The organism is Variovorax paradoxus, assembly GCF_029919115.1.
Lineage (GTDB): Bacteria > Pseudomonadota > Gammaproteobacteria > Burkholderiales > Burkholderiaceae_C > Variovorax > Variovorax paradoxus_O.
The window spans coordinates 1,283,248-1,390,980 of sequence record NZ_CP123990.1 but is presented as its reverse complement, the minus strand read 5'-3'; the positions used below and the strand labels follow the sequence as shown (position 1 = coordinate 1,390,980).

Genomic DNA, 107,733 nt, shown 5'->3' with positions numbered 1-107,733 from the left:
CGGGGTGGAAGGCCAGGTGCGGCACGCGGTGCGCGGCGTCGGCCGTGTGCAGGCGCGTGATATCGACCAGGTCGGCAATCACCGCGCTGGCGGTCGGCTCGCTGCCCGCGCCCTTGCCGTAGTAAAGCGTGGTGCCGACGGCGTCGCCATGCACCACCACGGCGTTCATCGCGCCCTCCACGTTCGCAAGCAGCCGCTTCGACGGCACCAGCGAGGGATGCACGCGCAGTTCGACGCCCTGCGCCGTGCGCTTGGTGATGCCGAGTAGCTTGATGCGATAGCCGAGCTGCTCGGCGTACTTGATGTCCTGCGCGGCCAGCTTGGTGATGCCTTCGATGTGGGCCTTGTCGAACTGCACCGGAATGCCGAACGCGATAGCGCTCATCAGCGTGACCTTGTGGCCAGCGTCGAGGCCTTCGATGTCGAAAGTAGGGTCGGCTTCGGCATAGCCCAGGCGCTGCGCCTCCTTGAGCACGGTGCCGAAATCCAGCCCCTTGTCGCGCATTTCCGAAAGGATGAAGTTGGTGGTGCCGTTGATGATGCCGGCCAGCCATTGGATGCTGTTGGCCGTGAGGCCTTCGCGCAGCGCCTTGATGATCGGAATGCCGCCGGCCACCGCAGCCTCGAAGGCCACCATCACGCCCTTGGCATGCGCGGCCGCGAAGATCTCGGTGCCATGCACGGCAAGCAGCGCCTTGTTGGCCGTGACCACGTGCTTGCCGGCCGCAATGGCTTCGAGCACCAGCTGCTTAGCAATGCCATAGCCGCCGATGAGCTCGATGACGATGTCGATGTCGGGGTTGGCGATGACCTCACGCGCGTCGGCGACGACACGCACGCCCTCGCCCGCCACTTCGCGCGCACGCACCTGGTCGAGGTCGGCCACCATCGTGATCTCGATGCCCCGGCCCGCACGTCGCTTGATTTCTTCCTGATTGCGCAGCAGCACCTTGAAGGTGCCGCTGCCGACCGTGCCTGCACCGAGCAGGCCTACTTGAATGGGTTTCATTGGGGATTCGCGTTGAGGATTCGTGTCAGTCGGTCTTGCTGCGCAGGCGGTACAGCTCCAGGAACTTGGCAATGCGGTGGATCGCTTCGCGCAGGTCGTCCTCGTGAGGCAGGAACACGATGCGGAAGTGGTCCGGCGTGGCCCAGTTGAAGCCCGTGCCCTGCACCAGCATGACCTTGGTTTCTCTCAGCAGTTCAAGAAAGAACTGCCGGTCGTCTTCGATGGGATAGACCTTCGGATCGAGCTTGGGAAACATGTAGAGCGCAGCGCTGGGCTTGACGCAGCTCACGCCCGGAATGGCCGTGATCAGCTCGTAGGCCAAGTCGCGCTGGCGCCGCAGCCGGCCACCGTCGCCCACCAGGTCATTGATGCTCTGGTAACCGCCAAGGGCCGTCTGGATGGCCCATTGGCCGGGCACGTTGGCGCAAAGGCGCATGTTCGAGAGCATGTTGAGGCCCTCGATGTAGTCTTGCGCGCGCTTCTTGTCGCCCGAAACCACGAGCCAGCCCGCGCGATAGCCGCAGGAGCGATAGCTCTTGGAAAGCGAATTGAAGGTGAGCGTAAGCACGTCGGTCGAAAGGCTCGCGATGGCGGTGTGCTTGACGTCGTCGTACAGCACCTTGTCGTAGACCTCGTCCGCGAAGATCACGAGGTCGTGTTCGCGCGCAATGGCCACGATGCTCTTGAGCAATTCGTCCGAATAGAGCGCGCCCGTGGGATTGTTGGGGTTGATGACCACGATGCCCTTGGTGCGGGGCGTGATCTTGGCGCGGATGTCATCGAGGTTGGGCATCCAGCCGTTGGCCTCGTCGCACAGGTAATGCACCGGCGTGCCGCCCGAAAGGCTCGATGCGGCCGTCCACAGGGGATAGTCGGGCGCCGGCAGCAGCATTTCGTCGCCGTCGTTCAGCAGCGCGTTGGTGGCCATGGCGATCAGCTCGCTGGCGCCGTTGCCCAGGTAGATGTCGTCGAGCGTGACGCCGGCGACGCCCTGCTTCTGCGTTTCGTGCATCACGGCCTTGCGGGCCGCGAAGATGCCCTTGCTGTCCGAATAGCCCGCCGAGGCCGGCAGGTTGCGGATCATGTCCTGCTGCACTTCCTCGGGCGCATCGAAACCGAACACGGCCAGGTTGCCGATGTTGAGCTTGATGATTTTCTGGCCCTCTTCCTCCATCTGCTTCGCGGCGTCCATGATGGGGCCGCGGATGTCGTAGAGCACATTGGCCAGCTTGGCCGATTTCTTGAACTGCTTCAAAGGGCCCTCCCGGGCGCGGGTTACTCGATGTCGAAAGGCCCTTGGAGGCCTCGTGTCACTGGGGAAAACCTATAATTTGACCACAGTTCCCAGTGCCCCGATGAAGCTCCAGCCCGACAAATCCGACGCCCAGTCCCTTACCGCTCACGGCCCCGGGTGGGTTGCGATCAACAACGAGAAGGTCGAGGGCAGCGTGGTGGTCGGCTCCCGGGGCGAGCGCTTCGAATGGAATTGCACCCGCTTCGACCAGCTCGGACCTGAGCATTTCGCCCAGCTGGCCTCGCTTGGCGCGGAATTGATCATTTTTGGAAGCGGATCGCGCATTCGTTTTCCGCAAGCCGCCTGGCTGCAGCCGCTCATGGCAAAGCGCACCGGCGTGGAGACCATGGACACGCCCGCCGCCTGCCGCACCTACAACATCCTGGCCGGCGAAGGCCGCCATGTGATTGCCGCCCTGCTGGTCGAACCGCCCCAGGATGGCTGAGGGGGAGGTTTTCGGGGTAAAATACCGGGTTGCGAACAGGCCAGCTGCCCTCAGTTAGCAACGACCAATCCTCCATTCATCGAGTCTGCCCTGAAGAGCTCGATTCAATGGAAACCAACGGAGAAAACAAGTTTCATGGCGATCGTTGTCAACAAACCCATTCCTGAATTCGACGCCAACGCCACGGGCGGCTTGAAAGTCTCGAATACCTCGCACCTCGGCCACGTGCTGGTCATGTATTTTTACCCGAAAGATAACACTCCGGGTTGCACGACCGAAGCGATGCAGTTCCGCGACCGCTACAAGGACTTCGAAAAAGCCGGCGCCACCGTGTTCGGCGTGTCCCGCGACAACATGAAGTCGCACGACGAGTTCAAGGCCAAGCTCGAACTCCCGTTCGAACTCATCGCCGACACTGAAGAAAAAATGTGCCACATGTTCGGCGTGGTCAAGAACAAGATCATGTACGGCAAGAAGGTCAAGGGCATCGAGCGCAGCACCTTCCTCATCGGCGCCGACGGCATTCTGAAGGCCGAATGGCGCGGCCTCAAGGTCCCCGGCCATGTCGACGACGTGCTCAAAGCCGTCAAGGCGCTCAAGAAGGCTGCCTGACAGTTACAAGAAGCGCCTTCTGTGCGCTTTTGCATCGCTTCGTGGGGAATGCCCAACGAACGGTGCAAACAGCACGAGACGCGTCACGGCCGGTGTGCATAATGGCCTCATGCCGTTGAGCTCCACGACCGCATCCCCCGAACAAAGCCGCCTTGGTCTACAGGCGGCTTTTTCGTTTTCTGGTTTCCAACTCCTGCGAGCGACCTGACACATGCCACTGCCTCCCGCCCCCACGAAACGCGCCGCATTGCTCTCGCCGGATGCGCACGATGCACCCGCCCGCTCCTCGCACAAGGGATCGCGCCGCTCGGGCGAATCGCGCGCCGACTCGGCCTCGACGAGCGGCTCCCAGCCCTTGGAATTGTTCGACCGCAACGCCGCCGAAGCGGTAGGCGGCAGCGCGGATGCAGCCCCTGCGACGCGTGGCCGGTCGAAACCTGCCTCGTCCCGCAACCAGGAGCGCAACCAGGAGCGCAGCCAAGACCGAAATCGGGAGCAGCGGCCGGCTGCCCGCAGCGAGCCCGAAGCACCGCCGGCGGCCTACGTGCCGGCGCCGGCGCAAGTTGCAGTGCCGCAAACCCCGGCCCGCACCAAGCGCGCCAAGTCCAACGGCCCGGCCAAGCTGTTCGTGCTCGATACGAACGTGCTTCTGCACGACCCGATGTGCCTGTTCCGCTTCGAGGAACATGACATCTTCCTGCCGATGATCGTGCTGGAGGAACTCGACGGCCACAAGAAGGGTACGACCGAAGTGGCCCGCAACGGCCGCCAGACCAGCCGCACGCTTGACGCCCTGGCGGCAGCGCAGGACGCCGACATTGCCAAGGGCCTGAAACTCGACACCACGGGCCACCGCGAGGCCGGCGGCAAGCTGTTCTTCCAGACCGCGCCGCTCGACTATTCGCTGCCGGTCAGCCTGCCCCAGGGCAAGGCGGACAACCAGATCCTCGGCGTGGTCCAGGCCCTGCGGGACCAATACGCCAAGGACCAGCCCGGCCGCCCCAAGCAAGAGGTGGTGCTGGTGTCCAAGGACATCAACATGCGCGTCAAGGCGCGCGCCCTCGGCCTGGCTGCCGACGATTACCAAAACGACAAGACGCTGGAAGACGGCGACCTGCTCTACGCGGGCTCGCTCGCGCTGCCGGCCGACTTCTGGACGCGCCAAAGCAAGACGGTCGAAAGCTGGCAAAGCGGCAGCAGCACCTTCTATCGCATCAGCGGGCCGCTGGTGCCCAACCTGTACATCAACCAGTTCGTGTATTTCGAGGCGCCGGGCGAGCCGAGCATGTATGCGCGCGTCACCGAAATCCGCGACAAGACCGCGGTGTTCAAGACCCTGAAGGACTACAGCTCGGGCAAGAACGCCGTGTGGGGCGTGAACACGCGAAACCGCGAGCAGAACTTCGCGATGAACCTGCTGATGGACCCCGAGGTCGACTTCGTCACGCTCACCGGCACCGCAGGTACCGGCAAGACGCTGATGGCGCTGGCTTCGGGCCTGACGCAGGTGCTCGACGACCGCCGCTACACCGAGATCATCATGACCCGCGCCACGGTGAGCGTGGGCGAGGACATCGGCTTCCTGCCCGGCACCGAGGAAGAAAAAATGGGCCCGTGGATGGGCGCGCTCGACGACAACCTCGAGTTCCTGGCCAAGGGCGACGGCGGCGGCGCCGGCGAATGGGGCCGCGCGGCCACCAACGAGCTGATCCGCAGCCGCATCAAGGTCAAGAGCATGAATTTCATGCGCGGCCGCACCTTCCTCAACAAGTACGTGATCATCGACGAAGCGCAGAACCTGACGCCCAAGCAGATGAAGACGCTGATCACGCGGGCCGGCCCGGGCACCAAGATCATCTGCATGGGCAACCTCGCACAGATCGACACGCCGTACCTGACGGAAGGCTCCTCGGGCCTGACCTTTGCGGTCGACAAGTTCAAGGGCTGGCCGCACGGCGGCCATATCACGCTCGCGCGCGGCGAACGCTCGCGGCTTGCCGACTTCGCGAGCGACGTGCTCTAAGCGGCTTCCTCGCGACCGACACCGCTCAAGGCCCGCGCATGCTCCGAAGAGCATCGCGGGCTTTTTTTCGGCTGTGGTGACAGGCTCCTGACACGACGTTGTCAGGAGCCGGTCCGCACCATCGGGGCTCCTTCAACGCACAAACGAAAGAGAGCACTTCATGCAAAACGCCATCAGCTGGTTCGAGATTCCGGTCGCCGACATCGACCGCGCCCAAGCCTTCTACGAAACCGTTCTTGGCCGCCAGCTTCGCCGCCAGGATTTCGGCGGTGAAACACTGGCCGTTTTTCCCTACGACGATCCGGCCACGGGTGGCGCCCTGCAGGCCGGAGCCAACGCCAGCGCGCATGCGGGCAGCGGTATCCGCATCTATCTCGATTGCATGCCCAGCATCGATGCCGTGCTTGCCCGCATCGAGGCGGCAGGCGGCCGGATCGTGGCGCCCAAGTCGGCATTGCCCGAGGGCATGGGTTTCATTGCCCATATGCGCGACACCGAGGGCAACGAAGTCGGTCTTCACGCGCTTGCCTGAGCCATGGCACAACGCAACTGGATCGCGGTCGCAAGCGCAGAACATGCGCGGCGCGGGCGCGACCACAAGCCGCTCGGCTTCATGCAGGTCGGCCACGGCAAGCTGGGCCCGCTCAAGCGGGTTTCTGCGGGCGACCGTGTGGCCTACTATTCGCCGGCCACGGTGTTCGGGGGCACGGACAAGCTGCAGAGCTTCGTGTCGGTCGGCATCGTGCTGCCGGGCGAGCCATACGAGTTCGACATGGGCAATGGCTTTGTTCCCTGGCGCCGCGACGTGGCCTTTCAGGCGACGCAGGAAGCGCCCATTGCGCCGCTGATCGAACGCCTCGCCTTTATCGAGAACCCGAAACTGTGGGGCTACAAGTTTCGCTTCGGCATGTTCGACGTGTCCGATGCCGACATGGCACTGATCGCCGAAGCGATGAAGGCCGAACTGAAAGCGCTCGCACTCTGAGCACATCCGCCTCGACACCACTTATCCAGGAGAATAAATAGATGGAACCCGTCCGCCAGCACCATGGCGCTTTCCAGGTTGCAGGGCTTACGGCCCGCACCACCAACCGCGAAGAAAACGACTCCGCCACGGCAAGAATCGGCGCATTATGGAATCGCTTCTTCACGGAAGAAACGTACCGCTCCACTCCGCACCGGACAGAAGACGCCCGCATCTTCGGCGTCTACTCCGGATACGAATCCGACGCGAACGGCGCGTTTGATCTGACAGTGGGCGTGGCCGTGTCGGGCGGGAAGGAAGCTGTCGGCATCGAACCGGGCGACTACCTCGTCTTTACGGCCCAAGGCGAAATGCCGCACATGGTGATCGATACCTGGCAACGCATCTGGCAGTATTTCGAGGCAAACCCGACAATCACGCGCCGCTACCGCAGCGATTTCGAAGCCTACGACGGGCCCGACAAAGTGGCGATCCATATTGGAGTTGCATGAACACCAGTAACAGGCGGCGCGACAGGCTCGCCAGCTACCCTCATCTGCCGAGTCCGGCTCGCACACCCTGATGCGCCGCGCCGATCGCCTGTTCCAGCTGGTACAGATCATTCGCGGCCGCCGGCTCACCACGGCGGCCTTCCTGGCCCAGCGCCTGGAAGTATCGGAGCGCACGGTGTACCGCGACGTGGCCGATCTCCAGCACCAGGGCGTGCCGATCGAGGGCGAAGCCGGCGTGGGCTACAGGCTGGGTGCGGGCTTCGAACTGCCGCCACTGATGTTCACCCAGGATGAGGCCTCCGCGCTCGTGGCCGCTGCGCGGCTCGCGCAGAGCTGGGTCGATCCGGCGCTGGCACGCAACATTGAAACAGGGCTGGGCAAGATTCTTTCAGTGCTGCCGGCAGCAGCAAGAGTCTCGGCAGAGGCTCTTGCGCTCTACGCCCCCGCCCTGGGCCTGGACGACACGATTCGAGCGAGGCTGCAGATCCTGCGCGAGGCCGTGGAAGCGCACCAGAAGCTGCGCCTCAGCTATCGCGATGTATCGGGAGATGCGAGCGAGCGCACGGTGCGGCCGCTCGGTTGCTTTTATTGGGGCAAGGTCTGGACGCTTTCGACCTGGTGCGAACTGCGCAGCGACTTTCGAGGTTTTCGCCTCGACCGCATGGATGCGGTCGACGTGCTGCCGGAGCGCTTTCGAGATGAAGCGGGCAAGACCCTGGCGGACATGATGCGCCAGCTGAAGGCGCGGGCTGCGGCTGAATGCAAAGCTGCAGAAACAGCAGCGGCCACAGTAAGTCCGCAGCGTCAGTAGTCGTCGCTGCTGCCGTAGCTGGCCAGGTTCTCGAACTTGGTGAGCGGCTTCAGGAAAGCCAGCTTGACGGTGCCTGTGGGTCCGTTCCGGTGCTTGCTGATGATCACCTCGGCCACCCCCGGCTCCTTGCTGTTCTTGTCGTAGTAGTCGTCGCGGTAGATGAACATGATGATGTCCGCATCCTGCTCGATGGCGCCGGATTCGCGCAAGTCGCTCATCATGGGGCGCTTGTCGGTACGGCTTTCAACGCCTCGGCTCAGCTGCGACAGCGCGATCACCGGGCACTTGAGTTCCTTGGCGAGCATCTTCAAGCCGCGGGAGATTTCGCCCACCGCGGTCGCGCGGTTCTCGTCGCCGCTCATGCTGGTCGACATGAGCTGCAGGTAGTCGACCACGATCAGGCCGAGCCGCCCGTACTGCCGCGCGAGCCGGCGTGCATTGGCCCGCAGCTCACTGGTAGAGAGGCCCGGCGTTTCGTCGATGTGCAGCGACACGTTGCGCAGCTTCTCGATGGCCTCGGTCAGGCGTGGCCACTCTTCGTCGCTGAGCTTGCCGGTGCGCAGGTGCCCCTGGTCGATGCGCCCGATCGACCCGACGATACGCACCGCCAGCTGCGAGGCACCCATTTCCATCGAGAAGACCGCCACCGGCAGCCCTTCGTTCAGGGCCACGTGCTCGGCGATGTTGATGGCCAGCGAGGTCTTGCCCATGGAGGGACGCGCGGCCAGCACGATCATGTCGCCCGGCTGCAGGCCCGAGGTCATCTTGTCGAACTCGTAGAAGCCCGTGCGCACGCCCGTGATGTCGTTCGGGTTCTCGGCCATCTCGGTCACGCGGTCGAGCAGTTCGACCACCAGGGCGTCCATGCTCTGGAAGCCCTGCTTCATCCGCGTGCCTTCTTCGCCGATGTTGAAGATCTTCTGCTCGGCCTCGTCCAGGATCTTGTCGACCGACTTGCCCTGCGTGTTGAAGGCGTTGGTCGCGATCTCGTCGCTGGCGGATACCAGCTTTCGCAAGATGGACCGCTCGCGCACGATCTCGGCGTAGCGGCGAATGTTGCTCGCGCTTGGCACGTATTGCGCGAGCGAGTTCAGGTAGACCAGTCCGCCAATTTCCTCGGCCTTGCCCAGGCCCTGCAGCTGCTCGTAAACGGTAATGACGTCGGCCGGCTTGCTGGCGTTGATCAGCCCGCCGATGGCCGCGTAGATCAGCTTGTGTTCGTGGCGGTAGAAGTCGCCGTCCACCAACAGGTCGCCCATGCGGTCCCATGCGCCGTTGTCGAGCAGCAGGCCGCCGAGCACGCTCGACTCGGCCTCGATCGAGTGAGGCGGAATGCGGAGTTTGGCGACTTGGCGATCGGCCGACGGGTCATTGTCGGCATAGGAGAAAACGGCGGACATGGACTTCCCTTGCAACCCTGCATGCTAAGCCGCGCACGGCGTTGCGCGTGTGGACAAGGTTGTGAATAAACGGTGATCTTCCGGTGCAACGGAGTGGAAAACTCAGAGGCACAAAAAACAAAAGCCGCCCGGAGGCGGCTTTTGCGGCAGCGCACAAGGCGCCGCAATGACGATCAGGCGGTTTCGCCGTAGACCGTCACGGTGATGTCGACCACCACGTCGGTGTGCAGCGCAACGCTCACGGTGCTGTCGCCGACGACCTTGATCGGGCCGTTGGGCAGGCGCACTTGCGACTTGGCAACCTTGTAGCCTTGCTTGCCGAGCTCTTCGGCGATGTCGCCGTTGGTGACCGAGCCGAACAGACGGCCGTCAACACCAGCCTTTTGGGTCAGCTTGATGGTCGTGCCGCCGAGCTTCTCGCCCTGGGCTTGCGATTCGGCCAGCTTGGCGGCCGCAGCCTTTTCCAGTTCGGCGCGCTTGGCTTCGAATTCGGCCTTGTTGGCAGCGGTGGCACGGCGTGCGCGGCCCGACGGAATCAGGAAGTTGCGTGCGTAGCCGTCCTTGACCTTGACGATATCGCCCAGGCCACCGACGTTGACAACCTTGTCCAGAAGAATGATTTGCATGGTGCTTGCTCCTTAGACGCGGTGCTGGTCGCTGTACGGCACCATCGCGAGGAAGCGTGCACGCTTGATCGCGGTGTTGAGCTGACGCTGGTAGATCGCGCGCGTGCCGGTCAGGCGTGCGGGAATGATCTTGCCGTTTTCGCTGATGAAGTCACGCAGCGTGTCGATGTCCTTGTAGTCGATTTCTTCGACGCCAGCGACGGTGAAGCGGCAGAAGCGCTTGCGCTTGAACAGCAGCGACTGGGTGTTGCGCTTCGGGCGCTTGTCTTTGTTGAATTTCTTGAACGTGGCCATTGAGGGACCTCTTGTCGAAAATTAATTTTGCTGAAAATCCTGAATGTGCAGGACCGGATGTTTGCCGTTGCCCGGTGTCGCGAGAAATCCCTGAAAACACCAGAGACTCCCCATCGACTGCGTTGCGAGCCGTTCGGCGATGGCGCCGAAGGCAACGGCCTTGAGGGCCGTTTTCACCTGCCTGGCTTTTCCTGCCTCCTGAAGCGTCGATTCGTGTTCGAGCTTCAGGTCGATGGCGGGAAGGCCGGCGGGCGTGTATCGCAAGGTTCCGAGTTCGGCAACGGAGGCTGTCAGCAGGAGCTGATTGACCCCGGTTGCCGCAGCAGCGGCAGCGGTCACGCCGCTATCAGCTGTTGTTGGCGGCGTACTCGGCCTGCTGGGCCTTGCGGGCTTCTTCGCGCTCGACCGTCTTCATCATCGACGAAGGACCGGTTTCGGCCTTCTTCTTCTGGACGGTGAGGTGGCGCAGCACGGCGTCGTTGAACTTGAACGCGTGTTCCAGTTCGCCCATCACGGCTTGTTCGGCTTCAATGTTGACGCACAGGTAGTGCGCCTTGTTGAGCTTGTTGATCTGGTAGGCCAGCTGACGGCGGCCCCAGTCTTCAACGCGGTGGACTTTGCCGCCGCCGGCCGTGATCAGGCCCTTGTAGCGCTCCAGCATGGCCGGAACTTGTTCGCTCTGATCCGGGTGGATCAGCAAAATGATTTCGTAGTGACGCATGGCACTCCTTGTGGATTCTTCCGTAGAAGAGGAAAAGCCACCTGCAGCGTCGGGCGCAGTGTGGCAAGGCAAAGCCGGCTATTGTAGCACTATAGGCGCGGCGTTGGTCCAGGCTCAGTCGTTCAGGGCCTTGTCGAGGGCCGCAGCTTTCTCGGCGCCCACCGCGGCGCGTATCTTGGGCGCCAGCGCCACCAGGTCTTCATAGCTGGTGGTGCCTTCGACCTGCAGGTTGAGCCGGAAGCCCATCAGCCCGAGGGCTCCGGTCAGCTGGGTGGCGATGGGATAGGCGTCCTTGTAGCGCTGCTGCCTGCTGCGGCCCGCAGCGGGCGCGGCCGCGGGCGCGGGTTCGGCCGGCTTCAGCTTTGCTGACTCGGGTGGCCTGCTTCCGCCGGAAGGCTGCGGCGCGGCGGTTGCCGCCGTCTTGCTTGCGGTGGCGGGTTCGGGTGCCTTGGGCGACGCAGCCGCTTTGCTTCCCGCCGCTGGCTGGAGCAGCCCCAGGTCGACCATCTGGTCGATCTCTTCGCGTGCAATGCCGTTTCCCGCAGCCAGCACCTCATCGACCGAGCGCTTGCCGTCGAACAGGATGAACGCCGTGCGCTGGCGCGGCGAAAGCGGCACCGAACGGTCCTTGAACACCTGCTGTCCGGCTTCTGTCTTGACAAGAATCATGATGTTTCTTCCGCGATGTACCGCCGGTTTGCGCGACTGGCAATTTCGCCATGCGCAACCCGCAAGCGACTGGCGCCCTTGTGAGCGTCACAAGTCTGGCATAAAGAACACATTTTGATTCATTTGTGCCCTGCGGAAGCGGGAATTTCCCCAATGGGGATTCCCACGACCGCCTTACCGGGCGGTTACAACCGCCCTTTTTTCGTCAGCGCTTGGCGAGCTGCTGCCAGGTGTCGATGACGCTGTCGGGGTTCAGGGAAATCGATTCGATGCCCTCTTCCGCCAGCCAAAGCGCGAAATCCGGATGGTCGCTGGGGCCTTGGCCGCAGATACCCACGTACTTGCCTTCGGCCTTGCAGGCCTTGATGACCCGGCTCAGCAGCGCCTTGACGGCCAGGTCGCGCTCGTCGAAGTCGGCGGCCAGCAGTTCGAGGCCCGAATCGCGGTCCAGGCCGAGCGTGAGCTGGGTCAGGTCGTTCGAGCCGATCGAGAAGCCGTCGAAGAACTTCAGGAACTCCTCGGGCAGAACGGCGTTGCTCGGCACCTCGCACATCATGATCAGCTTGAGCTCGTTCTCGCCGCGCTTCAGGCCGTGCTCGCCAAGCAGCGTGGTCACGCGCTCGGCCTGGCCCAGGGTGCGCACGAAGGGAACCATGATCTGCACGTTGACGAGGCCCATGTCGTTGCGAACGCGCTTGAGCGCCTCGCATTCCATGGCAAAGGCTTCGCCGAAGTCCTTGCTCAGGTAGCGGGCGGCACCGCGGAAGCCGAGCATCGGGTTTTCTTCTTCGGGCTCGTAGCGGCTGCCGCCGATCAGCTTGCGGTACTCGTTCGACTTGAAGTCCGACAGGCGCACGATGACCTGCTTGGGCCAGAAGGCCGCGGCAATGGTCGCAATGCCTTCCGCCACCTTGTCGACGTAGAACGCGCGCGGCGAGGCATGGCCGCGGGCCACCGACTCGACAGCCTTCTTCAGGTCGTTGTCGACGTTCGGATAGTCGAGGATGGCCTTCGGGTGCACCCCGATGTTGTTGTTGATGATGAACTCGAGCCGCGCCAGGCCCACGCCGTGGTTCGGCAGCTGTGCGAAGTCGAAAGCCAGCTGCGGGTTGCCGACGTTCATCATGAGCTTGATGTCGATCTCGGGCATCACGCCGCGCTGCACTTCTGTCACTTCGGTTTCGAGCAGGCCGTCGTAGATGAAGCCGGTGTCGCCCTCGGCGCAGCTCACCGTCACCAGCGTGCCCTCCTTCAACAGGTCGGTGGCGTCGCCGCAGCCCACCACGGCCGGAATGCCGAGTTCGCGCGCAATGATGGCTGCGTGGCAGGTGCGCCCGCCGCGGTTGGTGACGATCGCGGCGGCGCGCTTCATCACCGGCTCCCAGTTGGGGTCGGTCATGTCGGTGACAAGCACGTCGCCGGCCTGCACCTTGTCCATCTCGCTGATGTTGTGCACGAGCCGCACGGGGCCGGTGCCGATCTTCTGGCCGATGGCGCGGCCTTCGGCCAGGACTGCGCCCTTGCCCAGCAGTTTGTAGCGCTGCTCGGCCTTGCCCTGCTGCTGGCTCTTCACGGTTTCGGGCCTCGCCTGCAGGATGTAGAGCTGGCCGTCGGTGCCGTCCTTGCCCCACTCGATGTCCATCGGGCGGCCGTAGTGTTCCTCGATGACCAGCGCGTATTTGGCGAGCTGCTCCACGTCGGCATCGCTCAGCGAATAGCGGTTGCGCTGCTCGGCCTTCACGTCGGTGGTCTTCACCAGCTTGCCGGTCGCCTTTTTCTCTTCGGGCGTCGCAAACTCCATCTGGATCAGCTTGGAGCCGAGATTGCGGCGGATGACAGCCTTCTTGCCGGCGCGCAGCGTCGGCTTGTGCACATAGAACTCGTCGGGGTTCACGGCGCCCTGCACCACCGTTTCGCCCAGGCCGTAGCTCGAGGTGATGAACACCACGTCTTCGAAGCCCGATTCGGTGTCGATGGTGAACATCACGCCGGCGGCGCCCAGGTCGGAACGGACCATGCGCTGCACACCGGCCGAGAGCGCGACCACGTCGTGCGCAAAGCCCTTGTGAACGCGATAGCTGATCGCGCGGTCGTTGTAGAGAGAGGCGAACACCTCCTTCATCTTGTGCAGCACGTCGTCGATCCCGACCACGTTGAGGAAGGTCTCCTGCTGGCCGGCGAAGGAAGCGTCCGGCAGGTCTTCGGCAGTAGCGGAGGAACGAACCGCAAATGACGCGGCCGGGTTGCCCGCGCTCAGTTTCGCAAAGGCGTCGGCAATGGCTTTCTGCAGATCGGCCGGGAAAGGCTGGGCCTCGACCATGGCGCGGATCTCGGCACCCGCCACGGCGAGCGCCCGCACGTCGTCGGTGTCCAGGGCTGCAAGGCGCTTGCTGATCTTGTCGGCCAGTCCGTCATGGGCCAGGAACTGGCGGAACGCGTGGGCCGTGGTCGCGAAACCCGTGGGCACCCGCACACCCTGCGGCAGCTGCGAGATCATTTCGCCGAGGCTGGCGTTCTTGCCGCCGACCGACTCGACGTCGGTCATCCTCAGGTTTTCAAACGGTACGACCAAGGCGGTCGCGTCGAAAAGTGCAGACATGGGAAAGCTCCAGAAGTTGAAACCGGTGCTGCATGCAGGCGGCGCGGCACGATCGTTGTCGTTGCTTTGGGTGCTGGCGCGGCGTGCATGGAAAGAATTGGGGCAAGGGAAAGCGGATTCCCGATAATGGCCCGGATTGTAGGCGTGGCGAGATTGCACGCGCCGCAGGACAAGGCCGCGAGAGCTACACCATGCATACACGCACTGTTTTCTTCATTTCAGACGGCACCGGCATTACCGCCGAAACTTTCGGTAACGCCGTGCTCGCTCAGTTCGAGATGAAGCCACGCCATGTCCGGCTGCCGTTTACCGACACGGTCGACAAGGCGCACCAGGCGGTGCGCCAGATCAACCACACGGCCGAACTGGAGGGCGTGCGCCCCATCGTCTTCACCACCCTGGCCAACATGGAAGTGCTGGAGGTGATCGAGACCGGCTGCAAGGGCATGCTGCTCGACATGTTCGGCACCTTTGTGCGCCCGCTCGAAATTGAGCTGGCGGTGAAGTCGAACCACCGCATCGGCCGTTTCAGCGACGTGAGCAAGAGCAAGGAATACGACGCCCGCATCGCGGCCATCGACTTCAGCCTGGCGCACGACGACGGCCAGAGCAACCGCGACCTGGAAGGCGCGGACGTGATCCTGGTGGGCGTGAGCCGCAGCGGCAAGACGCCGACCTCTCTTTATCTGGCGATGCAGCACGGCCTGAAGGCGGCCAACTACCCGTTGATTCCGGAGGATTTCGAGCGCCGCCAGCTGCCGCCGGCCTTGATGCCGCATCGCAAGAAGATCTTCGGGCTGACCATCCAACCCGAGCGGCTGAGCCAGATCCGCAACGAGCGCCGGCCGGATTCGCGTTACGCCAGCCTCGAGAACTGCCGCAACGAGGTGAGCGAGGCCGAAGCCATGATGCGCCGCGCCGGCATCAGGTGGCTCTCGACCACGACCAAGTCGATCGAGGAAATTGCCACCACCATCCTGCAGGAACTGAAGCCTGAACGGCTGACGTACTGAGGCGGCCGTCAAACCGGCCGCCTCGGCTGGGTCTTTACGCCGCGGCCTGCTCCACGGGGGCCGAGGTCCGGATCAGGTGATCGAAAGCACCCAGCGCGGCCTTGGCGCCGTCGCCGGCCGCGATGATGATCTGCTTGAACGGCACAGTCGTCACGTCGCCTGCCGCGAACACGCCCGGCACCGATGTCTGCCCCCTGGCGTCGACCACGATCTCGCCGTGCTTCGTCAGTTCGACCACGCCCTTGAGCCAATCGGTGTTGGGCACCAGGCCGATCTGGATGAACACGCCTTCGAGCTCGACCTTCTTCAGCTCGCCCGTCGCACGGTCTTTGTAGACCAGGCCGTTGACCTTCTGGTCGCCAGTGATCTCGGTGGTCTGCGCGTTGGTGAACACGTCGACATTCTTCAGGCTCTTGAGCTTGCGCTGCAGCACGGCGTCGGCACGCAGCGCGGTATCGAACTCGATCAGCGTGACGTGGCCCACGATGCCGGCCAGGTCGATGGCCGCTTCGACGCCCGAGTTGCCGCCGCCGATGACCGCGACGCGCTTGCCCTTGAACAGCGGGCCGTCGCAGTGCGGGCAGTAAGCCACGCCCTTGTTCTTGAACTCATGCTCGCCGGGCACGTTGATGTTGCGCCAGCGCGCACCGGTCGAAATGATGATCGACTTGCTCTTGAGCGACGCGCCGCTCTCGAGCTGCACCTCGATGAGGTCCTTGCCCGGAACCAGCGCCTTGGCGCGTTGCAGGTTCATGATGTCGACGTCATAGTCGCGCACGTGCTCTTCGAGCGCATGTGCGAACTTCGGTCCTTCGGTTTCCTTGACGGAAATGAAGTTCTCGATGCCGAGCGTGTCGAGCACCTGGCCGCCGAAGCGCTCCGACGCCACGCCGGTGCGGATGCCCTTGCGCGCCGCATAAACGGCCGCCGCGGCGCCGGCCGGGCCGCCGCCGACGATCAGCACGTCGAACGGGTCCTTGGCGGCGATCTTCTTCGCCTCGCGCTCGACGCCGCTGGTGTCGATCTTGGCGAGAATCTCTTCCAGGCTCATGCGGCCTTGGCCGAATTCGGTGCCGTTCAGGAACACGGTGGGCACGGCCATCACCTGGCGTTCCTTGACCTCATCCTGGAAGGTGCCGCCCTCGATCATCGTGGTGCGGATGCGCGGGTTCTGGATGGCCATCAGGTTCAGCGCCTGCACCACGTCAGGGCAGTTATGGCAGGTGAGCGAGACATAGATCTCGAACTCGAAGTCCCCGTCGAGCGCGCGAATCTGCTCGAGCACGGCTTCTTCGACCTTCGGGGGATAGCCGCCGATCTGCAGCAGCGCAAGGATCAGCGACGTGAATTCATGGCCCATCGGCAGGCCGGCAAAACGCGGGCCGTGGTTCTCGCTCGGGCGGTTGACCGAGAAAGAAGGCTTGCGATGGTTGTCGTCGCGGCTTTCGGTCAGCTTGACCAGCGGCGAGGCTTCCGCAACGTCTTTCAGCAGCGACAGCATTTCGCCCGAGGCCTTGCTGTCGTCGAGCGAGGCGACGATCTCGATCGGCTGCGTGGCGCGCTCGAGGTAACTCTTCAATTGGGCTTTGGTGCTGGCGTCAAGCATGAAGGACTCTCTTTCGATAACTTAAAACTATCAACTTGGGGCAAAAAAGCCCGGGGCCTCGTGAGCGCCCGGGCTTTCGCGCGGGACGCTTAGATCTTGCCGACGAGGTCGAACGACGGAGCGATGGTCTTGTCGCCTTCATTCCACTTGGCCGGGCAGACTTCGTTCGGGTGAGCGGCGGTGTAGACCGCTGCCTTCAGCTTGCGCAGCGTTTCCTTCACGTCACGGGCGATTTCGTTGGAGTGCACTTCGGCGGTCTTGATGATGCCTTCGGGGTTGATCACGAAGGTGCCGCGCAGCGCCAGGCCTTCTTCGGGGATGTGCACGCCGAAAGCGTTGGTCAGCGTGTGGGTGGGGTCGCCCACCAGCGGGAACTTGGCCTTGCCCACGGCCGGCGAGGTGTCGTGCCAGACCTTGTGCGAGAAGTGCGTGTCGGTCGTCACGATGTAGACCTCGGCACCCAGCTTCTGGAACTCGGGATAGTTGTCGGCCGCGTCTTCGACTTCGGTCGGGCAGTTGAAGGTGAAGGCCGCCGGCATGAAGATCAGCACGGACCATTTGCCCTTGAGCGTCTCGTCGGACACATCGATGAACTTGCCGTTGAGGTAGGCCTGGGTCTTGAAGGGTTGGACTTGAGTGTTGATCAGGGACATGTTGATTCCTTGGATGCTGCGGGTGGACAAAAATAACTGCGAGCCATGAGTATAACTACCAAATTGCACTTGTTCATAGTAATGAACTATCAATTGCATCGGTGAGGCCTATGAAAACCAAAGGCGCGGCGGTCCTCGCACCCTGCTCGAATACGAACGTGTATCACCATCAAACGCATGCAGACCAGTGCAGCATGGGATTGCTTGCAAGAGCTCGCTCGCCCCTCTCACAATCCCTACTTTCAGAACAAGGAAAACAATCATGAAGGGCGACCCCAAGGTCATCGAACATCTGCAGGCGCAGCTCAAGAACGAGCTCACCGCAATCAACCAGTATTTCCTGCACTACCGCATGCTCAAGCATTGGGGTCTGGACAAGCTGGCCAAGAAGGAATACGAGGAATCCATCGGCGAGATGAAGCACGCCGACAAGCTGATGGACCGCATCTTCATGCTGGACGGCCTGCCCAATCTGCAAGACCTGGGCAAGCTGAACATCGGTGAAGACGTGCCCGAATTGCTCGGCTGCGACCTGGGCGCCGAGACCGGCGCGCAAGCCACCATCAAGGACGGTATCGCGTACTGCGAAACCGTTCGTGACTACGTTTCACGCGACCTTCTGCAAGAGATTCTCGACGACACGGAAGAGCACATCGACTTCCTCGAAACCCAGATCGACCTGATCGACAAGGTCGGGCTGCAGAACTACCTGCAGTCGCAGATGGGCGAGATCGGCTGAGTTCGAAAGGGGCCGCCCGGCCCTTTTCGGCGAGTCGGCGCTGCCGTCAGGCAACGTCGCCCGGCTCTTCGGGGCGTTTGCGCCCGCTGAGCATGGCGCCGACCAGGTTTTCACGGTGCCGCCAGCTCGTGAAAGCCACCCCGGCCAGATGCAGGGCGATCAACGCCACCAGTGTCCAGGCCAACGTGCGGTGAAGCCATTCCACCCACGCCAATCCCCAGAACATATCGAGCGTATACATCCAGCCCGTGACGCCGACAGCCGTTACCGTGGCAAGCAGGGCAACGACCATCCAGCCGCCAAGAGGGTTGTGGCCCAGGTAGCGCTTCTCGCGCCGTGCGAGCACGTCGGCCGCATAGCGCAGCACCTGCGAGGACGGCCGCACAAACTGCTTGAACTTGGCATAGCGCCCGCCCAGCCACCCGCCGATGCAGCGGCCGGCAATCAAGGCCAGCGCGGCGTAGCCCGCCAGTTCGTGCTGCCGCAGCAGCCCTTCTCCACTGAACCACGCCACGGCAATGGCCATGACCAGTGCCCAATGCGTTGCGCGCAGCCAGAACGCCCAGACTTGCGCAGGCGGACGCGCTGGAACCGCACGCATCCCGCGCATCTTCAGGATGGCTGCTTCACCTGTCCGACCTTCTCGAAGGTCTTGGGATCGAAGAATGCTTCAGTGCGCTGGCCCTTTTCGTCGAAGCCGTAGACCTCGTAGCAGCCGTTGAAGTTCTTGATCTGGCGGACCTTCCAGCCTTCGCCGGTCAGCTTGCGTTGCAGTTCCATCTGCGGGCGCATTTCTTCCTTGGGCACCGCAGCGCATTTGACAGCGTCGTGGTCGACGAACTGAGCGGATGCGGACGCTGACCAGAGAATTGCAGCTGCAGTGGCCGCGGCAAAAAGAAGTGACTTGTTCATGATGAATCTCCTGGCATTGCAGGCACCACGCAGCGGCTCAGACGTCGAGCCACATGCGCAGCAGGTTGTGGTACGTGCTTGTGAGACCGATCACGCCGGAATCCGTCTCACCGTATTGGCTGCGAAGATGGCGCAGATGGTTGTCCATGTCGAACAGCAGGCGGCGCTGCTCGTCGCTGCGCACCATGCTCTGGATCCAGAAATAGCTGGCGGTGCGAAAGCCCCGCGTCACCGGCAACACGCGGTGAACGCTGGTGCCCGGGTAGAGCACCATGTCTCCGGCGGGCAGCTTGACCCGCTGCACGCCGAAGGTGTCTTCGATCACGAGTTCGCCGCCGTCGTATTCATCGGGTTCGGCCAGGAACACGGTGCACGAGATATCCGTACGCACCCGCCCCGAACCGTCGCGCAGAAAGCGAACCGCACTGTCCACGTGATTGCCAAAGCTGTTGGACGCACCGCCGTAGCGGTTGAACAGCGGCGGCGAGATCTGCTTCGGCAGCGCAGCCGAGAAGAAAACCTGGTGCCGCTCCAGGCCGCGCAGCAGCAGTTGCTGAACGGCGCGGGTCTCTTCGCAGTCCTCCCGCAGCTGCTCATTGTTCTTCGCCTTGGCGGACTGCTCGCCCGCGGTCAGGCGGCCGTCCTCCCAGGGAGCCTGGCCCAGAATTTCCCTGGCCTGACGAACCTCGTCGGGCGAGAGCACTTCGCGAATGTGCAAGAGCATATGGAAGGAAGAACGGCTTTGGCTATTCTAGAAACTCGGCAGGCCCTAGAACCGCGCTCCGACCGTCACGAGCACTGTGCGCTTCGCACCGGCAATGGCAAAGCCCGGATAGAGCTGATCGCCATAGAGCTTGTTCGTCACGTTGTTGATGTTGAGCTGCGCGTACAGATCGGGCGTGAACTTGTACTCGAGCATCATGTCGCCCACGACATAGCCGGGGGTGCTGTTGGCCAGGCTGGCGGCGCCGCTGGCGCCTTGCAGAGGACGGTTCTCGGACGCGCCGCGCACGCCGCCCGCAATGCGGAACTTGGGCGTGGCCTGGTAGCTGACCCACGCGGCTCCGCTGTGCTTGGGCGTCAGGCCCACGCGTGAACCGACCGTTCCCGGAGTGGCAGTGCTGCCGACCTTGTCGATGGTGGCAGTCGGGATGTACGAGTACGAGAAATACACCTCCCATTGCGACGTGAGGCGGCCCACCACGTCGAGTTCAAGGCCCTGGGAGTGGCGCTTGCCCGACAGCAGATAGGAGCTCCCTGCAAAGTCCGAGTCAGTGGTGCGTTCGTTGGTCTTTTCCGTGCGGAAGATGGCAGCGCGCGTCGAGAGCTTGCCATCGAGCCAGTCGAGCTTGGCGCCCAGTTCGATGTTGCGGCTCTTCTCCGGCGGGGTGCCCGCGGTCTGGGGCGACACATACTGATAAGTGTCGGCCGACGAGTTGAACGAGGTGCTGTACGACAGGTGATACGACTGCGTGGTCGAGGGCTGGTACAGAACGCCGGCGCGGTAGCTCCAGGCACCTTGGGACAGATGAGTGCTGGTGACTGTCGGCAGCGGGCTACCGGCGGAATAGCGTTCACGAGGATCGCTGCAGTTCGCCGTTTGCGTATAGCCGCGGGGGGCCGGAGTCGGTCTCACGCAGGCAGGGTTCGAATAGTTGTACTGGTCGAAATCGCCGCTCAAGCGGTCGTAGCGCAGGCCCCCGAGAACCTTCCAGTCCGGCGCCACCTGAACCAGGTCCTGCAGATAGACGCCAATCGACTTCGCGGAATAGGCGCTCGAATCGCGGTACACCGGCTCCACGAAAGTGCCGCTCAGGCCGGCGCCGTCGTTGGGCGTGCCGACGAAGGTGTTCGCTCGCGAGCCCAGCGCACGTCCGCGGAAGCTGTTGTTGAAGAAGGCGTCGTTCTGGTAGCGGTTCGCTTCTTCCTTCGAGGCGTCGACACCGGCCAGCAGCTGGTGCTTCATGCCTCCCCAGTTCAGCTCCTTGCTGTAGTCGCTCTGCAGGTAAGTACCCTTGTACTCGTCCTTGCGCGGCGTGAGGCCGCTGCGCGTGAGCAGCGTGTATTCGCTGAAATTGGCCAGCGTGGTGGGCGCACCCAACGTGGTGCTGGCGCCTGCGGCGGTCGACCATTGGTTGCGGTCGAAGGTGCCCGAACGTACCTGCGTGCGCAGTTCGCCGCCGTCGTCGAAGCGGTGCAGCCATGAGGCCGCTCCGTAAGTGGCCTTGCCAAGGACCTTGTCGGCAACGGTGCCATAAAAGCTGCCCGGCTTCACCGGTGCAAGCGTTCCCAGGCTGCCGATGGTTGGTACACCGGCCACGTTGTAGCCGGTAATGCCCTGCCGGCCCGTGGCCACCCAGCGAACCGCCGACAACGGAACGTTGTCCACGTTCAAGTGGAAAAGCCCCACCGTGAACTCGTTGGCCGTGCCCACGCCCCAGCTGTACGAAGGCGCAATGCCGTACTTGTCGATCTTGGCGCCGCCGTTGTCGGCCTTGTTCCACATTGCGTTGATCCGCAAGGCAGAGGTTTCGCCGGTGCGCACGTTGAAATCGGCCGTCGTGCGGTAGTAGCCGCGCGTGCCGGCGGTGGCTTCCACATCGGTCTGGTCCGCGAGCAAGGGCTTCTTGGAGACCTGGTTGATCACGCCGCCCGTGGAGCCGCGTCCGAAGATCATCGACGCGGAACCTCGCAGCACCTCGATGCGCTCGAGATTGAAGGTGTCGCGGTCGTATTGCGAAGGGTCGCGCATGCCGTCGATCAGCAGGTCGCCCACCGTCGCCACCGGAAAACCCCGCAGCCGGATGTCCTGGTCTGTCCCGTTCTCCGTCGCCGCGAAGGTAATGCCGGCCGAGTAGTGCAAGGCGTCCCTGAGGGTGTCGAGCTTGACGTCGTCGATCAGCTTCTCGGTGATGACGTTGATCGACTGCGGAATGTCGCGAATCTCTTGCGTTCCCTTGCCGATGTTGGTTTTCTTGGTCTGGACCTGGTCCTTGCCCTGCGTCTCGGCCTGCTCGGTCACCGTGATGGTGCCAAGCGTTCCGCCCTGCACCGTTGCCGGCGGCGTTTGCGCCCAGCTGCTGACCGAAGCAGCCAGCATCAAGGCTCCGAAAGGAAGCAGTGCCGCTTCTCGCGGCACGCCGCCTGTCGCGGCGCCCGCCGCAATGACTGAAGAAGACACGGAGCGCGACATGCGAGCGCGCTGACGGGCGACATTGGCCAAGATAACCTCCAGAAAGCCAGGAAACGGCTAGTTTTGAATGGCTGGCTGGGTCCGACGACGTGCAGTCGAAGGGATTGGCTTGCCGAAATTTTGGCTGGAGTGTAGTTCGAACGTAGTCTTAATCATTCGCACTTAGATTTCGCTGTTGCTAAAATGCGACTTCCTCCCAGAAGACTACGAAAGGCCTCTCGCGGTGATAGTTATTGAAAATGCGAGAGATTCGTATTTATAATCAGCCGAACCAAACCAGCCAGCCAACTGCTGCCTTCACCGCCATGATCGTTTGCGTCTGCCGCCGAGTCTCCGACCGTGAAATCGCACGTCACGTGCGGGCGGGCATGACTTTCGACGAAGTCCAGTTCGAACTTGGCGTGGCCACCCAATGCGGCCAGTGTGAAGGCTGTGCGCGCGATATCGTTGCGCAGTGCAGTGCCTCGCATCCGGTAGCCGCGTTGAACCGCGAATCGGGAACGAGTGCGATCCAGCTTGCCACCTCCATTTCGGAAAGCAAGGCATGGAACTCTTCTCGGCACTCGGCGGCAGCCTGATTCTTGTCGCAGGCTCGGTCTGGTGGATCTTTCGTAAGTAAACAGTACAGTAGTCGTAGCGGTTTTGCTGCAATCGGGGCACGCTCACGCGTGTCCGCATTCGAATTGGTTGATCGTGTCTGACCGCTTTGCTCCCCCCCCCTCCGTTCTGGGCCTTTCGCGCAATGCACTCATTGCCGGAGGCGTGATCCTGTTTCACGCAGCAGCGCTGTGGGCGCTCCAAAGCGGCCTGTTGCGCCGCGCTGCAGAGGTGGTGATTCCCGTCGAAATATTGAGCCAGTTCGTCGAACCGCCCAAGCCCGCTCCGCCGCCACCTCCCCCTCCGCCGCCTCCGCAGCGCAAGCCCGAAGCGGTCAAGCCGCCCCCCAGGCCGGTGGCAATACGCGAACCCAAGCCGACCCCCGCCCCCAGTGCCCCCGTGGGCGTGACCGAGCCGCCTCCTCCCGCGCCTCCGGTCGAGGCGCCGGCACCGCCTGCGCCTCCCGCTCCGCCGCCCGCGCCCCCTGCCCCACCGGCCCCGCGGATGATCGAGATCTCCGAGGGCCAGACCCGCTACGTCAGAGAGCCCAAGCTGGTATTTCCCAGCATGAGCAAGCGCCTCGGCGAGTCGGGAACCACCGTCGTCTCGATCTACTTCGACAGCGAAGGCTTCGCCAAGCGGGTCGAACTCTACAAGTCCAGCGGATTCGAACGCCTGGACGAGGCGGCGTTGAGTGCCGCCCGAACGGCCCAGGTCACGCCCTTCAGGCAAACAGGTGGGAACGCACAGACGACCTACCTGCTGCGGGCGCCCTTCTCATTCAAATTGAACTAATTTTTCTCTGGAGCAACTTCGTATGGATTCCCAATTCGGCTTGATGAACGTCTGGAACCAGGGCGATTTCGTCACCAAGGCCGTCGCGGTGCTGTTGATCGGCATGTCGCTCGCGTCGTGGATCGTGATCATCATCAAGGCCCTCGACGTCATCAAATACAAGCGCCTCGCCAAGCACTCGCAGGACTTCTGGCACAGCGAAGACTTCGCCACCGCCCTGAACAAGCTCGGCAAGGACGACAGCAACCCGTTTCGCGCACTCGCGCTTGAAGGCCGCGAGGCGGCTGCGCACCACCGCAACACCAAGGCCCATCTGCACGACGCGCTCGATGTGAGCGACTGGATCACGCGCGCGCTGCGCAACGGGATCGACGCTTTCACGGCACGCCTGCAAACCGGCCTCGCCATTCTTGCTTCCGTCGGTTCGACAGCCCCGTTCATCGGTCTCTTCGGCACGGTGTGGGGCATCTATCACGCGCTCATGAGCATCGGCTCGGCCGGCCAGGCGACCATCGACAAGGTGGCGGGCCCCATCGGCGAAGCCCTGATCATGACGGCACTGGGCCTGGCGGTGGCTATTCCCGCGGTGCTGGGCTACAACGCGCTGGTCCGCGGCAACAAGTTCGTGCTGACCAAGCTCAACAGCTTTGCCCATGACCTGCACGCCTACTTCGTGACCGGTGCACGCGTGCAAAGCGGCAGCGGCGACGCGATTGTGGTTCCGCTCAAGAAGGGCTGAGCATCATGGCCTTTGGTACCCAGGACGAACCCGATGAGGTAATGAACGAGATCAACATGACGCCGCTGGTCGACGTCATGCTGGTGCTCCTCATCATCTTCATCATCACCGTGCCGGTGATGAAACACGCAGTCAACATCGACCTGCCCCGCGCCACCAGCGAACCCGAACAGGCCAAGCCAGAGAACATCCTGTTCAGCATTTCTGCAGACGGCAGCTACTACTGGAACGAACAGAAGATCGATGACGCAGAGCTACCTGGCCGACTCGCCATCGAGTCCGCCAGGAACCCGCAACCCGAGTTGCACATTCGCGGCGACAAAGAGGTTCGCTACGAGCGCGTGGCCAAGGCCATGTCGGCCGCACGGGAGGCAGGCGTGCGCAAGATCGGCTTCATTACCGAGCCTGACGCGAAGTAACCATTGAATGTCTCTAAAAAAATCGATCACCGCGATTGACTTTTTATTGAGAATCATTATCATTCACTCATCGCTTCGATAAGGGGAATTTCAGATGCAAGCCAAACCGAACGCCTTTTCTGTTCTGAGCCATCCGTCGCTCGACCAATCGGGTGGCGGACATGCGTCCATCCAGGCCCCTCGTCCGGCGCCGATGGTGGAAAGCACGGAGCTGCTCAAGGGAAGCAAGACTGTGGGCATCATGCACAACGGCTCCCTCTATCGTCTTCAGGCGACCAAACTCGGCAAGCTGATTCTTACCAAGTAAGCATCAGCCCGCCCTTCAAGCAAGTTTCATCGTGGGGCGACTCCAGGAGATTCATCTCCGAAGGGTCGTTTTTTGCTAGCCAACGGTTCGCCGACTAGCCAAGCTTTTTTTCACGCTGAATACCCAAAAAAGAAAACGCCGACCTTGAAGTCGGCGTTTTGCTTTCAGCGGGGGCACAGCCCCGCCGGACGAATTACTTCAAAGGCCGAGCGCTGCAATGCCCGCCTTGGCAATCTGGGCATCTTCGTTCGACTTCACGCCGCTCACGCCCACGGCGCCGATCACCTGGCCGTCCTTCACGATCGGCACGCCGCCCTCCAGCAGGCCCTGCACGGCCGGCGCCGTGAGAAACGCGGTACGGCCGCCGTTGATGATGTCTTCGTAGACCTTGCTTTCACGGCGGCCCATGGCTGCCGTATGGGCCTTGGCCGGGGCAATGTGCGAAGACAGGGCCGCAGCCCCATCCAGGCGCTGGAGCCACAGGAGATTGCCGGCATCATCGGAAATGGCAATGGTCACGGCCCAGTTGTTCTTGAGGGCTTCGGCTTCGGCGGCTGCGGCAATGGCCTTGACGTCGGCGAGTTCGAGGAAGGACTTGGTCTTCATATTGGGCGTCGGTTGCTTTGAAAACCAAGAGCATAACGGCCAAAGGGCCAATGGAGCGGCGGCCCCCGGTGCCCTTAGGACCATCATCCATACGGTCTTTGTATCGCCCCCTCTTGCAGCCCCCTAGAATGCGCCCAACTGCGTCATTGCAGCAACCAAAGGAGCTACGGCCATGAACGACCGCGTTACCACCCTCGACACTTCCACCGGCTACGGCCAGGTGCTGCCGCAGGCTGAGCGCCAACGCGTCCTGCGCAACACCTACTGGCTGCTTGCCCTGAGCTTGATACCTACCGTGCTGGGCGCATGGATCGGCGTCAGCACCGGCATTACCCGCTCGCTCACGGGCGGCCTGGGCCTCATCGTTTTCCTCGGCGGCGCCTTCGGGTTCATGTTTGCCATCGAGAAAACCAAGAACTCGGCCGCCGGCGTTCCCGTGCTGCTGGCTTTTACCTTCTTCATGGGCCTCATGCTCTCGCGCCTCATCGCGATGGTGCTGGGCTTCAAGAACGGTTCCGAACTCATCATGACCGCGTTCGGCGGCACCGCCGGCGTGTTCTTCGTGATGGCTTCGCTGGCCACCGTGATCAAGCGCGACCTGTCCGGCATGGGCAAGTGGCTCTTCGTGGGCGCCATGGTGCTGATGGTGGGCTCCATCATCAACGTCTTCGTCGGTTCGAGCGCCGGGATGATGGCCATCTCGGTGGCGGCCATCGGCATCTTCTCGGCCTTCATGCTCTATGACCTGAAGCAGATCATGGATGGCGGCGAAACCAACTACATCAGCGCCACTCTCGCGCTTTACCTGGACCTGTTCAACGTGTTCCAGAGCCTGCTGGCCCTGCTGGGAATTGCGGGCGGCGAGCGCGACTGATCTACGGACGAGCGGCGCCCTTCGGCGCCAACCAAAGAGGGCCCCGAGGGGCCCTTTTTCATGCCAGATCGAACACCGCAATCGACTCCACGTGCGCCGTGTGCGGAAACATGTTGATCACCCCGGCAAAGGTGCAGCGGTATCCCGCCTGGTGCACGAGCAGGCCGGCGTCCCGCGCAAGCGTGGACGGATTACAGCTCACATACACAATCCGCTTCGGTGGCGTCCAGCCATCGGTCCGCAATTCCGGCTGCAGGTGCAAATCGGCCATGGCCTTGGCGAGCGCGAAGGCACCTTCGCGCGGCGGGTCGACCAGCCACTTGTCGGCACTGCCATCCGCCACGAGCATGGCGGGAGTCATGTCGAAAAGATTGCGGGCGACGAAGCGGGTCGGCGAGAGCGCGCGCCGGACCGGCGTGGCTGGCTGATTCTTCTTGAAGTTGTCTCCAGCGCGCGCAACCAGCGTGTCGCTGCCTTCGATGCCCAGAACCTCCCTGGCTCGGCTGGCCAACGGCAAGGTGAAATTGCCCAGCCCGCAGAACCAGTCGATCACACGCTCTTGCGGCTGCACATCGAGAAGACGCAGCGCCTTGCCCACCAGCGCGCGATTGATGTGCGGATTGACCTGCGTGAAATCGGTCGGCTTGAACGGCATGGTGACGCCGAATTCGGGCAGTTCGTACGACAACGGCGTGCCGCCCTCCTCCAGCAGCTTCACTGTTTCAGGGCCCTTGGCCTGCAGCCACCACTGCACCCCGGCGTTCTGCGCGGCAAACGCCTTCAGCCGGCCGATGTCGGCACCGGACAGCGGCTCCAGGTGCCGGAGCACCAAGGCAATGGTGCCGAGCGCGGTGGTACCGGGCGCATCGCCGCAGGCGAGCTCGATCTGCGGGCAGGTCTCGCGTGCATCCATTGAGCCGATAAGCGCGCGCAGCGGCATCAGCATGTCGCTGACCTGCTTCGGCAGCACCGGGCAGACCTGCATGTCTGCAAGATAACGGCTCTTGCGCTCGTGAAAACCGATCAGCACCGTGCCCTTCTTGACCACGTGGCGCACCGAGAGCCGGGCACGATAGCGGTAATGCCACGCCGGCCCCTCCATGGGCCTCAGCACGTTCTCGGGCTTTACCTTGCCGAGGTGCCACAGGTTGTCTTCCAGCGCCCGCTGCTTTACCGCCACCTGCGCGGCGGCATCCAAGTGCTGCATCTTGCAGCCGCCGCAAGCGCCGGTGTGCAAGCCGAAATGCGGGCAACCCGGCTGCACCCGCTGCGACGATTCACGCCGGATGGCCGTGACCGTGCCTTGCTCCCAGTTGTTCTTGCGGCGGTGAACGTTGAACTGCACTTCCTCGAAAGGCAACGCGCCTTCGATGAACACGACCATGCCTTCGGCGTTGTGCGCAACGCCCTGTGCGTCCAGGTCGAGCGATTCGACCTTGAGCCATTCGTCGGGGGCGCTCGCGGGGGTCTTCCCGGGAGCTTTCGTGGGGACTTTCTTTTCTTCGATGGATTCCGTCATCCCCCGATTGTCTCAGCGCCGGCCCTGCTTCCCACAGGCTCGGCGGGCTGCGCCTAGAACAAGGCGTCGCGCCCCACTCCGGAGCGGATCAGTTGGCGGCGCATCTTGGCGAGCGCTTCGTTCTGGATCTGCCTTACACGCTCACGGGTCAGGCCGAGTCGAACGCTCAGCACCTCGAGCGTCTCAGGCTCACGGTCATGCAGGCCATAGCGGCCCTCGAGCACCTCGCGCTCGCGTGCGTCGAGGGCATGAACCCATTGGTCGAGCAGACGCTCGACCTCGTGGGTATGAGTCACGTCGGTGGGATCGCCTCCCTCGTCGTCGGAAGCCACGGTGTCGGCCAGGGTGAAGCCTTCGTCGCCGTGCGCGTCCCCGCCATCCAGCGAGCGCGGAGCCTCCGCGAGGGCCAGCAGTTCCGCAACCGCCTGCACCTCGCGCCCCAGAAACGCAGCGATGTCTTCGACGCGCACTCCGTCCGGCCGGCGCGCCAGGAAACCTGAATCCCCTTCGAGCGTGCGGCGGGCCCGAAGCACCTGCTGCAGTTCGCGCACCACCTGCACAGGCAGGCGTATTGCGCGCGATTGCGTCATGACTGCGCGCTCGACCGCTTGCCGAATCCACCAGGTCGCATAAGTTGAAAAGCGAAAGCCGCGCTCGGGTTCGAACTTGGTGATCGCGTGCATCAGGCCGAGATTGCCTTCCTCGACGAGATCTGAGAGCGGCACGCCGCGGCCCAGATACGCCTTGGCGATGTTCACAACCAGCCGCAGGTTGTGCTCGATCATCGACTGCCGCGCTGCAAAATCGCCCGCTCGTGCAGCGCATGCGGTCTTGTATTCCTCTTCGGGAGTGAAGAGTTCGGTGCGCCGCACCTGGCGCAGGTAGATCGTCAGCGCATCCGCGCCCTCGCCCCCAACAGGTCCGGCAGCCGCAACCAAGCCTGCTGCAGCACGGCCAGGGTTTGCACGCGTGATCTCTTGATTGTTTTCTGCTGCCCCGCCCCGGCCCGCCGACCGACGCACAGGCAGTGTGCGGCGGGGGCGAGAGGCAGCCATGGCATTACCGGCTCGGCAGGTAGCGTGCCGGATCGACAGGCTTGCCCTGGCGGCGGATTTCGAAGTGCAGCTTGACGCGGTCCGCGTCGCTGTTGCCCATCTCGGCGATCTTCTGGCCCTTTTGTACCGACTGGTCTTCCTTCACGAGCAGCGTCTGGTTGTGCGCATACGCCGTGAGATAGGTGTTGTTGTGCTTCAGGATGATGAGGTTGCCATAGCCGCGCAAACCGGCACCCGCGTAGACCACACGGCCATCGGCCGCGGCCAGCACCGCGTCGCCCGCCTTGCCGCCGATATCGAAGCCCTTGTTCTTGGCGTCGTCGAAACCCGCGATGAGCGTGCCATGCGCCGGCCAGATCCAGCCGAGGTCCTCGTCACCCGAATTTGCGGCAGGTGCCGAGGGCGATGCCGTGACTGCCGGCTTGCTGGCCGCCGCGCTCGCGGGCGCCGCGGGCAGTACCGCAGGCGGAGTCACGGGCTTGGTCACGGCGCCTTCGGTCGGAGCAGCCGCGGCGGCCACCGTGGTGGAGGTCGGACCCACCGGAGGCACCACGCGCAGCACCTGGCCAACTTCGATCAGGTCGGGGTTTTCGAGATTGTTCCAGCGAACGATGTTCTGCCAGCTTTGGCCGGTTTCGTTTCCGATGCGGCGAATGGTGTCACCGGGGCGCACTGCGTAATAGCCCGGCTTGCCATAGTTCTCGATGCCTGGGAGCGGCTTGCCCGATGCATCGGTGGTGATGAGCGGGCCACCGGGTACCGAATTGGGCGCGCGCGTCATCGTGCCTCGGTCTTCGACCGGCGCCGGCCCTCGCGGTGCGGCGCAGCCCGCGATCACGAGCACAACGGCCAACGTGATACCAGCGCACCAACTCCGATTGCCAAAACCCTGCATGTGTTGTTCCTTCAAGCGATGCCCGATTTTAGGGGGACAAAGTGAACCGCCTCAAGAATGCGGCGCTCCAGTCCACGGGCGGTTTTATCGATGACGACGAGGGCCTGTCCGCCCCCCGCCGATTGCGTGGGCGCGACGATGCGCCCGCCCACGGCGAGTTGATCGGTCCAGGCCTGCGGGACCGCTTCGCCGCCTGCTGCGGCGATGATTCCTGCGTAAGGCGCCCCCTTGGCGTACCCGACCATGCCGTCGCCGAGCATGAGGTGCACGGTGGCGAGCCGGAAGTGCCGCAGGTTGGCGCGGGCACGCTCGTGCAGCCCGCGCAAGCGCTCGATGCTGTAGACCTCCGTGGCCACGTGGTTCAGCACCGCGGCCTGGTAGCCGCAACCGGTGCCGATCTCGAGCACGCGGCCAAGGCGGTCTTGCGGCTTGCCTGCGAGTGCAGGCGCACCCAGCAGAAGCTCGATCATGCGAGCCACCACACTGGGTTTGGAAATGGTCTGTCCCAGGCCGATCGGCAGGCTTGTGTCTTCATACGCCTGGTTGACCAGTGCGCTGTCGACAAAACGATGCCGCTCCACCGCGCCCAGCGCGCGCAGCACGCGAGGGTCGGTGATGCCTTGGGCGGCGAGTTTCTGCACCATGCGCGCGCGCACGGCGTCGGAGGCCATCGAAGGCGTGGCCGGCACCATCGGCTTTGCCGGCACGGCGGGCATGCGCCCCCTCGTGGCGGCCGAAGCGGTGGGTGTCAGGCGAACAGGAAAACCAGGCCGTTGCGTGGCCATGCTCAATTGCCCAGACGGGCAACCGTCTCGCGCCATTGGCCCAGATTGGCGTGGTCGGTCAGGTCGATCTGCAGCGGCGTCAACGCGACATGGCCGGCAGCGGTTGCGTAGAAGTCGGTGCCCTCGCCGCTGTCCTTGGCGCTGCCAGCGCCTGCAATCCAGTACATCGTGTCGCCGCGCGGGCTTTCCTGCGTAATTACCTTTTCTGCCGCGTGGCGACGGCCTAGCCTGCAAACCTTGGTCGGCTTGAGCTCCTCCAGGGGCCGGTTCGGCACATTCACGTTGAGCAGGAAGGCTCCGCCATCGATCAGGCGCTCGCGCTCGATCTGCTGCACCAGCTTGCGCGCCACCTGCGCAGCCGCATCGACATGCGCCCAGCCCTTTTCGATTTGCGAGAACGCAATGGCCGGAATGCCGAACAGGTACGCCTCCATCGCGGCTCCGACGGTGCCCGAGTAGATGGTGTCGTCGCCCATGTTGGCGCCGTTGTTGATGCCGGACACCACCAGGTCGGGCCGATAGTCGAGCAGTCCCTTGAGCGCGATATGAACGCAATCTGCGGGCGTGCCCGTCACGTAGCGAAAACCGTTGTGCGCCTTGTGCACGTAAAGCGGCGCGGCCAGGGTGAGCGCATTCGACTTGGCGCTGTTGTTGTGCTCGGGTGCAACCACCTCGACATCGGCGATGTCTTTCAAGGCGTCGTGCAATGCGACGATGCCCGGTGCCTGAAAGCCATCGTCGTTGGAAATAAGTATCTTCATGGTGCTTTTCGGTGTCCCGGATTGTAGGCGGCGGGTGCGTCGCAGCAGGGACAACGGCGCCCTGCCGAGCCCCCTATCATCGCCTCGCATTCATTGCCCTCACACGACTCATCCAAGGAGACCCGAGCATGCACGCATGGCTTTGCGAAAACCCCACCGGCGTCGATGCGCTGACCTGGAAAGAACTGCCCACACCAACGCCGGGTCCGGGCCAGGTGCTGATCGAAATCAGGGCCGCCAGCCTCAATTTTCCCGATCTGCTGATCGTCCAGAACAAATACCAGATCAAGCCGCCCCTGCCGTTTGTGCCCGGCTCGGAATATGCCGGCATCGTCCAGGCGGTGGGCGAAGGCGTGACTCACCTTTCTGTCGGACAGAACGTGGCGTGCCTTTCGGGCACCGGTGGCTTCGCAACCCATACCCTGGCGCCGGCAGCGCTTTGCATGCCGTTGCCGGAAGGCTTCGGCCACGTCGACGCGGCGGCGTTCATCATGATCTATGCCACATCGTGGCATGCACTGATGGACCGGGCGCAACTGAAAGCCGGCGAAACCGTGCTCGTGCTTGGCGCAGCGGGCGGGGTCGGCACCGCGGCCATACAAATTGCAAAGGCGGCCGGCGCAAAGGTGATTGCCGCCGCCTCTACCGACGAGAAATGCGAGCTCTGCCGCTCCATTGGGGCCGACGCCACCATCAACTACACGACGCACGCACTTCCAAACGGTTTTCGCGATGCCATCAAGGCTGCAACCGATGGCAAGGGCCCCGACATCATTTACGACCCCGTGGGCGGTGATTTTGCCGAGCCGGCATTTCGCTCGATCGGCTGGCGCGGCCGCTATTTGGTGGTCGGCTTTGCCTCGGGTCCGATTCCATCGCTGCCATTGAATCTGACGCTGCTGAAAGGCGCGTCGCTGGTCGGCGTGTTCTGGGGCGATTTCGCCAAGCGCGAGCCCAAGGCCAATGCACAAATGATGGCTGAATTGGCGCAGTGGTACGGCCAGGGAAAGATCAAGCCCGTGATCGACAGCACGATGCCGATGGCGGAATTGAAAGCGGCCTACGCCCACATGGGCTCACGCGGGGTGAAAGGAAAACTTGTCATGGTGAACTGAGCGCGCTGCGCCCGGTTGGTTCCACGCACCCAATAAAAAAAGCCCGCATCCGCGGGCTTTTTTATTGGCGAACGCCCTGGTGGGACGTTTACTTGATCTCGAACTCGGAAAGCGACTTGCCGGCTGCCAGGGCTTCGGTAACCCAACGCGGCTTGCGGCCACGGCCACCAGACCAGGTTTCGCCGCTCGGGCCGCGGTATTTGGCCGCAGACTTGGTTCCGGGAGCCGCGTTGCCGCGCTTGACCGACCCACCGCGTGCGCTGAGTTTCAGATCGGAAGCGGTCAAACCGTATTCGGCGATCTTCTTGCGCACCTCTTCAATGACGCCCGCACGTTCTTGGTTGCGAAGGTCTTCCGCCTGCTTGCGCAATTGCGCAATCAGTTCGTCGTGCTTCTTGATCTGGGAATTGATATCGGCAAGGGTCGAAGCCATTGTGGACTCCTGAAAATTGGAAACGGGGCGGATTTTAATTCAATTCCAATTTAAAACAAGCATGCCGCTGCAAGAAAAACCCGAGATGCATCGGCGGCTCGCGGCGGCGCACAATGGAAAAAGCACCAGCGCGGGACGCTTTTATCGAATAAAAAGGGGGAATACAAGGGGTCAAGCCCCAACGGCAACAAGAGCCGGAAATGACAACGCCGGGACTGGCCCGGCGTCGATGTCCCTCGGACGCTATTGCGCAATAGCAGTCAGGGAAAGTATTGGGGTGGCTGATGGGACTCGAACCCACGACGACCAGAATCACAATCTGGGACTCTACCAGCTGAGCTACAGCCACCGAAGAGCCCGCAATTGTAGCGTCAAAAACCGGCGTTTTCGACACCGGGGCATTCAAAGACGCTTGAAAACTGTTCAACCCGCTGCCAAAGGGCCCGCCGGCGCAGCCTTCTCGATCTTGACCGAGCCATCCGGCCTTTCGCAGGTGCCGATCAGCAGGCCGCTGGCGAGCGCATGCTCGCGCAGCGCTTCGAAGATCTCGTCGCGGCCAGGCGCGGAGGAAAACGGCGGTGCGCTGCCGAGCGCGAACAACTGAAAAGCGTAGCGATGCGCACCGTGCCCAGGCGGAGGATCTGGCGGGAGCCATGCGGCCTGCAGCCCGGAGTTGCGCCCGACATGCAGGCCGGCGGCGCCTTCGTTGTCGCGGCTGGGAATGGCAGCCTCGTCGAGTTGGCCGTCGCTCGGCCGCAGCCCCACGACGATCGCATGCACCAGCGGATTCGGAGTCGGAGAATCGGCATCCTCCACCACGAGCACCAGCGAGGTTGTTTCCGCCGGCAGGTCGGCCCATTGCAGCGGCGGCGACAGGCCTTCGCCGTCGGCCGTATGGCGCGAAGGCAGCGGGCCATGGTCCACGAAAGCCACGCTGGTCAGCGCGATGGATGCCATCCCCTGCCGCATGCCGAGCGTGTTGAAAACGATCTTGTCCAGACCCGCACGCATGCCGTGCAATGCATGGCCGATGACTTCAGGCAATTTTTCGAGCATGGTTCCGGTATAGCCCCGCGCGCCGGTTCACCCTGTAGGACTCGGCTGCAAGCGAGAGATGGCTGTAGTCCGCGTCAAATTCCTCGATCCCCGACCCGATGTACTTTCCTGTTCTTGGCGCCGGTTTTGCTCCGCTATCATGATCGTCGCCCCGAATCAACCGGGCACGCTTTTACCGCTTGACTTCAATTCACCGCCAAAGGAAATTCTTCATGAGCATCGTCTGGACTATTCTGATCGGGTTCATCGTGGGTCTCGTTGCGCGGGCCGTCAAGCCGGGCGACGATTCCGCGGGCTTCATCGTGACCACGTTGATCGGCGTTGCGGGTTCATTGATCGTGACCTATGTCGGCCAGGCCATGGGCTGGTATACCGCGGGCCAGGGGGCCGGCTTCATCGCTTCGGTGCTCGGCGCGATCGTGCTGCTCATCCTGTACGGCCTCATCAAGCGCAAGAGCTGATTCCGGGCAGTGCGCACTGATGCCGCGCAAAACAAGAGCCAAGCATCATGTCTACGTGGTCGAGCTCGACGACCGCGTATGGAACCACGGCCGCTTCAGGCGGGCCAATCCCGACTATCAACTCGGCAAGCCTTTCGTCTATGTCGGAATGACGGGCCTCGACCCCGACATCCGCTTCGACAAGCACAAGGCCGGTATACAGGCGAACAGCTTCGTGCAGGAGTTCGGCCTTCGGCTGTTGCCGGCGCTCTACGAACGCTACAACCCCTTGAGCTACGAAGATGCGCGCTCGATGGAGGTCGAACTCGGCATCAGGCTGCGGGCGAACGGCTACGGCGTCTGGCAGGCCTGACCGACGCTGGGCGCCCTTTCGGGCGGGTTGTCAGGCGTATGTGATCCAGCCTTCGTAGGCTGGGGCATCCAGATGCGGCAGCGTGTTGTACGTCACGAGCATGTGGCGCTTGGGCGTAAATGCAAACTCCGTTACCGCGGTATTGCGAATACGAAGATTGAGTTCGATGGTGGTCTCGGGGCTGGTGCCAAGCACGTGCCCAACCGCCGTGCTGATCGGCCCGCCGCTCGACACCACCAGCACCTTGGCGCCATGGTGCCGATCGCGCACGTGGTCGAGCGCAGTGGTCACCCCCGCCAGAAAGTCCACATAGCTCGGCATGCCGGCGGGTCGGGTCTTGCCTTGCATCCAGGCACCCAGCCCGTCGCGCAAAAGACGAAAGTGATGCCGGTACATCTCGGGCGTGTCCGGCTTTTCGAGCTTGCCTTCATGGATGGTGGCAATGACGGCTTCGCTGTCGTACTCGTTGAGCCCCGGCCACGGGAGCACGTCATCGCGCTCCAGTCCGAGCCCCTTGGCAATGCCCTCCCAGGTCTGCCGATGGCGCTTCAGGGTGCCGGTGATCACGGCATCGAAATGCATGCCGCGCTCGCGCCAGTATTCACCCAGGCGCACCGACTGCCTTTGCCCGAGTTCGCTCAGGTTGTCGTAGTCGGCAGCGCCAAAGCTGGCCTGCCCATGGCGCACGAGGTAGAGGGTTCCCATGCACGCGATTCTGGCGACAAGCGCATTGCGCGCTTGTCCCACGTGCGACGAAATACCGGGCCGGCGTTGCGCCACTGACCCGGACGCGACACCGTTCGCGTGCAGGTCAGCGTGCGACCGGCAGCGTGTCGGCTGGCTTCGGCACGAGGATCTCGGCCTTGAAGCGTTCCTTCAGCATGTTGTAGTACGCAACGTCCTCCGCAGCGGCCACCGATTGGCCGACCTGCGCGTTCTCCTGCTGCGCCTGCTCAGGCGCCGAAGGCGTGCGCGGAACAACCTTGGTCACGCGAACCACTGCATAGCCCTGGGTACCCAGGTCGACACCCACGAGCGCGGGCAGCTTCGACGCATCCGCGCGCAGCGCGGCATCGATGACCGTGATCGGCTGGTTCTTCGATTCGCGGCGCGAAACCGTGACCGGTGCGCCAAAGGTTGCGCCGTCGGCCTTTGCGGTCCAGGCAGCGAGCTTGGCTTCGCCCTCGGTCTTGGCCAGCACCGCTGCGCGCTCGGTCACAAGCTGCGCGCGGATCTTGTCTTTGACTTCGGCCAGGGGAATCGGATGTGCGGGCGAATATTGCGTTACGCGGCCAGATGCCAGCTGGTTCGAGCCGACCTCGATGGCTTCGGTGTTCTGCTTGCGCTCCAGCGAATCGGGCGCAAACAACGCGCTCAGGAAATTACGGCTTGCCAGCGGGCCGGTGGCACCCGGTGCTGGGGTGCGGGCAACATTGGCGGCCGTCTGGATCGTGAGCTTCAGCTTTTCAGCCGCGGGCTTGAGGCTGTCCGGCTGCTGGTACACCGCATCGGTGAAGGCTTCCGCGGCCTTTGCGAACTCCTGCGTTGCCTGTTGCGCACGAACGTCGTTCTCGATGGTGGCGCGCACCTGCTCGAACGGGGGCACCACGGCAGGCTTGATGTCGGTCAGGCGAATGATGTGATAGCCGAACTCGGTTTCGACCAGGTCGCTGATGTCGCCCTTCTTGAGTGCGAACATCGCATCGTCGAAAGGCTTGACCATGGCGCCGCGGGTCACGAAATCGAGGTCTCCGCCCTTTTCGGCAGAGCCCGGGTCTTGAGAGTTCTTGCGCGCAACGTCGGCAAATGTGGCCGGAGCCTTCTTCACTTCGGCCAGCAGCTGCGCCGCTTTTGCCTTGGCCTTTTCGCGGTCGGCTGCCGACGCGCTGGCCGGCGCGGTAATGAGAATGTGGCTCGCGCGGCGCTCTTCCTTGGTACCGAAGCGCGCCTTGTTCTGTTCGTAGTAGGTCTTGAGATCGGCCTCGTTCACCGACACGTTCTTCTTGGCTGCCTCGAGGTCGAGCACCAAGTACTCGATGCTGGCCTGCTCTGGGGCCTGGAACTGCGCCGTGTGGTCCTTGTAGTAGGTCTCGATGTCGGCATCGCTGACCGTTACCTTCGACGCGAAGCTCTCCGGAGCGAAGCGTGCCACCTGGATTTCACGGCTGTCGTAGAAAGCATTGATGGTGGCGGCTGCCAGCGCGGGCGGCGTGAATGCCGTGCCCGAAATGCCCAGCAGCACCTGCTGCGTTGCCAGGTCGGCACGCATCGAGGCTTCGTACTGCTCCGGCGTGCGGCCGGTCACGCGCTGAAAGGTCTCGCGGTCGAACTTTCCGTCGGGTGTGCGGAATGCCGCAAGGCCCGAATCCTGCGCGAAGATGCGGGACAGCCGCTCTTCGGAAACGGTCATGTTCGCCTTGGCTGCAGCCGCCGCCAGCACGCGGTCGCGCACCACGCGCTCCAGCGTGGCATAGCGCATCACATCGGAATCGAGCAGCGTCGGATCGACGTTCGGCGACTGCTGGCGAATGCGGTCGACCTCATTGCGGTGCTGCACGTCCCATTCGGAGCGGGTGATGTTGTGGCCATCGACGCGCGCAACCTTTTCCTCATTGCCGGAGCCCTGGTAGCGGTCCACGCCAAAGAGGACGAACGAGGGAATGATCAGCAAGAACAAGAAAATCATGACGATCTTGTTGTACTTGCGGAAGAAATCAAACATGCTTGAACACTCTCTTGCGACGGATGTCGAACGGCAATAAAAAAGGCGAACCTGTGTTCGCCTTTAGATCGGTGGTGGTGGGTGCTGAGGGGCTCGAACCCCCGACCTACGCCTTGTAAGGGATAAGAATCCCATTGTGAATCAACGACATAGAAGACCCGCCAACCAGTCGCTACCAACTTAGGCGCGTAGCGACGGGGGATTCTACCCGCCGCCAGCTAAGGAGTGCCCCGCCAAGAACGGAGGGGCACCTCGGAGGAATACCGGCCGGCGGGGCCGGCCGGGCATCATCACTACCAGTTCAAGCCAGGCCGTTGAAGGATAGGCAGCTGCGGCAAATGGCGCAGCAGTTCGAACGTTGTCTTGTCCGCAGGGGTGCGCAAGGAAGCATCGCGCAGCACAGTAGCGGGCACGATCTCCACAGGGACAAACTCATCATCGTTCAGCACGAAGAAGCGCATTCCAGCGTGAATTCGTGCAATGGTTTCATCGACCGTCGAGCGCCAAACCACTTTGCCGTTGGTCATCGCACCGAGTTCGACGAGCTGCGGCGACGGTTTGTTTGCATCCACATAGGATGCGTGGGTTATTACGATCTGCATTTCAGTGTCCTGATTCCGATAGACAAAAAGAAACGGCTCTACGTGCAGATCGTGCGAAGATCAGTTTGCTATCCCGGATCTCACAAGGTCCACAGCCCCCGAACCGTCAAAAGTTTGGGCCAGAAGCCGGCTCCCCTGCCAGGGAGACCGGTTTTCTGCGTTCTGGGCCCATCGTATCTAGGGTGCCGAGGGTCTACAAGCCACTACAGGTAGTGTTTTGTTGACCATTGATTTCTATGGGATTTTTCTCTATAGGGCACACGTCCCATCGGTGCCGCGTGAACAATGCCCAGGGGTCGCGCAGGCCGCGTGTGGCGTGGCTTACAAGACGATTTGGGCCTGCAAGGCGCATGGTTGCTGCGTCTTGCCTGTGCTGCTCTCCAATCCATCGGCTCTGGCGCAGCGCATCGCTACGCGTCTCCCGATAAATAAAATTAACCCCGATCGCCTTGGCGGTCCTAGATTTGCCGCGTTTTAACACCGAGTTGTATTTTCCTCACGCTTTTCCACGACACAGAAGCGCCCCGAGCTATCGCTTGAACCGCTCGGGCGGGATCGCACCCTTCCTCTTCACCTTCACCCAGTCGCTCGAGCGCACGCCAGGTTGATAGATGCTGTCGGCGCGCTTGGCCACGAGGCCTTCCAGCTTCAGCGGGATCACGGCTTCCTTGAACAGCTGCGCGGCGCCGTTCTCGAAGTGACCCACGTACATGATCGACGGCGGTGGTTTCTTGAGCAATTTCGCGAGCGCGGCCTTGCGCTTGAGCAGCGGCTGCAGCGTGATGTCGATGCCGCGGTGCACCAGCAGGTCGAAGATGCAGTAGACGACATCCGGGCATCCCGGATATCGGCGCCGGCGGCGCGCGCGGTCCTGCAGCTGGTTGAAGTCGCTGCGGCCCAGCTCATCGAGCACGCAGACCTCGCCGTCGACGATGCACTCCCCAGCCTTCACGAGGGCCAAGCTTTGCGCGACCTCAGGAAACCACTTCGTCGCGTCGGTGCCATTGCGCGTGCGCAGGTGCACGGCTCCGTCGAACTCGGCGACCAGTCGATAGCCGTCCATCTTCAGCTCGTAAATCCACCCCGGCTGGTCGAGGTCTAGCGGCCGCTCGTCGAGCAACATCGGCGGATAGTCGTCCAGCGAGAGCATGCTCCAAGGTCCGCCGCACGTAGGAAAGTTGCTGTCAGGAAAAGGCGGCAAACCGGCATGGCTCCGGACCTTCGATGCTGTCATCTTGGGGAAACGTGGGGCCTTCCCGCGCGCCTCAGGAGAACAAGATGGCAGACGACCCCAAGAAGACCGGCCTCGACCGCAAGCTGATCGCAATCGACGAGCCGCACGAGGTGCGGTCGTGGATGGAATCACTGAAGTGCTCGGAGACCCAGCTGCGTGACGCGGTGAAGGCTGTCGGCAATTCGGCCGAGGCTGTTCGCGAATACCTGGCCGGGAAGCGCTGATGGGCCACATTCGGCGCATTGCCGTCCACGTCGACGAGCCGGACCCTGGGCACTTCTACTGGGTGCACATGGAGGAAGGCGACGACGCCAGCCAGTGGGTAGAACTCGAATCGGCCGATGAGCCCTACGACTTGTGGATCGAGGCCCTGCAGGCCGGCATGCGGGCGCTGGTGGGCTATGCGCCAGATGAGCGCATTGGTCCCCGCGCCGAGGGGGAAGATGAAGACCTGCCACCCATCGGCATCCCCCTTGGAGGTAGTTGATCGACGAAGCGCTGGGCGCTATGCCAAGACCGCTGGCGCGGGCCCGCCGTCAAACACCTCGACGGGCGCCAGCTTCAGGAGTTGCTTCGCCTCTTCGACGGTACCGGCCAGCCAGGTGTCGAACTCGTGGACCTCGAGCGGTATCACGGACCGCTTGTCCTGTTTGTCGGAAGCCAGCTTCGGATCCGGCTTGTGCATGCGGCTCATCAGGGGGTGCGCGTCCGCGTTGATGGTGAGCATCGTGTAGCTCTCGTGGATCTCATCCGTGGCCTTGTCGGTCCAAGTGTTCCAGAGGCCCGCCAGTCCCCAGGGCGCCCCGTCCGCGCGCCTGAACTGCCACCAGACGTTCTTCCCCGTTTCCCAGTTCGGCTCATCGAACGCAGCCGCCGGAATGATGCAGCGCTGCCCGCGCTTCCACGGGTCCTTGTAGCTGGCCTTCGCCTCGAGTTCTTCGCTCCGCGCGTTGTTCGTCGGGTACTTCAGCTTCGGCTCCTTGGCGAACCATGGGATGAGGCCCCACTGCCCGGTGACCAGCTCCCGTTCGTAGCCCGTCACGTCCTTGGCCCGGCGGATGAAGGGCCCGTGCGTGCGCGGGTAGACCGCCTTCACCCAGCGGGGCGGGCCGTTCTGGCGAACGTGCCAGAAGCTCTCGATCTCGTAGTCGTCGGGGGAGATGTAGCGGTTGCACATGGCCGGATTCTGCGACGATTTAATACTGTATGCTTATAAGGGGTATCCCATTAGCTCCAGAGTCTCTGGATAACTGGATGTATATCCAGTTATCCTATCCCTTTTGCTTCGGCTTCGCACCAGCCTGGATCACGTCTTCATAGGTCACCGGCGCGGTGATCACGGCCTGCTGCAAAAGTCGATAAAACAGCAGGCCGCGCGAGCCCGAGGTTCGGCGGTTGAAGCGAAAGACGAACTCATCGAGATAGGCGTCCAGATGCTCCGGCTGAACCGAGCCATGGTGCGTGCCCAGGATCCAGCGCTTAACCAGCGCGGCCACGCGGTGCACGCCAGCCATCGAGACATGGGCGGGCACGTCTGAGCCGAGCATGACCGTGCGCTGGTGCCCATAGCCGAGGTCTTGCAACGACCGGTAGGCGGCCGATCCATCGGTGCGCACCTGGGCGCCAGGCTCAATGGCATCTTGTACGAACGGAATGACATGGGCATCAGAGTCCTTGGCGATGCGACGTAGGCGAATCCGCCCGAATCCCTTGGGCTCCAGCATCTCCACCGCGAGGACGACCAGCACCTTGGGGGTATTGTTCTTGCGCCCTGCAGACGAGAGCGGGTCTTCGCGATCAGTGAGCGCCAGATAGGTTTCGTCGACCTCCACGATGCCCTTGAGGCGACTGCGATCTGGCCGCACCATGGCACGGCGGAACCGGTGCAACATCATCCAGGCGGTCTGGTAGCTGCCCAGGCCGAGGACGCGCTGCAGCCCCAAGGCGCTGACGCCTTGCTTCTGGTTGGTCAGATACCAAGCCGCGGCCAGCCACACGCGCAGCGGCGTGCGGGTCTTGTCGAAGATGGTGCCGGCCGTCACCGTGGTCTGGTGTTGGCAGCCACGGCACATCAGGCGGGTGCGGCTGGCGCGGTACGCCTCGCCAATGCTGGCGCACTTCGGGCAGACGAATCCGTTGCCCCAACGCAGCCTCTCCAGGTACGCCAGGCAGTCGTCCTCGGTGGAAAACCAGTCGAGGAATTCGTTCCAGGTCTGGGGGTAGTCCTTGCCCGCCGTCGGCGCTAATATCTGTTCATTCATCCAGTAGTCCGGCAATTGCTGGAGCTAAGAGGATACCCCTTATGCTTATACAGTGATTTGCAACGTTGTCCTGCTTCGAAGCCATGGGAACTGGCGCTCACGCGGCCAAGTGAGTGGCGAGGCGGGATGCCGCGGCTGGCTGGATTTCCGCAAAGCGAACCCTGCTCACTACGGTCGCTCTTGGCAGGCCCGGTTGCTCAATCCCAAAAACCTGGAAGCCGACATGCTGCCGGTGCTGCAGTACGCGCGCGTGCTCACGATCAAGGACGGCGGCGTGCTGATCGACGGCCAGGAGATCTCCTTCCGCGGCGTCAAAAGCAAGCCCGTGCGCACCCGGCAGACCTGGTGGTGCGTTGTCCACGCGGAGGAAGCCTACGCTGCCTTGGACCGCATGAACCCCGCCTGCTCGACCGGCTTCCACGTCAATGATGACGATGACGCAGGCATCCGCGTCTTGCCGAGATAAGGTGACGCCCGGCTGCAAGAGCGCGACACAGGTTGATTTAAAGTTAGTTACAGCCTACACGGTCATTTTTTTACAAGACTGAAATTCACTTGACCACAGGCACACCGCACAGCCTCGGCGCTGCCTTGGGACGGCGTTGAATAGATCACACCAAGGCAGGAGGCACAGTTAAATACCTGAACAAGTTTCTTGTAAGCGTCGACTACCGGCGCGAAATCATTCTTGTGTAAATTCGCCCATTCGTTGTAATGGACAGCCGCGTTTACTTGCCATTGCTCAACGTTAGAAACCTTGGCAGCATCTATAACTGCAACCTCTAGATCAAGCAACTCCTGAGGGAATTGCCGCCCCCAAGACTGAGCTGCCGCCTTAGCGGCCGAAATCGATTTTCTGAATTTGGCAACAGCAGCAGGAAGTAAGTCACCTAAATTGTACCGAGCATCGCCGCTGAATTCTACAGGCGCCCTTAGGCTGTGACACACCTCCTTCGCGAAATATTCCAAGTAGTGACGAAGAAGCGCTGCTGCGTCCCGGACATTATTCTTGGTCAAATGATTCTCGATCTCCAACCATACGTCGCGGTCGTCCCACTCGGTCGGTCCAATATCAACATTCCAAGTGCGAAAATGGATTGAGTGCTTTTGGTCCACCAAACCTACCGTCTTCATGTGCTTCAGCCAAATGTCATCATGCGTAGTAAATATAAACTGCGTCGTAGGGAATTGACTTTTTAACATTTGACTGACTTCTCGTCGGTGACCCGCATCTACCGACATTAATACGTCATCGAGCACCGCAAACGTAAATCCGTCGCCCGCCAAATGCCTCATCAAAGCCAAATAGAGACATAGCCCCATTCCATCTTGGTGCCCTTCGCTATGATAAGCGCTGGGCGGAAAGAATCCGCGGCCGTAAAAATCAACATCAAACCCGAGCTTGTTAAGTGACGGCTGAAGCTTGGCCTCAAAATTCGCCTCGTCATCGCTATTCACCATGCGATAAAGTTCTCTGAAGGTGCCTTCAACGCTTTTGTAGATCGTTTCTAACGAAGATGTAGTAACACGCCCGTAAGCTTCGGAAATCTTTTGGGCCATTGCAAATTCAGCATCCGCAGCGCGCCAGTCGCGCGATGCCCTCTGATAGCTCTCAAATCTTTCCTGCGCCAAGGCGAGGTTCACGCGAGCATTCTCCTGAGCGCTCGCTTCCGGCAAATCTCTGACGGCCGTATAAATTTGCTCGAACTCCGCCATCGCTTCAGCAGAAATTTTCCCGCCCCCCTCAACGGCAGCGATTGAGTCAGTCATCGGAAGCAATTTCCTCAAGCTGTCCTCTGAGTTTTTCAGGCGTGTGACGTATTGCTGCAATGCCCCAACTGCACGCACTGGAACAAGTTGACCGCCTAAACTAGCCGCGAGTTCGGCGCAAGCTCTAAGAGCTTGAAAGGCGCCAACTATCGACCTCAGCTGCTCATCTAACTTTCGTCGGCGAGCAACGACTTCCTCAAATTTACTTATTTTCTTTTGCAATATTTCCGTAAATTCTTCGGAGTCCCAACGGGTATCACACACCGGGCAATTTTCCCCGTCGAAGTTTTCTAAAGCCTTTTCCAAGAAAGCAGCCTGAGAACTATCACGTAGATACGCCTCATCAGCCTTCAAGGCTTCCAGCTCACTTTGTGCGTCGCCCAGCTTACCCAAAAAAACATCAGAACTGATGTAGTCAATCCATGTCCTGAAAGTTGCCAAATCGTCCAGAGCTGCTTTCTTTGCAATTTTCACTCGCGGCACAGCGTCAGCTTCACCAGGTTCTACCCCTTGATTAAGCACTGAATCTTTTTCGAGCGCCTGGACGGGTGCGAGGCGAAGGACATTACGATATTCATTCACCTTTTCCAAGATTGCCGCAGAATTTAGCGCAGGCAGGGCCAAGCCACGTATAAACTTCTCCCCCTCTATCTTTTTAGCGTCAGCTGCTGATCTGAGTTGCGCTTTCGACGCGTTTGCTATTTTTGAAAATAATCCACGCAGATGCTCAACTTCGTTAAGGCGCAATAAGGCTTGCACCTCTTGCGATCGCTTGGCAGGCTCGGCCAATACGTATCGGATGAGCTCTCTCCGAGATAGAACGAATTCCGGATGAACTGCCACATCATCGAATATTTTCCGGATGGCGGGCTCGTCCGGAACGATCAAAGGCTTCTTTGCGTCGTGTACGTTTCGCGTGATCGTGGCAGTTTTATTCAATGACGGAATATTTACCGTGAGTTCAACGACCGCCAGCTTGGGCTTGGTTCGGCTGTCGACGTGTGGTCCATGCTCTCTAACCGACAGCGCCCCTGTTCCTTGCCCCGACAGTCGAGAAATATTGCCAGTCAAGGCAAAATCTAGAGCATCTACGATCCCGCTCTTCCCCGTTCCATTGGGACCGCAGATAGCAAAATTCTTCCCGCCCAGCGCCAGCTTCAAAGACCGGACGCCCCGAAACTCTTTAATCACAATGCTTTCAACATTAATCATAATTAAATTCCAAACATTGCGATTTTCAAATCCAGTTCAGACGGCTTGCCCCCGAACACAACTTTTCTCAAATTGGAAGCAATCTCTTCCGTTGCAGCATCCTTCCCCAGCTCATCGAGGAATTGACCGATGATCTGATGCGCCACACTGCCATTACCGGGCTGAACTGACACTGCTGACTGTTCAAAAAGAGGCTCGGCGGCTTGCGTGGAGGGCTCGGCAACGGTCGCGACCGCAGGTTCAGTAGGCTTGCGAGTTATGTGCTGTGAAATCATGGGGTCTCATCAAAAAAGGAGTGAGCCAATGAAACACATCTAGTCACCTTTAGCAATCATCGGTTTCAGGGAGCTCAGCACTCTGAACCCACCCGGTTCAACCCGCCTTCATCGCGGCTTCGGCGCCATAAGTCCGCGGTCATTGCCGACGATCCCGAGCAGCAGCCCTATTTGGGCGTCTCGCTGCTCAACAACGATGCGACCTCGCTCAAGTAGCTCTGCACCTCGCGCAGCCAGGTCTCCGAGGACCGCGGATCGATCTGCGACACGCTGGCAGGCAGCGGGGTCGCTTGCGGCTTCGTCCCGATCACGGGCGGCGAAGGCGGCGAACTGCTGGCGCATCCGCTCAGCATCACCAGCAGCAGCGCGGCGGCGGCCATCGAGCACGGCCAGTTTCTTTTCGTAGGCATTGACGTTTTCCTGTTGGGCTTTGGCATGGGAGGCCTGCATCGCAAGCACGCGCTGCAGGTCATCGAGCGCGGCGAGCGCGCGGCGCGTGTTCTCGGCCTGGCGGTCGAGCTTTTCGTCGGAGAGGGCTTTCTGCGCTTTGGCGACCGCCGCCCTCGCCTTCAGTACCTGCGTGCGCTCCACGCCCACCACGGCAAGCGCCAGCGCGAGCAGCAGCGCCCACAGCCACGAAGGCACGATGTCGAGCAACTTCATTTGCTCAGCACCTTGTACGCACGCGCAGTGATCGCCTTGCGCTCCGCGAGCTTCAGGCGCGCCGGGCCATTCACGCGCCCGGTGACCTCATAGATATCGCCCCGCTCTGCCGCCGGCAGGCAACCCTTGTACTCGGCAAAGAACCAACATGCCGTAAGCGCGGCGTGCATCGGCTCGAGCACGAGTGCCGGATTGCCCACGTAGTCGAAGTCCAGCGCATCACTGGCTGCTTTATAGGCCGCCTCCCAGGTGAGCTGGATCAAACCGCGGCCATGAAAACCTTTGTAGCGCAAGCTGCTCAGAGCAGCGGGCTTTCGCACATAGTCCTCCGCCCGATACCCGCCCTTCACAAACAGGCTCGGGAAGATGTCGCGAAGCCGGTCTGCAGAGGTGTAGCTAAGACCCTCTTCCACCGCCGAAAGTCGACCCTCGCGGCCTTCGGACTCGATGGCCACTTGGCCGAGGAAACACGCAGCCACCGCAGCCGACGTGATACGGAAGCGGCTCATGCCATCGTTCAGATGACACGCGTAGCGCTCCGAATTGGCGCGCGTGGCGCCCGTGCAGTCAACAAGGGTTTGGACATCGATCATGGCTTTCTCGGCTCCTTCGCCGCGGTGAGGTTGTTCAGGTTCATGGCGTGACGCCGGCACAGCGGAGGTACAGCGCAACGATGGCTTCGGTGTGCTGGCTTCTCTGCGCGGTAGTGGGATTCGTCGGAAGCGTCGGGAGCGGCGGACAGTCGCGCGCCACGGGCGGCTGCGTCGCGCACGCCTGCAACGCCAACACCAACAGGGCGGCCGCTGCTCTTCTCATGGGCGACCCCCTTGGAGCTTCTCGTTCGCCCGCTTGATGGTGTTGTTCACCGCGGCGGCTGGTGGTGGCGGCGCCGGCGCAGTGGTGGCTTTGGCTGCGGCCTTGGCTGTGATTGCCGCCGAGGTCGCGGTCTTGGCCGCGGCTCCCACCTGGTCGGCCGCCTCGCCCACCGCTTCTGCTGCGCTCGACGTTGCTTTTGCTGCGTCCGAGACGGCGCCGGCAGCGCTTTCAAGGCGGAGCCCATAGGCCTTCTGAAGTCTCGCGATCTCTTCGAGGGACGCCTGCCGCTGCTGCTGCACACCGACGAAGTAGCCGATGCTCACGCCACCTCCAAGAAGGCCGCCAATCACGACGCATGCATTGAAAACATGGCGGATGGAACGGGGCAGTCGCTTGGTTGGCTCGAGCGGCGACAGGTCGCTATCAACGGGGTGCATGAATTTGCTCCTGAAGTTTTCGAACTTGGTCCCGCAGACCGAGCATCTCTGCGCTTTGCAACTCCAACTTTTTGCTCTGTGCCTCGAGCTGAGAGTTCTGCTGTGCAATCAGCTTGGTCATCTCCGCCATTTGCCCTTCCATGCGTGCGAAGGCCTCGCGCACTTCATTGCGCTCTTCGGCGAACTTGTCGGCCCGCAGCGTCATGGCAACAAGCGCAGCGTCGGAGCGCTCCGCAACACTTCGCCAGTGCGCGATGGCCGAGACGTTCGCCTCGGTGTTCGCGCCCTCGAGCTGGCGCTGCCCGCGCTGATTCCAAAGATAGAGAGCCACCGCGACGGCCACGGCGCCGGCGCCTCCGAGCACGCCCTTCAGCTCGGTGAATACTTGGATGAAATCGCCCATTGATGTCTCTCTAAATTTCGAACTGCACGGGCGGCATGTCGGCGGGCGCATCGCCCTCGATCACGCCGTCGCGCACATACACCTCGGCGCCGACCACGCGCGGCCCCACGCCGCGCGCCGTCAGCACACCGCCACCGGGCAGCACCAGCCGCGCGACATCGCCATCGATGCCGGTCACGGTCGCGATCACCAGCCGCTTGGGCGGCAGCAGATCCAGAAAGACGCTGTAGGGATTGCGGCTCATGCTCAGGCCTCCACATGCGTTTCGACGGTGAGCGTCTGCCGCAAGGTCGGCCAGGCCTCATCGAGCGCGACACCGCGCACCAAGCCCAGCCGCGTGGCATCGCCGCCGTCGTAGCGCACGAGCGAGCCGGGAAGAATCAGGCCTGTCTCGGCGAGCACCGGCATGCGCAGGCTGACGTGCGCCTGCCGGCCCGTGTTGCTCAGCTCCGCCACGCCGCGCTGCATGACGGCATCGGCGTGCGTCATGAGCGGATGCACGACCATGGGCGCCGCGTAGTCGCCTGCGGTGCCGCTGCGCGTGATGTCGCCCCGCACGCCCGAGCCGGACGCGCCATAGACGAACGCGCGGTTGAAGGCCGGCCGCCGGACCCATTCGATGCCTTCGACCGAGACAACATCGGCGGGCAGCACGTAGTCGGGCGTGAGCGTGTGCCACATCCATGGCGCCGCCGGATAGCGCGGCAGGATGCGCAGCGTCGGGTCGGTGTTGTGCGGCTGCACGATGGCGCCGGCGGCCGTGGCGATGTCGAGCACGGCCGCGATGGGCGTGCCCTGAAAGGCCCAGGTTTCCCCGGGCACGAACCAGTCGCCGATCCGGTAGTCGATGGCCCAGTCGTTATTAACCCCGTTAATAGTCATCGCCAGTGCCATGAGCTGCGCCGCCGTGCGCCCTGCCGCGGAGGCAAAGTGCTGCTCCGACACATACGGCCGGTCTAGCAGCGCCGCGCGGCCCTTGCCCCGCACGCGAACCTCGGCACGCGCAAAGCGACGCTCCCGCGCGGGGACATCGGCCACCAGCCGATAGGGCACGCCGTTGACCATCGCGAGCAGCTCGGCCGGATCGCCGTTGCCGTCCTCCTGTACCAGCGGCAGCGCCGAGCCCGGCAGCGTGGCGCTCCATTGCCAGGTCCACGAGTCGGCATCGAGCGACATCGAGAACCCCCGGGCTTCGATGATGTCGCCACTGTCCACGCGCGTGAGCGCGATGCTGTTTTCCACGGAATAGACCTCCAAGACGGGCACGACAACCGTCTGCCCGGTGCCGGGCGGCGACCCATGCCGCTCGCAAACAAAAATGAGCGTCGTGCTGTACTTCTGCCGCTCGCTGAAAACGAGCGTCGTCGAGGGCACATAGCAAGGGATCTCGACCGGCGGCTCGTTGACCGCGCGGCCCGGTAGCGGCGCCATGGCGGCCTGCCACCGCGACACGCGCCCGATGTCGAGCTGCACCGCGGCGCCGAAGCCCGCCTCATGTCGCTGCTCGGCGCGCACGGCCTCCTGCCAGCGCGCTCGCACGCCGCGGCGCAACCGCTCGGCCCCCTGATGCCGAATGGCGACCGGCGCCGTTGCCACGCGCATGGCTTCCTGCCAGCGTGCCGCGGCGCCAGTGCGCACCCGCACCGCCTCTTGATGGCGCAGCACGACCGCGGCGCCCAGTTGGCTGGCCGCCTGATGCCGCAGCGCCGCGGCGCTACTGGTGCGAAGCACGTCCTGCCAGGCCGGCGCAACGCCGACGACCAGCGGTGCGGCCTTCTGCCACGCGGTCGCGCGGTAGGCACGCGCGCGTTCAGCGCCTTGGTGCCGCGCCAGCGCGCCGCCTTCAATCTGCTGCGCGATCTGCCAGCCGGCCGACACCTTGCCCACGAGCGGGCGCGAAACCCCACTCGAGTAGCTCGACGTGCCCCGCACCATGAAGGCCGGCAGCGGGATCGATCCGCCGGCGGTCGCATAGGGCGGCATCGTGACCACGGCCGCGCCGAACACCATGAAGGCGGGCAGCGGGATGCGGCCGAGCGCGTAGGCCGCGGTGGCGGTCGCGTCGGGCTCGCCGAAGACGAGGACGTTCGGCGGCCCGTCGAGAGGCGGCTTCCGGAAGATGAGGTCCTCAAGCACCGAAGACCACCTCGCCGATGAAGAAGGTTCCGCCCTGATAGAGCTTCGCCTCAGGGTCGCCCTCGGGCGGGTTGACCACGACGAGCTTCACCTGCCCGGTGCCCGAGGGACCGCTCATGCTGAAGTCGGCCACCCAGGTGCCGTCCGCCAATTCCACGCGGCCCCAGGTCGCAATGCCAGTCGCGAGCGCCAGGTCGCCCGCGCTGTCGGCCTGCGTGAGCGCTAGCTGCCCGTTGTCCACGGTGCCGGCGGGCAGCGCCAGCGCGGCCGAGGCGAGCAGCGTCGCAATGGCGCCCCCCTCGGCCGGCTGCACGCCTCCACACGCCAGGAAGCGCGCCCCGGTGCCCAGGTACGCGAGCAGGCCAGGCCCGCCCAACATTGCATTGATGGCGAGCAAGTTCATGGCATCAGCTCCACCTTGCCATTGGCAAGGCTCAAGCCATCCGTGACGACAGCGCGCTTTCCATGGTCGAGGTAGTACGCCAGGACGGTGTAGCTCTGCAGCTCGTCGACATACTGAAAGTCGTAGCTGCCGTCCGCCGCGCTCCACTGCTCGCGGATCACCAAGCCATCGGCTTCGCGCACCAGTCGCACGCGGCACCGATACGGCTTGTTGAGCGGGTTGACGTAGTCGAGCGTGACGCCTCGCACGCGGCCAACGCCTTGACCGCGCACCCCGGTGAGATAGTCCGGGCGTGCTCGAAAGAAGGGCTGTGCCTTCGTCGAACCGTAGGGCATGACGATGCTCATGGCCGAGGGAACACGAACGAGCTCAGATGTGCGCACGTACGCGGCGTCAAGCTCGATCAGTGAGTGCGTTTCCTCCGCCTCGCGGACTTGAATCCAATTGAAGTAGGAAGTGCTGTTGTACGTCCGCACCCCGACTTCGCCAGCTCCGGCGAAGGTCGTGTCGGTACCCGTCAGCTTCAACACACCATTCACATAGACTTTGTACGTCGACCCGACCATGGACACTCGCAGGGTCCAATCCCCAGACCCCGATAGCCCGTGCGGGGTCGCTGCGATGGTCGTATAGACAGGCGTGGCGTTGTTCGAACCGTGGCTGATGTACACGTTTCCCGCGCCAAGACCGACCACATAGCCATAGCTATCGTTGGCCGCCCCCCAGTACGTAGTGCGGAACACAACACACGGTTCACCCTGCACGTTGGCGACGAGCGTGATGTCCACGTCCGCCATGGACGGCATGGTCGCGAACCGCACTTTTGAGTCCGTGACGGCCGCGGTGCTGAGTTGCATGCGGTATCCGTTCACCGCCACGTGGCTTCCCGGCGCTGACGAGAACACCGTCTCTCCAGCAATACTCAGATCGCGCCAATCCTTGTCGAAACGCATTTGGCCCGGGATCGCGCGCATGGTGTTCGCGGTTTTGGTCCGCACGCCCGGCCACTTGATGCCGATGAAAGCTGTCGGATACCGGTCGGACCAGGCGGCGCCATCGTCCGACCACTGCAGCACCGCGACGGCAGGAAACACGAGCCTGCTATCGGCCGATCCAAAGAGGATGTTGGTCACATCCACGTCGCCGCCGGACCCCAAATCCCATACCAACACCACGTCCTTGGCGACCGCCCACGACGCCTCGGTCGTCAGGCTGTCGTCTTTCAAGTTCGCCAATGTCCCGGATGTCGGGGCGACGTTGCTACTCAGTGTTGCCGCGGCATCCACGCGCGTGGTCTCGTTGAAAAGCTGAACTTCACTCAACGTGAGCGCCCCGCCTGCATAGGCGGCTACGACCTTCACGCGCCAGTAACGATGTGCTGCCATCGCGTTAGCGCCACGGCCCTGTGATGTCTATGAATCCAATTCCGGTGTTACCGGACAAAGGAGCGTTCGTCGGTCCAGTGGACACATCGCGGCACGAGACGGCCTGCAACACGCGGCCTGCGAGAGATCCGGAACCGGGGACCTTGTCAAGCTGCTTGAACGTGTCGTACACCTGCGATTGCGGGACGTGATAGATGCCGGGCATGTCGCCCCTGACAGGTGATACGGTGCCCGCAGTGACGTACTTATTTGAGAGGCGCATCGCCCCGTCGATGACGCTGGGAAAAGACCCGAATGTGTTGTCCTTGCCGGAAGCGAGGGGGCTGCCTTGGTTGCCTACATAGGAAAAAATAGTCTGCACAACAGCAGACCCCAGCGCCGTGTAAGACCGAGGAAATGCCGTACCGGCCGTGGAGCCACCAGAAAAAACAGCTCCATCTGGGATGGCGTTGGCGGTGGTGGCTGTCGAATAGGACAGCCCACAAGCGTAGGCATCGCCCCCTGGCTTCGCCGCCAAAATATCCCCAAAAAAACGGGTCTCGCTGCCCACGTTCGCCGCCGCGGTGGCAACCCCCACCGCAGGAGAGAAATAGAAAAGACGAGAGTCCGCATGGATTGCCCACGGATTGGCTGTGCCGTTGGCCACCGTGCTCTTGCCCCAGTAGCCGCCACCTGCAACTTGCGCGGCAATGGGGAACGGACCCACACCCGTGTCCGCGTCTGTCATCGATTCGTAGCCAATCACGCGGGCGATAGTCGTGCCCGTGTCGTCCACGCGCAGCAGCATCTTCGTGCTCGCCGGATCGAGACTGCGATACACGCCGACATTCGCCTTCGAGAAGACTTTCTCCCAGCCGGCCGGCGCGATCTTGATAGTGATCGTCCCCGAGGCCACGCCATCCGCCGCGGCGGTCGCGAACTTCACGACGCCCGCGCCAATGGCTGTCACCTTCTGTTCGCCGTTCAGCGCAGCGATGCTGCTGCCCGCCACGACGATGACCGAATCCATTTGCGCGCTGTGCGAGCCCGTGAAGCCCAGCGTCGCCACGCCGCCGGCCACCGTCAGGCTGTTGGCGCTCTTGAGGTCGAAGCCGTTCACGAGCACCGCATCGAGCAGCGCCACCAGCGAGCCGGCCGTGCCATTGAGCACGGGCGCGCCCGTCATGGTGCTGTTGAAATTCTTGACGCCGGTATCGACAACTGAAGTCATGTTCTCTTTCTCGCTCTCTCGTTAGGGGCGGTCCACGCCAATGAGGACCAGAATTTCGAAGCTGTCATCGAGCACCGTCTCGGCGCCCATCTGCACGGTGCGGATGGGCACGAAGGGAAAAGTGGCGGCGATGGTGTTGAAGCGGACGAGCGCGCCGGCGGGCCAGCCGGAGCCGAAGCCGGCCGCGGGGATCGTCATGTAGGGCACGCCCGAGGGGCCGAGCGGCGAACAGTCGGCTGTGAGGCTCTGGCCGGTCACGATCTGCCCGAGGTGCTCGCCGATCAGGTTGTAGGTGTTGCCGCCGTTGTTGATCTGCATGCGCCACCGCTCGGTCACGGCGCCCTTGTTGGTGACCGTGATCGGGTGGTCGATGTCGTTGAACGTCGCATCGGCGGCGCTGCCGACGAGGCTGTCCGACCACAGGCCCGTCCATGCCTGCTGATCGAACAGCAGCGACACGCGCGCCTTCACGTCGCCCATGCGCAGACCGCTGCTCACATAGCTGTCGCCCGCGGTGTAGTCGTGGGAGATGCGGCCGGCGAACGCCAGGCGCCCATCGATGCCCACATCGGACAAGGTGAGCATGTCCTCGATGCGGTGCTCATATTCGACCGGCTGCGCATAGCTCGACACGTCCGTGAAGGTCACCGTCCCGGCATCGAGGTTGCGCGTGTAGCCCGTCTCGATGGTTACGCCATCGGCACCGATGATCCGCGCGCGGGACAGCCGCTCACGCCCTGCGCTCAGGGTCTGCCCGTTCGCGACGACGGCCGGTGGCAGGCGCTTGGTGTTGTGGATCACCGCGAGTTCGCCCTTGCGGAAAATCGGCACGCGGCCATCGGCCGGCAGGCGCACCGGGTCGAGGCCCAGCAGCGTGGCATCGACGGGCAAGGTGATGAAGGCCACCGCGTTGTAGCGGATGGTGCTGGCGAACACCGGCACGGGCTTCCAGATCTTGCCGTCGCTGCCCACCGCATCGGGCGAATACCAGATGGCGCTCTCGTTCCCCGCCGCGGTCACCCAGTCGCCGAAGCGCACCTTGCCGACACCGGTCGCATGGTCGAAGGTGCCGTGCACGTTCGTGCCGTTGAGGAAGCCGGCGGCATCGGCCGTCACGTTGATGGTGCCGCCGTTGAGCTTGGTGGCGAGTAACTGCAGCGAGCCCGGGCTGATCGGTGCCACCGGCGTGCGGAAGACGACGTACTCCACCGGCTGGCCGTCGAGCGTGGTCAGCAGGCTGTTCACCACGACCGTGCTCGACGCCGTCGCCGGCCAAGTGTTGAGCGAAGCCAGGTTCGTGGCGTAGTCGTAGGTGCCGGCCAGCGTGGCGGCGCCCGTCGCCGGGTCGAGGTCGGTGTACAGGGCGCCGGCGCGGTCGAAATAGGTCTTGCCGCCCAGCGTGAAATTCACCGTGCCAGGCACGCCCGGCTCGCTGAAGTTGGGCAGCAGCTTGATGGAGAGCTTCGGCTGATTGAAAACCTGCGTCTTCGTGGAACCCGCGCCCGCCACTCGGAAATTGGCCGTCACGAGCGCCGACGAGTCCGCCGGCAACGAGGCGTTGAGCACCGCATAGGTGTAGCCGGTAAGCGTGTTGCGATAGAAGCCCGGCAGGTTGGGCGAAAGGACTGTGCCGAGCACGCCCTGCGGGTTCACGGCCCATTGCGGTACGGCCACGCTGACGACAGTTTCCGGGAACAAGGTCGCCACGCCGGTGGCATAGACCAGCGTGCCGAAGGTCACGCCGAGCCCGTCCTTCAGATTGCCGGCGCCGTCGTCGGTCACCGTCTTGGTGGCCGCGAAATTCTGCGGCACCCACTGATCGGCCGGCACGCCGCCGGTGGACTGGAGCACGAGGTTCCAGTCGAGCGCGAGGGAACGCGGCGCAATGTTGGTCTGCCCCAAATTGAGCGTGATCGAGCCATCGACATTGCGCGCAGGCGCCGCGAAGGTCTTCGAGGATGGCTCGCCGTGGCTGTAGCCCACCGTGAAGGCGACCGCAGAGCCCGGGAGCACGTTTGGCCTCACCTCGATGGTGCTGCTTGCATAGGACACCGGGCCGGTGGCGTCGCCGGTGAGCGCGCCGCTGCCGTTGTCGCTGGCATGGCGCGCGGCCCCGTCGTTCCAGTCCACCGACACCGTGCCCGATTCGGCCGCCTGGTTGTCGAGCGCCAGCATGATGGACAGCGCCGACGTGAGCGTGCCGCTGCGGTCCTTGTAGTTGACCTTCGCGGCCCAGGTGTAGATCACCTCGCTGCCCACGTCCGGCAGCACGCCGAGCGTAGGCAAGACCGTGCCCGTCGCATAGTCCACGGTGCCGCTGCCAATGCTGGAGCTGGCCCCCGACAGGCGACCGCCGCCGTCGTCGGCCAGTTCGTACCAGTTGCCGCCGGCACGGTAAGCGACCCGCAGCGAGCCGGGCGCCGGCGGCGGCAGGATGGTCAGCGGATAGTTGATGCGCCGGCTCTCGACCGTCACGATGATGGACGCCGAGTCGGCCAGCTCGATGGGCGCGCCGGCCGGCCGGAAGGTGATCGTCTTGTTTCCGCCGATGGCCGGCGCATCGCTCGCGAAGGCCATCGAGCCGCCGGCATAGTTGACGCTGCCGATGGTCAGGGCGCCGAGCTTCAGGCGTCCGCCGTCGTCAGTGAGCGTGCCGGCAGTCGTAGCCACCGAAAGCGAGCCCGGATAGACGGGGTTGCCCACCACGATGATCGAATTCGGCCCGAAGACCACGCCCGTGGTGAGCGACACCGTGCCGGCGTCAGACGCAACAAGCGTGGTTGCCGAACCCGCCGCGCTGGTGTCCACGATGGGAATCTCGGTCGTGGCGCTCGGCACGAGCTGCGTGTCGATGTGCTCGACAACGGCCGACAGGTCCCCGGTTGCGACGTTCTGCGCGAGCTTGGAAATCCCGTAGAACTTCGAGGCGTTGGCGACCAGCATCTTGTTGATCGCTGCCGCGGTGGGGGTGCGCTCGAAGAGACGGTTCGCCGGCGTGCCGGTGTAGTCGTTCTTCAGCCCGTCGACCAGCTCGCAGACGCACACCTGCGCCGGGTAGTCCACAAACGTACCGCCGGTGCTGTAGCTGTAGGTGCGCTGCTCGACGGCCACGTCCGCGACACGCACATACTCGACCTTGCCGCCGCCGCTGATCTGCAGCGTTCCGTTGATGTTCGGCGGCGTGGCACCGGGTCGCTGGAAGATCTGCAGCGAGCGCTGCCCCTGCACATGGTTGGACAGCAGATAGCCATTGAACTCTTCGCCCGGCGAGGTGTAGGCCTCGATGCGGTTCTGGATGCTCGCCCGGCGGTCGAAGAAGTCGCCGGTCGCGAACAGGGTCGCACTCACCTTCGGGTCAGCCGGCGGGCGCGAGATGATGACGACGCCACCGAGCGCCGTGTCGGTGTTCAAGGTTTGAATGACCGCGGCAATCTTCATGATCGACACGTCGCCCTGCGCGCGGTCAACGGCCGAGATGTCCTTGAAGACGGTATTTGCAGCGCCATCGGGAATGACGTTCGAGGTCGGCGCGCCGCCGCCCTCCGGCACGTCATCCATCACCTGCGTGGTTACGAGCTTGATGTCGGATTCGAGAATGGTCATGGTCAAACGGTGATGAGCCGCACGGTGGCGACGTAGGGGTAGTTCTCGACGGGCAACTCGGGGCGAGCGATGGGCTTGCCTTCCACCGGCAGGCCAGGCGCGAACTGCACGGAGAAGCTGCGGCCATCGGCCAGCACAAGCGCGTGCGTGCCGGTGGGAGCGGAGTCGGCCAGCGCCTGCAACGCAGTGAGTGCCCCGCGCTTGATCCATCCGGCCTCGACTTCGCCCTGCAGCGTTATCGGGCGGCCGGCCAGGCGCACGCCGGCATCGATCAACGCAGCGCCGGTGACCGAATACTCGAGACTCTTCTCGATGCGGCTCCATCCGAATTCATCAGACCAGACCATGCCGCGCGGAACCGGCAGGCCGGCGAGCGTGTGAAAAGCGGGTGCAGCCATGTCTATTTGCCCGGACGGTTGGAAGAGGCGCCAGCCGCGGCGCCGAGCTGCGCGAGCAGATCCTCGATGGCATCCGCACCGGCGGCATCGGTGTTGACCGTTCCGTAGTCCCGACCATTGAGGTTGAGGTGCAGATTCACGGTGCGGTTGGACTGCGGTACGGGAATGGCGGTGGGCGACTGCCCGTTGCCGAAGAAGGTTTCCTTCTCGGCCGCCTTGAGCAGCGCCATGCTCAGCGTGCCGCCGTCCGCATACTTCTTCTGCCCCGGGTTGTTGAAGAACGGGATGTCGCCCTTGGTGTCGGCGAACTCCATCGCGATGGCGCGCGCCCTCTTCTCGTCGCTGACGCCGGCGGCCTTCAGGAACGCGGCGATGCCGGTCAGAGTGCCCAGGTCGCTGCCCGCGTTCACGGTCTTGCCGTTCTTGTCGGTCGAGAACCCGCTCGCGTCGCGGCCGAGCCGCTTGTTCTCCAGCGCGTTCTCGCGCTCCTTCAGGGCGTTGGCCTTCTCGCGCGTTTCGATGTCGCGCTCGCGGGCGTTCGTGACCTCGCGCAGCGCGCCGGCCAGGCCGAAGGCCGACTGCATCGCATCGTTCTGCGCGTCGCGCAGCTTGACCGTGGAACGGCCCGCACCATCAAGCACCACCTCGAACCCGCGCATGGCGGCCTGTGCCTGCACCCACCCAGGTGCCACACCGTTGCCAGCGGCAATCGCGGCCTCGGCGGCGCGCTTCCATGCCTCGCCCAACCCGATGGCCGTCGCCTGCCCGCTGTCACGAATGAGTTCGAAGTCACGAAGCGCCGTCTGTGCCGCAACCTCGAGCGATGCCTTCGTTTCGATGCCCGCGCGCGAGAACGCCGCGGCAATCTCGAGCGCGGCCTGCTCTTGGGCCTTGCTGTTCTCCTTGGCCGAGCTGGCTGCCGCGAGGTTCGCCTTCTTCAGCTCATCAAGCTTCTGCGCCGCCAGCTCCAGATTCTTGGTCGCAATGGCCTGCGCGTATTCGGCCCGCAGACGCTCGACCGTGGCCCGGGCTTCCTCTGCCTTCACCCGCTGCGTTTCGGCGCCGCTGGCGGCCTTCTGGCCGGCTTCCTGTGCCGTGTCGCCGGCCGCCTTCATCTCGGCGGCCATGCTCGTGAAGGCCGCGGCGCTGCTGGTGGCCGCTGCCGTCGTCGTCTCGGCGCTGCCGGTCAGGCCCGCCCAGCCGGCGCGCGCCTGCTCCGCGCCTTCGGTCGCGCGGTCGAAGGCTTCGCTGGCCTTCTCCCCAAACGCATCGGCGACCGCGCCTGTGGCCTCGGCCGACTGGCGGACCTCTTCGGCAGCAGCCTTGAACGCCGTCGAAAGATCGCCGAAAGTGATCTTCGCCAGGCCACCGATGATGGCCGAAAGCCCCGACTGCACGGCGCTGACAACGTTCGCCATGCCCTCCGCGATCTTGAACATTGCCGCAAGGACAACATTCGCGCCGCCAGCCATGACACCCCAGACCGCCTGCACGATGTTGCCGGTGGTCTGCGCCTTCTGCCCGAAGCTGTCGAGCAGCACACCGATACGTTCGGCGAAGGCTTGTGCACGCTCTGCGACGGCGGCGAAGTCGACAGTGCCGAGAAACTCGCGCACCCACTTCATGCCATTTTGGAACGCAGACGCAATGGCCGAGCCAAAGCGCCCGATGGTGCCGTCTGCAACCGCCGCACGCAGCGCCCCCGCGAGCTGCTCGACGCCTTCCTTCAGCACCGGCAGGACGGGCGTGGCCAGTGCGTTGGTCGCCGAATCCCACGCCGTGCGCAAGCTCGCTAGCGCGCCGTTGAGATTGGCCTGCATGATGGCCGCCGTCGCCGCAGCGCTGCCGCCGGCATCCTCAAGCGACTTCTTCAACTCATCGAGCTTGCCGACACCCTGATTCAGCAGGGCACGCAATGCCGGACCCGCCTCCTGCCCTACCGCAGCGATAGCACGCTGGCCCGCCGGCCCGGCCGCGGCCAGCTCGTGCAGCGCCTTCTCAAAATTGGTCGACGTGATCCCGGCCGCGGCCAGTTCCGTGCGGAACCTGCTGGCAGGGTCGGAGAACTGGGCGAGGATGCTGTTGAGGGCTGTGCCCGCGCGACTGGCGTCGATGCCTGCGTCTGCGAACTTGCCGATGATCGCAACAGTGAACTCGAGCCCGAGGCCGAGCGTGTTCGCAAGGGGCGCCGCGTAGCTGAGCGCCTGCGCCAGGCCGGTCACGCTGGTGTTCGTCCCGTTGGCGCCCTTTGCGAGCACGTCGGCCACCCGCCCCGACTCGGTGAACGACAGACCCAGACCGTTGACGATCTTGGTCAGGTACTCCGCCGAACCCGCAAGCTCGATGTCGCCGGCGCGGGCGAGCTGCATCGCAGCGGGCAAAGTGGCAATCGCATCCTTGACGCTGAGGCCGGCTTTCGCAAGGTTCTCGAGCGCGCCCGCGGCCTCCAGCTGCGTGAAGTTGAAACGGGTGTCTGCCGCAGCATCGACAGCCGCCTTGCGCAGCAGACGCATTTCCGCGGCGGTTGCGCCCGTGGCCGACTGCACGCGGCTGAGTGCCTGCTCGAGGTCGGCACCGCCCTTGATCCATCCGGCAAAGGCCTGAATGCCGAAGTACCCGGCCATCAGCGCAGCGAAGGCGATCACGCGCTGCTGCAGCTTGTCGAACACCGAGGACGCGTTGTCCTTGGCGTTGATGAGGATCTGAATCGGCTTGATGGCCACAGGGAGGGAGCGTCAGGTGAATGGGGCGATGGCGGCGCATGGAGCCTCTGTGCGAAGCCGCATGCGTCACCACGCCCCCGCGCCAATGGGCGGGGGCGTGAGTTCGGTCAGGCGACCGGGCGGCCTCCGACGTAGACCGCTTCGGCGTTGGCGGACTTGAGAACGTCAACGTCGAACTCGACCTTCACGAACTCAACTTCGTTCGACACGATGGGCAGGTCGCCAGAGGGCGTGAGGCTGCACCGCGGCATGTACCAGTCCTTGTTGCTGCCCGCCGCGTTGTCGGCGACCACGCGAATGGCCGAAAGGAACGAGGTGTTGCCACCGGTCTTCAGGCGCGTGTACGAACCGGCCACGGGCGTGTAGCCGAACTGCACATTGCCCGCCACGATCCCGCCGCCGGCAACGATCTGGACCGCGCCGGTTTCAGGATCGACGTTGAAGTCTTCGCCCGCGACAAAGGGCGTGGTGCCGTCTTCGGTTTTGACCGTCACCGCGGTGACGTTGCGGACGCCAATAGGGTTGGCCGCCGTCTGGCCGAGCTGGTAAATCTTGCCGGGCACGACGGCGCGGAGTTCGCCCGTGACCGCCACCGCAGCCTGCACTACCACTTCGCTGGTCGCAGCGAGGAAGCGCTGATAGGTCGCCATGCTCATGTTGTTGCAGGTGATCTTGGCAGTGCGCTTGACCTTCCCCGTCAGCGTACCGATGAGTTCGCTGGCCGCGCTCTCGGCCGAGAATTCTTCGGCCTTCTCCGAGTCGATGGTCAGGACGAAGGCCGGGCAGTTGCCCATTTCCTCTTCACCCGTGAGTTCCTCGAGGGCGTTCATGATGTCGAGACGCAGCCGGCCACGCGGGGCCGAGAGTTCCGTTTTGGTATGCACGATGGGCATGGGGTGTCCTTTCAGGGTTGCCCGTCGAAGCGGGCAGAAGTGGAGAAAACGAGTTCGATGCCGACAAGGCCGTTGTCGGGAATAGGCGGCTTCACGCTCGCCAGGAGCAGGCGCTCCCAAGGGCGGCCCGCGATCTGCCCGGGCGTCCAACCCTGCATTGCACCGACGACGCGGGCGAATGCGTCATCGAGACGCGCAGGCGCGTCCGGGTCGCTGCGCTTCGCCATAAGGGTGATCGCCCAGTACGGCCGCACCAGCACGCCAGGCGCATCGCTGGCCGGCACGTTGCCGTCAACGAACAGCACCGAAGCGAACAGCTCCGCCTCCCGCCTGCCGCTGTCGGAGAACATGCCCTTGACGGTCCAGGTTTCGGGCAGCTCCGCCCGCAGGCGGGCAACGATTGCAGGTTCAAGTGCGAGCATGGTCAGGCGCTCCGCAGCACCAGGCGCACGAAGCCAAGGCCGTCCGACTCTGCCGTTTCGACTTCATACGCCACGCCGTCAATCGAGAGTGCGCTATCGCGCTCGAGGGTCCCAAGCGCCGAAGCAGGACCTGTGCACTCGGGCGCCGCTGCGTCGGCTTCCCCACCGAAGGGGGCCGCGTAGGGCTTGTCGAAGATCACAGGCACATCGACGCCGCCCACCACCGCGAGGGCGTTGGCGAGCCGGTGGAGCACCGCGCCGTTGGCGCGGCCTTCAAGGGCGGCGAAGGGCGTCGACATCGCTTCAGGCGTTGAGGTGCAGCCAGACGGTGGTAGCGCCTGCGCCTGCCGCCTTGGCGGCATAGCCGGCCAGGGTATTGCCGCTGGCGGTCGTGGTGAGCCGATCGTTGGCATCGTCCCAGTACAGGAGCGCGCCTTGCGCCGGAGCGTCGGCCGCCAGCTTGGCAAGTTCGACCACGCCCTTGACTCGCAGGGCTCCGGTGCTGCCGGCAGCGATGTCGGCGACCGCGATCCCGACGCGAGCGCCGATCACTACCACGGCGCCGGACGCCACGGCCGAGCCCGGCGTGTAGTCGAGGACGTGACCTTCTTGAACAAAATTCTTCATGACGATTCCTTGAGGAAGTTGAGATGTGCTGTGCCGGCAGGGCTGTGAGGCCCTGCCATGGGCATCAGGCGCCGGCGTTCTTCGCGAGGGTGCGGAAGTCGAGCGGCGACACGCCGGCGTCGATGCGCACCTTGAACTCGGTCCCGTCGACGTTCCAACCGGCCTTCTGCTCGAGGTACGGTTGATCGTTGCCATCGAGGTAGCTCACTTCGATGGTGTCGGTGGCGTTCTGGTCGGCAGCGCCATACCAGGCGGTCGGCGAAGCGGCATCGAGACGCGCATCCGAGATGACTTCGAAGGTGTCGCGCACCGAGTTCGGAACGGTGTTGTTCTTGCTGGCGGCGCCAACTTCGAACTCGCTAGCCTTCACCACGTTGGCGACACCGCGCAGTGCACGCGGCACGAGCAGGTACTTCAGGCCGATGTTCAGCGCCGACTTGCCTTGCTTCTGCACTGCCATTGCCGCGCCCATGGCGTCGACGCTCGCGGTGGTGATTGGGCTGCCGACCATCAGATTGGCGTGATCGGCATGGAACAGCGGCACGCCGTCGCTCATCGCCGGGTTGCTGGTCAGCACCGCATAGACCAGATCGCCAACCGTCCGGATGGCGGCACGGCCCATCAGGCGCGGCACGCGGGTGAACGCATCCATGTCGTCATTGATGACGGCTTGGCGCGTGATGCTGAAGAGCTCACCGAAGGTTGCCAGCATCACGGTTTCACCGCGTTCGCCGAGGGTGGCGTATTTGTACTCGGCGCCTTCGGCCACCTTGCGCAGGCTTGGGAACGCGTTGAGGTCGACGCGCTTGCCGGGCTTGAAGTCACCGAGCGAGCCGGCGCGGGTCCACAGCGGAAACGTTTCGTCAGCCTCGGTGTAGCCGCGCAGCAGCGACTTATTCGCCACGTTTGCAAGCAGGCCCGGGAAGTCGCTGGTGCTGTGCGTGAACGCAGCGCCGATAAAGGCCATCTTGTCCATGCCATCGGTCTTGAAGCCAGCGCGCGCCAGGCTGGAACGAGCCAGCTCGGCGAGCGTGTAGCCGCGGAAGGGATTCGCACCCTCCGGCTTTTCCAGACCGGCACGCGCGAGCAGCGCCTGCGTGGCGGCGTTGCGCTGCTTGTCGGATTCGTCTTCGACGGTGGTCACATGGGCGCCGGCCACGGGTGTTGCGCCGGTGGCGAGGTGCGCGAGCAGGCGCGCGCCAGCCGCCTCGACGGTCACGGCGTGATCGTCTTCGCAGGCACGCTGGATATCGGCGACGCCGGGCTGGGCAGCAAAGCGCGCGAAGCTCGCACGGATGCCGGAGCGGCGCGCCTGATCGGCAGCCAGCACTGCGGCGGCATCGGGAGCCACGACAGGTGCGGCGTGGGCAGCGGGAACGGCGGCGTTTCCGCCGCCGGCCGCAGCTGCGCCGGCAGCGCCGAGGGCGGCCAGCAGCACATGGGAACGGAATTTCATAGAGTCCTCTTCAGCGGAAAGAGCGGCAGGCGCCGCGGTGGTGCCCTCGGCCAGCAAAGCAGCCGGCAGAGAGCGGTAACGGTTGAGCGGGAGGTCGCGCGCGGCACTGGCGGCGACAGGCATCGGGTCGGTGACCGCATCGATGAACTTCGCGGCGAGCGCCTCGGCGGCCGTGTAGAAGTGGTCCTTGCCATCGGTCAGCAGGGCCAGCATCCCGGGCTGATCGCCAGTGCGCACCGCGTAACTCGTGGACATCGCCGCAGCCCAGGTATCCAGTTGGTCGGCCAGTTCGCGCAGCTCGGCGCTGTTGCCGGCGGCGTAGGTCCACGGCGCGTGGATCATCAGCATGGCGTTGTCGGCCATATGCACCTTGTCGCCGGCCATGGCGATGAGGCTCGCAATTGAGAACGCCATGCCATCGACTTCCGTCGTGACTGTCGCCTTGTGGCGGCGAAGTGCGTTGAAGATGGCCAGGCCATCGGGCACGCTGCCGCCGATGCTGTTGATGCGAACGGTGATCTGATCGGCGTCGATGGCCTGCAGCTCACGAACGAAGGAGGCGGCGCTGACCGTTTCCTCCCACCAGCTTTCTCCGATGTCGCCGTAGATGTAAATCTCGGCTGCGGCTGCAACACCCAGCGCGGCTGCGGCGAGGGCTGTGCGGCGGCGAATTGCGTACCAGGTGTTTTGCGGTTTGCTCATGAACTGAGGGCCTCTGTGTTGAGGCCCTCAGTGTCAAAAAACCGGCGTCCGGTTTTTAGGGGAGAAACCGGATTATTTTTTGCGCCGGCCTTGTTCCTCTTCTTCCGGCTCGGGCTTTGCGCCCGCTGCGGCCACCACGTTGGCGGGCGTCGCCGCGTTGCTCGAGAACACCAGCGCACGCCTTGCTGCATCCCTGCGGAAGGCATCGACTTGCTCGATGACATCGTGCGGGTTTCCGCCGCGGCGCCGGATGACTTCGACCTCGCTCGCGAAGCCGGCCTGCACGAGCTTCTCCCACGCGTTGGCCTCTTTCATCGGGTCGATCCACGGCATGCTCTGACCGATGAAGAGGGCATCGTCTTCGGTGCCCGGCACCACGTCGGAGGGAATCGGCACCACACCACTCAGGTGGGCAACCTGCACGAACGTTTCCCACGACGGCTGCACGAACATGCCCACGAACTCATCGGCCAGGACTGCATAGTGGACCCACTGCTCGACCAGCTCCTGCCGCTGCGCGCTGTAGCTTCCGTCGTAGTCGCGGCTCACGCTCGAGTAGCTCGCGCCAATGCCGGCGCAGAACGCGCGCAGCTGTCCTGCGCGCCAGGCGATAAGGTTGGGGTTTGGCCTGTTGCTGTCGATCATCCCGACTTCTTCGCCTACCGTCAGCGAGTCGAGAATCATCCCGGGCTGCATTCGCAGATCGCGGGGGAGCACGTTGCCCTCGGCATCGCGCGGCAGTTGCGGCGCGTTCTCCGGGTTGAAGCCATTCGTCTCGTTTCGCTTCACGTAGGCGGTCAACGAAGCCGCAACCTTGGCGGCAATGCGCTCGCTTTCTTCGTAGTCCTTGAGGTCTTCGCCGCGGGTGATGACACTGGCGAATTCTGAAACGCCCCGGCGCTGGTGCAGGCGGTCGATGGTGGCCGTGTGGAGCATGCGCTCGGCCGGAATGAATTTCAGCCCGCTTGCGTTCATGAAAGTCATCCCGTCCCGCGGATCGCCCTTGTAGACCCAATATCCGGTCGCTTCGCCCCACGCGTTCGACTGGATGCCTTGACGCACGCCCTTGCTCGGATCGTCATAGTCGAGCGGCACGAAATCAGGTTCGAACAGCTCGAGCGAATACGGCACCCGGGTGCCGTGGTTGAGAAAGGGCACGGGGCCCACGAGCTGCTGCGCGAACGCTTCACCGTCGCGCAGCCAGGTGTAAGCCGTGAGGCGCTGTGCGAGCGGCCAGCGATAACGACCTGTGACCTCCGGCCTGCGTTGCCAGTCGCGATGCGCTTCGCGCAGGAGGGCCGCATATTCGGTATGGATAGAGCCGTCTGCTCGACGCGGCTGCGGCTCCACCCCGATGCCCGTGGGACCGACCACGTTGTTGACCAGCACGCGGAGAGCCCCACGACTGATGTCGTGATTGCGCTCCAGATAGCGCGCGTGGGCACGTACAGCCGCGGCGCCCGCGCCTACCAGCGTGTCGGGCGAGCTGTTGTCCATGCGCCGCATGCGCTGCTTGCTGGGCTTCGCGCCTTCGTAGTGCGCTAGTGCCCGGCGCGCCTGCGCGCGACGAAGGCCGGCCATTGGATTTACCGCCCCAACGATGCGATCAACGATATTCATATTCAGCCTTGCTCGCGGTCGAAGCGCGCGATGGAGTAAGAGAGTCCGCCGAAGGTGGCTTGACCGCCGCCGGATTCGTTGGCAACGCGGCGCTCCCACTCCAAGCGCCCCTTGCGGATTTCCGCCAGGTCTTCATAGGCATGGGTTCGCCCATTGAACTGAACGGTCTTGCCCGAGAGCACTGCGGCTTCGGCGGCCAGGTAGGCGGCCAGCATGTCTGTTGCGATGGTCATGGCGGTGAAACTATCCGTTTGTGAGTCCGGTTTTTAGGGGCGATTCCGGATTTTTCGCAGGTGCCGGGCGCGGTGGTCGCTGGCCGACAATTTCGTAGATGCGGGTTCGGCTCAGCCCATGGCGCCGCATCAATTCATCGACGTTCGACCCGGTGAAGTCCCGGCGAATCGACGCGTCGCGCACGGACCGATCCGGCGCCGGGATGTAGATGTCTTGGCCGCCAAGGCGCCGGCGCAGGCCGCGCACCAGCGCCGCTGCGAACACGCCGGCCATGCCTTCGTGCATGCCAATTTCTTCGCGCACGATGCTGGTGAAGTCGTGCTCCAACTGCACCGCGGCGTCTTCGGATTGCCCAGGTGTGAGCGGGGTAGGTTCAGTCAAAGGCGGTCACTCCATTCATCGGATGCAAACGAGCGCGGCGTGGGTGCTGGCCGCGGCGCGGGTCTTGGTGGCGTTGGTGCCGGCGCGCGCGCAACAGTCGCGGCCGTCTGGATTGGTGCGGGGTCAACGGCGGCCGGACTGCTGAAGAGGTCCCGCGCGGGCTGCACGGCCGCCTCGAGGTCATTCCAGCGCTTGTCGGTGTGGTTGTGCAAGCCGAGGCCAAAGGCCGCGTGCAGCGCATAGTTGCGGTTGTCGAGCACTTCGTTGCGCGGCCTGCGCTTGACCCAGCGGTAGACCTCTTTGCCGTGGACCTTCACGAGAATCCGTTGCTCGGCCGTGAGTTGCTCGAACCACTCTTTCGGCAGCTCTTGGCTGAAGTGCACATAGCCGGGCCCGGGCTTCTCAATGGCGAGTTGCCCGAGCAGCAAGTCCTTCGCCGAATCCACGCCCACATTCCACAGCTTGATGCCGTTCGGGATCTTCTTGCCGTTCCAACGCACCTCTTGCGGGCTGCTCGGGCCGAGTACGGGCACGTTCTCTTCGCCGCGCCCCTTCACTGCGCGCAGCTTCGGGAGCAGGTGCTGCATCTTGCGCACCCAGTTGTAGACGGCCTGCGTCTGGTCGCTCGAGTCGATGGAGATGGCACTCAGGCCCATCGAGCCGCCATGCCAGGCCTGCACGTAGCGGCTCGACAGATAGGCAGCGACCGGCTCCCAATCGTCTTCCGACGCCGGATTTCCTTGGATGACGTGATGCTCGACGTGCCACGACTCCAAGCCGCGGCCCCATGCCCACACATCGATTTCCCAGCGGTCCCGCTGCACGTCAACACCGGCCGTCAGCACCAGCCCGCCCGCCGGGACCGTCTTCAGCGGGTAGGCCTCCGCACGGGACTGCAGCGCATGCTCATCGGTGCGCTCGCCAACCACCTCCCACGTCTCGCCGAGGGTTTCATTCACGAAGAGCTGCATCGGCCCGGCGTCGCCTCGCGCCATGGCGTCGAGCGCTTCCTCGAATTCCTTGACGATGCTTTCCCAGGTGCGCTGCGGGCTGTATGCCGCCCAGATGTGCAGGCCCAAGGTTTTCGGCGGCCGGGTGGGCATGCCAGCGCTATCCCGCCAGATGCGGTCCGGGCCGAACCTCTTGCCCGTCTTCTCGCACACCCATGTGCCCTGCATCGGAAGTCCGCCGTGCAGGAAGTCGCTTTGCCGAATGGACTTGCGGCAGTGCGGGCAGACATGCCGCACGCTGGCCGGGTTGCCGCGATCCCACTTGAAGCCGTGCAGCATTTCCTTGCCGCCCCACTTCAATGGATGCTCAAGGCCGCAGTGCTTGCAATCGATGTAGAAGCGGACGAAGCCCTCGGCGTTGAGCGCGGCGCGCTCGACGTGGCACAAGCCCTTGACCCCCGGCGTCGAGCCGCCCACGAATTTCGGATAAGGCGCGCCCTCCAGCCGCCCCTTCGCCAGGCCGCCCGGGTCGCCGGACTTCTCGATGGTCTGGTCGAACGCGGACCACTCATCAAGGATGGAGATTGCCACCGTGATGCGTCGATAGGCCCGCTTCGCCTTGCCGCCCAAGAGATGAAGCACGCTGTCGCGAAACTTCTTCATCTTGATGGTGTCGTCGCTGCCGCCGCCCTTGCGGCGCGCAGCCTGCACCGCAGGCACGCCGTCACGCGCATCGAGGATCGGGTCAATTTCGCTTTTGACGTAGCTGTCGCGGTCGTCGTCGGTCGGCTGCCAGAGCGCCTGCTTGCGCCGGCGATGCGCGATGTTGTAGGCCACGAAGGCGGTAACCATCTTCGTGTAGCCGACGCGCTTCGACTTCTTCACGTCGAGTTCCTCGATGCGGTCATCGCTCATGAAGTCGAGGATGCCGACCTGAAACGACCATGCGAGCCATCCGCCCTTCTGGTGCGAGCTTTCGCCGGCCAATTTGAAGTTGTCGGCGGCCCACTCGCTCAGCGTCTGGAACACTTCGGCGCGAAGGCTGCTCAGCCCAAGGCCTACCGCTTTGCCCACGGCACGGAATGTTTCACGCGAAACGTGCGCGGCCATTACTGCTCCACCTCTTCGGCAAAGGCATCGTCTGAGCCCGCTTCGTCGTCGGAAGCCATGCGATCCAGTTCCGCCACCACGAGCTTTTCCGTTGCGCGAATCCACTCATTGCGCGCGTTGGCAATGACCTGCTGCACGGTTGCCTTCGCTTCGTCGGGCAGCTCCGGGCACGCCTTGCGAAGCGCCCCCTCGAGCTGTTCGAAGCGATCCACGACCGCGCTCGATGCCATGCCGAGAAAGTCAGCCAGGAGGCCGATGGGCGCGAACTCGCCTCGGGCCACGGCGTTCTTAATGTCCTGTGCTTCGCGCTGGCTGCGCGCGAGTCTGGCGCGCTCCTGCACGAGGTCGAGGCCTCCGGCTTCGCCTGAGGCACGGCCTGCGGCCACCTCGCGCAGCCGCTCGCAGTAGGCGAGCAGCCATGCGTGCGCGGTCTGGCCGCGCTCGATGACGCCCTCCCCGACCAGCTGGCTCACCTTCGCTTCGCTCACGCCGACCAGCACAGCGAACTCCGCTTGCGTGATGCCCACACCCATAGCCTCAACAGCCTTCACTTAACCCCCTTTGGAAGGTCGGTGAACAGCCCGGGGACGCGGTTCGAATTACCCGTATCCGACGCTTCGCAGAAGGACCCGAGCCCGGGGGGGTGCCGCACGCCCGTGGTGCATGGACGTTGATGGTCATTGGCCCGCCGCCTGCCTGATACGGAAGCGGATGCGCTTCTCGATGTACGCATCCACGTCCGCCCTGTCGGCAACAGCTTCCATGCTGAGCCTCGGCTCATAGATACCCAAGCGCACGAACATCAGCACAGGCCGCACCTCGACATCGTGCGTGCCGCTGGCCGCCCAGATGCCGGGCGCCAGGTGCGAGGTGGGACCACTGCGCAGATGACCGTAGGCAACGAAGTAGCGTCGGCCCGTGCGGGTCTTCGTGCCCCTGTGCACGCTGGCCTTGCGGCGGTCCGTCATGTTGGCGCGGTAGCCCTGCTCGCCCATCGTCTGGAAGTAGGTCAGCAGCTGCACGAGGAAGGAGCCGCGCAGATTGCCGCGGCCATCTTCGCTGCCCGGGAATGGCGTCGCAGGGATGGCGGTCTGATAGCCCGAAGGCAGGATGCCTGCACGTCGCAGCGCCACCTCGCTGCGCTTGTCCCGCCGCGAGCCGCCAAACTCTTGCGCCTGAAGAATCCGCTGCGGGTCCACGCCCTTGCCACCGTAGTAGGTGGGCTCCACTGCCACGCTCAGATCATCAGGCTTGGCCCTGCGCACATAGACGCTGTTGAGGATGTAGGCCGTGGGCCGGTCAAAGGCCGCAGCCATTTCCTTGCGCATCGCGCGGCGCAGGTGAAAGCCGCCGTCGTTCAGTGCAGCGGCATAGGCTTGCTTGACCTGTTGGCCGCTCAGCTTCTGCATCACGTCACGCACAGATTCGATGCCGGTGAGCTTCAGGTCAATGCGCATTCCGCCTCCTGTTCGACCAGACGGCGCACGCGCTCGGTGTACGCCTGAAACGTCTCGCGATTGACGCTGAGGTCCGCCTCATTCCACGGCCGCATGCCCAGTTCGGCAGCCTTTGCCTCGATGGTTCTGCGGTCGGTGTCCCACGGCAATGCCGGGCTGCATTCGCTCACGTCGTCGCGCCATCCGGCATTGCGCAGCCAGGTGTGGAACTCGGGCACGAACTGGCCCTTGTCCTTCGTCCACTTCACGCTGTGCCGCTGCACGGCGATGGCCGCGAGCATGGCCCGCTGCAATGCCGCGTCGGGCCCGAGCCTGCGCCACCGCCGCTCTGCCTTGGCCCGATTGGCATGGTTCGGGTATTCCGAAAAGACCTGATCGAAACCCGTCGCCCCCCCATCGGGGGGTAGGGGGGTATGGTTCCTTGACGGTTCTGAAGATTCGGGTGTCATAGCTGTGACACCCTTTACGTCCGTGGTGACACCCTTTGCGTTCTGGGTGACACCCTTTTGGTCCGGAGAAAGGGTGTCATCTTGACCACCTTGTGAATAACTCAGCTCCGCATCTGTAACAGGTGCCGGCGCAACCTGCGACGGGAGCAGCCCGCCCTCGATCCAGACCTGCGCAATGCGGTATTCATTGGTGTGCCCACGCCCAGTGCGATCCGACACGCGCTCGAGCCAACCCGAGGCCAGCATCTTTGAAATCTGCCGCTGCACCGTGCTGCGGCTCTGCATGGTCTTGCGCGCCAGCTCATCGAGCGAAGGCCAGATGCGAGAACCATCGTCTCGTGCGTGATCCGCCATCGCCAGGGCGAGCAGCCGCTCGCTGCCCCCGGTTGGATAGCGGTCGAACACCATCGTCATTACCCGGATGCTCATGACGCCCGACGCCCTCCCAGACCATCGAAGTGCCCGCCGGTATGCCGCCACTTGGTGCCGTTGCGAATCTTCGACGAATAGCCGCGCGAGAGCCCATGCCGCTCATCGAGCACCGCGCAGCTTTCCGTGCTGGCCCGAATGGCATTCACCACATCAGCCGTCAACTTCGCGCGCGCACGGCTCGCCACGGCGATCCGAATCCGATGGTCCGGCGCCTTGGGCTTGCCGGCACAGGCTTGCGAGCGCGTGCGCGCCGCCAGGTGGTCGGGATGCACGCACAGGTCCGTGTTGCATTTCACTCCGATCTGACAGCCCGTCTTGATGGGACCACGCACGACCAACCACAGCAGGCGCCGCACATTCCACAGCCGCCCTCCCCGCCCGCCGATTCGCCATTGCGGGTACAGGCCATCGAGGGCATAGCAGTTCCAAACCAAGCATTCGCCGACCTCATCGACGCGCTCGAGCAAAGCGTCCAAGCCGAGGTCGGGCAGCAGCGCCATTTCCCAATCGCTCATGTCTGCGGCGCCTTCCGCATGCGGCTGCGCAGCATCGCCATGGCGTGCCCTATCGTCGCAATCGCCTCCTGGGCGCAATGGTCGGCCCGGCGAATCTGAGCGCTGCTCACCGCACCATCACCGACCCGCACGGTATCGGCTGTCGCTCGCACGAAGTCGGCGAAGGCGCCTTGCATCAGCATGAGCGCCTCGACCGGATCGCCGCCCGATTGGTCCGGCGTCGATGGCGTGCAGGTGTGCCCCAGCGCCTCGGCCATGGCATGCAGGATCGCGTAGTTGCCGCTGAAGGTCTGCAGCGCGATGAGCTCCCGCGGGTTCGGCTGGTGCGTGACCGTGTTCGGGTTGGCCTTGTGCGTGAGCGTGTTTGCGCTCATCTCCATACGGCCGGCCAAGGCAGCCACGCCGCCCGGGTAGTTGTGCACCGTGTTGTAGATCGCGTCGAGGATGTCTTGCCCAGGTTGTCTGGAGGGCATGGCCTCATCGGCGCCATAGGCGAGATGGTTCGGAATTGAGAAAGTTGCGTTCATGCAAACCTCAAGAGAAAGAAAGAGCCAGGCAGACCATGGAAGCAGCATTCACTCCCACGCCAGCCGAGCGAATCGACGCCATCGAGCAATTCCTGCAGCAGCTTGTGCTCCTGCTCGAGGTGGAGCCAGAAATCAACCGCGAAACCGTTTCGGCATGGATCGACGTCTGCTCGGCGAGCGCGCTGGCGCACGGCGCACGCACACCTCGGCAGACGAAGACGCTCGAGGGTCTGTGCCGACGAGTGCTGACGCCCGCCGTCGATGTGGTGCGGCCGGCGGAAGCGCGGTGGTCGTGAGCACGTGGCTCATGCGCGCCCTTCAAGAAGGTGGAGGCGGCACCCTGCAAGAATCGGCATTCCAAAACTTCAACTCGCAAGAGAGCCTCCATGAGCGAAACCAACACCATGTCCGGCGAGGAATTCCGCATGCACTTTCTCGAGCTGGCCAAGTCGATCCGCGACGACGACCGCGTTTTCTTCGGGGGCGGCGATCTGAGCTTCTATCGCGTGAAGGAACGAGGACCCGTCGAAGGCCCACGCCTGGTGCAGATCGCGTTCAACGAGATTTACACGGTGATTCACGAGCCCTCCGACGACAACTGAGAGCGCAGCTCGGCCAAGAGCTTCAGGATTTCAGGCGGGAGCCGTGCCTCGGCCAATCGCGCATAGGACGCGTCGAGTTCGCCGCGCAGGAAGGCCTGAATGCCAATAGAACCATCACGGATGTCGATGGACAGAACGATGTGAGCGTCGCCGGGAAGTACCTTGGCTGCGCAGTCACGGGCAGATGCGTGAATCAGCATTGGGGCACCTCCGGCGAGATGTGGATGGCGTCACACGGGCGCGCCCTCCCCCGTGCGTCGGAAACTGGAGTTGGGGAACCGTCGCCGATCATCTCGGCAGGCAAATGCTTGCGGGCGAGCGCGGCTAGCACTCGATCTTCGATCCGCGAGGGCAAATCGTCCGGCCACTGAGACACGGCCGCCGACGAAATGCCGACTGCCTCGGCGGCTGTTCCGACCGAGCCACCCAACAACTCCAACGCACGGGTCTTCTTCATGCCGCAAATGTTAGCACGCTTAAACGCGACGAACAAGCACGCTTATTCACAGGTAAGTTTTAATCCTGCTTACATGAGCACACTTCAGGAACGCATGCAGGAGTTCGTCCGCGAGACGGGCTGGACGGTCGGCAAGATCGCCTCAGTGGCTGGCGTCTCCTCGTCCGCGGTGTCGCAGTGGATAGGCGGCGAAACACTCAGCATCAAGATCGAGCCGGCAGTAATGCTTGAGCGGGAGAGCGGCTTTAGTGCCCTCTGGCTCGCCAAAGGTAAGGGCATCAAAAAGGTCGCCCCCGCCAATGACGATGGCGCTGAGTATGCTGGTCGCTCAAGGCCCCAACGCCTGGTGCCAATTGTGGGAATGGCAAAGATGGGGAGCGACGGCTTCTACGAAGAGATCAGCTCGGTTGTGGGCGCAGGAGATGGGCATATCGAAATCGCGACAGAAGACCCGAACGCCTATGGGCTGCAAGTCCGAGGACAAAGCATGTTTCCCGCGATTCGCGATGGCTGGTACGTGCTCATTGAGCCGAACGGAGAACCCCGCACCGGCGAGTATGTGCTGCTCAAGCTGAGAGACGGCCGGAAGATGGTCAAGGAGCTTCTGATTCGACGTGCCGGCTCGGTGGAAGTTTTGAGCGTCAACAGCCAGGAGCGCATGACCTTCGATGTTTCCGAGATCGACAGCATCCATGCCGTCGGCGCCGTGGTGACACCTAGCAAATGGCGGCCGGACTAGGCCAGCCGATTGGGAGAAAAGATGGCCCTCATTGCGTGTCCCGACTGCGGCACCAGCATCAGCGACCGCGCCCTCGCCTGCGTTAAGTGCGGCGCACCCGTGAAAGCGGAGTCTCTAACATCTCGCTCCCGCGTCGTCACGACTCAGCAGACCGGCAAACGGTACAAGGGCGCTCAGCTCATCGGGGCGGGAATGCTCATCGTCGGCATCGTCGTGGGCATGGCCAATCAGCCACTTTTCGGCGGGCTGCTAGGCGCACTGGGTTTGGCGGTCTACTTATTGGCGCGCATCGGCGCATGGTGGCACCACGCATAACAGGTCAATCGCAGCGACATCCCGGCCCGCCTCGCGCGGGCTTTTTTACGCCCACAAAGTTAGTTTGCTTAAATTTATCGGTAAGTGTGCTTGCGTTTAGTTGTTAGCACGCTTAAAGTCGCCACTTCTCAACTAGGAGTTGGAAATGGCGAAAGCACTCACCGCGGGCCGTAGGTACCGCTGCTACTACACCCCACGCGACAAGCTGGGCCACCTCACCCAGTCGGATACCGGCTACCTCCCGTTCGTGCAGCTTCGCGCCGCGAACGCCGAAGACGCCCAGGTCGCCGCCAATCACGTCACCGGCTGCCCCGTCGCTGATGTCGTTCGCCTCGAGCACGCGAGCTAAGCGATGCGCGGCGTCAAAGCTCACCACGCCACGAGCACGGGCGCAGCCTCTGGCTTCGTTCCTACCGGCTCGACGCGCGTAGACATCTGGATTCGCAAGGTCGGCACTCGCCGCCAGGCGTTCTACCGTTGCCCCGCCGTGGGCGTGTCGGCATGGCAGGCCATGGGCCTTCCGCTTGCAGACAAGGCACTCAAGGCCGGCACCGTCTCGCTGCCCGGAATCGAAGGCGGCACCGTGCGCCTTCACACCGAAGACGTTCCCGCCCATCCGATGCACGAAGCGTTCGGCAGGCAGGCACAAGCCCTCAACCGTCAGATCGACGCGTTGAATGTGTCGGCAGGTGCAGCACGATGAGCGCCGCGGAGCACACCGCATTCAAGCTGCCGCCGCTGAACGACGACATGCGAGAGATTCTCGGTCGACCGAATTTCGCGTGCGCCCGGATCGCCGAAGTGCTGCGCATTGGCGGCGCCGATATCGCGTGCAAGGCCGAGGCCGAGCAAGCCGCCGCCATTCACTGGATGCTCAGTCTGTACGGCGCTCACGGCCCCGACTGGTGGACCCACTGCCGCTGCGAACTGCAGACCATTCTCGAGTCGTCCAAGGCTTGCGAAGAGGAAGGGGGCGCCGCGTAATGGCATTCCTCTTTCGCTGCCCCGAGTGCCGCACGCGGCGGCGCAGCCATGGCCTTTTCACGCAGCACCTGCGCGAAACCGGCCATCGCCTGTGCCGGTGCGGCGGATACCACTACGAGCACCGCCCGGGTTCGCCGTTCTGCGAGCACAACCCGATGAGCGGGGCGCTGCTGGCGAGCCGGCACGGCGCTTCTGACGAAGAGGTGTTCGACATCGCGCTCGAAATCGCCCTCACCACACCGGGCCGCGCAGTCGCGGCCTGCCCATTCTGAAAGGCCGGCCATGCGCTCGACCTCGTTTCAAGAAACCGGCCTTGGCCTCATGAGGACATCGCTAGTCACGCCCGCTCCGGGCTTCCTCGCGACCGCTGCCGCACTGGCGGTCTTCATCGTCCTGCCCATCGCGCTTGCTGCGATGTGTGTCTACGGCTGGAGCACACCATGATCGTGATTGTTTCCCCTCGCCCGCGGCGCCCCAAGCAGCCGCAACAAACCGGACCCATCGGCGGCCTCATCGACAGCCGGTTTCGCTACACGCCGGCCGTCGCCACCGACATCAGCAAGACGTTCAAGCGCATCCGCGCCGAGCAGCGAGGTGCACGGCCATGACGACGACAACCACCGGCGTCTTCTTTGTGGGCAAGGACTATCCGGGTCGCCCCGCGGTCAGCGAGCACCTCAACGATTGCGAGGTCTTCATCCTGAAGATGCGGCTCATCGACAACCAAGGCCCCGGCCGCGTCGAGGGCTATGTCGTGCGCTGGATGGGCCCGGAAGCGCAGACGTGGCGCAAAGCGCACCCCGCGCTCAAGGCCGGCGATGCGCTGCGCCTGGTGCTCATCAATCCGCGCTCGCTACTCGGCCCCCGCGGCACTCCCGAAACAAGCGCGCAAATCAGCTCGTGCGAGCTGCTGCCTGCGCGCTCGCCCGTCACAGCACAGACCGCCTGAGAGGCCCATTCGCATGCCCTTTCCCATTGTTTCCCGCGAGCGCATCGAGCGCGAAGCCAAGGCTTCGGCCGAGCGTGGCGACACGCTCAACGCGGCATGTCCCTATCCATTCACGGACCCGGCCGGCGAGGCCTTCCGCGACATCTTTAACCAGCATCGTACGGCGCTCATCGCGCTGCGTCAGGTGCCCACCGACAAGGCTTCCCAATGACTTGGATGCTGACCAGCTCCGGCCTCGAATACCACCTGTCCGGCCCCGCCGCCCTTGGCGCGAACGGTCGCACGGTCCATCGAGGACATCGCGCATCACCTCGCGCTCATCAATCGCTTCACGGGCGCCACGTCGCGGCCCTACAGCGTCGCCGAGCACAGCCTGTTGTGCTGCGAAATCGCGGCACGCGCAGGCGCCTCGTCCGTCGTGCAGCTCGCAGCTCTCATGCATGACGCGCACGAGGCCTATGTCACCGACCTGAGCAGCCCCGCCAAGATTGCCGTGAACGGGTACAGCATGGCCGGCGGCGGCATCCCCGCATGGAACCTTTTCGAGAACGAACACGCGCGGGCGGTGCACAAGCATTTCGGATTGCTCACCGTGTTCGCGAGCCACCGCGCTTTCATTCGCGAGGTGGACTTGCAGGCGCTGGCCACCGAGCGACGCGACCTGATGCCCTATGACCCCGCGAAGCACACGCCGTGGGCCGTTCTCAGCGAGGGCGGGCCCACACCCGTGCCGGCGCTTTACTGGACGCGCCTCGACACCCCCGAGCGCGAGGCCAAGACCTGGCGCGAATGGCGCGATGCGTTCCGTGGCCGGTTCGAAGAGCTGCGTACCGAAACCGCCGACAAGCTGCAGAGGGCTCTCGCATGCTGACCCCGCAATTCGTCCTCCCCATTGCGGGCGAGCTGGTAGTTGACCTGTTCGCCGGCGGCGGCGGCGCATCGACCGGCATCGAGCAGGCCATCGGGCGCCACGTCGATATCGCGGTGAACCACGACCCCGAAGCGGTGTCGTTGCACACCGTCAATCACCCGCAGACGCGGCACTACACCTGCGACGTGTTCGAAGTGGACCCGCTGGAAGTGACGGGCGGCCAGGCCATTGGCCTGCTCTGGGCATCGCCTGACTGCAAGCACTTCTCCAAGGCCAAGGGCGGCAAGCCCGTTTCCAAGAAGATTCGCGCGCTCGCGAACGTGATCGCCGAATGGGCCGAGAAGGTCCGCCCTCGAGTCATCTGCATGGAGAACGTCGAAGAGTTCAAGACGTGGGGCCCGCTCGATGAAGACAACTACCCTATCCCCGAACGCGCCGGCGAGCTGTTCCGCGAATGGTGCGCGCGCATCGAGGCACAGGGCTATGTGGGCGAATTCCGGGAGCTGCGAGCCGCGGACTACGAAACACCCACCATCCGCAAGCGACTGTTCGGAATCTTTCGGTGCGACGGCCAGCCCATCGTGTGGCCGGAGGCGACGCACGGCAAGCCCGGCACGCTGCCGGTGCAGGCCAAAAAGCTCAAGCCATGGCGCAGTGCAGCCGAGTGCATCGACTGGAGTGTGCCGTGCCCTTCGATCTTCGAGCGCAAACGACCGTTGGCCGAGGCAACGCTGCGGCGCATCGCGAAGGGCGTGATGCGCTACGTGGTGGACTGCGCCGAGCCATTCATCGTGCCGCTCACCCATCAAGGCGGCGACCGCACGGAGGACATACGCGCGCCGTTCAACACCGTCACGAGCGCCAACCGCGGCGAGAAGGCGCTCATCGTCTCCACGCTGGCCCCATTCCTCACCGAGCACGCCAATGCATCGACACAGCGGACGTTTTCCGCAGATGTGCCTTTGCGCACTCAGTGCGCCCAGGTGAAGGGCGGCCACTTCGCGCTTGTCGCACCCACACTTGTGCAGACCGGCTACGGCGAACGCGCAGGCCAGGCGCCGCGAGCACTCGACCTGCAAGCGCCCCTCGGCACGGTCGTGAGCGGCCAGAAGCACGCCCTCGTGGCCGCATTCTTGGCCCAACACAACAACCATCGCGGCACGGTTCCAAGCGACGGCCGCGCCGCCACCGAGCCGCTGAGCACCATCACTACGAAGGGGGCACAACAGACCATCGTCGCTGCGAACCTTGTTCACATGGGGCACGGCGAAGGGAAGGACGGGAAGAAGCGTTTCAGCCATGGCGTGCGCGATGCCACCGAACCGTTGAACACCGTCACGGCGTCCGGCATGCCCGCCGCGTTGGTCACCACGCACCTGATGGTCAACACCACCGGCCACAGCGGCGCGGCGGCGGACAGCCCGCTCCCGACCATTACCACGGGCGGCCACATGGCAGAAGTGCGCGCGTTTCTCATCAAGTACTACGGCACCGACCAAGACCCCCAACTGCGGGAGCCGCTGCACACGGTCACGACGAAGGATCGCTTTGGCCTGGTGACCGTCCACGGCGAGGAATACGCCATTGTCGACATCGGCTTGCGCATGCTCACACCGCGCGAGCTGTACCGAGCTCAAGGCTTCCCGGACACCTACATCATCGATCACGGCGCAGCCGGGGAATCGATGACGAAGACCGCGCAAGTCCGCATGTGTGGCAACAGCGTGTGCCCGCCGCTTGCCCGCGCCATCGTGGCGGCCAACTTCCGCGGAATCGAGCAGGAAAGGGCCGCAGCATGAAGCGCCGCTATCCCCGCTCCAACGTCAACCCTGCGACATGGGCAATGCTCATCGCCGCGCGCCAGGACACGCACCCGGGCACCGCCGATGACGTGATGCTCAAACTGCACGATGCGTTCTGCCAGCTCAAGGCTGGCACGACGGACGATGACTTCTTTGACCGCCTCGCATCGTGCATCAACGTTGGGCTCGTGCGCGCCGAGCAGATCGACCCGGTATGCGTCGCGCCGATGATCGCCGCGCGCGATGCACTGATCCGATGCGATGGCATCCGCGGTCGCCATGGCCGATATGGCTTCGACGGGCCCGGCCTCCATGCCATGACCGCAGGCCTCGAGGTCTACGAAGAAATGATGCGCAACAGCACGCCGCAGCAAATGGCAGAGGCCGCCGCCACCTCCTACCACCTCACGCTGCGCCAAGCCGCAGCAGAACAGCGAGCGACGGCATGAGCAGCAGAACCGCCCTTTGGCGCGTGGTGAAGCGCCTTGCTCCGGAGCTGGAACCATCCCGACGCGTCGAGCTGGTCGAAGCGATTCTTACAACCACCGACTCAATGGCGGCGACTGAGATTGCCTGCGCCGGCCCGCTCGTTTCCGTGGCGGGCGTCGATGTCACCGCCAACCGGATGACGGTCGAGTTTCGCAACCCCCACGACCTGCACACGCTGGAGGATGCCGCGCGCCTGGTGCGCCGCTCCGGGTATCCGCTCAGCGCCGAGGCGCTCGAGGGCTTGCACGCCCGGCTCAACGCCGCCGCCGCGCTGCAAAGGCGGCTTCGCAGCAATCACTCAAGGGTGCCCGCATGAGCCCGCCCGAGTTCGTCAACACCGAACCCTTCCCGGCCAACCCCGCGCCGACGCCGAAGGTCGGCCGGGTAGTCCCGCGCCATCCCGCGCGCCAACTCGATGCGGTCTGCGCCGACGCGAAGCGGGATGCGCGCGCGTCGATGCCGAGCGCGCCCCACCCACTCGCCGGCGCCATCTACACCGCGCCGAGCAATCCCAAGAGCTGCAGCACCTGCAATCGACGCGGCACCCGCATGAGCGAGGTCGCCTACGGCGATGTCGAGTGCAGCCATATCGAATGCCCTCATCGGAAATCGTTCACCGCGCGCCCCAGCGCGCAAGGAGCACACCTTGAAGACTGAATGCACCCCCGCCCTTCTCGCGGCTGTTCCCAAAGGCCTCATCGAGAGAATCATTGCCGCCGAGCGGCGCATCGAAGACGGTCACTGCCCGCGCCGCATTCCTGCTGACCCGACCGATGTTGACTTGGTGCTCGCCGAGGTTCGGCACTTTTTCGAAGGCCGGTCGGCGCCGTTCTGGGTCCCCGCGCCGGCCGCCGAGCCCTCCCAGCCGCAGCCAACCGTGTCCGATCTGCAGGGCCTGCGCGATGCGCTGCTCGCGCTGCGAGAAATTCGCCGCGACGTGTGCGGGATGCTCGATCACCCGAGCTTTCCGGCGTTCGATGAGGACGTGAACATGCGACTCTTTCTCTCGGCATTCGGCCTCGAGGCGTCGTTCGCCCTCATGGAAGATGACGTTGACCTCGATGCGATGGAGGCCTACGACGGCGACTGCACCGCATGGACGCCCACACCGCCTGCCGGCGAGGGCTGGCAACTCACCCTCATCTACGACACCGAGGAAGGTCCCTGCGCGTTGTTCGTGCGGAAGCTCAAGATCGCCCCTTCCCGGCGGCGCACGTGGCGAGATGTCGCTGGCCGCTCCGAATGGGATGCCGCACAGGCCATCTGCGACCACCGAGAGGTAGACGAAGCGCTTCGCAATCTCACCCAAGACCCAACGGGCGACAACGCGACCTGCGTGGTGCTTTCCGTCTTGCGGCAGACGGGGATCGCCATCGCTCCGAATCCAATCGCCTGCGAGGAAAAATCAAAGTGAGCCTCACGGTTGACGTGCCCGGCGCAGCCGAGCTGCTGAAAATTCACCCCGAGACGGTGAAGAAGATGATCCACAAGGGCGAGCTGCCGGCAGCCCAGGTCGGCCGCGCCTACGTGATGATGACGAAAGATGTCCTCGACTACATCGAGAATGCCGTCATCAGAGACACGGCCGCGCGCATGCGCCGACCATCGCGGTCACCAAAGCCGCGCCGCCAGGTCGCTACCCCGTAGGTTCGCGTACCGCATCATCATGCGGTGCGACTTGTGGCCGGTAATCTTCATGATCTGCGTTTCTGAGAGAGTCGTCTTTTCGAAAAGGCGGCTCGTCGCCTCGTGCCTTAAGTCGTGGAACGTCAAGTTCGCGCACCCGGCGGCTTCGAATATTCCGACGTAGAGCTTCGAAAGATAGTCTGTGGTTTTGTGAAGTTTTTTGGGATTGATGTCGCCATCCCACCACGGGAACAGGACATCGCGCCCCTTCGCGCCGGCAGCAACGCGTAGCTCGAGGTACGCCGTCAGCGTCGCCATGGCGACACTCGACAAAGGAACTTGCCGCTTATCGCCGTTCTTCGTCTTGTCGAGAAAAGCGGTTCGCTTCGCAAGGTCAACCTGATCCAGCGTCAGCGTGTACATCTCGCGCATCCGCATGGCCGACTCGACGGCAAGCACGAACATGCACCACAAGGCCTTCGGGTCATCGAGCGCAAGGGGACGTTGCTTGCGTGGCAGCACGCCGGCCACGATCACCGCCGAGACCTTTTCAAATTCGCCAGGCTCAAGCCGCCGATCTCGCTCCACGTCGACACGCGACTTGCCGGCGATTGCCTCATCTGTCTTCGTGTACTGCGCATACCCGTCTGGGAGGGTGCGTAGGGGGTGATCCGGCAGAAGGACATGGCCCTTCCGCATACCCCAATCCGTACAGCGGGCCAGCGCGCCCACCTTCGCACGGATCGTAGCGGGAGCCAGTTTGTCGATGCGCTTCATCTCAGAAATCCAGTCATCGACCCACCCGGCATCGATGCTGGTCAGTCGTACTGCGCCCTTCGCCTTGATGATGGTTCCGAGGGCATCACGGTCTTTCTGCTTCGGGTGCGCGTCACGCTCGTACTCGCGCACGAGGTCGGTGATGGTGACGATGCGGGAAGGAACCTGCAGTTCGGTCGGTACGATGCCCTTATCGAGCAGTTTCTCGACCTTGGCGACGAAGGCGTCACCCTCTTTTTCATCAGCGAACGTGAGATAGATCGGCTTGTCGAGCAGGCCAGCCCGCTTGATGACGTATTCCCACCCGTTCGGCCGCTGCCTTTTGCCCGCCATGCCCGCTCCTTTTTCACCGCGAAGCTACGCACTTTACGCGATTCGCATGGCTGGCAACTCGCTGTTTTTGGTTGGCAAAGGCTGTTCTACGCTGCGAAATAAGCTGGCAAACAGGCAAAGAAAAAGGGCCTAGATCGCTCTAAGCCCTTGATTTCGTTGAGTTTCTGGTGGTGGGTGCTGAGGGGCTCGAACCCCCGACCTACGCCTTGTAAGGGCGCCGCTCTACCAACTGAGCTAAGCACCCCACCGGGAAACTCTCCGAGTCTACGTCTTAGTTGAGCGCGTCTTTCAGCGCCTTGCCCGGACGGAACTTCGGAATCTTGGCAGCCTTGATTTTAATCGCGTCGCCGGTCCGGGGATTGCGGCCCGTGCGAGCAGCCCGCTTGCCTACTGCGAAAGTGCCGAAACCGACCAGCGACACGGAGCCGCCTTTTTTGAGCGTGGTACGAATGGCGCCGATGGTGGATTCAAGCGCGCGGGTGGCGGCTGCCTTGGAAATATCGGCGTTTTTTGCGATGTGCTCAATCAGTTCGGTCTTGTTCACAAGGGCCCCTTGTCGAAGAAATAAAGTTGGTCGGCTTTCGTCAGTGCGACCCTGGCCGCGAAATGACGCGGCGCAAGAAATTTGGCAGGACTGACGCCTCGGCAGCGCGCTGCCAGCGAGGATTACAACCACTGGTCTGCAGGGTGTCAATACGACACGAGGCCATGCAGAACAGCGGAGCGCGCGATTTTAGGGGCGTTTCGTGAACTCTATTTAAAGCGCTTCGGCAATCGCCTTGCCAAGGTCGCTGGTGCTTGCCTTGCCGCCGATGTCGGGCGTGCGCGGTGCTCCGCTTTGGGGCGCAAGCACCTTTTCGATGGTGGCAAGAATCGCGTCGTGGGCCTCCTTGTGCCCCAGGAACTCGAGCATCATTGCACCGCACCAGATCTGTCCGATGGGGTTGGCGATGCCCTTGCCTGCGATGTCCGGCGCCGAACCGTGCACCGGCTCGAACAGCGAAGGCGTGGTGCGCTCGGGGTTGAGGTTGGCGCTGGGCGCAATGCCGATGGTGCCGGTGCATGCCGGTCCCAGGTCGGACAGGATGTCTCCGAACAGGTTGCTGGCCACCACCACATCGAAGAAGTCGGGCCGCTGCACGAAATGGGCCGTGAGAATGTCGATGTGGAACTTGTCGAGCTTCACGCCCGTGTAGTTCTTTGCCATTTCGGCCACGCGCTCGTCCCAGTACGGCATGGTGATCGAGATGCCGTTCGACTTGGTGGCGCTGGTCAAATGCTTCTTCGGCCGCGATTGCGCCAGCTCGAAGGCGAACTTGAGCACGCGGTCCACACCCACGCGCGACATCACCGTCTCTTGCACCACGATCTCGCGGGGGGTGCCTTCGTACATGCGCCCGCCGATGCTGGAGTATTCACCCTCGGTGTTCTCGCGCACGATGTACATGTCGATCTCGCCCGGCTCGCGCGGCGTGCCGTCGCGTCGCACCACCGGGGCAATGATGCCGGGCATCAGCCGTGCGGGGCGCAGGTTGATGTACTGGTCGAACTCGCGGCGGAACAGCAGCAGCGAACCCCACAGCGACACGTGGTCGGCAATCTTCTCGGGCCAGCCCACCGCGCCGAAGTAGATCGCATCGTGGCCGCCGATCTGGTCCTTCCAGTTGTCGGGCAGCATCTTGCCGTGCTTCTCGCAGTAGTCCCAGCTCGAGAAATCGAAGTGGTCGAACTTCAGGTCGATACCGAACTTGCGCGCTGCGGCATCGACCACGCGCAGGCCTTCGGGCATGGTTTCCTTGCCGATGCCGTCGCCGGCGATCACTGCGATTCTGTGGGTGGTCATGGTCTGGTTCCTTCTTGCTGGAGAGGGGGAGTAAAAAACTGGAGCGCTTCGGCGAGCACCTCGCCGGGAGCTTCTTCCGGAACATAGTGGCCGCACGGCAAGGCGCGGCCCGAAACCTGCCGGGCGCATTCGCGCCAGAGCGCCAGCACATCGAAGCACCGGCCTACCGCGCCATGTTCGCCCCACAGCACGCGCAGGGGCTGCTCAAGGCGCCGGCCGGCGTCGATGTCGGCGCGGTCATGCACCAGGTCGATGGTGGCGGAAGCCCGGTAGTCGCCGCAAATGGATTCGGCCGTGCCCGCTATTGCGGCGCAGCGCTCGTACTCGGCCAGCACCTCGGGCGCGAAAGGCGCGAGCCCCGCATGGCGGCCACCCATCACGCTGCGCACGTAGCGCACAGGGTCCGAAGCAATCAGCGCCTCGGGCAGCGGCGCCGGCTGGATCAGGAAGAACCAGTGCCAGTAAGCGCGGGCAAACGCTTCGGTGGTGTTCCCGTACATCGAGAGCGTGGGCGCGATGTCCAGCAGCATCATGCGGTCGACGGCGGCGGCATGGTCCGCCGCCAGCCGATGCGCCACGCGCGCGCCGCGATCGTGTGCGAGCACGCCGAAGCGTTCGAAGCCGTGGTGGCGCATGGCGGCGAGCGCATCGAGCGCCATCTCGCGCTTGCTGTAGGCCACGTGCTCGGCGTCGTCCGCGGGCCGGCCCGAGTCGCCGTAGCCGCGAAGGTCTACCGCCACCACGGTGAACCGCTCGGCAAGCGCCGGCGCCACGCGGTGCCAGATGAGGTGCGTTTGCGGATGGCCGTGCAACAGCAGCAACGGAGCGCCTCGGCCGCCGATGCGGCCATGCACGCGCACGCCGTCGCGTTCGATGTCGAATTCAGGAAAGTCGAAGAAGGAGGCAGTCACGCAGCCATTGTGCGTTGCGCTCCGCCGGCCATCAAGCAACAATCAGCCAATTCATATTTTCCAATCTGGCATGAATTCATTGTCGATGGACCGGGGCGATCTGGAGCTGGTGCTGGCCATTCGCGACCAAGGCAGCCTGGCGGGAGCATCCGCCACGCTGGACGTGGTGCCTTCGGTGGTGACCAAGCGGCTTGGTGCGCTCGAGGCTCGGCTGGGCCAGCGGCTGTTCGAACGCACCACGCGCCGGCTCAGCGTCACGGCCGAGGGCGAGGCTGTCTGTCTGCATGCCAGAGCGCTGCTCGAAGGTTTTGCGGCACTCGAAAGCGAACTCGGCGAACGGCAGAACGCATTGGTCGGCACGATACGTCTCGCCGCCACCTTCGGCTTCGGCCGGCGCTGGCTCGGCCCCGCGCTGGCCGCGTTCCAGGCGCGGCACCCCGGGCTGCAGATCGAACTGCTGCTGACCGAACGGCTCCCGGACCTCGGCGCCGAAGGCTACGACGGCGCGCTGTGGCTGTGGGCCGTGCAGCAGCGCCGTGCGGCCGACTGGGTAACGCGCCGCATCGCGCGCAACCAGCGCGTGCTTGCCGCCTCTCCTTCATATATAGAGCGGCGCGGCCTGCCGGCCACGGTCGACGCGCTGGGCACGCACGATTGCCTGGTGGCGCGCGAAAACGGCGAGGTAAACCAGCACCAGTTCGCACTCTGGACGCTGCGCCACGCGCGCGACGGCAGCACGGCGCGCGTGCGCGTTCAGGGGCCGCTGACAAGCAATTCCGGCGAGATGGTGCGCGACTGGTGCTTGGCCGGCCACGGAATCATGCTGCGCAGCCTGTGGGATATTGCACCGCAACTGGCGTCCGGCGAATTGGTGCGCGTGCTGCCCCACTACGCCATGCCCGATGCGGACATCCACTGGATTGCGCCCTGGCGTCCCAAGACGCCGCGACGCGTGCGGTTGCTGCTCGACCACCTGGCGGAACAGTTCCGCGGCGAGCCCTGGAAGCCGGGCAAGGCCGGTTCGGCGCGCTGATAGAAAGCGCGCCAAGAAGTCAGCGTTCGCTGCGCACTACCAAACCTACGCCGGCGGCGGTCAGCCCGATGCCCAGCAAGGTCACCAGGGTGATCGGCTCGCGGAACAGCAGCCAGGCCATCACCGCCGTACACGGCGGCACCAGGTAGAGCAGGCTCGTGACGGCGGTCGCCGTGCCGCGCTGGATCAACATGTAGAGCAGCGAGCTGCCGCCGAGCGAGAGCGCCAGCACCGACCACGCCATGGCGCCTGTCGAGTAGGCGTTCCATTCGATGGCCTGCGATTCCATTGCGGCAAAGGGCAGCGTCACAAGCAACGCCGCCGCCATCTGCACGGCGCTGGCGCTGCGAACGTCGCACGGCGCGACGAAGCGCTTCTGGTACAGCGTGCCCGCGGTGATCGAAAGCAGCGCCATGACGGCGAGCCCCATCGTCAATGCGCTGACTTCAGTGCCCTGCCCGAACTTGCGCGACACCACGAGCACCAGGCCCGCAAACCCCAGGACCAGCCCTGCCCATTGGCGCTGCGAAATTCGCCCGCCGGTGAACGAAAGCCAGATGGCGGTCAGCACGGGCTGCACGCCGACCATCAGCGCCACCAGCCCCGCGCCCATGCCCTCATGCACGGCCGCCCACACGCCGCCCAGGTAGCCCGCCTGCATCAGCACGCCGGTGGCCGCAAGGTGTCCCCACTGTGCACGCTCCTTGGGCCAGGCAACCCGCGCCAGCGCAACCCAGATGCAGAAGCACAGGAGAGACAGCGCATAGCGCACCGCCAAAAACTTGAGCGGCGGCGCATAGGGCATGCCGTAGCGCGCAACGATGAAGCCCGTGCTCCATATGAGCACGAAGACCGCCGGCATGGCCCGAAGCCACCCGGAGCCACGTGCCGTGGCCGCCACCGTCATTTGCTGTGGGCCCGAATCTCGGGAATGGCCTTTTGCAGGTAATAAACCATCGACCACACGGTGAGCACCGCCGAGATCCAGATCAGCCACTGGCCCCAGAGGCCCGTGTCGATGACATTGAACAGACGCCCGTCATAAAGCAGGAAGGGAATCGCGACCATCTGCACGGTGGTCTTGACCTTGCCGATCATGTGGACCGCCACACTCTTGCCGGCGCCGATTCGCGCCATCCATTCGCGCAGCGCCGAGATGGCGATCTCACGGCCGATGATGATCAGCGCCACGAACACATCGGCACGCTGCAGGTGCACCAGCACGAGCAGCGCGGCGCACACCAGGAACTTGTCCGCCACGGGATCGAGGAAGGCACCGAAGGCCGAGGTCTGGTTGAGCTTGCGTGCCAGGTAGCCGTCGAGCCAGTCGGTGGCGGCAAAGACGATGAACATCACCGTGGCAATCAGGTTGCGCGTCGGCTCGGCCATCGGCAGGTAGAACACGCCAACAATCAATGGAATCGCGACGATGCGCGTCCAGGTCATGATGGTCGGGAGGGTCCAGAACATGCGGGCGATTGTGTCATGCACGCGTGACGGGCCGAAAGCCAAGGGGCAATCGGCGTCAGTGCAGTGCGCGATAGATTTCCTCGGCCAGGTCGGTGGCAATGCCTTCGACCGATGCAATGTCCTCGACGCTTGCGGCCGCCACGCCGCGGATTCCGCCAAAACGCTGCAGCAGGCGCGCGCGGCGCTTCGGTCCGATGCCGGGAATGTCTTCGAGCTGGCTGCCGCCCACGCGAACCTTCGCACGCTTGGCCCGCATGCCCGTGATGGCAAAGCGGTGCGCTTCGTCGCGGATCTGCGCAACCAGCATCAGCGCGGCGGAGTCCTTGCCCAGGTAGACCTTCTCGCGGCCGTCGGCAAACACCAGTTCCTCGAGCCCGACCTTGCGGCCCTCGCCTTTCTCGACCCCCACGATGAGCGACAGCGCCAGGCCCAGCTCGCTGAACACTTCGCGCGCCATCGACACCTGTCCCTTGCCGCCATCGACCAGCACCAGGTCGGGCATGCGCGCTGCCTTGGTCCTGGCGGGCGCGTCATTGCCGGCACCCGCGGCATCGCCCATGGGCGGCGCATCGGTCTCGGCCGCCATGGCCTCGGCGAGCTTGCCGTAGCGGCGATGCAGCACCTGGCGCATGGCGGCGTAGTCGTCGCCGGGCGTGATGCCCTCGATGTTGTAGCGGCGGTATTCGCGGTTCTGCATCGTGTGGTGCTCGAAAACCACGCAGGATGCCTGCGTGGCCTCGCCCGCGGTGTGCGAGATGTCGAAGCACTCGATGCGGAAATTGTCGAGATCGTCGGGCGCGAGTTCGAGCGCGTCGGCCAGCGCGCGGGTGCGCGCCTGCTGCGAACCTTCTTCCGCCAGGAGGCGTGCCAATTGCAGGCCCGCATTCGTCTCGGCCATTTCAAGCCAGTGGCGGCGCTGCTCGCGCGGCTGGAACACGGCCGTCACGCGCGAGCCGGCCTGCTGCGAAATGGCCTCGATCAGCTCGCGGCCCACCAGGTGGCTCAGCACCAGGGTGGCGGGCACGGGCACGTCGATGTAGTGCTGGGCAATGAAGGCCTCGAGCACCTGCACTTCGATCGAATCGGCCGGCGCGGGCACCACGCCCTCCTCCGCGTCGAGCTCGCCATGATGGATTTGCGCGGCGTCTTCCACATGCACGGGAAAGTAGGCGCGGTCGCCCAGGTGGCGGCCGCCGCGCACCATTGCCAAATTAACGCAGGCCTTGCCGCCCTGCACCTTCACGGCGAGGATGTCCACGTCCTTGTCGGAAGCAATTTCGATCGACTGCTGGTGCAGCACGCGCGAGATTGCGGACATCTGGTTGCGCAACTCGGCCGCCTGCTCGAATTCGAGCTTCTCGGCGTGTTCGGTCATGCGCGCCTCGAGCTTGGACAGCACGAGTTGCGTGTCGCCCATCAGAAAGGCTTCGGCGCTGGCCACATCCTGCGCATAAGCCTCGGGCGTGATGTAGCCCACGCACGGCCCGGTGCACCGCTTGATCTGGTACAGCAGGCAGGGTCGCGTGCGGTTGGCGTACACCGTGTCTTCGCAGGTGCGCAGCTTGAAAACTTTCTGCAGCAGCTGGATAGATTCCTTCACCGCCCAGGCGCTGGGGTACGGCCCGAAGTAGCGGTGCTTCTTGTCGACCGCGCCGCGGTAGTAGGCCAGCCGCGGAAACTCGTGCGACGCGATCTTGAGGTACGGATAGCTCTTGTCGTCGCGGAACAGGATGTTGTAGCGCGGCTTGAGCGTCTTGATGAGGTTGTTCTCGAGCAGCAGCGCCTCGGCCTCGGAGCGCACCACGGTGGTCTCCATGCGCGCGATCTTCGAGATCATGTGGCCGATGCGCGTGCCGCCATGGCTCTTCTGGAAGTAGTTGGCAACCCGCTTCTTCAGGTTGCGCGCCTTGCCCACATAGAGCACCGCGCCCGCGGCGTCGAAATAGCGGTACACGCCCGGCAGCTGCGGCAACGCCGCAACTTCGCTGAGCAATTGATCGGAATGCACGTCTGACATGGCGGCTATTGTGGCGCGCTGAAGAAAGCTGAAACGCGGCGACCAGCTCGGCCGCCGCGTTTCCTTATGACCCGGAGCTACTTGGCGAGTTCGCTCACCAGCCGGTACAGGAACTCGCGGCCGTCATACAGCCGCTGGATCTCGATGCGCTCGTCCAGGCCGTGGGCGCGCGCGTCCGCCGGGTCGAGGAACATGCCCGTCACACCGTACATCGGAATGCCGGCGTTGCGCATGAAGCGGCTGTCGGTGGCACCCGTGCTCATTGCCGGCACCACGGGCACGCCTGGCCACATGGCCTGCGTCACCGATTCGACAGTCTTCACAAGATCGCCGTTCAGCGGAGAGGCCGGGCTGCGCAGCGGCTTGCCGACATTGCGTACCACGATCTTGTCGTTGCCGATGGCCTGGGTCAGCAGGCGCTCGATTTCCTCGGGGTCGTCGTGCGGCAGGATGCGGCAATTGACCGTGGCCTTGGCCGACTGCGGCAGCGCATTTTCGGCATGCCCCGCCTGCACCATGGTTGCCACGCAGGTGGTGCGCAGTTGCGCGTTGTAGGCCGGGTTCGCCGAAAGCCGCTCGATCACCGCGGCATCGGGGTTGCCGCCGCCGATGGCGCGCATGTCGTCGGCCAGCTGGCCGGTGGCAAACGGCGCGCTGCGTGCGAAATAGGTCTTCGTGACATCGGCCAGCTTGACCGGGAACGCGTAGTTGCCCAGCCGCTCCAGGCCCGCCGACAGCGCATAGATCGGGTTGCTCTTTGTCGGCACCGAGCTGTGGCCGCCCACGTCGCGCGCTTCGAGCATGTAGGTGGTGTACATCTTCTCGGCCACCTGCATGCGGTGCAGGTTGGGCTTGCCGCCGCGCAGCTCGCCGCCGCCGCCTTCATTGATGCCGAATTCCGCCTGCAGCAGTTCGGGTTTGTTGTTGATGAGCCAGAAGGCGCCGTTGCTGAGCGCATCGCCGCGCTCCTCGTCCGCCGTCAGCGCCAGGATGATGTCGCGGCTGGGCTTGAATCCTTCCTGTTTGAGCTGCCCCAGCACCGACACCAGCGCCGCGGCCATGGCCTTGTCGTCGATGGAACCGCGCGCCGTGAAATAGCCGCCGGTTTCCTGCAGCTTGAAGGGGTCGCTCTTCCAGTCTTCGCGCTTGGCCTCGACCACGTCGATATGGGCCAGCAACAGCAACGGCTTCTTGCTGCCGTTGCCCTTGAAGCGCAGCACCAGGTTGCCCTTCTTGGGGAACGGCTCGAAGATCTGGATGTCGCCCGGCGCAAAACCCGCCTCGACCAGACGCTTTTCCATGGCACGGGCCGCCAGCGTGTTGTCGCCCACCGAATGGCTGGTGTTGATCTCGATCAACTCCTTGTATATGCCATGAAACCGCTGCTGTTGCGGCGTGAGCGACGGCGTGGTCTGCGCCGAGGCACCCACCATGCCGCCCAAGGCCAAGGAAAGGGCGAGCACGGTTCTCGCCGTGCGAAGGCAACCAGGGAACAACGGCGAACGGCGGGTCTTCATGCGCATGGTTTCTCGCTCCGGGATGTTGTGGTGCCGGCCAGCATACCAAGCAGCCACCACTGCGCCGGCCTGCCGAAGACAGGCACACTGGCGCCATGCAATGGGACATCTTCTGCAAGGTCATCGACAACCACGGCGACCTGGGTGTGTGCTGGCGGCTGGCCAGCCAGCTGGCAGCGCTCGATGAGCGGGTGCGGCTGTGGATCGACGACGCCACCGCCCTGCACTGGATGGCGCCCGCCGGCTGCGAGGGCGTGAGCGTGGTCGATTGGCTCGACCCCGCGGCCATCCGGCAGGCTGCCGCGGCCCCGCCGCCCGACGTGCTGATCGAAGCCTTCGGCTGCGAGCCGGCGCCCGAGCTGATCGCCCGCTTCGCCGAGCCGCCGGCCGCTGGGGCGCCGGACCGTGCATGGATCAATCTCGAATACCTGTCGGCGGAGCCCTATGTGGAACGGCTGCACGGGCTGCCCTCGCCGGTGTTCAGGGGACCTGGTGCGGGGCTGACCAAGCGCTTTTTCTATCCCGGCTTCACGCCGCCCACCGGGGGACTGCTGCGGGAGCCCGGGCTCCTGGAACGGCGGGCGCATTTCGACCGCGGGCAATGGCTGGCGGCGCAGGAAATCCCCTGGCGCGAAGGCGAGCGGCTCATGTCGCTCTTCTGCTACGAACCTCCGGCGCTGGCAAGCCTGCTCGAGCAACTGGCAGCAGGTTCCCAGCCGACGCGGCTCCTCGTGACTTCAGGCCGCGCCGCGCATGCGGTCAGGGCATTCTTTTCCGGCCGGGAACGGCCGGAGCACGGGCTTTCCGGGTGGGGGGCGCTATCAATTTCATATCTGCCGTACCTGACCCAGCCGGATTTCGACCATCTTCTGTGGGCCTGCGACCTGAACTTCGTGCGAGGCGAAGACTCGCTGGTGCGCGCCCTCTGGGCCGGCGCCCCCCTCGTGTGGCAAATCTACCCGCAGGACGACGACGCGCACCACGTCAAGCTCGGCGCCTGGCTCGACTGGCTGGGCGCGCCACCGTCACTGCGGCAGTTTCACCACGCCTGGAACGGCTTTGGCGCTGGCCCCCTGCCCCCTCTGGAAACGCTGGGCCCGTGGCGTGAAACGGTGCAGGCCGCCCGCGAAAAGCTGTGCGCGCAAGAGGACTTGGTCACGCAACTGCGGCATCTGGCCGCCGGAAAAAGCTAAAATAGCGGGCTTTGCGGATTTCGGCCCGGATTACACAGATCCGAGATGCTGTCCGCCAAACCTGCCGCGGGACATGTACCGCGGGGCCAAGAACGCCGGCAAGACGTTGCACTGCAACATTGCAAACGTCGCCCATGGCCCCGTGCACCGAGCGGCCAACATCCAGAGAACCTGATATGAAAATCGCTCAAGAAATCCGCGCCGGCAACGTCATCATGCACGGCAAGGACCCGATGGTCGTCCTCAAGACCGAATACAGCCGCGGCGGCCGCAACTCCGCCACCGTGCGCATGAAGCTCAAGAGCCTGATCGCCAACTTCAACACCGAAGTGGTCTTCAAGGCCGACGACAAGATCGACCAGATCGTGCTCGACAAGAAGGAGTGCACCTACTCCTACTTTGCCGACCCGATGTACGTCTGCATGGACACCGAGTACAACCAGTACGAAGTCGAAGCCGAGAACATGGGCGACGCCCTCAACTACCTCGAAGACGGCATGCCGGTCGAAGTGGTGTTCTACGACGGCAAGGCCATTTCGGTCGAACTGCCCACCAGCGTCGAGCGCGAAATCACCTGGACCGAGCCGGCCGTCAAGGGCGACACCTCGGGCAAGGTGCTCAAGCCCGCCAAGATCGCAACCGGCTTCGAAGTGCCGGTTCCGCTCTTCGTCTCGCAAGGCGACAAGATCGAAATCGACACCCGCACCGGCGAATACCGCAAGCGCGTCTAAGCGCTTCCTGGCTGGCTCAACCGCCATCCCGACAAAGGCTCCGAAAGGAGCCTTTTTTCGTCGATGGGCGTACCCTTTGCCCTCATGAATACGTCCGCCAGCGTTCGTACCGAAATCGATGGGCCGATCAGCACCATCGTCATGAGCCGCCCGAAGCAGCGCAACGCGGTCGACCGGCCCATGGCCGACGCGCTGCGCGCCGCCTTCGAACGTTTCGAGGCCGATCAAAGCCAACGGGTGGCCGTGCTGTGGGGCGAGCACGGCACCTTCTGCGCGGGCGCCGACCTGGGCGCGGTCAGCGACCCGGCCCGGCGCAATGAGCTCGACCCCGAGGGTGGCGGCTCCGCGCCCATGGGGCCGACTCGCATGGCTTTGAACAAGCCACTGATTGCCGCCATCAGCGGCCATGCGGTGGCCGGCGGGCTCGAACTGGCACTGCTGGCCGACCTTCGGGTGGCCGAAGAAGATGCGGTGCTGGGTGTGTTGTGCCGCCGCTGGGGCGTGCCGCTGATCGACGGCGGCACCGTGCGGCTGCCGCGCATCGTCGGCATGGGCCGCGCGCTCGACCTGATCCTGACCGGACGGCCGGTGCGCGCCCAGGAGGCCTTTGCAATGGGGTTGGTGAACCGGGTGGTGCCCGGCAGCAAGGCCCGCGAAACCGCCGAAGCCCTTGCATACGAGATCGCCGCCTTTCCGCAGCAATGCATGCTGGCGGACCGCCATTCCGCCTACGCGCAGTGGGACCTGCCGTTGGCCGAGGCACTCCGGCAAGAAGGACGCCTGGGCGTTCCGATCGTCGCGGCCGAAGGCGCGGCCGGCGCCGAGCGCTTTGTTCAGGGCGCGGGGCGGCACGGCACTTTCTGAACCGGCGGGCACGCGGGTTGCAAGGCTGCACAATGCACCCGTCTTCCTGTCTGATTCCTTCATGAACAACACGCACGACCTTCACGACAAACGCCTCGCCGATGCCTGGGCCACGCTCAAGACGCATTCGGAAAAAGGCCTTCCGCTCGACCCCGATCCCTCGCGCATCGCCTTCGCCGACCCCGAGTTCCTGCTGCGCCGCGAAACCCGCGGCATCCGCATGCAGCTCGAACTGATGAAGCCTGACCTGGAGCAGCGCGCCCATGGCATCGAAAACACCGTGGTGGTGTTCGGCAGCGCCCGCTTTCGCAGCGAAGAAGAAGCCGCCGCGCTGGTCGCGCAGGCCGAAGCCAACGGCGATGCCGTGGCGGCCGAGCGCTGGCGCCGCCTGGCGCGCAGCTCGCACTACTACGAGAAGGCGCGTGCTTTCGGCAAGCTGGTTGCGCAATACAGCGACGGCAAAGAGCCCGAAGACAAGCTGTTCGTCTGCACCGGCGGCGGCCCCGGCATCATGCAGGCGGCCAACCGCGGCGCACACGAAGGCGGCGGCATTTCGGTCGGCCTTGCAATCGCGCTGCCGATGGAAGAAGAAGCCAACCCGTACGTCACGCCGGCGCTGAGCTTCAAGTTCCACTACTTCGCCATCCGCAAGATGCACTTCATGATGCGTGCGAAGGCGCTGGTGGCTTTTCCGGGCGGCTTTGGCACGCTCGACGAGCTGTTCGAAGTGATCACGCTGGTGCAGACCAGGAAGTCGAAGCCGGTGCCGATCGTGCTGTTCGGCTCGGCCTACTGGAAGAAGCTGATCGATTTCGACTTTCTGGTCGAGGAGGGCGTGATCTCGCCCACGGACGTGAAGCTCTTCGAATATGTCGACGCGCCCGAAGACGCGTGGGACGCAATCAAGCGTTTCTACAAGCTGTAGCCATTGCAGGGTACGCCGGGCGCCGTCAGACTTTCAAGCCCCACGTGGCGCGGGCGCCCAGCACGACAACGCCGCCCACCACCCAGAAGACGCCGGCAATGCCGATCAGCGCACCGATCGATCCGAACAGCATCGGCATGGCCACGCTCGAGGCATTGATGGTCATGAGCCGCAGGCCCAGCGCCTCGCCGTGACGCTCGTGCGGCGTGATCTGGTGCAGCATGCTCATCACCATCGGCTGCACAGCTCCCAACGCAAACCCCAGCACCACGGAACACAGGCCCATGGTCAGGGCCGAATCGAGCAGCGGGTAGACCGCGAACACCGCCGCCGTGACAAGGGTCGAACTCAGGATCACGCTGCGTTCTGACGCACGCGAGGCGATGAGGGGCAGCACGACGCGGATGACGGCGGCCGCAATGGCAAAGGCGCCAAGAATGGAGCCGATGACCGATGCGCTGATGCCCCGGTCGTGCCCCAGCACGGGCAGCACGAAGGCATGCACGTCCCAACTCGACGACTGCAGCCAGTTCACGAACAGCAGGCGCCGGAACATCGGCTCGCGCAGCAGGTCCCAGGCGCGCGTGGGCGTTGCCCCCGCCGCGGGCGCAGTGCGCTGCGGCTCGTGCGCGCCGCGTGCAAGCAGCCAGCACACCATGGGCAGCACGGCCATTGCAGCAAAGCAGACCCGAAACGCCAGCATGTCCGCAGGTGCCCGGCCGGCATGGTCGATGAGCAAGCCGGCGAGGAACGGGCCGACAAAATTGGCGACCGCGGGCGCAATCGCGAGCCAGCTGAACACGCGCTTGAGCTGGGTGGCGTTGGTGGCCGAACGGCCCACGTGACGCTGCAGCGCAATGACCGTCGCGCCGGTGGCGCCGCCCGTCAGCAACGCGGCAAGGCACATCACCGGAAAAATCGGAAAGACCACTGCAAGCCCCGCACCGGCGGAAGCCGCCAGCACCGAAAGCCACAACGGCCGCTTGAAGCCGTGCCGGTCGGCAAAGCGCCCTGCGGGCAACGCAAGAAATACCTGAGTCAGGGCGAACAGCGCAATCAGCAAGCCGACAGCCGCGGCGCTGTACCCCTGCTGGAGCGCCAGGAGCGGCGTTGCGAGCCGCATGCCGGCCATGGTGGCGTGCAGGCACACCTGGGCCCCGATCACGCGCAGCAGTTCAGAACCTTTCACGGAATGTCGTCGCCCTCGGTGTCGGCTGTGGGGGGCAGCAGCACCTGAGACTGGGCCTCGGGCAGTGCCTCTACCTTGCGGAGGGCGAGGCGCATCTGCTTGGCGCGCGTGTCGGCCTTGTCGAGCGTGTCGGAGGCCTTGGCCACCTGCTCCTTGATGCGCGATACCCATTCACCATAGCGCTCGAACTCGGTCTTGACCGCGCCTAGAACCTTCCACACTTCCGAAGCCTGCTGCTCCAGCGCCAACGTGCGAAAGCCCATGTGCAAGCTGTTGAGCATGGCAAGCAAAGTGGTCGGGCCGGCCAGCGTCACCCGGTGCTGCCGCTGGATGGCATCCATCAGCCCCGGGCGGCGAAGCACCTCGGCGTAGAGGCTTTCGACCGGCAGGAACAGGATGGCGAAATCGGTGGTGTGCGGCGCGGCGAGGTAGTTCTCCGCAATCGAGCGCGCCTCGCTGCGGATTCGCGCCTCGAGCGCCTTGGCCGCAAGCTCGGCACCGGCCGCGTCGGCGCGCTCGTGCGCATCGATGAGGCGCTCGTAGTCGTCGCGCGGAAACTTGGCGTCGATCGGCAGCCACACCGGAGCACCATCATCGCCGCGGCCCGGAAAGCGGATGGCAAAGTCCACCCGCTGGCCGCTGCGCGGCTTGGTCTCGATCTGCTTGGCGTACTGGTCCGGGGTAAGCACCTGCTCGAGCAGCGCCTCGAGCTGTACTTCGCCGAACACGCCGCGCGTCTTCACGTTGGTCAGCACGCGCTGCAGGCTGCCGACACCGACGGCCAGCGTCTGCATTTCGCCAAGGCCCTTGTGCACCTGCTCCAGCCGGTCGGCCACCTGCTTGAAGCTTTCTCCCAGCCGCGCCTCGAGCGTGCTCTGCAGCTTCTCGTCGACTGTCTTGCGCATTTCGTCGAGCTTGGCGGTGTTGGAATGCTGCAGCTGGGCCAGTTGCGCTTCCATGGTTTCGCGCACCTCTGCAAGGCGGCGCGCGTTCGATTCGCTCAGCCCCTGCAACTGCGTGTTGAGCGTGTCGGCCAGGCTCTTCTGCAAGGATGCGAGCTGCAGCGAAAAAGCATCGAGCTGCGCGTTTTGCGTGCGCGTGGCTTCGGCGCCCTGCTGCACCAGTGCCTGCTGAAAGGTGGCAAAGGCTTGCGCGGTTTCCTGCCGCGCGCCGCGCGAGCTCTCGCCGATCTCGTGGCGCAGCTCACGCTCGGTGCGCTCGTTGGCCGCCCCCATGGTGGCCAGCACGGCGAGCATTTCACTGTGGTCGGGCTTTGGCTGCCGGCGCGCGAGCAGCCAGATCACCAGCACGAGCTGCACCAGGGCGAATGCAGCCAATAGGAGAAGAATCAAGTCGGTGGATTGCAAAATCGAACGCTGCGTTGCCTTGCTGTAATGCTTGCTGTATTGGTTACTTGCCGGCGGCAGGAACGGGCGTGACTGGCGTCAGAGGCCCTTTGCCGCTGAACCAGGCGATGAGGTTGTCGGCTGCAAGCTCGGCCATGGCGCGGCGCGTGGGCACGGTCGCGCTCGCAATGTGCGGCGTGAGCACCACGTTGGGCACGGTCAGCAGGTCGGCGTGAACCTTGGGCTCGCCTTCGAACACATCGAGCCCCGCCGCCGCAATGCGCTTTTCGCGCAGCGCCACCGCCAGCGCCGCATCGTCGACGATGCCGCCCCGCGCAATGTTCACCAGCGTGGCGGTCGGCTTCATCAACGCAATTTCGGCAGCGCCGATGGTGTGGTGCGATGCCGGCGAATACGGCACCACCAGCACCACGTGGTCGGCCGTCTTGAGCAGATCTTCCTTGCTCACGTAGCTGGCCTTGCACTCCGCCTCAAGGGAGGCGTCCAGACGCGAGCGGTTGTGATAGACCACCTTCATGCCAAAGCCGTGCGCACCGCGCTTGGCAATGCCCTGCCCGATGCGGCCCATGCCGATGATGCCCAGCGTCGAGCCATGGATGTCGGAGCCGGCGAACATGTCGAAGCTCCACTTCTGCCACTTGCCCGCGCGCAGGAAGTGTTCGCTTTCAGTGATGCGGCGCGCCGTGGCCATCAGCAGCGCAAAGCCGAAGTCGGCCGTGGTTTCGGTGAGCACGTCGGGCGCGTTGGTGCCCAGCACGCCGTGCGCGGCCATCGCGTCGACATCGAAGTTGTTGTAGCCCACGGCCATGTTGGCGCAGATTTTCAGGTCGGGGCAGGCGTCGAGCACGGCGGCGTCGATGCGCTCGCTGCCGGTGGTGAAGGCGCCCTCTTTGCCTTTGAGCCTGGCGATCAGCTGTTCCTTGCTCCAGCTCTCGTCGGACTGGTTCGACTCGACCTCGAAATGCTGCGAGAGGCGTTCGATGGTTTCGGGAAAGATCGCGCGTGCGACCAGGATCTTGGGCTTGCTCATGATGATGTCTGCGCCTAGCGGAAGAAGATGAAGGTGGAGAGAACGAACAGCGGGATCAGCACGGCCACCGACCATGCCATGTAGCCGAAGAAGCTGGGCATGCGCACGCCGCGGCTCTCGGCAATGGCCTTGACCATGAGGTTGGGCGCATTGCCGATGTAGCTGTTGGCGCCCATGAACACGGAGCCGGCCGAAATGGCGGCCAGCGTGGTGGCGTAGGTGGTCATGAGCGCGGCCGGGTCGCCGCCTGCGGTGTTGAAGAACACCAGGTAGGTCGGCGCATTGTCGAGAAACGAGCTCAGGATGCCCGAGGCCCAGAAATACATCGCCGGGTCGGGCTGCCCGTCCGGCCTTGTCACCGCCGCTATCACTGCCGCAAAGGGGCCGTGCGAGCCGGCCTTGAGCATGGCGATCACCGGGATGATGGTCAGGAAAATGCCTGCAAACAGCTTGGCAACCTCGGCCATCGGACCCCATTCGAACTGGTTGTCGGCATGTACCTTGGCCGAGGTCGTCTTGAACGACAGCAGCGTGATGGCGATGAGGCCGATGTCGCGCACGAGCCCCGGCAGGCCGACCTGCGTGCCGAACACGTCGAAGCTCACGGACGATTTCCAGACACCCGAGAGCAGCACGAAGAAGATGATGCCGCCCAGCAGCCAGAAATTGGCCGCACCGTCGAAACCGATACGCGGGGTGTCCGGTGTGGGGTCGACCGGAAGCACGCCTTCCTTCTGGTAGTGATGGCGGTCGATCAAGTAGAAGAGCGCGAGCAACGTGCCGACGAGAAACAGTGTTTCGGGAAAGATGTTTTTCGCCGTCCAGAAGAAGTCGACGCCCTTCAGGAAGCCGAGGAACAGCGGCGGGTCGCCCAGCGGCGTGAGCGAGCCGCCTGCGTTCGACACGATGAAAATGAAGAACACCACCACGTGCGCCTTGCTCACGCGGTTGTCGTTGGCGCGAATCAGGGGCCGGATGAGGAGCATCGAGGCGCCCGTGGTTCCCATGAAGCTCGCAAGCACCGCACCAATGGCAAGAATGGCCGTGTTGAGCCCCGGCGCCCCGTGCAGATTGCCGCGGATATGGATGCCGCCTGCCACCGTGAACAGTGCGGTGAGCAGGATGATGAAGGGAATGTATTCCTCCACCAGGGCATGCACCAGTTGCCCCCCAGCCAGCGGTGCGCCATGAATGGCTGCAAATGGCAGCAGGAAGGCCAGCGCCCAGGCGGCAGATACCTTGCCGTAGTGGTGGTGCCAGAACGAAGGCGCGAGCAGCGGCATCAGCGCAATCGACAGGAGAATGCCCGCAAACGGAACGCCCCAAAGGGCAGACAGCTTGCTGCCATCGAGCTCGGCAGCCATGGCAAGCGCGGGAAACATCATCGGCAGCACTGCGGCTGCCGCGAGGCGAACTGTTTTTTTCATGGGGCCGTACCGTACCAGACGGGGGTCAGGCCGGCGGCTGCTCGATCTCGAACACCTGGCGCAGGTAGGCCAGGTATTTTTCGTCCTCGCACATGTTCTTGGAAGGCGTGTCCGACAGCTTGGCCACGGGCTGGCCGTTGCAATTGATCATCTTGATGACGATCTGCAGCGGCTCGTAGCCGAGGTCGTTGGTGAGGTTGGTTCCAATACCGAACGCCAGCTGGCAGCGGCCGCGGAACTGCTGGTAGAGCTCGATGGTGCGCGGCACGGTGAGGCTGTCGCTGAAGATCAGCGTCTTGGTGAGTGGGTCGACACGGTTGGCCGCATAGTGCGCCAGCATGCGCTCGCCCCACTGGAAGGGGTCTCCGCTGTCGTGGCGCGCGCCATCGAAGAGCTTGCAGAAGTACAGGTCGAAGTCGCGCAAGAAGGCACTCATGCCGTAGACGTCCGACAGCGCAATGCCCAGGTCGCCGCGGTACTCGCGGGCCCAGTTCTCAAAGCCGAAGATCTGGCTGTCGCGCAGCCGCGGCCCGAGCCCCTGGCAGGCCTGCAGGTATTCGTGGGCCATGGTGCCGAGCGGAATCAGGCCGAGCTTCATGGCGTAGAGCACGTTGCTGGTACCCGCAAGCTGTGGCAACCGGGCGGCGGGCTTGGCCTGCACCGGCGGCGAGGTCACGGCGCCGAGCCTTGCGTTCAGCGTGCGCAAGACCTCTTCATGCCAGTCCTTCGAAAAGCGGCGGCGGGTGCCGTAGTCGGCAATCTTGAGGTCGGCAAGGCCGGCATCCTGCAGCTGCCCGATCTTGGTTTCGAGGCGCCTTCGGCCTTCGTCCAGATCGGGCTTCTTCTGCGTGTTGCGAAAGTAGACCTCGTTCACGATCGCAAGCACCGGAATCTCGAACAGGATGGTGTGCAGCCACGGGCCCTTGATGCGGATTTCAAGCTCGCCCGAAGGCTGCGGCGTGATGCTGATGTATTTCTCGTTGAGCCGGAACAGGCCCAGGAAGTCGACGAAGTCGCTCTTGATGAAACGCATCGACCGCAGGTAGGCCAGTTCGGCGTCCCGGAACTGCAGCGAGCAGAGGCTTCGTACCTCTTCCCTGATTTGCCCGGCGAACTGCGCCAGGTCGACACCCGGGTTGCGGCACTTGAACCGGTATTCGACTTGTGCGCCCGGAAAGTGATGCAGGACGACCTGCATCATGGTGAACTTGTAGAGGTCGGTGTCGAGCAGGCTGTGAATGATCATGGTGCGGCGCGCGTTGTCCCAAGCTTTTCGGCGTGCGTTCGATTATCACGGGCAGCGTCGGCTTGTGCCTACGGGGCCTGCACTGCACGTCCTACCGCAAGGGTGAATCGGTCCCGCGACATTGTGTCCACGGCGGCCAACGAGCCCGCCGAATCAACCGTACAAGGAGATTCGCATGAACAAGGACACCATCGAAGGCAACTGGAAACAGCTCAAGGGCAAGGTCAAGGAGCAATGGGGCAAGCTGACCGACGATGACTTCGACGTCATTGCCGGCAAGCGCGATCAACTGCTTGGCCGTATCCAGGAGCGCCACGGCATCAGCCGCGATGAGGCCGAAAAGCAGGTCAAGGAGTGGGAGTCGCGCGACGGCCGCACGCCGGACACCCTCTGGTACGAAAAGTACTGACACCTGCGGTCGCCTGAAGGCTGCCCCGCACCCTGCTTCCCTTTCAACTTCTCAACTGCAAAAGAAAGAACACCAAAATGAAAAAACATCTGCTCATGCTCGCACTCGCCTCGACCTGTTTCATGGCCACGCACGCCAGCGCGATGACCAAGGACGAATACAAGGCTGCCAAGGACAAGATCGAAGCCGACTACAAGTCCGCCAAGGCCCAGTGCGACGCGATGAAGGACAACGCGAAGGACGTTTGCCAGAAGGAAGCCAAGGGCACCGAAAACGTGGCCAAGGCCGAACTCGAGCAGCAGTACAAGCCAAGCGACGCGCATGCACGCAAGGTTGCTGAAGAAAAGGTGAAGGCCAAGTACGAAGTCGCCAAGGAAAAGTGCGACGACCAGACGGGCGACGCCAAGTCTGCATGCGAGAAGCAGGCAAAGGCCGACGAAGCTCAGGGCAAGGCCGACATCAAGGCCATGAAGAAGACGATGTAAGACCGCTGCGGTCCTGACGGGCCGCATGGCTTAAAAAAAGCGGCGCCCTCGGGCGCCGCTTTTCATGAGGTCAGGCTTTCAAGGAGTCGACGACGCGCTGCAGCGCATCAGGCAACGGTACCGGCCGCTGCGTCGCGCGGTCGACATACACATGCACGAAGTGGCCCTGCGCTGCCGCCGTGTCCGAGCCCTCCGCAAAGAGCGCAATCTCATAGCGCACGCTCGACCGACCCGCCTGGGCCACGCGGATGCCGGCTTCCACCGTTTGCGGAAACGCGATCGGCGCGAAGTAGTTGCATTGCGTCTCGACCACGAAGCCGATGGTCTGGCCCTGGTGGATGTCGAGCGCGCCGCGCTCGATCAGCAGCGCATTCACCGCCGTGTCGAACCAGCTGTAGTAGACGACGTTGTTGACATGGCCGTACATGTCGTTGTCGGCCCAGCGCGTCGGGATGCTGCGAAACGCGCGGTAGCCGCTACGGGAATTCGGCGTGGGTTTGGTGACGGAGCTCATCGCGCGGCATTTTGCCAGCGGCGCCAGTAATCGAAAGCCACCCTGAACGTGCCCAACTGCACCTGCACGGTCTCGGCGATGTCGGTCGCGTAACCACCGGCCATTGCAAAAGCCAGCGGAACGCGGCGCTGCCAGGCCCAGTCGAACACCCGCCGGTCTCGCGCCTCCAGGCCGTCGAAGCTCAGCTTGAGCCGGCCGAGCCGATCGCGCTCGAAGGGATCGGCGCCCGCCAGGTAGATCACCAGCCCGGGGGAGAAGCGCCGGTCGAGTTCGTCGAGCGCATGCTCCAGTGCGGTCAGGTAGTCGGCATCGCCGCAGCCGTCGGGCAGCTCGACATCCAGGTCGCTCGCCTCCTTGCGGAACGGAAAGTTCTTCTGCCCGTGCATGGAGAGCGTGAAAACGCTCGGGTCGTTGCGAAAGATGCTTGCCGTGCCGTTGCCCTGGTGCACGTCGAGATCGATGACGGCGACCTTGAGCTGCCGGCCGCTGCGGCCATGCTCCGCCTGCATGAGCCGGGCGGCCACCGCAGCGTCGTTGAAGACGCAAAAGCCGCCGCCCTTGTCTGCGTAGGCGTGGTGCGTGCCGCCCGCCATGTTGGCCGCCACTCCGCCCGAGAATGCCGCGCGGCAGGCGGCGATGGTTGCCCCGGTAGATCGGCGCGAGCGCTCGACCATCGCCTCGCTCCAGGGAAAGCCGATCTCCCGCATGGCCTGCGGGCTCACGGTTCCGTCGCTGATGGCCGCAATCCACTGCGGGGTGTGGGCCAGCGCCAGTTCGCCATCGGTGGCACGCGGCGCCTGGTCCATTTCCACCTTTGGCAGGTGCTCCAGCAACCGGTCGCGCAGCAGCGCGTAGCGGGACATCGGAAAGCGGTGGCCAGGCGGAAGGGGCAAGACGAACTGGCCGGAATAGAAGGCACGCATGGGCTGCATTCTGGGGCGCGGGCCGAATTTAGAAAGCGCGTTCTAAATTGCTGCAAAGCAGCAAAAACCCCTTGATCGCAAAGCTGTGCTGCCTATACTTGAGGCCATGCTGCACCGCAACATAGACGACGAGGGGCAGCGCAACGTGAACACCGACCACCATCCTTTCTGGAGATCCCACATGGCCCTGACCGCTGACCAAATCCTCGCCGCCCAAAAAGCAAACCTCGAAACCCTGTTCGGCCTGACCACCAAGGCTTTCGAAGGCGTCGAGAAGCTCGTCGAACTGAACGTGACCGCTTCCAAGGCTGCCCTGGCCGAAGCCGCCGGCACCGCCCAAGCCGCCCTGAATGTCAAGGACGCGCAAGAACTGCTGACGCTGCAAGCCAGCCTGTTCCAGCCCCTGGCCGAAAAGACCGCCGCCTACAGCCGTCACCTGTATGACATCGCCCAAGGCACCGGCGCCGAGTTCACCAAGGCTTTCGAAGCCAAGGCTGCTGAAGCCCAGCAAACCTTTGTCGGCCTGGTCGACAGCGCTTCCAAGAATGCACCCGCCGGCTCGGAAACGGCCGTTGCCGTGCTGAAGAGCGCCGTGGCTGCCGCCAACAACGCTTTCGAATCGGTCCAGAAGGCCGTCAAGCAAGCGTCGGACGTTGCCGAAGCCAACTTCAACGCCGTGTCGTCGCAAGCCGTCGCCGCCGCGAAGACCGCGACCACCGCCCGCAAGCGCTAAGCCGCCGGCCGACCGCCACCAGTTGTCTCCTTGGGTCCTCACGGATCCAATTCAGGGCCTCATCTTCGGATGAGGCCTTTTTTTTTGGCCGGCCAAGCCCTCTTCGATAATGCAGGTCTTATTTCAGGAGACTCTCAATGCAGATCGACGGCAAGGTTTTTATCGTCACAGGTGGCGCTTCGGGCCTCGGCGAAGGCACGGCGCGCATGCTGGCCGCCAATGGCGGCAAGGTGGTCATTGCCGACATGCAGGCTGAAAAAGGCGAAGCCGTCGCAAAGGACATCGGCGGGGTATTCGTGAAATGCGACGTGAGCCAGGAAGCCGACGGCCAGGCGGCGGTTGCCGCGGCGCAAAAGCTCGGCAAGCTCGTCGGCCTGGTCAACTGCGCGGGCATTGCGCCGGCCGAGAAGACGGTGGGCAAGAACGGCGCGCACGCGCTGGCCGTGTTCAGCAAGACCGTCACCGTCAACCTGATCGGCAGCTTCAACATGATTCGCCTCGCGGCCGAGGCCATGAGCAAGAACGAGCCCGAAGCCACTGGCGAACGCGGCGTGCTGATCTCGACCGCCTCGGTCGCGGCCTACGACGGGCAGATGGGCCAGGCGGCCTACAGCGCCTCGAAGGGCGGCGTGGTCGGCATGACGCTGCCCATTGCGCGCGACCTGGCCCGCAACGGCATTCGCAACATGACCATTGCCCCCGGCATCTTCGGCACGCCCATGCTCTTCGGCATGCCGCAAGAGGTGCAGGACGCGCTGGCCGCAAGCGTGCCCTTCCCTTCCCGCCTGGGCACGCCGGAAGACTACGCCAAGCTTGCCAAGCACATCATCGAGAACGACATGCTCAACGGCGAGGTGATTCGTCTCGACGGAGCGATTCGACTTCCGCCCCGGTAAGCGGCGGCACCGCCGTGCTGCCGGTACGGTCCAGGCGCTCGTATTGGGCGATGACCTGGGCCCCCAGCAGCACCAGCGTGGCGGCAATCTCCAGGCTCAGCAGCACCACGATGGCCGTGGTGAGCGAGCCGTAGACCACGTTGACCTGCGAGAGCGTCGAGAAGTACCAGATCAGCACGTGCCGCGTGGCCTCCCACAGGAGCGCGGCCGTCACGCCGCCCAGCAGCGCGTGGCGCAGCGACATGCGGCCGGCCGGCATCACCAGGTAGAGCGAAGTCAGCATGAAGATTTCGCCGCCCAGCCCAAGCAGGTAGAGCAGCAGCCCCGACACGCCCGAGAGCGACCAGTTGCGCCCGAACAGGTCGACGCTCTCCTGCCCCACCAGTTGAAGCGCGCCCGAAACCAGCGTGACCAGCAGCAGTCCCACGCACAGGCACAGGATGTAGATGTAGGGCATGACGGCCGACACCAGGAAGTGGCGCTTGTGGTCCGCCTTGCGGTGATGAAAGATCACCGCCATGGCGCTTTCGAGAATGCTGAAGGCGAGCGAGCTGAAGAAGATCATCGTGACCAGCAGCACCGGCCCCATCACGTCCCGGTGGTCGAGAAAGTTCGACAGCTCACCGACAATCGCCTTGGACTGCCCGGGCAGCAGCCACTCGAGATACCGGCCGATGGTGCGCAGCAACTCGGCCTGTTCGATCACATGCGACATCGCGATCACGCTCACGATGAGCAGCGGCACGATGGAAAGCAGCGCGTAATACGCCACCGCACCCGCAAGCAGCAGGCCCTGGTTCGCGCGAAACGCCTTGAGCGCGTCCCATACGAACCGGAGGGGGTGGCGCAGCAGCGGCGCGACGTGGTGCAATGGCTTGGGCGTCTTCATGCGTGGAATCCGGGGCGTTCTTCCGGTGCGGGCAGTATGCCGCCCGGGCGCGGGCGTTCTGCCGCTTGCGTATGATTTGCCGCTCTTCGCCTACATGACCATCCCCGCTTCTTTCATCCAGGAACTCATCGCGCGTGCCGACGTGGTGGAGATCGTCGGGCGCTATGTGCAGCTGAAGAAGGCCGGCGCCAACTTCATGGGGCTGTGCCCGTTCCACGGCGAGAAATCGCCCTCCTTCTCGGTCAGCCCCACCAAGCAGTTCTATCACTGCTTCGGGTGCGGGGTGCACGGCAACGCCATCGGCTTTCTCATGGAGCATGCGGGCATGGGCTTTGTCGAGGCGGTGCACGACCTGGCCGGCCAATACGGCCTGCAGGTGCCCGAGGACGACGCCTCACCCGCCGAACGTGCCCGCGCCGCAAACCAGCGCCAGAAGCAGGCCACCCTGAGCGACGTGCTCGAAAAGGCCGGCGAGGCCTATCGCAAGGCGTTGCGGCAGGCGCCTGGCGCCATCGAATACCTGAAGGGGCGCGGCGTCTCGGGCGAAGTGGCCAAGCAATTCGGCATCGGCTACGCGCCGGCCGGCTGGCGCGCCCTTGCCAGCGTGTTTCCGGACTACGACGACCCGCTGCTCGCCGAGAGCGGCCTGGTCATCGTCAACACCGAGGACGGCGCCGAGGACGCCAAGCGCTACGACCGCTTCCGCGACCGCGTGATGTTTCCCATCCGCAACGTCAAGGGCGAATGCATCGGCTTCGGCGGGCGGGTGCTCGGCGACGAGAAGCCCAAATACCTGAACTCCCCCGAAACGCCGGTCTTCAGCAAGGGCCGGGAGCTCTACGGCCTGTACGAGGCGCGTGCCGCCTTCCGCGAGCGCGGCTATGCGCTGGTGACCGAGGGCTACATGGACGTGGTCGCCCTGGCCCAGCTCGGTTTTCCGAACGCGGTGGCCACGCTGGGCACGGCCTGCACCACGGAGCATGTGCAAAAGCTCTTCCGGTTCACAGAATCGGTGGTGTTCAGCTTCGACGGCGATGCGGCCGGCCGGCGTGCCGCGCGCAAGGCGCTCGACGGCGCCCTGCCCTATGCCACCGACGTGCGCAGCATCAAGTTCCTGTTTCTGCCGGCCGAGCACGACCCCGACAGCTTCATCCGCGAATTCGGCGCCGACGCGTTCGCGCGCTTCGTGCAAGAGGCCACGCCGCTCTCGCGCTTCATGATCGAGGCGGCGCGCGAGGGCTGCGACCTCACCACTGCCGAAGGCCGCGCCCACATGAGCAGCAATGCAAGGCCGCTCTGGAGCGCCATGCCGGACGGTGCGCTCAAGCGGCAGATGCTGAGCGAGATCGCCACGCTGGTGCAGCTGGACGCCAATGCACTGTCGGAGCTCTGGGCCGCCACGCCGGGCCCACGCAAGGCGGCTGCGGCACCCGCGCCGCGCCACTCCGGCGAGCCCGGTGATCCGTTCGACTACGCCGACATGCCGCCCCCGGCCGAGTACGAGCCGCCCCGCTACGAAAGCGATAGCGGCAGCAAGCCCCGCGGCAAATTCACCAAGGGCAAGCGCTGGGGCGGCAAGTTCGAGGCCCCCATCGAGCCCCTGCGCGGCCGCGGCAAGCCGCCAAGCCGGCCGGACGTAGCGGTGCGGCTGCTGCTGTCGAACATGGCGCAGTGGGAAGCGCTGTCGCATGAACTCCACGTGATGCTGTGCGACCTGCCGGGCCAGCACGGCGCGCTTTTTACCTGGCTCGACAGCCAGCTGCATGAGCACGGCGTGCAGCCCTGGGCGGCGCTGCGCGAAGGCATGCGCGGGCTCGACTTCGAGCCCCTGGCGGAGCGGCTCATGAGCGTGTCCGAAGCGGCGCCGGTGCCCGAGGGTGAAGAAGACCAGCACTTGGCCGATGCGGTCAAGGAGCTTTCGAGCGTGCTCGATTTCATGCTCGACGACCGCCTGAAAGCCCAGCAGAGCGATGCCATTGCGGCCGTGGGCAAAGACCCGAAGGCCCTGGAGCGCTACAAGGCCCTGGAGGCGCGAAGGCTCGAATTGCGCAACCGGCTGAAACCCTCCGGTGCATAAAGTGCTTGAAATTTGCGCAATAGGCTATAATGTAAGGCTTCGCAACTGGCGAAATTAGGCAAGAGCGACAGCAGCACCTCCGGGCCGACCCCTAGCGCAACGCACTCCAACGGAAAACATCCGTCGGAAAGGGTCAATAACCGCAAGGACTGCACACCAAATGTTCGCCCGACATCTTGCCTGACGAGGAATTTCTTCCTCTTTCCCATTTGTCCTGTCCGTGCCTGTGCGCGGGCTTTGTGTCTCGTCCGTGCCTGTGCACGGGCTGTGGCGGCGCTGCCCATGTGGCGGTGCGCCTGTGATTTCGCTTGGTCCATCTTGCTGTAACGAGGTCGTATGCCCAGTTCAAAGAAGCCTGCTCCTTCACTCGCCAAAGGCGTCGCCCCAAAGTCTGTCGCAGAAAAACCGTTGAAAGCTGGCGTTATGCCGGCAACTAAGTCGGGTGCCGCCGCGTCCAAATCGGCAGCCGCAACGAAAGTGAAAACCGTGCCCACGAAATCGACCTCCATCGACGATCCGAAAAAAGCCGCCGCCAAGACGGTTGCCGCCGCCCCTGCCGCCAAGAAAGTCGGCCGCCCGCCCAAGGCCGCCGGCGCTGCCGCGCCCGCCACCGGTGCCAAGCGCGGCCGCAAGCCCAAGGCCGGAAATGACGCGCCCGAGAGCGACATCGACCTGTCGGATATCGAAGAGGATCTGGTCGGCGACGAACCGGCAACCGCGACGACGACCGAAGAAAAGGTCAAGCCGCTGCGCATGAAGATCAGCAAGGCGAAGGAACGCGCCTTGATGAAGGAATTCGGCCTCGACGAGACCGTGCTCTCCGAGGAAGACCTGGCCAAGCGCCGCTCGCGCCTGAAGACCCTCATTACGCTGGGCAAGACCCGCGGCTACCTCACGCACGGCGAAATCTCCGACCACCTGCCCGACAAGCTGGTCGACGCCGAGACCATGGAAGTCGTGGTCACCATGCTCAACGACATGGGCGTGGCGGTGTACGAGCAAACGCCCGACGCCGAAACCCTGCTGCTGAACAACACCGCGCCCACCGCCACCACGGTGGAAGAAGCCGAAGAAGAAGCCGAAGCCGCGCTCTCCACGGTGGACAGCGAATTCGGCCGCACCACCGACCCCGTGCGCATGTACATGCGCGAAATGGGCACGGTCGAGCTCTTGACGCGCGAAGGCGAAATCGAAATCGCCAAGCGCAT

At 63.9% G+C, this 107,733-nt stretch carries 127 protein-coding genes and 2 tRNA genes (2 of these 129 cut by a window edge); 51 read left to right on the top strand and 78 right to left on the bottom strand.

The genetic code is table 11. The annotated features are described in order from the left end of the window. Together QHG62_RS06865 and QHG62_RS06860 are read right to left on the bottom strand one after the other, a co-directional pair. Positions 1-1,009: the 5' portion of a homoserine dehydrogenase gene (locus QHG62_RS06865; RefSeq protein WP_281150128.1), read on the bottom strand. 314 nt of this gene lie to the left of the window's left edge; 1,009 of the gene's 1,323 nt are visible here — the first part of the coding sequence; it begins with the start codon at positions 1,007-1,009; the stop codon falls past the left edge of the window. Between the two features lie 25 nt (positions 1,010-1,034). Beyond that, positions 1,035-2,264, bottom strand: coding sequence for a pyridoxal phosphate-dependent aminotransferase (locus QHG62_RS06860; protein ID WP_281150127.1), 1,230 nt, complete (start codon positions 2,262-2,264; stop codon positions 1,035-1,037). Positions 2,265-2,364: 100 nt separating this feature from the next. Between QHG62_RS06860 and QHG62_RS06855 the strand changes: the two genes are divergently transcribed. From QHG62_RS06855 to QHG62_RS06825, 7 genes are all read left to right on the top strand, one after another. Further along, positions 2,365-2,748, top strand: a complete 384-nt coding sequence (locus QHG62_RS06855; RefSeq protein WP_126748869.1) for an Mth938-like domain-containing protein — start codon at positions 2,365-2,367, stop codon at positions 2,746-2,748. Positions 2,749-2,883: 135 nt separating this feature from the next. Next, entirely contained in the window at positions 2,884-3,360 is a 477-nt protein-coding gene (locus QHG62_RS06850; RefSeq protein ID WP_007830801.1) for a peroxiredoxin, read from the top strand. A 211-nt stretch (positions 3,361-3,571) separates the two neighbouring features. Beyond that, positions 3,572-5,383, top strand: a complete 1,812-nt coding sequence (locus QHG62_RS06845; RefSeq protein WP_281150124.1) for a PhoH family protein — start codon at positions 3,572-3,574, stop codon at positions 5,381-5,383. Between the two features lie 160 nt (positions 5,384-5,543). Beyond that, complete coding sequence (locus QHG62_RS06840) at positions 5,544-5,915, top strand: VOC family protein (RefSeq protein ID WP_281150123.1); 372 nt, start codon at positions 5,544-5,546, stop codon at positions 5,913-5,915. Positions 5,916-5,918: 3 nt separating this feature from the next. Beyond that, on the top strand, positions 5,919-6,368 hold the full coding sequence (locus QHG62_RS06835; RefSeq protein WP_281150122.1) for an EVE domain-containing protein: 450 nt from the start codon (positions 5,919-5,921) through the stop codon (positions 6,366-6,368). 41 nt (positions 6,369-6,409) lie between these two features. Continuing rightward, a complete protein-coding gene (locus tag QHG62_RS06830; RefSeq protein ID WP_281150121.1) occupies positions 6,410-6,859 on the top strand; it encodes a GyrI-like domain-containing protein in 450 nt (149 codons plus the stop codon). A 70-nt stretch (positions 6,860-6,929) separates the two neighbouring features. Further along, the gene (locus QHG62_RS06825; RefSeq protein WP_281150120.1) at positions 6,930-7,670 is read left to right on the top strand and encodes a helix-turn-helix transcriptional regulator; all 741 of its coding nucleotides are present in this window, start codon (positions 6,930-6,932) and stop codon (positions 7,668-7,670) included. Here the strand turns inward: QHG62_RS06825 and dnaB are convergent. From dnaB to ppsA, 7 genes are all read right to left on the bottom strand, one after another. Further along, complete coding sequence (gene dnaB / locus QHG62_RS06820) at positions 7,664-9,070, bottom strand: replicative DNA helicase (protein WP_157613155.1); 1,407 nt, start codon at positions 9,068-9,070, stop codon at positions 7,664-7,666. The two genes, QHG62_RS06825 and dnaB, sit on opposite strands and share 7 nt — an antisense overlap. A 173-nt stretch (positions 9,071-9,243) precedes the next feature. Beyond that, on the bottom strand, positions 9,244-9,696 hold the full coding sequence (rplI, locus tag QHG62_RS06815; protein ID WP_126748862.1) for a 50S ribosomal protein L9: 453 nt from the start codon (positions 9,694-9,696) through the stop codon (positions 9,244-9,246). 12 nt (positions 9,697-9,708) lie between these two features. Further along, on the bottom strand, positions 9,709-9,990 hold the full coding sequence (gene rpsR, locus QHG62_RS06810) for a 30S ribosomal protein S18 (RefSeq protein WP_007830781.1): 282 nt from the start codon (positions 9,988-9,990) through the stop codon (positions 9,709-9,711). A gap of 21 nt (positions 9,991-10,011) precedes the next feature. Beyond that, positions 10,012-10,329, bottom strand: a complete 318-nt coding sequence (gene priB / locus QHG62_RS06805) for a primosomal replication protein N (protein ID WP_242631045.1) — start codon at positions 10,327-10,329, stop codon at positions 10,012-10,014. Positions 10,330-10,336: 7 nt separating this feature from the next. Continuing rightward, positions 10,337-10,711 carry a 30S ribosomal protein S6 gene (rpsF, locus tag QHG62_RS06800; RefSeq protein ID WP_126748861.1) on the bottom strand — a complete coding sequence of 125 codons (375 nt, stop codon included), beginning with the start codon at positions 10,709-10,711 and terminating at the stop codon, positions 10,337-10,339. Between the two features lie 114 nt (positions 10,712-10,825). Next, on the bottom strand, positions 10,826-11,380 hold the full coding sequence (locus QHG62_RS06795) for a hypothetical protein (protein WP_281150112.1): 555 nt from the start codon (positions 11,378-11,380) through the stop codon (positions 10,826-10,828). A gap of 205 nt (positions 11,381-11,585) precedes the next feature. After that, positions 11,586-13,979 carry a phosphoenolpyruvate synthase gene (gene ppsA / locus QHG62_RS06790; protein ID WP_281150111.1) on the bottom strand — a complete coding sequence of 798 codons (2,394 nt, stop codon included), beginning with the start codon at positions 13,977-13,979 and terminating at the stop codon, positions 11,586-11,588. 191 nt (positions 13,980-14,170) lie between these two features. On the opposite strand from ppsA, the gene ppsR reads away from it, so the two are divergent. Then, on the top strand, positions 14,171-14,992 hold the full coding sequence (ppsR, locus tag QHG62_RS06785; protein WP_021006527.1) for a posphoenolpyruvate synthetase regulatory kinase/phosphorylase PpsR: 822 nt from the start codon (positions 14,171-14,173) through the stop codon (positions 14,990-14,992). Between the two features lie 34 nt (positions 14,993-15,026). Here ppsR and ahpF read toward each other — a convergent pair whose 3' ends face one another. Together ahpF and ahpC are read right to left on the bottom strand one after the other, a co-directional pair. Next, a complete protein-coding gene (ahpF, locus tag QHG62_RS06780) occupies positions 15,027-16,598 on the bottom strand; it encodes an alkyl hydroperoxide reductase subunit F (protein WP_281150109.1) in 1,572 nt (523 codons plus the stop codon). Between the two features lie 89 nt (positions 16,599-16,687). Beyond that, on the bottom strand, positions 16,688-17,251 hold the full coding sequence (gene ahpC, locus QHG62_RS06775) for an alkyl hydroperoxide reductase subunit C (RefSeq protein WP_007830764.1): 564 nt from the start codon (positions 17,249-17,251) through the stop codon (positions 16,688-16,690). A 262-nt stretch (positions 17,252-17,513) separates the two neighbouring features. Between ahpC and bfr the strand changes: the two genes are divergently transcribed. Then, positions 17,514-17,990, top strand: a complete 477-nt coding sequence (gene bfr / locus QHG62_RS06770) for a bacterioferritin (protein WP_126748857.1) — start codon at positions 17,514-17,516, stop codon at positions 17,988-17,990. A 46-nt stretch (positions 17,991-18,036) separates the two neighbouring features. Here the strand turns inward: bfr and QHG62_RS06765 are convergent, their stop codons facing one another. From QHG62_RS06765 to QHG62_RS06750, 4 genes are read right to left on the bottom strand one after another with little or no spacing between them, the layout of a single operon-like run. Then, on the bottom strand, positions 18,037-18,591 hold the full coding sequence (locus QHG62_RS06765; protein WP_281150107.1) for a cytochrome b/b6 domain-containing protein: 555 nt from the start codon (positions 18,589-18,591) through the stop codon (positions 18,037-18,039). Between the two features lie 11 nt (positions 18,592-18,602). After that, positions 18,603-18,902, bottom strand: a complete 300-nt coding sequence (locus tag QHG62_RS06760; RefSeq protein WP_281150105.1) for a PepSY domain-containing protein — start codon at positions 18,900-18,902, stop codon at positions 18,603-18,605. Positions 18,903-18,939: 37 nt separating this feature from the next. Beyond that, a complete protein-coding gene (locus QHG62_RS06755) occupies positions 18,940-19,626 on the bottom strand; it encodes a Fe2+-dependent dioxygenase (protein WP_281150104.1) in 687 nt (228 codons plus the stop codon). Positions 19,627-19,671: 45 nt separating this feature from the next. Beyond that, positions 19,672-22,095, bottom strand: coding sequence for a TonB-dependent receptor (locus QHG62_RS06750; RefSeq protein WP_281150102.1), 2,424 nt, complete (start codon positions 22,093-22,095; stop codon positions 19,672-19,674). A 305-nt stretch (positions 22,096-22,400) separates the two neighbouring features. On the opposite strand from QHG62_RS06750, the gene QHG62_RS06745 reads away from it, so the two are divergent. From QHG62_RS06745 to hemP, 5 genes are all read left to right on the top strand, one after another. Then, complete coding sequence (locus QHG62_RS06745; protein WP_018903007.1) at positions 22,401-22,673, top strand: (2Fe-2S)-binding protein; 273 nt, start codon at positions 22,401-22,403, stop codon at positions 22,671-22,673. Positions 22,674-22,785: 112 nt separating this feature from the next. Continuing rightward, complete coding sequence (locus QHG62_RS06740) at positions 22,786-23,487, top strand: energy transducer TonB (protein ID WP_431112846.1); 702 nt, start codon at positions 22,786-22,788, stop codon at positions 23,485-23,487. Between the two features lie 22 nt (positions 23,488-23,509). Next, complete coding sequence (locus QHG62_RS06735) at positions 23,510-24,226, top strand: MotA/TolQ/ExbB proton channel family protein (protein WP_281150100.1); 717 nt, start codon at positions 23,510-23,512, stop codon at positions 24,224-24,226. 5 nt (positions 24,227-24,231) lie between these two features. Beyond that, positions 24,232-24,645 carry an ExbD/TolR family protein gene (locus tag QHG62_RS06730; RefSeq protein WP_281150099.1) on the top strand — a complete coding sequence of 138 codons (414 nt, stop codon included), beginning with the start codon at positions 24,232-24,234 and terminating at the stop codon, positions 24,643-24,645. A gap of 94 nt (positions 24,646-24,739) precedes the next feature. Next, entirely contained in the window at positions 24,740-24,952 is a 213-nt protein-coding gene (gene hemP / locus QHG62_RS06725) for a hemin uptake protein HemP (RefSeq protein WP_018903010.1), read from the top strand. 198 nt (positions 24,953-25,150) lie between these two features. Here the strand turns inward: hemP and QHG62_RS06720 are convergent, their stop codons facing one another. Then, on the bottom strand, positions 25,151-25,558 hold the full coding sequence (locus QHG62_RS06720) for a GlcG/HbpS family heme-binding protein (RefSeq protein ID WP_028258861.1): 408 nt from the start codon (positions 25,556-25,558) through the stop codon (positions 25,151-25,153). Positions 25,559-25,730: 172 nt separating this feature from the next. On the opposite strand from QHG62_RS06720, the gene QHG62_RS06715 reads away from it, so the two are divergent. Then, on the top strand, positions 25,731-26,432 hold the full coding sequence (locus tag QHG62_RS06715) for a Bax inhibitor-1/YccA family protein (protein WP_281150098.1): 702 nt from the start codon (positions 25,731-25,733) through the stop codon (positions 26,430-26,432). Between the two features lie 58 nt (positions 26,433-26,490). On the opposite strand, the gene rlmD is transcribed toward QHG62_RS06715, so the two are convergent. From rlmD to surE, 5 genes are read right to left on the bottom strand one after another with little or no spacing between them, the layout of a single operon-like run. Then, on the bottom strand, positions 26,491-27,951 hold the full coding sequence (gene rlmD, locus QHG62_RS06710; protein WP_281150097.1) for a 23S rRNA (uracil(1939)-C(5))-methyltransferase RlmD: 1,461 nt from the start codon (positions 27,949-27,951) through the stop codon (positions 26,491-26,493). A gap of 53 nt (positions 27,952-28,004) precedes the next feature. After that, a complete protein-coding gene (locus QHG62_RS06705; RefSeq protein ID WP_281150096.1) occupies positions 28,005-29,006 on the bottom strand; it encodes a sigma-70 family RNA polymerase sigma factor in 1,002 nt (333 codons plus the stop codon). A gap of 4 nt (positions 29,007-29,010) precedes the next feature. Continuing rightward, positions 29,011-29,901: a peptidoglycan DD-metalloendopeptidase family protein gene (locus tag QHG62_RS06700; protein ID WP_281150095.1), complete on the bottom strand. Its 891-nt coding sequence runs from the start codon at positions 29,899-29,901 to the stop codon at positions 29,011-29,013. Between the two features lie 11 nt (positions 29,902-29,912). Then, positions 29,913-30,686: a protein-L-isoaspartate(D-aspartate) O-methyltransferase gene (locus QHG62_RS06695; protein WP_432445586.1), complete on the bottom strand. Its 774-nt coding sequence runs from the start codon at positions 30,684-30,686 to the stop codon at positions 29,913-29,915. Between the two features lie 2 nt (positions 30,687-30,688). Further along, positions 30,689-31,447, bottom strand: a complete 759-nt coding sequence (gene surE, locus QHG62_RS06690) for a 5'/3'-nucleotidase SurE (RefSeq protein ID WP_281150092.1) — start codon at positions 31,445-31,447, stop codon at positions 30,689-30,691. A 128-nt stretch (positions 31,448-31,575) separates the two neighbouring features. On the opposite strand from surE, the gene QHG62_RS06685 reads away from it, so the two are divergent. Beyond that, complete coding sequence (locus QHG62_RS06685) at positions 31,576-32,562, top strand: NADPH:quinone oxidoreductase family protein (RefSeq protein ID WP_281150091.1); 987 nt, start codon at positions 31,576-31,578, stop codon at positions 32,560-32,562. 88 nt (positions 32,563-32,650) lie between these two features. Here QHG62_RS06685 and QHG62_RS06680 read toward each other — a convergent pair whose 3' ends face one another. From QHG62_RS06680 to QHG62_RS06670, 3 genes are all read right to left on the bottom strand, one after another. Continuing rightward, positions 32,651-32,995 (bottom strand): H-NS histone family protein, encoded by a 345-nt coding sequence (locus tag QHG62_RS06680; RefSeq protein ID WP_281150090.1) that lies wholly within the window; start codon positions 32,993-32,995, stop codon positions 32,651-32,653. Positions 32,996-33,268: 273 nt separating this feature from the next. Beyond that, positions 33,269-33,344, bottom strand: a tRNA-His gene (locus QHG62_RS06675). A 74-nt stretch (positions 33,345-33,418) separates the two neighbouring features. Further along, positions 33,419-34,051: a YbhB/YbcL family Raf kinase inhibitor-like protein gene (locus QHG62_RS06670; RefSeq protein WP_281150089.1), complete on the bottom strand. Its 633-nt coding sequence runs from the start codon at positions 34,049-34,051 to the stop codon at positions 33,419-33,421. 212 nt (positions 34,052-34,263) lie between these two features. On the opposite strand from QHG62_RS06670, the gene QHG62_RS06665 reads away from it, so the two are divergent. Continuing rightward, the gene (locus tag QHG62_RS06665; protein WP_281150088.1) at positions 34,264-34,512 is read left to right on the top strand and encodes a GlsB/YeaQ/YmgE family stress response membrane protein; all 249 of its coding nucleotides are present in this window, start codon (positions 34,264-34,266) and stop codon (positions 34,510-34,512) included. A gap of 19 nt (positions 34,513-34,531) precedes the next feature. Continuing rightward, positions 34,532-34,864, top strand: coding sequence for a hypothetical protein (locus tag QHG62_RS06660; protein WP_281150087.1), 333 nt, complete (start codon positions 34,532-34,534; stop codon positions 34,862-34,864). A 30-nt stretch (positions 34,865-34,894) separates the two neighbouring features. Here QHG62_RS06660 and QHG62_RS06655 read toward each other — a convergent pair whose 3' ends face one another. The 4 genes from QHG62_RS06655 to QHG62_RS06640 form a co-directional block, all read right to left on the bottom strand. After that, positions 34,895-35,569 (bottom strand): histidine phosphatase family protein, encoded by a 675-nt coding sequence (locus QHG62_RS06655; RefSeq protein ID WP_281150086.1) that lies wholly within the window; start codon positions 35,567-35,569, stop codon positions 34,895-34,897. 106 nt (positions 35,570-35,675) lie between these two features. Then, a complete protein-coding gene (locus tag QHG62_RS06650; RefSeq protein ID WP_281150084.1) occupies positions 35,676-37,586 on the bottom strand; it encodes a SurA N-terminal domain-containing protein in 1,911 nt (636 codons plus the stop codon). Between the two features lie 293 nt (positions 37,587-37,879). Further along, positions 37,880-38,188, bottom strand: coding sequence for a hypothetical protein (locus tag QHG62_RS06645; protein WP_281150083.1), 309 nt, complete (start codon positions 38,186-38,188; stop codon positions 37,880-37,882). A gap of 529 nt (positions 38,189-38,717) precedes the next feature. After that, positions 38,718-39,338, bottom strand: coding sequence for an RNA ligase family protein (locus QHG62_RS06640; RefSeq protein WP_281150081.1), 621 nt, complete (start codon positions 39,336-39,338; stop codon positions 38,718-38,720). 128 nt (positions 39,339-39,466) lie between these two features. Here QHG62_RS06640 and QHG62_RS06635 point away from each other — a divergent pair, with 128 nt between their 5' ends. Further along, positions 39,467-39,646 carry a DUF3606 domain-containing protein gene (locus QHG62_RS06635; RefSeq protein ID WP_281150080.1) on the top strand — a complete coding sequence of 60 codons (180 nt, stop codon included), beginning with the start codon at positions 39,467-39,469 and terminating at the stop codon, positions 39,644-39,646. Then, on the top strand, positions 39,646-39,909 hold the full coding sequence (locus QHG62_RS06630; protein ID WP_281150079.1) for a hypothetical protein: 264 nt from the start codon (positions 39,646-39,648) through the stop codon (positions 39,907-39,909). The genes QHG62_RS06635 and QHG62_RS06630 overlap by 1 nt, the downstream gene beginning before the upstream one ends. A gap of 18 nt (positions 39,910-39,927) precedes the next feature. Here the strand turns inward: QHG62_RS06630 and QHG62_RS06625 are convergent, their stop codons facing one another. Together QHG62_RS06625 and QHG62_RS06620 are read right to left on the bottom strand one after the other, a co-directional pair. Continuing rightward, positions 39,928-40,599 (bottom strand): SOS response-associated peptidase, encoded by a 672-nt coding sequence (locus QHG62_RS06625; protein ID WP_281150078.1) that lies wholly within the window; start codon positions 40,597-40,599, stop codon positions 39,928-39,930. Between the two features lie 94 nt (positions 40,600-40,693). Continuing rightward, the gene (locus tag QHG62_RS06620) at positions 40,694-41,683 is read right to left on the bottom strand and encodes an IS1595 family transposase (protein ID WP_281150076.1); all 990 of its coding nucleotides are present in this window, start codon (positions 41,681-41,683) and stop codon (positions 40,694-40,696) included. Positions 41,684-41,906: 223 nt separating this feature from the next. On the opposite strand from QHG62_RS06620, the gene QHG62_RS06615 reads away from it, so the two are divergent. Then, positions 41,907-42,149, top strand: coding sequence for a hypothetical protein (locus QHG62_RS06615; RefSeq protein ID WP_281150075.1), 243 nt, complete (start codon positions 41,907-41,909; stop codon positions 42,147-42,149). Positions 42,150-42,211: 62 nt separating this feature from the next. Here the strand turns inward: QHG62_RS06615 and QHG62_RS06610 are convergent, their stop codons facing one another. The 28 genes from QHG62_RS06610 to QHG62_RS06475 all read right to left on the bottom strand — a co-directional run bounded on the left by QHG62_RS06610 (position 42,212) and on the right by QHG62_RS06475 (position 70,892). Next, on the bottom strand, positions 42,212-44,665 hold the full coding sequence (locus QHG62_RS06610; protein ID WP_281150074.1) for an ATP-binding protein: 2,454 nt from the start codon (positions 44,663-44,665) through the stop codon (positions 42,212-42,214). Positions 44,666-44,667: 2 nt separating this feature from the next. Then, positions 44,668-44,940: a hypothetical protein gene (locus QHG62_RS06605; RefSeq protein WP_281150073.1), complete on the bottom strand. Its 273-nt coding sequence runs from the start codon at positions 44,938-44,940 to the stop codon at positions 44,668-44,670. 108 nt (positions 44,941-45,048) lie between these two features. Then, positions 45,049-45,603: a hypothetical protein gene (locus tag QHG62_RS06600; protein ID WP_281150072.1), complete on the bottom strand. Its 555-nt coding sequence runs from the start codon at positions 45,601-45,603 to the stop codon at positions 45,049-45,051. Then, positions 45,600-46,196 carry a glycoside hydrolase family 19 protein gene (locus QHG62_RS06595; protein WP_281150071.1) on the bottom strand — a complete coding sequence of 199 codons (597 nt, stop codon included), beginning with the start codon at positions 46,194-46,196 and terminating at the stop codon, positions 45,600-45,602. The genes QHG62_RS06600 and QHG62_RS06595 overlap by 4 nt, the downstream gene beginning before the upstream one ends. A 219-nt stretch (positions 46,197-46,415) precedes the next feature. Beyond that, complete coding sequence (locus QHG62_RS06590) at positions 46,416-46,742, bottom strand: hypothetical protein (RefSeq protein ID WP_281150070.1); 327 nt, start codon at positions 46,740-46,742, stop codon at positions 46,416-46,418. Between the two features lie 100 nt (positions 46,743-46,842). Beyond that, positions 46,843-47,259 (bottom strand): hypothetical protein, encoded by a 417-nt coding sequence (locus tag QHG62_RS06585; RefSeq protein ID WP_281150069.1) that lies wholly within the window; start codon positions 47,257-47,259, stop codon positions 46,843-46,845. 10 nt (positions 47,260-47,269) lie between these two features. After that, positions 47,270-47,503, bottom strand: a complete 234-nt coding sequence (locus QHG62_RS06580) for a hypothetical protein (protein WP_281150068.1) — start codon at positions 47,501-47,503, stop codon at positions 47,270-47,272. Positions 47,504-47,505: 2 nt separating this feature from the next. Next, complete coding sequence (locus QHG62_RS06575) at positions 47,506-49,395, bottom strand: hypothetical protein (protein WP_281150067.1); 1,890 nt, start codon at positions 49,393-49,395, stop codon at positions 47,506-47,508. Beyond that, the gene (locus QHG62_RS06570) at positions 49,388-49,798 is read right to left on the bottom strand and encodes a hypothetical protein (RefSeq protein ID WP_281150066.1); all 411 of its coding nucleotides are present in this window, start codon (positions 49,796-49,798) and stop codon (positions 49,388-49,390) included. The genes QHG62_RS06575 and QHG62_RS06570 overlap by 8 nt, the downstream gene beginning before the upstream one ends. Continuing rightward, positions 49,795-51,183 carry a hypothetical protein gene (locus QHG62_RS06565; RefSeq protein ID WP_281150065.1) on the bottom strand — a complete coding sequence of 463 codons (1,389 nt, stop codon included), beginning with the start codon at positions 51,181-51,183 and terminating at the stop codon, positions 49,795-49,797. Before QHG62_RS06565 ends, QHG62_RS06570 begins: the two co-directional genes overlap by 4 nt. A gap of 4 nt (positions 51,184-51,187) precedes the next feature. Continuing rightward, positions 51,188-52,393, bottom strand: a complete 1,206-nt coding sequence (locus tag QHG62_RS06560; RefSeq protein WP_281150064.1) for a hypothetical protein — start codon at positions 52,391-52,393, stop codon at positions 51,188-51,190. Positions 52,394-52,414: 21 nt separating this feature from the next. Continuing rightward, a complete protein-coding gene (locus QHG62_RS06555) occupies positions 52,415-55,996 on the bottom strand; it encodes a hypothetical protein (RefSeq protein ID WP_281150062.1) in 3,582 nt (1,193 codons plus the stop codon). Between the two features lie 2 nt (positions 55,997-55,998). Continuing rightward, entirely contained in the window at positions 55,999-56,394 is a 396-nt protein-coding gene (locus tag QHG62_RS06550) for a hypothetical protein (RefSeq protein ID WP_281150061.1), read from the bottom strand. A gap of 2 nt (positions 56,395-56,396) precedes the next feature. Then, a complete protein-coding gene (locus tag QHG62_RS06545; protein WP_281150060.1) occupies positions 56,397-59,117 on the bottom strand; it encodes a phage tail tape measure protein in 2,721 nt (906 codons plus the stop codon). 107 nt (positions 59,118-59,224) lie between these two features. Next, positions 59,225-60,010, bottom strand: a complete 786-nt coding sequence (locus QHG62_RS06540; protein ID WP_281150059.1) for a hypothetical protein — start codon at positions 60,008-60,010, stop codon at positions 59,225-59,227. An 11-nt stretch (positions 60,011-60,021) separates the two neighbouring features. Beyond that, positions 60,022-60,432 carry a hypothetical protein gene (locus QHG62_RS06535; RefSeq protein WP_281150057.1) on the bottom strand — a complete coding sequence of 137 codons (411 nt, stop codon included), beginning with the start codon at positions 60,430-60,432 and terminating at the stop codon, positions 60,022-60,024. A gap of 2 nt (positions 60,433-60,434) precedes the next feature. Continuing rightward, entirely contained in the window at positions 60,435-60,731 is a 297-nt protein-coding gene (locus QHG62_RS06530) for a head-tail joining protein (protein WP_281150056.1), read from the bottom strand. Between the two features lie 4 nt (positions 60,732-60,735). Then, entirely contained in the window at positions 60,736-61,059 is a 324-nt protein-coding gene (locus QHG62_RS06525; protein WP_281150055.1) for a DUF2190 family protein, read from the bottom strand. A gap of 64 nt (positions 61,060-61,123) precedes the next feature. Beyond that, positions 61,124-63,217 (bottom strand): ClpP-like prohead protease/major capsid protein fusion protein, encoded by a 2,094-nt coding sequence (locus tag QHG62_RS06520; RefSeq protein ID WP_281150054.1) that lies wholly within the window; start codon positions 63,215-63,217, stop codon positions 61,124-61,126. A gap of 72 nt (positions 63,218-63,289) precedes the next feature. Next, positions 63,290-64,798, bottom strand: coding sequence for a phage portal protein (locus QHG62_RS06515; RefSeq protein WP_281150053.1), 1,509 nt, complete (start codon positions 64,796-64,798; stop codon positions 63,290-63,292). Between the two features lie 41 nt (positions 64,799-64,839). Further along, positions 64,840-65,070 carry a hypothetical protein gene (locus tag QHG62_RS06510; RefSeq protein WP_281150052.1) on the bottom strand — a complete coding sequence of 77 codons (231 nt, stop codon included), beginning with the start codon at positions 65,068-65,070 and terminating at the stop codon, positions 64,840-64,842. Between the two features lie 10 nt (positions 65,071-65,080). After that, the gene (locus tag QHG62_RS06505) at positions 65,081-65,452 is read right to left on the bottom strand and encodes a Mor transcription activator family protein (RefSeq protein WP_281150051.1); all 372 of its coding nucleotides are present in this window, start codon (positions 65,450-65,452) and stop codon (positions 65,081-65,083) included. Next, positions 65,449-67,512 carry a phage terminase large subunit family protein gene (locus QHG62_RS06500; RefSeq protein WP_281150049.1) on the bottom strand — a complete coding sequence of 688 codons (2,064 nt, stop codon included), beginning with the start codon at positions 67,510-67,512 and terminating at the stop codon, positions 65,449-65,451. Before QHG62_RS06500 ends, QHG62_RS06505 begins: the two co-directional genes overlap by 4 nt. Continuing rightward, a complete protein-coding gene (locus QHG62_RS06495) occupies positions 67,512-68,045 on the bottom strand; it encodes a hypothetical protein (protein ID WP_432445585.1) in 534 nt (177 codons plus the stop codon). The genes QHG62_RS06500 and QHG62_RS06495 overlap by 1 nt, the downstream gene beginning before the upstream one ends. A 144-nt stretch (positions 68,046-68,189) precedes the next feature. After that, a complete protein-coding gene (locus QHG62_RS06490; protein ID WP_281150047.1) occupies positions 68,190-68,969 on the bottom strand; it encodes a hypothetical protein in 780 nt (259 codons plus the stop codon). Further along, positions 68,954-69,832, bottom strand: coding sequence for a helix-turn-helix domain-containing protein (locus QHG62_RS06485; RefSeq protein WP_281150046.1), 879 nt, complete (start codon positions 69,830-69,832; stop codon positions 68,954-68,956). Before QHG62_RS06485 ends, QHG62_RS06490 begins: the two co-directional genes overlap by 16 nt. An 11-nt stretch (positions 69,833-69,843) precedes the next feature. Then, positions 69,844-70,365, bottom strand: coding sequence for a hypothetical protein (locus QHG62_RS06480; RefSeq protein ID WP_281150045.1), 522 nt, complete (start codon positions 70,363-70,365; stop codon positions 69,844-69,846). Beyond that, the gene (locus tag QHG62_RS06475; RefSeq protein ID WP_281150044.1) at positions 70,362-70,892 is read right to left on the bottom strand and encodes a phage regulatory CII family protein; all 531 of its coding nucleotides are present in this window, start codon (positions 70,890-70,892) and stop codon (positions 70,362-70,364) included. The genes QHG62_RS06480 and QHG62_RS06475 overlap by 4 nt, the downstream gene beginning before the upstream one ends. Before the next feature lie 35 nt (positions 70,893-70,927). Here QHG62_RS06475 and QHG62_RS06470 point away from each other — a divergent pair, with 35 nt between their 5' ends. Together QHG62_RS06470 and QHG62_RS06465 are read left to right on the top strand one after the other, a co-directional pair. Next, entirely contained in the window at positions 70,928-71,188 is a 261-nt protein-coding gene (locus tag QHG62_RS06470; protein WP_281150043.1) for a hypothetical protein, read from the top strand. 90 nt (positions 71,189-71,278) lie between these two features. After that, the gene (locus tag QHG62_RS06465) at positions 71,279-71,494 is read left to right on the top strand and encodes a hypothetical protein (protein ID WP_281150042.1); all 216 of its coding nucleotides are present in this window, start codon (positions 71,279-71,281) and stop codon (positions 71,492-71,494) included. Here QHG62_RS06465 and QHG62_RS06460 read toward each other — a convergent pair. Both QHG62_RS06460 and QHG62_RS06455 read right to left on the bottom strand, forming a co-directional pair. Further along, positions 71,470-71,694: a hypothetical protein gene (locus QHG62_RS06460; RefSeq protein ID WP_281150040.1), complete on the bottom strand. Its 225-nt coding sequence runs from the start codon at positions 71,692-71,694 to the stop codon at positions 71,470-71,472. The genes QHG62_RS06465 and QHG62_RS06460 overlap by 25 nt on opposite strands. Next, positions 71,688-71,951 (bottom strand): hypothetical protein, encoded by a 264-nt coding sequence (locus QHG62_RS06455; protein WP_281150039.1) that lies wholly within the window; start codon positions 71,949-71,951, stop codon positions 71,688-71,690. Before QHG62_RS06455 ends, QHG62_RS06460 begins: the two co-directional genes overlap by 7 nt. Positions 71,952-72,024: 73 nt before the next feature. Here QHG62_RS06455 and QHG62_RS06450 point away from each other — a divergent pair, with 73 nt between their 5' ends. The 17 genes from QHG62_RS06450 to QHG62_RS06370 all read left to right on the top strand — a co-directional run bounded on the left by QHG62_RS06450 (position 72,025) and on the right by QHG62_RS06370 (position 79,747). Then, the gene (locus QHG62_RS06450; RefSeq protein ID WP_281150038.1) at positions 72,025-72,690 is read left to right on the top strand and encodes a S24 family peptidase; all 666 of its coding nucleotides are present in this window, start codon (positions 72,025-72,027) and stop codon (positions 72,688-72,690) included. 21 nt (positions 72,691-72,711) lie between these two features. Then, on the top strand, positions 72,712-73,005 hold the full coding sequence (locus QHG62_RS06445) for a zinc-ribbon domain-containing protein (protein WP_281150036.1): 294 nt from the start codon (positions 72,712-72,714) through the stop codon (positions 73,003-73,005). A 145-nt stretch (positions 73,006-73,150) separates the two neighbouring features. Then, positions 73,151-73,354 (top strand): hypothetical protein, encoded by a 204-nt coding sequence (locus tag QHG62_RS06440; RefSeq protein WP_281150035.1) that lies wholly within the window; start codon positions 73,151-73,153, stop codon positions 73,352-73,354. A 3-nt stretch (positions 73,355-73,357) separates the two neighbouring features. After that, positions 73,358-73,708 (top strand): hypothetical protein, encoded by a 351-nt coding sequence (locus QHG62_RS06435; RefSeq protein ID WP_281150034.1) that lies wholly within the window; start codon positions 73,358-73,360, stop codon positions 73,706-73,708. After that, positions 73,705-73,989 carry a hypothetical protein gene (locus QHG62_RS06430; protein ID WP_281150033.1) on the top strand — a complete coding sequence of 95 codons (285 nt, stop codon included), beginning with the start codon at positions 73,705-73,707 and terminating at the stop codon, positions 73,987-73,989. The genes QHG62_RS06435 and QHG62_RS06430 overlap by 4 nt, the downstream gene beginning before the upstream one ends. Then, complete coding sequence (locus tag QHG62_RS06425) at positions 73,989-74,261, top strand: hypothetical protein (protein WP_281150032.1); 273 nt, start codon at positions 73,989-73,991, stop codon at positions 74,259-74,261. Before QHG62_RS06430 ends, QHG62_RS06425 begins: the two co-directional genes overlap by 1 nt. A 49-nt stretch (positions 74,262-74,310) precedes the next feature. Continuing rightward, entirely contained in the window at positions 74,311-74,433 is a 123-nt protein-coding gene (locus QHG62_RS06420) for a hypothetical protein (protein WP_281150030.1), read from the top strand. Beyond that, a complete protein-coding gene (locus QHG62_RS06415) occupies positions 74,430-74,597 on the top strand; it encodes a hypothetical protein (RefSeq protein WP_281150029.1) in 168 nt (55 codons plus the stop codon). Before QHG62_RS06420 ends, QHG62_RS06415 begins: the two co-directional genes overlap by 4 nt. Further along, positions 74,594-74,938 carry a hypothetical protein gene (locus QHG62_RS06410; protein WP_281150028.1) on the top strand — a complete coding sequence of 115 codons (345 nt, stop codon included), beginning with the start codon at positions 74,594-74,596 and terminating at the stop codon, positions 74,936-74,938. Before QHG62_RS06415 ends, QHG62_RS06410 begins: the two co-directional genes overlap by 4 nt. Positions 74,939-74,951: 13 nt before the next feature. Continuing rightward, the gene (locus QHG62_RS06405) at positions 74,952-75,149 is read left to right on the top strand and encodes a hypothetical protein (RefSeq protein ID WP_281150027.1); all 198 of its coding nucleotides are present in this window, start codon (positions 74,952-74,954) and stop codon (positions 75,147-75,149) included. 54 nt (positions 75,150-75,203) lie between these two features. Next, a complete protein-coding gene (locus QHG62_RS06400; protein WP_281150026.1) occupies positions 75,204-75,809 on the top strand; it encodes a hypothetical protein in 606 nt (201 codons plus the stop codon). After that, positions 75,803-77,608, top strand: a complete 1,806-nt coding sequence (locus tag QHG62_RS06395) for a DNA cytosine methyltransferase (RefSeq protein ID WP_281150025.1) — start codon at positions 75,803-75,805, stop codon at positions 77,606-77,608. Before QHG62_RS06400 ends, QHG62_RS06395 begins: the two co-directional genes overlap by 7 nt. Next, positions 77,605-78,060, top strand: a complete 456-nt coding sequence (locus QHG62_RS06390; RefSeq protein ID WP_281150024.1) for a hypothetical protein — start codon at positions 77,605-77,607, stop codon at positions 78,058-78,060. The genes QHG62_RS06395 and QHG62_RS06390 overlap by 4 nt, the downstream gene beginning before the upstream one ends. Further along, positions 78,057-78,416: a hypothetical protein gene (locus QHG62_RS06385; protein WP_281150023.1), complete on the top strand. Its 360-nt coding sequence runs from the start codon at positions 78,057-78,059 to the stop codon at positions 78,414-78,416. The genes QHG62_RS06390 and QHG62_RS06385 overlap by 4 nt, the downstream gene beginning before the upstream one ends. Next, positions 78,413-78,757: a hypothetical protein gene (locus QHG62_RS06380; protein WP_281150022.1), complete on the top strand. Its 345-nt coding sequence runs from the start codon at positions 78,413-78,415 to the stop codon at positions 78,755-78,757. The genes QHG62_RS06385 and QHG62_RS06380 overlap by 4 nt, the downstream gene beginning before the upstream one ends. Beyond that, positions 78,747-79,514: a hypothetical protein gene (locus tag QHG62_RS06375; RefSeq protein ID WP_281150021.1), complete on the top strand. Its 768-nt coding sequence runs from the start codon at positions 78,747-78,749 to the stop codon at positions 79,512-79,514. The genes QHG62_RS06380 and QHG62_RS06375 overlap by 11 nt, the downstream gene beginning before the upstream one ends. Beyond that, the gene (locus QHG62_RS06370) at positions 79,511-79,747 is read left to right on the top strand and encodes a helix-turn-helix domain-containing protein (protein WP_281150019.1); all 237 of its coding nucleotides are present in this window, start codon (positions 79,511-79,513) and stop codon (positions 79,745-79,747) included. Before QHG62_RS06375 ends, QHG62_RS06370 begins: the two co-directional genes overlap by 4 nt. Here the strand turns inward: QHG62_RS06370 and QHG62_RS06365 are convergent. From QHG62_RS06365 to QHG62_RS06345, 5 genes are all read right to left on the bottom strand, one after another. Beyond that, positions 79,712-80,836 (bottom strand): site-specific integrase, encoded by a 1,125-nt coding sequence (locus QHG62_RS06365; protein ID WP_281150018.1) that lies wholly within the window; start codon positions 80,834-80,836, stop codon positions 79,712-79,714. The genes QHG62_RS06370 and QHG62_RS06365 overlap by 36 nt on opposite strands. Before the next feature lie 168 nt (positions 80,837-81,004). After that, positions 81,005-81,080: transfer RNA gene (locus QHG62_RS06360), tRNA-Val, on the bottom strand. A gap of 27 nt (positions 81,081-81,107) precedes the next feature. After that, a complete protein-coding gene (locus QHG62_RS06355) occupies positions 81,108-81,380 on the bottom strand; it encodes an HU family DNA-binding protein (RefSeq protein WP_007830705.1) in 273 nt (90 codons plus the stop codon). A gap of 213 nt (positions 81,381-81,593) precedes the next feature. Further along, positions 81,594-82,679, bottom strand: a complete 1,086-nt coding sequence (locus QHG62_RS06350) for a tartrate dehydrogenase (RefSeq protein WP_281150009.1) — start codon at positions 82,677-82,679, stop codon at positions 81,594-81,596. Next, positions 82,676-83,590: an alpha/beta fold hydrolase gene (locus QHG62_RS06345; protein WP_281150008.1), complete on the bottom strand. Its 915-nt coding sequence runs from the start codon at positions 83,588-83,590 to the stop codon at positions 82,676-82,678. Before QHG62_RS06345 ends, QHG62_RS06350 begins: the two co-directional genes overlap by 4 nt. A 70-nt stretch (positions 83,591-83,660) precedes the next feature. Here QHG62_RS06345 and QHG62_RS06340 point away from each other — a divergent pair, with 70 nt between their 5' ends. Continuing rightward, positions 83,661-84,623, top strand: a complete 963-nt coding sequence (locus QHG62_RS06340; RefSeq protein ID WP_281150007.1) for a LysR substrate-binding domain-containing protein — start codon at positions 83,661-83,663, stop codon at positions 84,621-84,623. 19 nt (positions 84,624-84,642) lie between these two features. Here QHG62_RS06340 and QHG62_RS06335 read toward each other — a convergent pair whose 3' ends face one another. The 4 genes from QHG62_RS06335 to QHG62_RS06320 form a co-directional block, all read right to left on the bottom strand. Continuing rightward, the gene (locus QHG62_RS06335) at positions 84,643-85,530 is read right to left on the bottom strand and encodes a DMT family transporter (RefSeq protein WP_281150006.1); all 888 of its coding nucleotides are present in this window, start codon (positions 85,528-85,530) and stop codon (positions 84,643-84,645) included. Further along, positions 85,527-86,093 (bottom strand): CDP-diacylglycerol--glycerol-3-phosphate 3-phosphatidyltransferase, encoded by a 567-nt coding sequence (gene pgsA, locus QHG62_RS06330; protein WP_281150005.1) that lies wholly within the window; start codon positions 86,091-86,093, stop codon positions 85,527-85,529. Before pgsA ends, QHG62_RS06335 begins: the two co-directional genes overlap by 4 nt. Before the next feature lie 55 nt (positions 86,094-86,148). Beyond that, positions 86,149-88,110 (bottom strand): excinuclease ABC subunit UvrC, encoded by a 1,962-nt coding sequence (gene uvrC / locus QHG62_RS06325; RefSeq protein ID WP_281150004.1) that lies wholly within the window; start codon positions 88,108-88,110, stop codon positions 86,149-86,151. A gap of 77 nt (positions 88,111-88,187) precedes the next feature. Further along, positions 88,188-89,633: a M20/M25/M40 family metallo-hydrolase gene (locus QHG62_RS06320; RefSeq protein ID WP_281150003.1), complete on the bottom strand. Its 1,446-nt coding sequence runs from the start codon at positions 89,631-89,633 to the stop codon at positions 88,188-88,190. An 89-nt stretch (positions 89,634-89,722) separates the two neighbouring features. On the opposite strand from QHG62_RS06320, the gene earP reads away from it, so the two are divergent. The 4 genes from earP (at position 89,723) to QHG62_RS06300 (ending at position 93,340) form a co-directional block, all read left to right on the top strand. Then, entirely contained in the window at positions 89,723-90,820 is a 1,098-nt protein-coding gene (gene earP, locus QHG62_RS06315; RefSeq protein ID WP_281150002.1) for an elongation factor P maturation arginine rhamnosyltransferase EarP, read from the top strand. 176 nt (positions 90,821-90,996) lie between these two features. After that, a complete protein-coding gene (gene efp, locus QHG62_RS06310) occupies positions 90,997-91,551 on the top strand; it encodes an elongation factor P (protein WP_012746921.1) in 555 nt (184 codons plus the stop codon). Positions 91,552-91,635: 84 nt separating this feature from the next. Next, complete coding sequence (locus QHG62_RS06305; protein ID WP_281150001.1) at positions 91,636-92,415, top strand: crotonase/enoyl-CoA hydratase family protein; 780 nt, start codon at positions 91,636-91,638, stop codon at positions 92,413-92,415. Between the two features lie 61 nt (positions 92,416-92,476). Then, entirely contained in the window at positions 92,477-93,340 is an 864-nt protein-coding gene (locus tag QHG62_RS06300) for a TIGR00730 family Rossman fold protein (RefSeq protein ID WP_281150000.1), read from the top strand. 25 nt (positions 93,341-93,365) lie between these two features. On the opposite strand, the gene QHG62_RS06295 is transcribed toward QHG62_RS06300, so the two are convergent. The 5 genes from QHG62_RS06295 to pncB are packed head-to-tail and all read right to left on the bottom strand — an operon-like array spanning position 93,366 to position 99,599. Continuing rightward, positions 93,366-94,529 (bottom strand): MFS transporter, encoded by a 1,164-nt coding sequence (locus QHG62_RS06295; protein ID WP_281149999.1) that lies wholly within the window; start codon positions 94,527-94,529, stop codon positions 93,366-93,368. Then, entirely contained in the window at positions 94,526-95,881 is a 1,356-nt protein-coding gene (locus QHG62_RS06290) for a DNA recombination protein RmuC (protein WP_281149998.1), read from the bottom strand. Before QHG62_RS06290 ends, QHG62_RS06295 begins: the two co-directional genes overlap by 4 nt. Before the next feature lie 58 nt (positions 95,882-95,939). Continuing rightward, a complete protein-coding gene (locus tag QHG62_RS06285; RefSeq protein WP_281149997.1) occupies positions 95,940-96,926 on the bottom strand; it encodes a 2-hydroxyacid dehydrogenase in 987 nt (328 codons plus the stop codon). Between the two features lie 14 nt (positions 96,927-96,940). After that, entirely contained in the window at positions 96,941-98,353 is a 1,413-nt protein-coding gene (locus QHG62_RS06280) for a sodium:proton antiporter (protein WP_281149996.1), read from the bottom strand. A 25-nt stretch (positions 98,354-98,378) separates the two neighbouring features. Continuing rightward, the gene (gene pncB / locus QHG62_RS06275) at positions 98,379-99,599 is read right to left on the bottom strand and encodes a nicotinate phosphoribosyltransferase (RefSeq protein ID WP_281149995.1); all 1,221 of its coding nucleotides are present in this window, start codon (positions 99,597-99,599) and stop codon (positions 98,379-98,381) included. A gap of 175 nt (positions 99,600-99,774) precedes the next feature. Between pncB and QHG62_RS06270 the strand changes: the two genes are divergently transcribed. Both QHG62_RS06270 and QHG62_RS06265 read left to right on the top strand, forming a co-directional pair. Beyond that, entirely contained in the window at positions 99,775-100,008 is a 234-nt protein-coding gene (locus tag QHG62_RS06270; RefSeq protein WP_157613120.1) for a CsbD family protein, read from the top strand. A gap of 77 nt (positions 100,009-100,085) precedes the next feature. After that, positions 100,086-100,493, top strand: a complete 408-nt coding sequence (locus QHG62_RS06265) for a hypothetical protein (protein WP_281149994.1) — start codon at positions 100,086-100,088, stop codon at positions 100,491-100,493. A gap of 70 nt (positions 100,494-100,563) precedes the next feature. On the opposite strand, the gene QHG62_RS06260 is transcribed toward QHG62_RS06265, so the two are convergent. Further along, positions 100,564-101,007: an acyl-CoA thioesterase gene (locus QHG62_RS06260; protein WP_281149993.1), complete on the bottom strand. Its 444-nt coding sequence runs from the start codon at positions 101,005-101,007 to the stop codon at positions 100,564-100,566. Beyond that, positions 101,004-101,930: a histone deacetylase family protein gene (locus tag QHG62_RS06255; RefSeq protein WP_348638682.1), complete on the bottom strand. Its 927-nt coding sequence runs from the start codon at positions 101,928-101,930 to the stop codon at positions 101,004-101,006. Before QHG62_RS06255 ends, QHG62_RS06260 begins: the two co-directional genes overlap by 4 nt. 181 nt (positions 101,931-102,111) lie before the next feature. On the opposite strand from QHG62_RS06255, the gene QHG62_RS06250 reads away from it, so the two are divergent. Further along, positions 102,112-102,663, top strand: a complete 552-nt coding sequence (locus QHG62_RS06250) for a phasin family protein (RefSeq protein ID WP_126747372.1) — start codon at positions 102,112-102,114, stop codon at positions 102,661-102,663. A gap of 137 nt (positions 102,664-102,800) precedes the next feature. After that, positions 102,801-103,559: a 3-hydroxyacyl-CoA dehydrogenase gene (locus QHG62_RS06245; protein ID WP_157613116.1), complete on the top strand. Its 759-nt coding sequence runs from the start codon at positions 102,801-102,803 to the stop codon at positions 103,557-103,559. On the opposite strand, the gene QHG62_RS06240 is transcribed toward QHG62_RS06245, so the two are convergent. Further along, positions 103,507-104,448 (bottom strand): YihY/virulence factor BrkB family protein, encoded by a 942-nt coding sequence (locus tag QHG62_RS06240; protein ID WP_281149991.1) that lies wholly within the window; start codon positions 104,446-104,448, stop codon positions 103,507-103,509. The two genes, QHG62_RS06245 and QHG62_RS06240, sit on opposite strands and share 53 nt — an antisense overlap. A gap of 94 nt (positions 104,449-104,542) precedes the next feature. On the opposite strand from QHG62_RS06240, the gene dnaG reads away from it, so the two are divergent. Further along, positions 104,543-106,525: a DNA primase gene (dnaG, locus tag QHG62_RS06235; RefSeq protein ID WP_281149990.1), complete on the top strand. Its 1,983-nt coding sequence runs from the start codon at positions 104,543-104,545 to the stop codon at positions 106,523-106,525. Here dnaG and QHG62_RS06230 read toward each other — a convergent pair. Further along, entirely contained in the window at positions 106,462-107,034 is a 573-nt protein-coding gene (locus QHG62_RS06230) for a hypothetical protein (RefSeq protein ID WP_281151846.1), read from the bottom strand. The genes dnaG and QHG62_RS06230 overlap by 64 nt on opposite strands. Between QHG62_RS06230 and rpoD the strand changes: the two genes are divergently transcribed. Then, positions 106,949-107,733 carry the start of an RNA polymerase sigma factor RpoD gene (rpoD, locus tag QHG62_RS06225; protein ID WP_281149989.1) on the top strand. 1,483 nt of this gene lie beyond the right edge of the window, so the window shows 785 of its 2,268 coding nt (coding positions 1-785); its start codon is at positions 106,949-106,951; its stop codon lies beyond the right edge, outside the window. The two genes, QHG62_RS06230 and rpoD, sit on opposite strands and share 86 nt — an antisense overlap.

Excerpts from the sequence above, each read along its gene's own strand:
- QHG62_RS06850 (WP_007830801.1), top strand. The coding sequence starts at position 2,884 with ATGGCGATCGTTGTCAACAAACCCATTCCTGAATTCGACGCCAACGCC.
- hemP (WP_018903010.1), top strand. The coding sequence starts at position 24,740 with ATGCAAGCCAAACCGAACGCCTTTTCTGTTCTGAGCCATCCGTCGCTC.
- QHG62_RS06655 (WP_281150086.1), bottom strand. The coding sequence starts at position 35,569 with ATGGGAACCCTCTACCTCGTGCGCCATGGGCAGGCCAGCTTTGGCGCT.
- QHG62_RS06755 (WP_281150104.1), bottom strand. The coding sequence starts at position 19,626 with ATGCTCTTGCACATTCGCGAAGTGCTCTCGCCCGACGAGGTTCGTCAG.
- pncB (WP_281149995.1), bottom strand. The coding sequence starts at position 99,599 with ATGATCATTCACAGCCTGCTCGACACCGACCTCTACAAGTTCACCATG.
- QHG62_RS06685 (WP_281150091.1), top strand. The coding sequence starts at position 31,576 with ATGCACGCATGGCTTTGCGAAAACCCCACCGGCGTCGATGCGCTGACC.
- QHG62_RS06395 (WP_281150025.1), top strand. The coding sequence starts at position 75,803 with ATGCTGACCCCGCAATTCGTCCTCCCCATTGCGGGCGAGCTGGTAGTT.
- QHG62_RS06665 (WP_281150088.1), top strand. The coding sequence starts at position 34,264 with ATGAGCATCGTCTGGACTATTCTGATCGGGTTCATCGTGGGTCTCGTT.
- QHG62_RS06365 (WP_281150018.1), bottom strand. The coding sequence starts at position 80,836 with ATGGCGGGCAAAAGGCAGCGGCCGAACGGGTGGGAATACGTCATCAAG.
- QHG62_RS06285 (WP_281149997.1), bottom strand. The coding sequence starts at position 96,926 with ATGAGCAAGCCCAAGATCCTGGTCGCACGCGCGATCTTTCCCGAAACC.
- rpsR (WP_007830781.1), bottom strand. The coding sequence starts at position 9,990 with ATGGCCACGTTCAAGAAATTCAACAAAGACAAGCGCCCGAAGCGCAAC.
- QHG62_RS06240 (WP_281149991.1), bottom strand. The coding sequence starts at position 104,448 with ATGAAGACGCCCAAGCCATTGCACCACGTCGCGCCGCTGCTGCGCCAC.
- QHG62_RS06670 (WP_281150089.1), bottom strand. The coding sequence starts at position 34,051 with ATGCTCGAAAAATTGCCTGAAGTCATCGGCCATGCATTGCACGGCATG.
- ahpC (WP_007830764.1), bottom strand. The coding sequence starts at position 17,251 with ATGTCCCTGATCAACACTCAAGTCCAACCCTTCAAGACCCAGGCCTAC.
- QHG62_RS06730 (WP_281150099.1), top strand. The coding sequence starts at position 24,232 with ATGGCCTTTGGTACCCAGGACGAACCCGATGAGGTAATGAACGAGATC.
- QHG62_RS06840 (WP_281150123.1), top strand. The coding sequence starts at position 5,544 with ATGCAAAACGCCATCAGCTGGTTCGAGATTCCGGTCGCCGACATCGAC.
- QHG62_RS06745 (WP_018903007.1), top strand. The coding sequence starts at position 22,401 with ATGATCGTTTGCGTCTGCCGCCGAGTCTCCGACCGTGAAATCGCACGT.
- QHG62_RS06835 (WP_281150122.1), top strand. The coding sequence starts at position 5,919 with ATGGCACAACGCAACTGGATCGCGGTCGCAAGCGCAGAACATGCGCGG.
- rplI (WP_126748862.1), bottom strand. The coding sequence starts at position 9,696 with ATGCAAATCATTCTTCTGGACAAGGTTGTCAACGTCGGTGGCCTGGGC.
- QHG62_RS06550 (WP_281150061.1), bottom strand. The coding sequence starts at position 56,394 with ATGGCTGCACCCGCTTTTCACACGCTCGCCGGCCTGCCGGTTCCGCGC.
- QHG62_RS06265 (WP_281149994.1), top strand. The coding sequence starts at position 100,086 with ATGAAAAAACATCTGCTCATGCTCGCACTCGCCTCGACCTGTTTCATG.
- QHG62_RS06425 (WP_281150032.1), top strand. The coding sequence starts at position 73,989 with ATGGCATTCCTCTTTCGCTGCCCCGAGTGCCGCACGCGGCGGCGCAGC.
- QHG62_RS06830 (WP_281150121.1), top strand. The coding sequence starts at position 6,410 with ATGGAACCCGTCCGCCAGCACCATGGCGCTTTCCAGGTTGCAGGGCTT.
- QHG62_RS06525 (WP_281150055.1), bottom strand. The coding sequence starts at position 61,059 with ATGAAGAATTTTGTTCAAGAAGGTCACGTCCTCGACTACACGCCGGGC.
- QHG62_RS06720 (WP_028258861.1), bottom strand. The coding sequence starts at position 25,558 with ATGAAGACCAAGTCCTTCCTCGAACTCGCCGACGTCAAGGCCATTGCC.
- QHG62_RS06605 (WP_281150073.1), bottom strand. The coding sequence starts at position 44,940 with ATGATTTCACAGCACATAACTCGCAAGCCTACTGAACCTGCGGTCGCG.
- QHG62_RS06625 (WP_281150078.1), bottom strand. The coding sequence starts at position 40,599 with ATGTGCAACCGCTACATCTCCCCCGACGACTACGAGATCGAGAGCTTC.
- QHG62_RS06640 (WP_281150081.1), bottom strand. The coding sequence starts at position 39,338 with ATGCTCTCGCTGGACGACTATCCGCCGATGTTGCTCGACGAGCGGCCG.
- QHG62_RS06470 (WP_281150043.1), top strand. The coding sequence starts at position 70,928 with ATGGAAGCAGCATTCACTCCCACGCCAGCCGAGCGAATCGACGCCATC.
- QHG62_RS06445 (WP_281150036.1), top strand. The coding sequence starts at position 72,712 with ATGGCCCTCATTGCGTGTCCCGACTGCGGCACCAGCATCAGCGACCGC.
- uvrC (WP_281150004.1), bottom strand. The coding sequence starts at position 88,110 with ATGTCAGACGTGCATTCCGATCAATTGCTCAGCGAAGTTGCGGCGTTG.
- QHG62_RS06845 (WP_281150124.1), top strand. The coding sequence starts at position 3,572 with ATGCCACTGCCTCCCGCCCCCACGAAACGCGCCGCATTGCTCTCGCCG.
- QHG62_RS06520 (WP_281150054.1), bottom strand. The coding sequence starts at position 63,217 with ATGAGCAAACCGCAAAACACCTGGTACGCAATTCGCCGCCGCACAGCC.
- ppsR (WP_021006527.1), top strand. The coding sequence starts at position 14,171 with ATGCATACACGCACTGTTTTCTTCATTTCAGACGGCACCGGCATTACC.
- QHG62_RS06530 (WP_281150056.1), bottom strand. The coding sequence starts at position 60,731 with ATGTCGACGCCCTTCGCCGCCCTTGAAGGCCGCGCCAACGGCGCGGTG.
- QHG62_RS06455 (WP_281150039.1), bottom strand. The coding sequence starts at position 71,951 with ATGAAGAAGACCCGTGCGTTGGAGTTGTTGGGTGGCTCGGTCGGAACA.
- rpsF (WP_126748861.1), bottom strand. The coding sequence starts at position 10,711 with ATGCGTCACTACGAAATCATTTTGCTGATCCACCCGGATCAGAGCGAA.
- QHG62_RS06615 (WP_281150075.1), top strand. The coding sequence starts at position 41,907 with ATGCTGCCGGTGCTGCAGTACGCGCGCGTGCTCACGATCAAGGACGGC.
- QHG62_RS06410 (WP_281150028.1), top strand. The coding sequence starts at position 74,594 with ATGACGACGACAACCACCGGCGTCTTCTTTGTGGGCAAGGACTATCCG.
- QHG62_RS06490 (WP_281150047.1), bottom strand. The coding sequence starts at position 68,969 with ATGCGCATTGACCTGAAGCTCACCGGCATCGAATCTGTGCGTGACGTG.
- QHG62_RS06580 (WP_281150068.1), bottom strand. The coding sequence starts at position 47,503 with ATGAGCCGCAATCCCTACAGCGTCTTTCTGGATCTGCTGCCGCCCAAG.
- ppsA (WP_281150111.1), bottom strand. The coding sequence starts at position 13,979 with ATGTCTGCACTTTTCGACGCGACCGCCTTGGTCGTACCGTTTGAAAAC.
- QHG62_RS06300 (WP_281150000.1), top strand. The coding sequence starts at position 92,477 with ATGAACAACACGCACGACCTTCACGACAAACGCCTCGCCGATGCCTGG.
- QHG62_RS06715 (WP_281150098.1), top strand. The coding sequence starts at position 25,731 with ATGAACGACCGCGTTACCACCCTCGACACTTCCACCGGCTACGGCCAG.
- QHG62_RS06540 (WP_281150059.1), bottom strand. The coding sequence starts at position 60,010 with ATGCCCATCGTGCATACCAAAACGGAACTCTCGGCCCCGCGTGGCCGG.
- bfr (WP_126748857.1), top strand. The coding sequence starts at position 17,514 with ATGAAGGGCGACCCCAAGGTCATCGAACATCTGCAGGCGCAGCTCAAG.
- QHG62_RS06515 (WP_281150053.1), bottom strand. The coding sequence starts at position 64,798 with ATGGCCGGCCTTCGTCGCGCGCAGGCGCGCCGGGCACTAGCGCACTAC.
- QHG62_RS06245 (WP_157613116.1), top strand. The coding sequence starts at position 102,801 with ATGCAGATCGACGGCAAGGTTTTTATCGTCACAGGTGGCGCTTCGGGC.
- QHG62_RS06645 (WP_281150083.1), bottom strand. The coding sequence starts at position 38,188 with ATGCAGATCGTAATAACCCACGCATCCTATGTGGATGCAAACAAACCG.
- QHG62_RS06510 (WP_281150052.1), bottom strand. The coding sequence starts at position 65,070 with ATGACCATCGCAACAGACATGCTGGCCGCCTACCTGGCCGCCGAAGCC.
- QHG62_RS06435 (WP_281150034.1), top strand. The coding sequence starts at position 73,358 with ATGCGCGGCGTCAAAGCTCACCACGCCACGAGCACGGGCGCAGCCTCT.
- QHG62_RS06280 (WP_281149996.1), bottom strand. The coding sequence starts at position 98,353 with ATGAAAAAAACAGTTCGCCTCGCGGCAGCCGCAGTGCTGCCGATGATG.
- QHG62_RS06700 (WP_281150095.1), bottom strand. The coding sequence starts at position 29,901 with ATGCAGGGTTTTGGCAATCGGAGTTGGTGCGCTGGTATCACGTTGGCC.
- QHG62_RS06230 (WP_281151846.1), bottom strand. The coding sequence starts at position 107,034 with ATGGAGGTCGATTTCGTGGGCACGGTTTTCACTTTCGTTGCGGCTGCC.
- QHG62_RS06825 (WP_281150120.1), top strand. The coding sequence starts at position 6,930 with ATGCGCCGCGCCGATCGCCTGTTCCAGCTGGTACAGATCATTCGCGGC.
- QHG62_RS06680 (WP_281150090.1), bottom strand. The coding sequence starts at position 32,995 with ATGGCTTCGACCCTTGCCGATATCAATTCCCAGATCAAGAAGCACGAC.
- QHG62_RS06610 (WP_281150074.1), bottom strand. The coding sequence starts at position 44,665 with ATGATTAATGTTGAAAGCATTGTGATTAAAGAGTTTCGGGGCGTCCGG.
- QHG62_RS06555 (WP_281150062.1), bottom strand. The coding sequence starts at position 55,996 with ATGACCATTCTCGAATCCGACATCAAGCTCGTAACCACGCAGGTGATG.
- QHG62_RS06255 (WP_348638682.1), bottom strand. The coding sequence starts at position 101,930 with ATGCGTGCCTTCTATTCCGGCCAGTTCGTCTTGCCCCTTCCGCCTGGC.
- QHG62_RS06385 (WP_281150023.1), top strand. The coding sequence starts at position 78,057 with ATGAGCAGCAGAACCGCCCTTTGGCGCGTGGTGAAGCGCCTTGCTCCG.
- QHG62_RS06270 (WP_157613120.1), top strand. The coding sequence starts at position 99,775 with ATGAACAAGGACACCATCGAAGGCAACTGGAAACAGCTCAAGGGCAAG.
- QHG62_RS06440 (WP_281150035.1), top strand. The coding sequence starts at position 73,151 with ATGGCGAAAGCACTCACCGCGGGCCGTAGGTACCGCTGCTACTACACC.
- QHG62_RS06465 (WP_281150042.1), top strand. The coding sequence starts at position 71,279 with ATGAGCGAAACCAACACCATGTCCGGCGAGGAATTCCGCATGCACTTT.
- QHG62_RS06500 (WP_281150049.1), bottom strand. The coding sequence starts at position 67,512 with ATGGCCGCGCACGTTTCGCGTGAAACATTCCGTGCCGTGGGCAAAGCG.
- QHG62_RS06405 (WP_281150027.1), top strand. The coding sequence starts at position 74,952 with ATGCCCTTTCCCATTGTTTCCCGCGAGCGCATCGAGCGCGAAGCCAAG.
- QHG62_RS06430 (WP_281150033.1), top strand. The coding sequence starts at position 73,705 with ATGAGCGCCGCGGAGCACACCGCATTCAAGCTGCCGCCGCTGAACGAC.
- QHG62_RS06335 (WP_281150006.1), bottom strand. The coding sequence starts at position 85,530 with ATGACGGTGGCGGCCACGGCACGTGGCTCCGGGTGGCTTCGGGCCATG.
- QHG62_RS06460 (WP_281150040.1), bottom strand. The coding sequence starts at position 71,694 with ATGCTGATTCACGCATCTGCCCGTGACTGCGCAGCCAAGGTACTTCCC.
- QHG62_RS06305 (WP_281150001.1), top strand. The coding sequence starts at position 91,636 with ATGAATACGTCCGCCAGCGTTCGTACCGAAATCGATGGGCCGATCAGC.
- QHG62_RS06750 (WP_281150102.1), bottom strand. The coding sequence starts at position 22,095 with ATGTCGCGCTCCGTGTCTTCTTCAGTCATTGCGGCGGGCGCCGCGACA.
- QHG62_RS06585 (WP_281150069.1), bottom strand. The coding sequence starts at position 47,259 with ATGGGCGATTTCATCCAAGTATTCACCGAGCTGAAGGGCGTGCTCGGA.
- QHG62_RS06475 (WP_281150044.1), bottom strand. The coding sequence starts at position 70,892 with ATGAACGCAACTTTCTCAATTCCGAACCATCTCGCCTATGGCGCCGAT.
- QHG62_RS06420 (WP_281150030.1), top strand. The coding sequence starts at position 74,311 with ATGAGGACATCGCTAGTCACGCCCGCTCCGGGCTTCCTCGCGACCGCT.
- ahpF (WP_281150109.1), bottom strand. The coding sequence starts at position 16,598 with ATGCTTGACGCCAGCACCAAAGCCCAATTGAAGAGTTACCTCGAGCGC.
- rlmD (WP_281150097.1), bottom strand. The coding sequence starts at position 27,951 with ATGACGGAATCCATCGAAGAAAAGAAAGTCCCCACGAAAGCTCCCGGG.
- QHG62_RS06535 (WP_281150057.1), bottom strand. The coding sequence starts at position 60,432 with ATGCTCGCACTTGAACCTGCAATCGTTGCCCGCCTGCGGGCGGAGCTG.
- QHG62_RS06260 (WP_281149993.1), bottom strand. The coding sequence starts at position 101,007 with ATGAGCTCCGTCACCAAACCCACGCCGAATTCCCGTAGCGGCTACCGC.
- QHG62_RS06795 (WP_281150112.1), bottom strand. The coding sequence starts at position 11,380 with ATGATTCTTGTCAAGACAGAAGCCGGACAGCAGGTGTTCAAGGACCGT.
- QHG62_RS06635 (WP_281150080.1), top strand. The coding sequence starts at position 39,467 with ATGGCAGACGACCCCAAGAAGACCGGCCTCGACCGCAAGCTGATCGCA.
- QHG62_RS06760 (WP_281150105.1), bottom strand. The coding sequence starts at position 18,902 with ATGAACAAGTCACTTCTTTTTGCCGCGGCCACTGCAGCTGCAATTCTC.
- QHG62_RS06660 (WP_281150087.1), top strand. The coding sequence starts at position 34,532 with ATGCCGCGCAAAACAAGAGCCAAGCATCATGTCTACGTGGTCGAGCTC.
- earP (WP_281150002.1), top strand. The coding sequence starts at position 89,723 with ATGCAATGGGACATCTTCTGCAAGGTCATCGACAACCACGGCGACCTG.
- QHG62_RS06650 (WP_281150084.1), bottom strand. The coding sequence starts at position 37,586 with ATGTTTGATTTCTTCCGCAAGTACAACAAGATCGTCATGATTTTCTTG.
- QHG62_RS06380 (WP_281150022.1), top strand. The coding sequence starts at position 78,413 with ATGAGCCCGCCCGAGTTCGTCAACACCGAACCCTTCCCGGCCAACCCC.
- QHG62_RS06485 (WP_281150046.1), bottom strand. The coding sequence starts at position 69,832 with ATGACGATGGTGTTCGACCGCTATCCAACCGGGGGCAGCGAGCGGCTG.
- QHG62_RS06340 (WP_281150007.1), top strand. The coding sequence starts at position 83,661 with ATGAATTCATTGTCGATGGACCGGGGCGATCTGGAGCTGGTGCTGGCC.
- QHG62_RS06565 (WP_281150065.1), bottom strand. The coding sequence starts at position 51,183 with ATGGCAGCACATCGTTACTGGCGCGTGAAGGTCGTAGCCGCCTATGCA.
- QHG62_RS06595 (WP_281150071.1), bottom strand. The coding sequence starts at position 46,196 with ATGATCGATGTCCAAACCCTTGTTGACTGCACGGGCGCCACGCGCGCC.
- pgsA (WP_281150005.1), bottom strand. The coding sequence starts at position 86,093 with ATGTTCTGGACCCTCCCGACCATCATGACCTGGACGCGCATCGTCGCG.
- QHG62_RS06495 (WP_432445585.1), bottom strand. The coding sequence starts at position 68,045 with ATGGGTGTGGGCATCACGCAAGCGGAGTTCGCTGTGCTGGTCGGCGTG.
- QHG62_RS06855 (WP_126748869.1), top strand. The coding sequence starts at position 2,365 with ATGAAGCTCCAGCCCGACAAATCCGACGCCCAGTCCCTTACCGCTCAC.
- QHG62_RS06450 (WP_281150038.1), top strand. The coding sequence starts at position 72,025 with ATGAGCACACTTCAGGAACGCATGCAGGAGTTCGTCCGCGAGACGGGC.
- QHG62_RS06600 (WP_281150072.1), bottom strand. The coding sequence starts at position 45,603 with ATGAAGTTGCTCGACATCGTGCCTTCGTGGCTGTGGGCGCTGCTGCTC.
- efp (WP_012746921.1), top strand. The coding sequence starts at position 90,997 with ATGAAAATCGCTCAAGAAATCCGCGCCGGCAACGTCATCATGCACGGC.
- QHG62_RS06480 (WP_281150045.1), bottom strand. The coding sequence starts at position 70,365 with ATGAGCGATTGGGAAATGGCGCTGCTGCCCGACCTCGGCTTGGACGCT.
- QHG62_RS06415 (WP_281150029.1), top strand. The coding sequence starts at position 74,430 with ATGATCGTGATTGTTTCCCCTCGCCCGCGGCGCCCCAAGCAGCCGCAA.
- QHG62_RS06350 (WP_281150009.1), bottom strand. The coding sequence starts at position 82,679 with ATGACCACCCACAGAATCGCAGTGATCGCCGGCGACGGCATCGGCAAG.
- dnaB (WP_157613155.1), bottom strand. The coding sequence starts at position 9,070 with ATGTCCGCCGTTTTCTCCTATGCCGACAATGACCCGTCGGCCGATCGC.
- QHG62_RS06390 (WP_281150024.1), top strand. The coding sequence starts at position 77,605 with ATGAAGCGCCGCTATCCCCGCTCCAACGTCAACCCTGCGACATGGGCA.
- QHG62_RS06250 (WP_126747372.1), top strand. The coding sequence starts at position 102,112 with ATGGCCCTGACCGCTGACCAAATCCTCGCCGCCCAAAAAGCAAACCTC.
- QHG62_RS06735 (WP_281150100.1), top strand. The coding sequence starts at position 23,510 with ATGGATTCCCAATTCGGCTTGATGAACGTCTGGAACCAGGGCGATTTC.
- QHG62_RS06570 (WP_281150066.1), bottom strand. The coding sequence starts at position 49,798 with ATGAACTTGCTCGCCATCAATGCAATGTTGGGCGGGCCTGGCCTGCTC.
- QHG62_RS06560 (WP_281150064.1), bottom strand. The coding sequence starts at position 52,393 with ATGACTTCAGTTGTCGATACCGGCGTCAAGAATTTCAACAGCACCATG.
- QHG62_RS06765 (WP_281150107.1), bottom strand. The coding sequence starts at position 18,591 with ATGCGTGCGGTTCCAGCGCGTCCGCCTGCGCAAGTCTGGGCGTTCTGG.
- QHG62_RS06695 (WP_432445586.1), bottom strand. The coding sequence starts at position 30,686 with ATGGCCACGCAACGGCCTGGTTTTCCTGTTCGCCTGACACCCACCGCT.
- surE (WP_281150092.1), bottom strand. The coding sequence starts at position 31,447 with ATGAAGATACTTATTTCCAACGACGATGGCTTTCAGGCACCGGGCATC.
- QHG62_RS06630 (WP_281150079.1), top strand. The coding sequence starts at position 39,646 with ATGGGCCACATTCGGCGCATTGCCGTCCACGTCGACGAGCCGGACCCT.
- dnaG (WP_281149990.1), top strand. The coding sequence starts at position 104,543 with ATGACCATCCCCGCTTCTTTCATCCAGGAACTCATCGCGCGTGCCGAC.
- QHG62_RS06705 (WP_281150096.1), bottom strand. The coding sequence starts at position 29,006 with ATGGCTGCCTCTCGCCCCCGCCGCACACTGCCTGTGCGTCGGTCGGCG.
- QHG62_RS06620 (WP_281150076.1), bottom strand. The coding sequence starts at position 41,683 with ATGAATGAACAGATATTAGCGCCGACGGCGGGCAAGGACTACCCCCAG.
- QHG62_RS06320 (WP_281150003.1), bottom strand. The coding sequence starts at position 89,633 with ATGCGCATGAAGACCCGCCGTTCGCCGTTGTTCCCTGGTTGCCTTCGC.